We start from the raw sequence: 113,740 nt of genomic DNA on the forward strand, positions 1-113,740 counted from the left end.
GTACCGCCGGCGGAGGGCCGTGAACCGACGAAGGGGTGCGGTTCGGGGCCGGTGCCTCTGTGGGAGGTGGCATGTGAGTTCACGGGCCAGAACGTATGCCCGAATGCGCGGGCGGCCGCCGTCCTTGCCGTTTCATGGTGAGAGTTGGGTAAGTGATGTTCTCACCTTGAACGTTCTTTGACGGTCCCTCAGGCAACCGGCACGACGCCCGGGCCTGCCGGCCCGGGCGTCGTGTCGTGCGAGGGTGATCAGACCAGATCGAACCGGTCCAGGTTCATGACCTTGACCCAGGCCGCGACGAAGTCGTTGACGAACTTCTCCTTCGCGTCGTCGCTCGCGTAGACCTCGGCCAGCGCGCGCAGCTCGGAGTTCGAGCCGAAGACCAGGTCGGCGCGGGAGCCGGCCCACTTGACCTCGCCGGTGGCCGCGTCGCGGCCCTCGAACGTGGTCTGGTCCTCGGACGTCGACTTCCAGGAGATGCCCAGGTCGAGCAGGTTGACGAAGAAGTCGTTGGTCAGCGAGCCGGGCGTCTTGGTGAAGGCGCCGAGCTGGGACTGCTGGTAGTTGGCGCCCAGCACCCGCAGGCCGCCGACCAGGACGGTCATCTCGGGAGCGCTCAGGGTGAGCAGGTTGGCGCGGTCGAGCAGCAGGAACTCGGCCGGCAGGCGGTTGCCCTTGCCGTGGTAGTTGCGGAACCCGTCGGCGGTCGGCTCGAGCGCTTCGAACGACTCGGCGTCGGTGTGCTCCTCCGTCGCGTCCACACGGCCCGCGGCGAAGGGAACCTCCACCTGGAAGCCGGCTTCCTTGGCGGCCTTCTCGACCGCGGCGGTGCCGCCGAGGACGATCAGGTCGGCCAGGGAGACCTTCTTGGCTCCGGCGCCGGCGTTGAAGTCCTGCTGGATGCCCTCGAGGACCCGCAGGACCTGCGCCAGCTCGTCGGGCTCGTTGACTTCCCAGCCGCGCTGCGGCTCCAGGCGGATGCGGGCGCCGTTGGCGCCGCCACGCTTGTCGCTGCCACGGAAGGTGGACGCCGAGGCCCAGGCGGTGGACACCAGCTGCGAGACGGACAGGCCCGACTCGAGGAGCTTGGTCTTGAGGGTGGCGATGTCACCGTCGTCGATGGTCTCGCCCGCGGCCTCCGGCAGCGGGTCCTGCCACAGCAGGGTCTCCTCCGGGACCTCGGGGCCGAGGTACAGCGACTTCGGGCCCATGTCACGGTGGGTCAGCTTGAACCAGGCGCGCGCGAAGGCGTCCGCGAACTCCTGCGGGTTCTCGTAGAACCGGCGGGAGATGGGCTCGTAGATCGGGTCGAAGCGCAGCGACAGGTCCGTGGTGAGCATCTTCGGACGGTGCTTCTTCGAGGGGTCGTGCGCGTCCGGGACGATCTCCGGGGCGTCCTTGGCCACCCACTGGTTGGCGCCGGCCGGGCTCTGCTCGAGCTCGTACTCGAACTCGAAGAGGTTCTTGAAGAAGCCGTTGCTCCACTGGGTCGGCGTGGTGGTCCAGGTGACCTCCAGGCCGGAGGTGATGGTGTCGCCACCCTTGCCGGTGCCGTAGGTGCTGCGCCAGCCCAGGCCCTGCTCCTCCATGGAGGCGGCCTCGGGGTCGGCGCCGACATTGTCGGCCGGGCCGGCACCGTGGGTCTTGCCGAAGGTGTGGCCGCCGGCGATCAGGGCGACGGTCTCCTCGTCGTTCATCGCCATGCGGCGGAACGTCTCACGGATGTCGCGGGCCGCGGCGATCGGGTCCGGGTTGCCGTTCGGGCCCTCGGGGTTGACGTAGATGAGGCCCATCTGGACGGCGCCGAGCGGATTCTCCAGCTCGCGGTCGCCGGTGTAGCGCTTGTCGTCGAGCCAGGTGGTCTCGGGACCCCAGTAGACGTCCTCCTCGGCCTCCCAGACGTCGGCACGGCCGCCGGCGAAGCCGAAGGTCTCGAAGCCCATCTGCTCCAGGGCGACGTTGCCGGTGAGGATCAGGAGGTCGGCCCAGGAGATGGACTGGCCGTACTTCTTCTTGACCGGCCACAGCAGACGGCGGGCCTTGTCGAGGTTGCCGTTGTCCGGCCAGCTGTTGAGCGGGGCGAACCGCTGCTGGCCGGCACCGGCGCCGCCGCGGCCGTCGCTGATGCGGTAGGTGCCCGCGCTGTGCCAGGCCATACGGATCATCAGGGGGCCGTAGTTGCCGAAGTCGGCGGGCCACCAGTCCTGAGAGGTGGTCAGCACCTCGGCGATGTCCTGCTTGACGGCCTCGAGGTCGAGGTTCTTGAAGGCCTCGGCGTAGTCGAAGTCCCCACCGAGGGGGTTGGCGACCTCGGGGTTCTTGGCGAGGATCTTCAGGTTGAGCCGCTCGGGCCACCACTGGCGGTTGCCACCGCCCTGGGTCGGGTGCAGGGCGCGGCCGTGCGCCACGGGGCAGCCGCCTCCCGTGTCCTCCGACTTCGAGTCGGTGACGATCGCGTCGTGGTTCTCAGTCATGGAAATCCTTCCGGACGGGTGGATCACAGTGCTCGGGTGGATCGCGGTGCTCGGTGGATCACGTGCTCAGGAACTGCGGGCGGTGGAGCAGGCGGGGCACAGGCCCCAGTAGATGACCTCGGCCTCGTCGACGGCGAAACCGCGGTCGTCGGACGCGGTCAGGCAGGGGGCGTGGCCGACCGCGCAGTCGACGTCGGCGACGGCTCCGCACGAGCGGCACACGAGGTGGTGGTGGTTGTCGCCGACCCTCCCCTCGTAGAGCGCCGGGCTGCCGGGTGGGTCGAGGCGTCGTATGAGCCCTGCCGCGGTGAGTGCGTGCAGCCCCTCGTAGACGGCTTGGACGGAGATGTGACCCACGCGGCCGCGCACCTCGGAGGCGATCGTCTCGGCGCCGAGGTGGTCACCGTCCCGCACGGCCTCGAGCAGCGCGACACGGGCGGCCGTCACCCTCAGGCCGGCACCTCGCAGCTCCTCGGCGGTGGTCGGGTTCCCGGTTGCGGTCATGGGGTCAACCTAGCCACACAAACACGATTGATTCAAGAAAACGAACGGTTCAATTTTGGTGTCGGGAGCGTGAGGCCTTTGTGGGACGGCTTACTTGAGGACTGTGAGCTCGGTCACAACCCCGTTATCGCGCCCTCACGGGCGTCAGGTCTCGCGCACCGCCGTTCCGGTTTGCGGGTCAGGCGTCCGGCGAGGTAAGGCGTTCGAGCCGGGCGGCGGCTGTCGCGGCTTTGCGGCCGGCCTCGCGGGCCCGGCGGTCGGCGGTGCGCGCCCGTTCCCGGGCGGCCCGTTCGGCGAAGCGGGCCTGCTGGTGTTCGTTTCTGGCACGTTCCAGTTCGCCGGTGAGTTCCTCCACGCGCTGCTGCAGGCCGTCGACTTGCTCTTTCGCCTCCGCCGCGGCCCGACCCGCCGCCTCCACCTCGCCCTGCAGCTCCCGTAGCTCGCGCTCGGCGGCTTCGGCTTCCTCCCGGGCCCGGCCCAACCGGCGACGCTGCTGCTCGCTCGACTTTCCGCCCGGGCGGGAGGGCGCGGGCGCGGGTGCGGGGCGCTGCGGCCGGGCACCCTCGGCGACGGCGGGGAAACCGACCGCCGCGCTCAGCGGCTTGGTCAGGCGACCTCCGGCCCAGGCCCGGGCGGCCTCGGGGTCGGCCAGCACGGCGTGCAGGGTGTTCTCGACCTCACGCTGCACGCTCTCGCCGATCGGATGCCCGGCCTCCTTCGCGAGCTGCCGCGCCTGCAGGGAGAGGGCCCGGATGAGTGCGTGCTGCCGGCGGCTCAGCTCGCGCAGTTGCGCGCCGTCCAGGTCCTGGTGGGCCTGCCGCAGCCCCTCCCCCAGGCGCAGCAGGGGCTCGACCTCCCCGGGGCTGCTGCGGACCAGGAGATTGCTGACCCAGGCGGCGAGGCTGGGCTTGCGCAACGTGCCGATCCGCTCGGCGAGTTCCCGGTCGCCGGCGGTGCGGGCGGTGGCCATGGCGGAGGCCCGGGCGGCGGTGAACTCCTCCGGGCGCAGGCCGTACAGCTCGTCGGCCACCGAGTCGTAGTCCATGGGCACCCCTTTCGCGATCCATGGGCATCCCTTTCGCGCCATTCGCGTGGAAGACCCGCCTATATTCCGCTTTCGATCATCTCAGGCGCTGCCCTTCGGGGCGCGCGCAGCGGCCGCTGAACGCATCGGAGGCACCCCGTTCACGACCCGGAAGTGGACGGTTTAACATATGAGCGCCGCCTAGCTCGAAAGATGGATTCGTGACTGTCAACGACGACTCGTTCACCAACTGGAAGAACCGCGAGGAGATCGCGGAGTCGATGATCCCGATCATCGGGAAGCTGCACCGGGAGCGGGACGTGACGGTCCTGCTGCACAGCCGCTCCCTGGTGAACAAGTCGGTGGTCAGCATCCTCAAGACCCACCGGTTCGCCCGGCAGATCGCCGGTGCGGAGCTCTCCGTCACCGAGACGCTGCCGTTCCTGCAGACCCTCGCCGAGCTCGACCTCGGGCCGTCCCAGATCGACATCGGCATGCTCGCCGCGACGTACCGCGAGGACGACCGTGGTCTGTCGGTCGCGGAGTTCACCGCGGAGGCCGTCGCCGGTGCCACGGGCGCCGACAAGATCGAGCGCCGCGAGGGCCGGGACGTCGTCCTGTACGGCTTCGGCCGTATCGGCCGGCTCGTGGCCCGGCTGCTCATCGAGAAGTCCGGCTCGGGCAACGGTCTGCGGCTGCGGGCCATCGTCGTGCGCGGAGGCGGCGAGCAGGACATCGTCAAGCGCGCCTCGCTGCTGCGCCGCGACTCGATCCACGGCCAGTTCCAGGGCACGATCACCGTCGACGAGGCGAACAGCACGATCGTCGCCAATGGCAACACCATCAAGGTGATCTACGCGAACGACCCGTCCGAGGTCGACTACACGGCGTACGGCATCAAGGACGCCATCCTCATCGACAACACCGGCAAGTGGCGCGACCGTGAGGGCCTGTCCGAGCACCTGCGCCCCGGTATCGACAAGGTCGTGCTGACCGCGCCCGGCAAGGGCGACGTCCCCAACATCGTGCACGGCGTCAACCACGACACGATCAAGCCGGACGAGCAGATCCTGTCCTGCGCGTCCTGCACCACGAACGCGATCGTGCCGCCGCTGAAGGCGATGGACGACGAGTTCGGGGTCCTGCGCGGCCACGTCGAGACGGTTCACTCGTTCACCAACGACCAGAACCTGCTGGACAACTACCACAAGGCCGACCGTCGCGGCCGGTCCGCGCCGCTCAACATGGTCATCACCGAGACCGGTGCCGCCTCCGCCGTCGCCAAGGCGCTTCCCGACCTCAAGGCGCCGATCACCGGCAGCTCGATCCGTGTCCCGGTCCCGGACGTCTCGATCGCGATCCTCAGCCTGCGGCTCGGCCGTGAGACCACCCGCGAGGAGGTCCTCGACCACCTCCGCGACGTCTCCCTGACCTCGCCGCTCAAGCGTCAGATCGACTTCACCACGGCTCCCGACGCGGTCTCCAGCGACTTCATCGGCTCGCGTCACGCCTCGATCGTCGACGCCGGCGCCACCAAGGTCGACGGCGACAACGCGATCCTCTACCTGTGGTACGACAACGAGTTCGGCTACTCGTGCCAGGTCATCCGCGTCGTGCAGCACGTGTCCGGCGTGGAGTACCCGACGTACCCGGCTCCGGCGGTCTGATCCGGCCGATCCCGGAAGACGAGAGCGCGGGGCGTGCGGGCCCCGCGCTTTCGTGCGTCGTCCGTGCGTCAGCGGCGGGTCAGCTCGATCCTGTACTCCCGCGTCCGTGAGCCGTCTTCACCGGTCACGGAGACGGTGTGGGCCGTCCTGCCCCCGGTGGTGTCCGTCCGGACCGTCACCTTCGCGTACGGGTCACGCGGCGTGGCGGTGATCCGGGCCCGGCCCGGGCGGTCGACGGCCACCCGGTAGCTCGTCCGGTCCGGGTCGAAGCCGGCCAGGGGCGCACCGTCCAGCTCGACCGAGGCGGCAGCCGCGTCCGCGGACACGCCCGGCGCCTTCGCGTAGACCTCGATCTCGCCGAGGGTGATGTAGCCGCCCGGCCGGGCCGTCATCACGACCCGCACGCCCGTCGACGGGCCGGTCGCCCGCACCGGAACCTCGGCCACGGGCGTTCCCTCGGCGCCGACGGCGACCTGGTCGCTCGCGTCGGACCAGGTGCCGTCGGAACCTCGCACCTGCACCTTGAGGGACTCCGCGAAGCTGACGTTGGCGCCGTCACGGTGGAAGTGGGTCACGACCCGGGTCAGATCGTGTGCTTCGGGCAGTGTGAAGGTGATGGTGTCGGACGGGTTCTTCGTGCCGGACCTCCAGTTCGACCAGGCCTTCTCGGACGTGGTGCCGTTGCGCAGGCCCTCGGCGGAGTAGCCGCTCTCGGTGTAGGTCGCACCGACCGTCACGCCTTCGTCGCGCGCGGCGTTGGTCTGCTCGGGCGCGGTGACCTGGACGCGTACGCTCGCCGCTGCGGTGTCTCCGCCGGGGATCCGGGCGGTGCCGCGCAGGCTCACGACACCGGTGTCGTCGAACGCTCCCTCGGGCACCGGGTCCCACGTGACCGGAAGGTCGGCGGATCCGCCGTGCCGTCCCACGCCGGTGACCGTGGCGGGCAGGTCGGGCCGGCCGCCGGTGTAGGTCTTGGCGCGGGCCGGCAGGGTGGCGGCGATGGTGTCCACGGTGACGACCGCCTCGGCCCGGACGGTCCGGCCGAGGGCATCGGTGGCCCGGCCCTTCACACGTACCGTCCCGGGTTGGCGCCAGCGAGAGTCGGAGGGCAGCGTCCACTCGACGGGAAGTGCGCCCCGGGCGCCGTCCGGGAACACGGGCTTCACGGTCCTGGGCAGTTCGGGGGCGCGCCCGGGGATGGTGAAGGCCTTGGCCGGCTCCGTGCCGAGCACTGTCTCATCCATCACGCCCCAGCGCTGGTTGGCGTTGGACGTCGGGAGGTGGGCCGAGACCCGGGCGCCGTCAGCCGTCGACTGGCCGACGACATCGAGGAGCCGGCCCGTCGCGGCGTTGACGAAGGTCCAACTGCCGTCCCCGGTGGTCGACATGATCCAGCGTGCGGCCGGTGAGTCCCCGTCTTCGAGTACGGCCTCGTCGTCGCGTACGGCGAGGTGCCTGCCGTCCGCGGCGTTGACGAGGGCATAGCGGTCACGGTTGTCGTTGCCGCGCGTCAGCTGCTTGACGGACCAGAGCTGTGACGCGGCGGCCGGGTCGGCCGTGCGCACGACGACGCCGTCGCCCCCGGCGGACGGTGCCAGGGACTTGCCGCTCTGGGTGCCCTGGAGGCGGTAGACGTGACCGGCCTGGACCAGCGCGGCGTCCTTCGCGGTGCCGGACACGCCGTCGACGACGAGGGTGGTCACCGACTTGGCGGGGACCGTCACGGTGGCGGAGCCGTCCTCGGCCTTCACGGGTGTCCCGCGGACGAGGGCACCGTCGCCACTGGTCACCACGGGCGTCACGGTGGCACCGCGGGCGACCCGCCGGAACTTGGTCAGGTCCAGGGTCACCGCACGCGGGGTGGTGCCGTTGTTGACGTGCACCACCGTCGCTCCGCGGCCGGACTTGCGTACGGCGGCGACGCTGGAGGGATCGTCGGCCTTGACGAAGTGGTCGCCGGGGCGGATGTGATGGGTGAAGTTGCGCAGGGTGTGGAACTTGGTGTTGGCCTTGACCGGGCAGGTCTCCAAGGTGTCCTTGGAGGTGCAGTTGAACGGGATGTGGATGCTGCCCCAGTTCTTGCCGGCCTGCGCCTGGGGGATGGAGTCCTCGACCGGCTGCCACAACACCCAGGCGGACGGCTCCAGTTCACGCATGTCCTCGACGACCCGGGTGGCGATGCCGAGCCCGGGTTCCATGCCGGTGAAGTCGGTGCCGGTCCCCCAGGTGCCCTCGACCTCGCTCATCCAGAACGGCTTGTCGGCGGCCTTGGCGCTGTCGCGGGCGCTGGTGCGCATGCCGGTGCCGTAGGTGTGCACGTTGAGCTGGTCGACGGCGGCCCGGGCTGAGCTGTCGTAGGCGTTCCAGTTGCGGACGAAGGTGCTGGGGTTGGTCTCGTCCATCGCGGAGATCTTGGCGCGTGTTCTCGCCTTGTCCAGGGCGCGTTGCAGAGCCAGGACGACTCGCTGCTGGAGTTCCGGACCGGCGTGCGCGCCTTCCTGGCGTCCGCCGGTGGGCTGTCCGTCGGCGCCGATCCGGGTGCCCCAGTAGTTGGTGTTGGGCTCGTTGAGCGGGGCGATGGTGTCGAACGAGATGCGGTGCTTCTTCTCCAGCCGGTCGGTCACCCTCACCAGGTAGGTGGCGAAGTCGTCGACGCGGTCCGCCCGTATCTGGTCGGTGTTGGCGTCGAAGCCGCCCGAGACGTAGCCGCTCACGGTCTGGAACCAGGGCGGCGAGTTGCTGAACGCCTCCCAGCGGGTCACCTTGCTCTTGACGCGGTCCACCCACCAGCGCTGGCCCGCGTCGGCGGACCAGTCCCAGTGCCCGGGGTCGTCCGGGTTCCACCAGTCGGTGTCCTCCCTGGTGGTGCCCTCGGGAGCCTTCCAGAAGCCGTCCATCATCGCGCCGGTCTTCATGTAGTCCTTGCGGACGTCGGGGGCGTTGCCGCCGCCGATGTTGTAGCGCGCGATGTTGAGACGGAGCCCGTCCTCGCCGAACAGCATGTCGGCGAGCTTTTGCCGGATCGGTTCCGGATAGCGGCCGGTGATGTTGGCGAACCAGACGAGGCTCGTCCCCCACCCTTCGAACTCCTGCTGCCGGTAGGACGGGTCGATCCGTACCGTGACCGCGCTCGCCGGTGGATCAGCGGCAGCAGCGGTGGCAGGAGATACGGCGACGAGGCCCGCGCCGAGTGCCAGGGGGACGGTGATCGCCAGTGCCGTTCGGGCGGGGCGAGGTCTGCTGGACATGGATTCCCTTCGGGAGCGAACAGAACCGCGCAGAGTCGATCGAGCTTCCCGAATGTTTTAGGACGGTAATCAACACGTCAAGAGGTGGGGCGAGTTGGGAACCGGCACACTGCCGTGCAGACGGGCGATGAGGGACACCACTTGTGGCGGCCGTGCGGAGGTGCTGGGAACCGTTCCGCGCCGACCGGCTGACCGGCATGCTCGAGTGCCGCGTCCCGCCATGGGGACGCGGCACTCGAGCATGCCGGTCTCAGTGCTTGAAGACGTCCTTGGTCTTCTCCTTGGCCTGCCGGGCGTCACCCTTCGACTGCTCGGCCTTGCCCTCGGCCATCAGGCGCTCGTTGCCCACCGCACGGCCGATCGTCTCCTTGGCCTTGCCCTTGGCCTGCTCGGCTTTGGCCTTGCCCTTCTGGTCTCCAGCCACGGTTCGTTCACTCCAAGTCGTGTCCGACTACGGGGTCACCGCACCGAGTGACCGGGAAGGCGGCAGCTCAAACGTGCCACGCGGTCGTCGCGCCCGTGAGAGCCTTGTCCTGATCATGATCAGTGCGACGAGCCCGGAGGACGGGGCATGACCATCAAACCGCCCGGGGCTCCCCGGGGACCTGCCGACGGCTGCGGTGCTGTGGGCGCGCCGGGCGCTCATCGCCGTACTGCGGGCCACCACGGAGGGTGACCAGGGCGCTGGAGCGCGCGGGCCTGAACCGGCCGTGATTCCCCGCGGTCAGTGACAGCACCCGTCGGTCGCCTGGGGAACGGGGGCGGTGTCGAGGCGGCAGAAGCACGACGCGTGGATGGGGACGTCCGCCAGCGCGGTCGCCCGTTTGAGCTGGTGGGCCACGAGGCCCGCCTCGCCGGTCCTGCCGCTGCGCAGCAGGCATTCGTGGAAGCCGTGCAGGGCCCAGACGTTGCCCGGGTGCTGGAGGGGGCGGGGCAGGGTGTCGTCGAGGCCGAGGTCGGCACGGTAGACGGCCTCGGCCTCCGCCACGCGGCCCTGCTCCAGCAGCAGAGCCGCGTAGGCGTGACGGGTGGGCTGCATCCAGCCCCAGGGCTCGTCGTAGGGCAGGTTGTCGTCCAACTGGATGGAGCGCTCCAGGGCTGCGAAGGCGAGGTCGTACTCGCCCCGGCGGTATGCGAGTTCGCCGTCCAGCATGGCGGAGGCGATGGCGAGGATGTCGTGGCAGGTGTTGTTGAACAGCATCCGGGTCTCGGGCACCCGGCCGGCCGCCTCCCGGAAGAGTTCGCGTTCGGTCTCCGCCCGGTCGACCTCGCCGGTGGCGGAGAGGGCGACGCCTCGGGCGTAGTGCCGCATGGCGACACTCGTCGCGTAGAGCTCCGGGTCGGCGGGGGCGGGCAGTTCCAGGATCTCGGTCCAACGGCCGAAACGGATCAGGACGTGGACGCGCATGGCCAGAAACGCCTCCAGCCAGTCGGCCATCGGCGGGCTCTGGACACGGAGCAGGTCTTCGGGGATGGCGGCTTCCAGCTGGGCGGCGGTGTCGAGGGCGACCTGCGCCTGGCCGAGGAACATCGCGCCGTAGATCTTGAAGTGGTGGTTGTGCGCCCGGTAGAGGGTGTAGAAGTTCATCGCGCCGGCCTGCCGGTGGTACTTCTCGTCGGCGGCGATCGCGTCGCTGTTGGCGGAGACGACCTGGCGGTAGTCGCCGCACAGGACGTCCAGATGTGAGGGCATGTGGAGCAGGTGCCCGGCGTCGGGCACGAGGCCGCGCAGGCGGTCGGCGACGGTGAGGGCCTGCTCCGGTGCCGGGGACATCTCCATCAGGTGGATGTACAGGTGCAGGATGCCGGGATGCCGGAAGCCGGCCCCGGTGGCGAGGGCGCCTTCCAGCACGGCCCTGGCCTCGGTGGTCCGGGCGCCCTCGGCCGGCCGGCCGGTCTTGAGGTCCCACAGCTGCCACGGAGTGAGGTTCATCGCGGCGTCGGCGTGCAGGGTGGCGATGTCCGGGTCGGAAGGCGCCAGTTCGTAGACGACGCGCATGGCGTCCGCGTAGGGCTCGTTCCACACCGAGCAGTCCTCGACGGCCTGCGACTGCGGATAGCGCGCCCGCAGCGCGCCGATGAGGGCCTGCTCGACCGGGGTGGCGCGGGCGGCCCTCTCATGGGCCCTTTCCACGGCCGTGTGCGTGCGCTCGACGGTTCGGGCCAGTTCTTCGCCGTCGAAGAATTCCCAGGGCTTGTTGTAGTTCGGGCCGAGCGCGTAGGCGATACCCCAATAGGCCATGGCGCAGTCCGGGTCGGCCTCGGCCGCCTTTTCGAAGCAGGCGACGGCTTCCTCATGGTGGAACGCGTACGTCCACATCAGACCGCGGTCGAACCAGAGTTGGGCATCGGGTGAGGACGTGGTGACGGGACGGCGGTGCGGGCCGAGATCGTAATAGTCGCCCATGAGTTTCTCCTGGGAAAGCGGCCGGGGCCGTGAGAATAGCGGTTGCCGACACGCCCAGACTTTCGATGAATTCTCGTATGTCCAGATTAGCGGTTCTCAGCACGGCTGGCCGCGGCCCCGGACATGGTGGAAGGCATGAGTGACTTTCCGAGTTTTCCGCCCGGCGTTGTACTCGCGGATGATCGACGAGCTCCTGGGCGCAGACCATGATCGCACCGCTGTCACGCCGCGTACGCCGTTTCCGGGTCGTGCCAGGTGATCAGCGGCCCGTCGTCCTTGTCCCGGAAGTCCATGCGCGTGGATGTCCAGGTCGGAGCGGGCCTTGCCGGGCGGTTCGACGGCCTTCTCCGCCAGGTGCACGGTGCGGTCGGCATTGGTGAGGGTGCCCGTCTTCTCCCCCAGGTCGCGGCGGGCAGCACCACGTCGGCGAGCTGAGCGGTCTCGGTGAGGAACAGGTCCTGGACGATCACGAACAGCCGTTCCTGCGCGGGGATCGAGCGGATGCGGGACAGCTCGGGCAGGGACACGGCCGGGTCGGTACCGGTGATCCACAGTATCCGGATCGAGCCCTGCTCGGCGTACCGGAAGATCTGCATCGCGTGGGTGGGCGGGGCGGAGTGCGGGATGGTCTTCGGTGTCACGTTCCACACGCGGGCCAGATCGGCCACGTGCTCCTCGTTCTGCCAGTTGCGGAAGCCCGGCAGATCGCCGTCCGCACCGCACTCGCGGGCGTTCTCGGCGCTGGGCTGGCCGTCGCCGTTGGAGTGCAGCAGCGAGGCGGCCTGCACCCACCGCTCCACGTCCTGCTCGCCGAGCCCCGCTGCGAGGTGCGTGTCGGTCCGGGACGGCCAGGGGGTGCCGGGTTCGTACGGCGTGCGCGCCCCAGACGTCGGTGATCCGGTCGGCCGAGCTGTCCACGGTCCCACCTCCCACGGAGAACGGCGCTGCGGTCCGCGAGCACCCGCCCGCGTATGCGTGACACACAGTGCACGTACTGCTACACAGAGCACACGCGGTCGGGGGCGTCCGTCATCTTGTCGTCAGAACGGGGGCACCTCGGCCAGTGGGCTGGCCCGCCCAACTCCCGCTCCCTAGGATGTACTTCCTGTCCAGCCAGTCCGTTGGCGCGGCACCTTGCAGGGGGAACGATGCACTCCGAGAAGCAGCTGTCCACCGAGATCGACGCGAACGTGCCGACGGCAGCGCGCATGTACGACCACTACCTGGGCGGCAAGGACAACTACGCGGCCGACCGCGCAGCGTGCGAGGAACTCGACAAGGTCGTGCCCAGCACGCGCCGCCTGGCCCTGAACAACCGGCGCTTCCTCCAGAGGGTCGTGAAGACCCTTTCGGAGGAGTACGGCATCCGGCAGTACCTGGACCACGGGTCAGGCCTGCCGACGCAGGACAACGTGCACCAGGTCGCCCAGCGCATCGACCCCACGACCCACGTGGTCTACGTCGACAACGACCCGATGGTGCTGGTCCACGGTCGTGCGCTGCTGGAGCAGGACGAGCGCACGACCGTCATCCACGCGGACATGCGGGAAACCGACCTGATCTTCGGCCACGCCGACACCAAGCGGCTCATCGACTTCGACGAACCGGTGTGCGTGCTCTTCAACTCGGTGTTCCACTGCATCCCGGACAGCGACACCGACGGGCCGCTCGCGGTGGCCCGCCGGGTGCGGGAACGGCTCGCGCCCGGCAGCTTCATGGTGATGTGCCAGCTGGTCAGCGAGGACCCGGAGGTCCGCGCCTTCGTCACGAACTTCATGGACCAGGCGACCCAGGGTCACTGGGGTCGCGTGCGGGAACCGAAGGACGTGGAGACGTACTTCGAGGACCTGGAGATTCTCCCGCCCGGGCTCGTGGAGGTGTCGACCTGGCGGCCGGACACCGAGGTGGCGCCCCGTCAGCTCACGCACGAGTGGATCGAGTTCGGCGGAGTCGGGCGGATTCCCCTGGAGAAGTGACCGTGATGCCCGGCGCGGGACGGTCGTCGTCCCGCTCCGGGCATCCTCGCGTCAGGGGTAGCGCTGCTCCATCGTCTGCCGCAGCAGCTCCAGCGAGTCACGGGGCTTGAGCGCCTCGTCCGCGAGCCGGTCCAGCGCGATCCGGTACTCCTCGGTCTCGTCGCGGTCCTCGAGGAAGTTCGCGCTCTTGATGTGCTCCAGGTAGACCACGTCGGGCAGATCGAGGCCGCCGAAGCGCAGATACGTGATCGGAATGGCCGGTGCCGAGGCGTTGGTGACGCTCAGCGGCACGATCTGCAACGTCACGTTGGGGCGTTCGGCCATCTCCACGAGGTGTGCGAGCTGCTCCCGCATCACCTCGGCACTGCCCAGGACGCGCAGCAGCACGGACTCGTCGATGATCGCCCAGAGCTGCGGGGCGTCCGCCCGCGACACCAACCGGGCGCGGTGCCTGCGCAGTTCGACGCGCCGCTCCACCTCACCTGCCGCCGCGTTCGGCAGCCCGCGCTCCACCACGGCCCTGGTGTAGGCGGGAGTCTGCAAGAGGCCGGGCACGTACTGGATCTCGAAGGTACGGATGGTGGCGGCGGCCTCCTGCAGTCCCACCAGCCGGTCGAACCACTCGGGCATCAGCCGCTTGTCGTACCGCTGCCACCAGCCCGGCTCACCCGCCCGCTGCAGCAGCTTGAGCAGCACCGAGACCTCGTAGTCGTCGGTGCCGTACAGCTCAAGCAGCGTACGGACGTCGTTCTCCGTCGGCGGGCGGCGGCCCTTGCCCGACTCGATGCGGGACAACTTCGCGGCACTGAACCCGGCGGCGCGCGCCGCCTGGTCCTGGGCGAACCCGGCGTCCTCTCGGAAGCCGGCGAGCTGTACACCGACCAGCATCTTCAGCAGAGTCGGCGCCGGCTCGGGCCTGTCCAGGTAGGGTTCCAGACGGGAGATGCGATGCGACGCGGCGGACATCCTGACTCCCAGCAGACCGGCACAAGGGCGACTTACACTATCGCACTTCACCGGGCCTTCACGCATCCACCCAAGCGGCCCGACAGAAGTGGTGAGTTGGGCTCCGCTTCTCCCCCCAGGGCGTGACATCGCGCGCGAGACGACACCGCCCCTCAGAGCAGGTGGTCGAACTCGCCGTCCTTCGCGCCGGCCAGGAAGGCCGCCACCTCCGCCGACGTGTAGACCAGGGCGGGGCCGTCGGGGTCACGGGAGTTGCGCACGGCGATCCCGCCGTCCACGAGGGGGGCGACTTCGACGCAGTTGCCCTCGGCGTTGCTGTGCCGGCTCTTGATCCAGCAGGCGTCCAACGAGCTTGCCTGCACTCCGTTCTGCACTGGTGGCACCGCAGTCTCCTTGCTGTTCTCGTTCCCCGCCGCGCACGGTGTGCCCGGCCGTTCCTCCGTGTGCGGCCGCGTCCCTTCGGCCGCACTCGTCCCGGCTTGCGTACCCACAACGGCTGGAATTTCACGCAATTTCTCGTGCAATTGCACGCGAGCGCCTTCAGCGTGGATAATAGCTGCGGCGTCAACCCCCGGGCCGACGCCGTGTCCTGACGTCGCATCGGGGAGATGCCGTGTCATCACCTGCGCAGCACGTGCTCCGGCCGCCGAGTGGGGCTGCGGCACACGCAGGCGCACCCGAGGAGAGTCACACCGTGCCGGCCGGCCCGCACGCGGCCACGCCGTACGGGATCCCGCCCTCGGTGCCGAAGACACTGCCGCAGTTCTCGGGCACCCTGTCCGCCTCGGCCATCCTGCGGGTCGAGTGCAGCCGGGAGGGGTTCGCCCGAGTCCGGTCCTTCACCCGCGACACCCTGCACGACTGGTCGCTCGACCACCGCTGTGACGACGCGAGTCTCGTCATCACCGAGCTCGCCGCCAACGCCGCGACGCACGCGGCACCGAGAACCCCCGGTGTGCCGGAGATCCGGCTCGGATTCCTCCTGGATCCCGGTCACCTGCTGGTCACCGTCTCCGACCTCGACGACCACCCGCCCGTGTTCGCGCCGACCGGCGTCGCCCTGGAGGAACACGGCCGGGGGTTGTGCATCGTCGACGCCCTGTCCGAGGAGTGGGGCTGGTCCCCGGGTGCCCCGGCGGGCAAGACGGTCTGGGCCCGGTTGTCGACCCGGCCGGCCACACCCTGTCCACCCATCTGACACGACTGCCGCGGAAAGGCCCCTCGCCATGCGCAGCGCTTCGACGGAACACCCGAGCAGCGAGCGCCCCCAGCGCCCCGACGCCCCCACCAGGACGGCCCGGAACACGCCGCTCACGGCACTGGACCGCGTGCCGTGGGGCGACATCCAGGACTCCACCGGCTCGGCGGCGGCCATTCCCCTCCTGCTCAACGGCATCGCCGGGGGTGATGCCGACACCGCCCGCTCCGCCCTGGACGACCTGCGGAAACGGATCTGCCAGTTCGGTTTCGTCGTGGAGCAGGCGACGGCGGCCACTGTCCCGTTCCTGTGGGAGCTGGCCAAACTGCCGCAGGTGACCTGCCGTGCCCAGATCATCCGGCTGCTCAAGAGCATCGCCGACGCCCGGCAGTGGGAGAGCACCGCCGCCGTCTATCCGAAACTGCTGAACCATAGGGAGAACCCGGTGGTGTGGGAGCGTGCGGCCCGGCAGGCCGTGCGGGCCCGGCGCGGTGAGCTCGGCCGGCTGCTGGCGGACGAGGACCGTGAGATCGCCCGTGCCACGAACGAGCTGGCCCGCTCGCTGGGCGCCTGAAACCGTCGTACGTGGTGCGGTGGCCAGGGAGCCCGTGCAGGTCCTCAGACGTGATGAAACGGTGAGAACCCCCTGTCACCATGGGTGATGCCCCTCGCCTCCCTGAGCGCGGCAGTGTAGACATGGCACATGGTCCGACTCTTGGGTCGATCCGGGACCCGATCGCCCCTGCGGCCCGGCGCTGCGCCGTCGGCACGGCAGCGGCGGGAGGCGGGCCCGTCGCGGTGGCAACCGGTGGCGGGGCTGCGGTCGGTGCTGGGCGGACGCAGCGTCGCCGGACAGGTGTTCCTGCTCGTCGTGGTGATCGTGCTGCTGCTGGTCGTGGCGGCCGTCGTGGCGCTGGTGCTGCAGGTGCGGCACGACACGACGCAGGAGGCCCGCAACCGGTCGCTCGCCGTCGCGGAGACCTTCGCCAACGCGCCGGGCACCGTCGAGGCGCTGCAGGGCCCTGATCCCACCGCCGTGCTCCAGCCACGTGCCGAAGCCGCCCGTGAGCGGTCGAAGGTCGACTTCGTCGTCGTCATGAACACCGAAGGGATCCGCTACACCCACCCCAAGCCCGATCGGATCGGGAAGAAGTTCGTCGGGACGATCGCGCCGGCGCTGGCCGGGAAGTCGTTCACCGAGAAGATCGACGGCACCATCGGCCCGCTCGTCCAGGCCGTCGTTCCGGTGAAGGACCAGGACGGCCGGGTCGTGGGCCTGGTCTCGGCGGGGATCACGACCAAGAACGTGGGCGGGACCGCCGACCGCCAGCTGCCGCTCGTGCTCGCGGCCGCCGCAGCGGCGCTCGCCCTGGCGACGGCGGGTGCCGCGCTGGTGAGCCGGCGCCTGCTGCGCCAGACCCACGGGCTCGGGCCGCACGAGATGACCCGGATGTACGAACACCACGACGCCGTGCTGCACGCCGTGCGCGAGGGCGTGCTCATCGTCGACGACGCGGGCACCCTGCTGCTCGCCAACGACGAGGCGCACCGCCTGCTCGGGCTGCCCGCCGACGCCGAGGGCCGGCACGTCCTCGCTCTGGGTCTCGACCCGGGCATCGCCGACCTGTTGGCCTCGGGCCGCGTCGCCACGGACGAGGTGCACCTGGTCGGGGACCGGCTCCTCGCCGTCAACCAGCGGACCACGGACCGTGCGGGTGTCCCGCCCGGCAGCGTCGCCACCCTGCGCGACTCCACGGAGCTGCGGGCCCTGTCCGGGCGGGCCGAGACGGCGCGGGAGCGGCTCAACATGCTGTACGACGCCGGAGTGGGCATCGGGACCAGCCTGGATGTGACCCGCACCGCCGAGGAGCTCACCGAGCTGGCCGTGCCCCGGTTCGCCGACTTCGTCACCGTGGACCTGTTCGACGCCGTACTGGGCGGCGGGCAGCCGAATGCGGCGGCGGCGCTCAGCCGGACCGCGGTGAGCGGGATCCGCCAGGACGCGCCGCTCTATCCGGCCGGGGAGCGGATCAGGTTCGTCGAGTCCTCTCCGCAGGGCCGCAGCCTCGCCACGGGCAGCCCCGTCCTGGAGCCCCGGCTGGGCGAGGCCTCGGGCTGGCAGGCGCAGGACCTGGAGCGCTCCGCGCAGATCGTCGCGTACGGCATCCACTCGCTGATCACCGTGCCGCTGCGGGCCGGCGCCCTGATACTCGGCGTGGTGAGCTTCTGGCGCTACGAGAAGCAGGAGCCTTTCGACACGGACGAGCTGGCCCTGGCGGAGGAGCTGGTCGCGCGGGCCGCCGTCTCGATCGACAACGCCCGCCGCTACACCCGCGAGCACAGCATGGCGGTGACGCTCCAGCGCAGCCTGCTCCCCCGCAATCTGCCCGAGCAGGACGCCCTGGAGATCGCCTACCGCTATTTGCCGGCGCAGGCCGGTGTGGGCGGCGACTGGTTCGACGTGCTGCCGCTGTCGGGGGCCAGGGTCGCGCTCGTCGTGGGGGACGTCGTCGGCCATGGGCTGTACGCCGCGGCCACGATGGGGCGGCTGCGCACCGCGGTGCACAACTTTTCCGCACTCGATCTGCCCCCCGAGGAACTCATCGCCCTGCTGGACGAGTTGGTCAGCCGGATCGACCAGGACGAGGCGGAGGAGGACGGCAGCGCCCCGGTGACCGGCGCGACCTGTCTGTACGCCGTCTACGATCCGGTCTCCCGGCGCTGCACCGTCGCGCGGGCCGGGCACCCCCCGCCGGCGCTGATCCACCCCGACGGCAGCGTGGAGTTCCCCGACGTGCCCGCCGGTCCCCCGCTGGGGCTCGGCGGCCTGCCGTTCGAGACGGCGGAGCTGGAACTGGCGGAAGGCAGCCGGCTCGTCCTCTACACCGACGGGCTGGTCGAGGACCGGGAGCGGGACATCGACGTCGGGCTGGAGATGCTGCGCGAGGCGCTGGGCCGGGCCGGGCAGTCCCCGGAGGACACCTGCCGGATCGTGCTCGACTCGCAGCTCACGGCCCGCTCCAGCGACGACATCGCGCTGATCGTGGCGCGTACCCGGGCACTTACCCCCGACCACGTCGCAGAGTGGCCGGTGCCGGCCGATCCGGCCGCCGTGGGCGAGGTGCGGGCGGCGGTCAGCCGGCAGCTGGCCGAGTGGGGCCTGGAGGAGCTGACGTTCAGCACGGAACTGATCCTGAGCGAGCTGGTCACCAACGCGCTGCGGTACGGCGGCGGCCCCATGCGCGTGCGAGTGCTGCGGGACCGCAACCTGATCTGCGAGGTGTTCGACAGCAGCAGCACCTCGCCGCACCTGCGGTACGCGACCATGACGGACGAGGGCGGGCGGGGCCTGTTCCTCGTGGCGCAGCTCGCGGAGCGCTGGGGGACGCGCTATCTGCCCGCGGGGAAGGTGATCTGGGCGGAGCAGCCCCTGCCATAAGGCCGATCAGGGGCTTCCCATAAAGTAGCCTTATGGGCCCATAGACCAGACCCTCGTACCGGGTTAGGCATGCCTTAGTTTAAGCTTCCCGTTGAGATCGCTTTGTCGCCGCTCGAAGGGAACCTGACCATGCCCCGCCCCCTGCGGGTCGCCATCGTCGGATCCGGCCCCGCCGGGATCTACGCCGCCGACGCCCTGCTCAAGTCCGAGGTGGCCGCCGAACCCGGTGTGTCCATAGACATCTTCGAGCGCATGCCGGCGCCGTTCGGACTGATCCGTTACGGCGTCGCCCCCGACCACCCGCGGATCAAGGGCATCATCACCGCCCTGCACCAAGTGCTCGACAAACCGCAGATCCGTCTCTTCGGCAACGTGGACTACGGCACGGACATCGGCCTGGACGACCTGCGCGCGTTCTATGACGGCGTGATCTTCGCAACCGGCGCGACGGCCGACCGAGCGCTCTCGCTGCCGGGCATCGACCTCGACGGCTCGTACGGCGCCGCGGACTTCGTGTCCTGGTACGACGGTCACCCGGATGTCCCGCGCACGTGGCCGCTGGAGGCGGAGAAGGTCGCCGTGCTCGGCGTCGGCAACGTCGCGCTCGACATCGCGCGCGTCCTGGCCAAGACGGCGGACGAGCTGCTGCCGACCGAGATCCCGGCGAACGTCTACGAGGGTCTGAAGGCCAACCGGGCCAAGGAGATCCACGTGTTCGGCCGACGCGGCCCGGCACAGGCCAAGTTCAGCCCGATGGAGCTGCGGGAGCTCGACCACTCCCCCAACATCGAGGTCATCGTCGACCCCGAGGACATCGACTACGACGAGGGCTCGATCACCACGCGGCGCGGCAACAAGCAGGCCGACATGGTGGCCAAGACCCTGGAGAACTGGGCGATCCGCGACGTCGGTGACCGCCCCCACAAGCTCTTCCTGCACTTCTTCGAGTCGCCGGTCGAGGTCCTCGGCGAGGACGGCAAGGTCGTGGGTCTGCGCACCGAGCGCACCGAGCTCGACGGCACCGGCAACGTCAAGGGCACCGGTACCTTCAACACCTGGGACGTCGGCGCGGTGTACCGCGCGGTCGGCTACCTGTCCGACAAACTCCCCAAGCTGCCCTGGGACATCGACTCCGGCACCGTTCCGGACGAGGGCGGCCGGGTCATCCAGGAGACGGGCGAGCACCTGCAGTCCACGTACGTCACCGGCTGGATCCGGCGCGGCCCCATCGGCCTCATCGGGCACACCAAGGGCGACGCCAACGAGACGGTGGCGAACCTGCTGGCCGACTACGCGGGCGGCCGGCTGCACACGCCCGCCACCCCCGAGCCCGAGGCCGTGGACGCATTCCTCGCCGAGCGCGACATCCGCTTCACCACCTGGGACGGCTGGTACAAGCTGGACGCCGCGGAGAAGGCTCTGGGTGAGCCCGAGGGCCGCGCGCGCGTGAAGATCGTCGAGCGCGAGGACATGCTGCGGGCCAGCGGCGCCTGACGCTGCACACCTGACGTCTCACATCCCGCAGGGCGGGTCCGGTGCAATGTCACCGGACCCGCCCTTCTGCGTACTTGAAGCGTGTACGATCCGGATGCTTCACCGAACCATCACATCGCCTTCACCTGAAGGCCATGCAGGGGGGACGAACGTCCATGCGTATACGCCTTGTCGCCACCACGGCCGTCGCCGCCGGGGCCCTCACCGCCCTCTCGGCGGTTCCGGCCCAGGCCGCCGAGTACGACTCCGCTCTGAAGATCCGGGGCATCCAGTACGACGCTCCCGGCAGCGACTCGAACCGGTGCTCGGGCGGGAACACCGCCGAGGAGTACCTGACCATCAAGAACTACTCGCGCTCCACGACGGTGAACCTCAAGGGGTACGTCGTGAAGGACGCCGCGGGCAACAAGTTCACCTTCACCGCGAGCCACACCCTTCAGCCGGGCGACTACGTGAAGCTGCGCGGCGGCAACGGGGCGGACTCCGACACCAATAACGTCGTCTACCGCGACAACTGCAACTTCATGTGGAACAACGACAAGGACACCATCTACGTGTACAAGCCGTCCGGCAGCCGTGCCGACGTGCACTCGTACACCAGGAGCGGCTCCGACCCGGACCACAACGGATACATCACGTACCACGGCTGACCCCTCGTCGGGCCGGCGTCGGCCCTCCGATCCAGGGGGCCGGCAGCCAGCGATCGAGGTGGGCGCGCAGGCCCGCGAGGTCGGTGCCACGGGCGGCCAGGTGACCCACATGCGCGTCGGGCCGTACGAGGGCGTGGGTGAGGCCCGGCGTAGGCGCGCAGTGGGGTCGCGAGGCCAAGTCCGGTGGGGCCCGCGTCCACCACGAGCACGTCCAGGGGTGCCGTCATGACACACACCGTGGACGCGGCCGGCCGGCCCCATGCCGTCGCCGTGCGGCGTGCCGGGACCCTCCGCGACGCGTGCGTGGCGGAGGGCTCCCGTACGGTGGTGCCGGTTCAGACCTCCAGGTCGGCTTCGATACGGCGCAGCTGGTGGCGGGCCATCGCGAGGTTGGCCCTGCTCCCGTCGAGCACGAGGTAGAGGAAGAGACCGCTGCCTCCGCGCCCCTTCAACAGGCGGATGAGGTGGTACTGGGTGTTCAGGGTGATCAGGATGTCCTCGATCTCCTCCTTCAAGCCGAGGTGCTCCATGGTGCGCAGCTTGGACCGCACGACGTCGGTGTTGCCCGCGGCGGCGACTTCCAGGTTGAAGTCCTTGCCGCCGCCGAGGGTGCCGAGGGCCATGCCGCTGGTGTAGTCGACGAGGGCGACGGCCGTCGCTCCGTCGATGGAGCTCAGGCATTCCTTCAGCGCGGTCTCCGTGTTGGCCATGCGCTCGGTTCCTTTCCTTCGGTCTTCTACTTCGGTGGTGGGTCAGGAGGTTCGGGTGGCTCAGATTCCGGTGTGCGGGCGCGGCTGGTGCGTGGGCCGCTGCGGGGTGCGTACCGGGAGGGTGCCGATGGGACGGTCCGTGGCCGGGGGCACCGTTGCGAGGTGCTCTTCGGACGCCGGCCGGTCGGCGTGGCGGCCGGTGCCCGGGCCCACGCGCGTGGCCAGCAGGTCGGCGATCCGGGCGCCGCTGCGCCGGCCTTCGAGGTGGAGGCGGCCGACGTTGACGCGGTCTTCGGCGAGAAGGGTGAGTACGGCGGTGGTCCCGGCGGCGTAGGTGGCGACGTAGCCACCGGAGCCCCGCACCAGCAGTTCGCGGAAGTCGCCGCGGGCGGCGGCGTCGGTCATGCGGTAGGCGACACCGAGGGCGGCGGCGGTGAGCGCCGCGAGTCCCTCCGGTTCGGTGTCCGGCACGTCGTGGGCGAGGACGAGTCCGTCGACGGTGGCCGCGAGGGAGCCCGTCAGCCGGGGTATGCGGGTACGGAGCCGACGCAGTTCGTCCAGGACGTCGGTCTCGACGGCCATGAGCAGTCTCCTTTCGGCACGCTGTCTTCGCGCGCGGATCACAGTGCCTCCAAGGCGTGCAGGAGCCGTCGCAACAGTGCGGTGTCGGGCTCGTCCGGTGCGGCGGGACGAGGGGTGGGGCCCGGCTCGGCGGACACGGGGGCGGGGGCTGGGGTCGACGAGGGGACCAGGGGCGCCACGGGGGCCACCAGTCCGGCGGCGGCGAGGCGGCGGAGTTCGACGAGGGTGTGGAAGGTGCGGCAGGCCAGGGCCGTGGCGATCTGGGCGGCGGTGCGGACACCGTCGACCTGGGCGAGGGTCCGGCCGCGGCGGGCCGGCAGGTCGGCGGCGTCCGGGCCGGGCACGCGGGCGAGAGGAGCCCGGTCGACGGCTGGTTCGGGCCATATGCGGTGCAGCAGTTCGCGACGGCGTCTGGATTCGCGCAGGACGGTGTCCACCGGTACGGACCGGACCGCGCCGAGCCAGTGTGCGGCTCCTGGGCGGAACCGGAGAGCCGGTCCGTCGTGGGCGAGGACGAAGTACGCCGCGTCGAAGAGGGCGCCCAGGTGGCACAGTTCCAGCGCGCCGGCGGCGAGCTGACCACTGTCCACCAGCTGCCGTCCGACGCGGCAGCGTCGCCCGGCCTGGTCGATCGCCTCCCACCAGCCGTCCGGGGCGAGCGCACCGCTGTGGGTAAGCAGGTCGCCGAGGTCGGGTGTGACGGCGGATTCGACGTGGACGACGTGTCCCGTCGCGAGGTAGACGATCCCCGACTCGGTGGACAGGGCACCGGTCGCCCCCTGTGCGGCGAGGGTCCTCAGCAGGGCCGAGGCCGGTTCGTCCGTGCGCGGGGCCCGGGTCGGTGCGGTCATCCGAGCACCAGCCGGTCCGTCAGCTCGGCCAGCCGGATGCGGGCCAGGGCCAGGTTGCCTTCGCCGCGGTCGAGCCATAAGTGCACGAACACGGTGCTGTCGAAGGTCGTCGTGACGAACCTGAGCAGGTGGTACGAGTCGGCGTTCGTGATGATCAGATCCTGTACGGGGGGTTCCTTGCCGGGCGGCCCGTCGGGGCCGTCAGGACCGCCGCCGGACGATGCACCTGTGCCGTCACCCGACGGTTGGCCGGTGAGGGCGAGGGCGCCGCTCTCGGTGGCGAGGCGGGCGAGTTCGGCGGTTTCCGCAGCCGTCGCCTCCGCGTCGCCACCGGGTGCGTCACCTACCGCGCCCAGGGCGAGACCACTGATCCAGTCGACCACCGACGCCCCTCGAGCACCTGGCAAGCGCATGGCTTCCAGCAGACTCTCGTCGATTCCGGGCACGCCGAATCCCCTCCCCCTGCACGGCCGTTCCCGCGAACGTGAGCACGACACTACGGAATGTGGTGGGCGCAGGTGAACGCTTTGGCATTTTCCAAAGGAATGTGCAGGGAAGCAGGCGGAGGGTGAACGGGCTTGATCGGAAGCGGGCAGGATGCATCACAGGGCTCCACAGGGCGGTTGGCCACTCACCCTGACCTGTACCTTCACGACTTACGCACACCAGGGCGTCCCGCGGCGATTCGCAGGTTCGGCAAGCCTTCGCAGGCTTCAGCAGGACTCATGCTGACCACTTGCTGACTCAACTGACGGGTAATCAGGTCGATGTGCACGACGTCGCCCCGCGCTGTCACACATCCGCCCCAGCGATGTCGGCCGACCAAGGCAACGGCTCCTGTGCCCCGCCTGCGGGCTCAGGCGGACACCGTCAAGGGACCGTCGCAGCACCACAGGGCCCAGCCAACTGACCTACGGCCGATTGCGGGCTGCAGCACGTGCTCATCTGCCGACGTCGGCTCCTCAGACCGAGGGAGGCGAAACATGGCGGCGAACCGCCGGTTGGCCAAACCGGCGGTTTTTCTCACCATTGGAACTGCGAGCGCGGTGCCGCTGGTCTCATGAGGGAGTTCCGAGCGTGAGCGAGGACAGCTGTTTCGTTCGCCTACAACGAGTCCGCAATCAGGGCTTGGCAGGCTGGTCGGCCATTGCCGGAATCAGCCGAGCGCTTGGATGAGGGCGTTGCACGCCTGCTCGCACGAGCGGCAGGCTTCGGCACACAAGCGGCAGTGCTCGTGCTGGTCGGAGTGGGCCATCAGGGATCTCCTCTGGCTGCCACAGGCCGGCGGGCCGGGCGGCCATACTTCTTCGACTGCGGCGCTGCACTCTCCGGATAGCCACCAGGAGGCGTGACAAACGCGCCTGGGGTGCCCCCCTGAGGGGGGCACCCCAGGCGCGTGCCGGTTCGGGCAGGTCAGTGGTGGGCGTGGACGACGGCGTGGCCCTTGCCGCGGCCGATCATCCACTTGTTGACCGGGGTGGTGATCAGGAAGGCGACACCGAATCCGCCCAGCAGGGCGGACCAGAACAGCCCGTCGGACAGATGGGCGTCCATCGCGCCCGGGGTGAGCGCGATGATCGCGTTGTCGACGAATTCCATCACGGCGATGGAGACGGTGTCGGCGGCGAGCGCGACCTTGATCGCGGACTTGAGGTCCAGGCCGGCCCGGAGGACCGCGAACAGGGTGAAGGAGTAGCCGAAGAGGAATGCGAGTGTGATCGCCAGGACCATGGTGGGCACGTTGCCCCACAGCAGGGCGGTACCGATCACCATGCCGAGGATCTCGCCGATGGCGCAGCCGGTCAGGCAGTGCAGCGTCGCCTTTGCCGCCGTCCCCCAGGACGCCCCTGTGTGCCCGCCGTGGTGCGCCACCTGATCAGCGGGAGCATGGTGGGCGGCGTGGTCGTGCTCCGTGCCGGCGTGATGAGCGCTGTGGTCCATGACCTTTCATCCCCAATCCCGTCCAGTGTGGCCCGTTCCCGGGCCTCACACCAGAAACCATATACCCCCCGGGGGTATGCCTCAAGTGGTGGGCGGCGGGACATCGGTCAGCGGGACCCGGGACTCTCACACCTCAAGACCGAGAGGCCGCGCAGCCGGTCCGCAGGCGCCACCGGCTTGGCCGGTGGGAGCGGAGCACGCTGCCCCACAGGGGCGGGCGCTGTTCGGCGCCCACCCCTCCTACCGAAGACCGGTGATGGTTCAGGCAGCGACGGGCTGCGGCTCGGGGGTGGGGGTCGCCAGACGGCCGGTGCGATGCAGGCCGTACAGGGCGGCCGCGCAGACGAGGCCGAGCGCGACCAGGGAGATCCACGGCAGCGCGGGCATGCCCGCCTCGCGGGCGGCGTCGAGTGCGGCGCCCGTGAGCAGGTTGCCGAGCGTGATGCCAATCCCGCAGATGGTGTTGTACAGCCCGTAGTGCGTGGCCACGAGCCGGTCACCAGAGAGGCGGACAATGGTGTCCATCTCGAAGGGATAGGCGATCATCGTGCCGACGGCCAGCAGCAGCGCGGCGAGCGTCGGCGGCACGGCGGCGAGCAGCCACAGGCCCACCCCGGACTTCGGGACGGCCACAGCGGTGGCCAGCAGCAGGGGCACAAACGCAAGACCCATGACTGACAGGCCCAAAATCAAAGCCTGGCCGGGCTCGTACCTTGCCTTGCACCATGCGGTCACCCGTGTCTGGCCAAGGATCGTGCTCAGCCCGGAGACGGCGAAGAGCACCGCCACCGCCGCCGTGCCGAATTCCCCGTCCCCGCCGAGCCGGCGCACCTCCAGCGGCAGGGACAGGTAGACCTGGAAGGTGAGGACATACGAGCCGATCATGGCTCCGGAGAAGAGCAGGAACGGCCGGTTGGCGAGGATGCCGCACCACTGGGCGAGCACGCTCTCCCGGCGCTGGTCCTCCTTGTTCTTGGTGCCCTCGGCACGCCGGGCGGGCAGGGCGCGGATCTGCACGATGCTCAGCAGCGCGAAGATCGCGGCGGCCACCAGGCACGTGATGCGGAAGTCGACCCCGGTCAGCACCATCCCGACCAGCGGGCCCAGCAAGATGCCAGCCTGGTAGAAGACGTTGAACAGGGCGAACGCCTCGACCCTGCGCTCCCCCGCGTCGGCCGCGAGATACGCCCGGACCGCCGGGTTGAACAGCGCCCCGGCCAGCCCGGTGGCCGCGGAAGCGGCGATCAGCGCGGCCAGCGAGTCGACCAGTCCGAGCGTCGCGAAGCCGAGGGTGCGCAGCACACACCCGGCCACGATCATCGGCTTGTAACCGAACCGGTCGGCGAGCGTGCCGCCGACGAGGAACATGCCCTGCTGGCTGAAGTTCCGTACGCCGAGGACGAGTCCGACAACCCAGCCGGCCAATCCGAGAGTGCCGGAGAGGTGGGCGGCCAGGTAGGGCATCAGCATGTAGAAGCCGAGGTTGATGGTGAACTGGTTCACCATCAACAGCTGAACGCTGCGTTCATACGTGCGGACCTGTGCGAGGGTGCCCTTCACCGGCTCTCCCCCTCCTTCGCCGCGTCAGCCCCGCCGCCCTGCGACGGGTCGGTCAGGGTGAGCGGATCGACCACGTTGGTGCACCGAGTCCAGCGGGTGACCTCCTTCTCATCCACGCGGCCGATCACCTCCGGCTCGGGCGCGGGCGGGGAGTCGAGCAGGCCGTGGGCAGCGCAGTAGTCGTCGTCGAAAACCGTCCCGAGGTAGCGCTGCGGGCCATCGGGGAAGATCGCCGCGATCCGGGTGTCCGCGGGCATGGTGCGGGCCAGCCACCCGGCGACCAGGGCAGCCGCCCCCACGCTCCACCCACCGGTGGCGTAGTGCGAGGCGGCCAGCTGCCGACAGGTCCACACCGCCTCCTGCGGCGCGACCCAGTGCACCTCGGAGAAGTTCTCGTAAGCCACGTTGCGGGGGTAGATGCTCGAGCCCAGGCCCCGCATCAGCCGGGGCCGGGCCGGTTGGCCGAAGATCGTGGATCCGATGGTGTCGACCCCGACTACCTTCAGCTCGGGATACAGCTGCTTCAGCACCCGGGAGACACCGGCGGAGTGACCGCCGGTGCCCACGCTGCAGACCAGGACGTCGATGTGGCCCAGCTCGGTCGCCAGTTCCAGGCCGAGCGGAGTGTAGGCGCTGGTGTTGTCCGGGTTGTTGTACTGGTCCGGGCACCACGAGCCCGGGTGCTGTGCCATCAGCAACTGGACGCGCTCGCGGCGGGCCTGCTGCCAGCCGCCAGTGGGGTGGGGTTCGGAGACCACGTTGACCTGGGCGCCGTACGCGGTCAGCAGCCGGGTCATGGACATCTCCAGACCCGGGTCGGTGACCAAGGTGACCGGATGGCCGTAGACCATCCCAGCCAGCGCCAGGCCCAGACCGAGGGTGCCACTGGTGGACTCGATGATGCGGGCGCCGGGCAGCAGGTCACCGCGGGCGCGGGCCCGCTCCACCATGTGCAGGCCGGGCCGGTCCTTGATCCCGCCGGGGTTGAAGCCCTCCAGCTTCGCCCAGAAGCCGCGGTCCGCGGGTGTCAGCGGCTCGGACACCCGCAGCAGCGGTGTGTTGCCCACCAGGCCCGACAGGGCGGATCGGTCCGGTGTGACGGTCGTGTTCGTCGGTGACTGCATCTCTTTCGCTCTCGCTCGATGAATGCGCGGTGCGTGCTCACTCGCGCCACGGCTCCAAGGCGGACAATCGGTCCGGGCTTGTGGAGCCGTCGCACGGCAGCCGGCTGGTGCAGACGGCTGCGGGCGGGAGGTCTAGATGCGCCACCGGGAGGTGCGGGCGAGGGCTGTCCGTCCCGTGCGCGTCCTTCGCCGCCGGTAAGGCTGACGAGGCACGGGCCGCACCCCGAGAACCGCCAAGGAGCCGGCGAGCCCCAGAGTCCCTGCGTCGGCAGGCGGTCGCTCCGCCGCCGGCAGGGTCGTCGTACGGACGACTCCGTCCGGCGCGCACTCCTCGCTCTCGTGGTGTCGGTGAGGTCCGTGCGGCGCCACATCGCCCACCGCTGACGCCACGGACGCGGTGACGGCGGAAACCGGCCGGTGATCCTCTTCGGTCGGCCCGTGCGCGAAGGCGCACAGGCCGACCACCAAGAGCAGGCCGCAACGGATCAGAAAAATGAGCTGTCGGAGCCGTTGCGAGGATCTGGCCCGCTGGGCATACGCGGGCGTACAGGAGTATGTCGGCACAGGTCCTCCGTGCGCCCACCGCCTCTTGGCGCCACGGCGACAGCCATGGCACACAGGAGAACGGCAGGCAAGGGTGGGGGGGTAGGACGGCGTCGACGATGCAGACCGGGGATCCACGTCGGCGGGCACGGGATCCGGCCCTTGTCACGCCGGGACTCCGGCGAACGCTCCACCGACCCGTGGCAAACGGGCGGGGCGGAGCGACCGGACGAAAGGGAGGAGCCGACTCCTAGACCTGCTGAACCACCGATGATCTGACGGCTGCTGACGGCGAGACAGTAACCACCGAGTCGCTGAGACCGCGCTGTACCGCGGCCCGTCCGGAAGCAGCCGATTCGCCAACCGATGCAGCAAAGCATGGCGATGGGAGGACCTGACCCAGATGCGGTTGCACGGACAGGCATTGCTCGCCCGGATGCGACGACCCGTGGTCATCATGTCCGCCGCCGACTGCGACAAGACGGAACAGCGCCTGCGTGTCCGTGGCGTCGCGGGCATCTTCGGGCGATACGGCGGCAGGCGCCACTGCGCTGGTCACCAGATGTCCTTGGACACTCTCGACGTTCACTGCGTGCGTGAACACGACGCCGAACAGCAGCACGGCCAGGCCCAGTACGCGCAGCGGACCCGCGGACGTACGGGCCCGCACGATGCGCGGGAGCGACCAAGCCGTAATCATGCCGTGATACTAGCGGCCTGGCGGGCTTGATCCCCCAACTCCCCTGAAACGGCGTGTTAACGCGCCAGGCAAATGACCTGTTTCCTTCGGCGAGGGGGTGGTGGCGAGCGACCGCGGCAGGCCGGTGATCCACCCAAGGAACGTTCTACTATGTGGCTGCGTAGTGCGGCGACAAGGGAGCGACCATGCGGCGGCTGGGGGAACTGGAGGCGGAGATCATGGACCGCCTGTGGCGCTGGAAGCGTCCCGCGACGGTGCGGGAGATCGTCGACGACATCAACAAGCAGCGGCCGCTCGCCTACACCACCGTGAACACGGTGGCCACCATCCTCTACAACAAAGGCTGGCTGCTGCGCGGGAAGCAGGGCCGCGCCTGGGTGTACTCGCCCATCCGCACGCGCGAGCAGTACTCGGCCGCGCTGATGGAGGAGGCGCTCGGTGCCAGCGCGGACCGCCCCGCGGCCCTCGCCCACTTCGTGCAGCAGATGAGCCCCGAGGAAGTCGGCGCCCTGCGCGAGGCGCTGGCCACCGCCGAGCGGCAGGACGGTCAGTGAACGCGGCTCCTGCCCTGCTCGGTTACGCCGGGGCGGTCGGGTTCCTCGCCCCGCGGCTGCTGCTGCGCAGCGCCTGGCCGTATCGCGCACCGGCCCTTGCCGTGACCTCCTGGCTCGCGTTGTCCACGTCGTTCACCGTGACGGTCGCACTGGCCGCGTACCAGCTCGCCGCCCCGACCGAGCACCTGCATGCCGACCTGATCGGTCTGCTGCACTCGTGCGGCCTGACGACCAGCACGGGCGCCACCGACCCCACAGACGCCGCGCGGCTGGCGGCGGCCCTGCCCGCCTTCGTGGTGCTCCTCACCCTTGGCTCCTTCGCCTTCGAAGCACTGCGGGGCCGGCGCACCCGGTCCCGTCACCGGAAGGTCCTGGATCTGGTGGGCCGCCGTTCTGCGCAGCTCGGCGCCACTGTCCTCGACCACGAGCTGCCCGCCGCGTACTGCCTTCCCGGGCACCGGCCGCGCGTCGTCGTCAGTGCCGGTGCTCTGCGACTGCTGTCCGCCGGGCAGCTCGACGCCGTACTCGCCCACGAACGCGCGCACATCGCAGGCCGTCACCACCTGGCCCTCGCCGCCACCGAGGCGTTCTCGAGGATCTTCGGCCCGCTTCCGCTGGCCCGGCACGGCAGGCAGCAGACTGCCGTACTCCTGGAGATGATCGCCGACGACCGGGCCCTGCGCCGCCAGCCCCGCGAGGTGCTCGCCGCCGCGATGTACGACATGGCGGCCGGTGCGGCGCCCGCGGGCGCGTTCGCGGCGGGCGGTCCGAGTGCGCTGCTCCGTCTGCGGCGGGTACTCACGCCGCAGCGGCGGCCGCACGCCGCACTGCGGGCCTGCGTGGCCGTGGCGGCAGTGGCGGTGCCACTGATCCCGCTGCTCCTGGGCTGCGTGCACGGCATCACCTGATCAGGGCAAACCCTCCCGCTTCTTCGGACAGGATTGCGACGCGAACTACGAAGCTACTAAGTTGCTCCTGAACTTGATCGACGCCATGGCGCCGACCGAGGACGGCTCCCGCCGCCCGCCCCGGGTGAGCAGAGGAGCTGTCGCAGGATGGGAACCCACCGCCGACCGAAGCCGCCGAGCCGCTCCCGACTCGCCGTCCTGGCCGTAACGGCGGGGACTGTCTCCCTCCTGCCGACCCAGAGCCAGGCCGCGCCGAAACCGTCCATCGACGAGGTGCGCCACCAGGTCGAGGAGCTCTACGAGGAGGCGGAGGCTCCGACCGAGGAGTACAACGCCGCCCTCGAGAAGAAGGCCAAGCTCCAGAAGGAAGCCAAGCGCGCCCAGGAGCAAGTGGCCAGGCAGCAGCAGGAGATCAACGAACTGCGCGACAAAATGGGCCCAGTGGCCGCCGCGCGGTACCGCGACGGCGGCCTGGACCCGAGCGTGCAGCCGTTCCTCTCCTCCGACCCGGACGACTATCTCGACAAGGCGGAGAGGGCCGACCGCCTCACTTCACGCCAGGTCTCCATGCTGAGCAGCCTGCAGGCCAAGCAGCGCGAACTCGCCCGGACCCGCGCCGAGGCAGCCAGGAAACTGAGCGAGGCCGAGGAGGGCCGCAAGCGGCTCAGCGGCAAGAAAGAGGAGATCCAGGACAAACTCCGCGAGGCCCGAAAGCTCCTCAACAGCCTCACCGCGGACCAGCGCGCGCAACTGGAGGCCAAGGAGGCTACCGCCGACAAGGCCGCCGGCACCAGCGACAGCGCGGCCACGTACAACGGGCCCGCCAGCGGGCGCGCCCGTGCCGCCATCGAGTTCGCCTACGCCCAACTCGGCAAGCCGTAGGGGTGAGGCTCGACCGGGCCGGACTCCTACGACTGCTCCGGGCTGACCGGCGCCGCGTGGCGCGCGGCAGGCGTCTCGCTGCCGCGCACCGTCCAGGAGCAGTACTCCGCGGGACGCAAGGTCGCGAAGTCGGACCTGCAGCCCGGCGACATCATCTACTGGTACAACAGCAGCCCCCACAACGGCATCTACATAGGCGACGGCAAGGCCATCCACGCGCCGCGCACCGGCAAGAACATCGAGATCACCCCCCTCAGTTACATGCCGTACTTCGCGGCCACACGCCCCTGAGCCCTCACGCCGGGAAGGGCAGCCAGCCTCACGGGCCCCTGCGCACGGCCCTCTTGGAGACAACGTGTGCAGCGGACCGGGCTGTTGGCCAGGATTGCGCCTGCCCTTGCCGCCCCAACGGCGGGCGACTGCGCACTCCCTCCGCCGGCCTCCCCCAGGACAACGACGGCATACTCTCCGGCGCGCCCGCCATCGGGCTCGGCAGGCGGCCTTGGCGCTCACAAGCAAGAGGTCGTGAGATGCGGCCGTAAGGGTCGCGCGAGCGAGACGTCCCAGCGCGAAACTCCGCGGAACCCGTGAGCACTCTCCCGTCCCGATACGTACTAAGGGTCATAGCAGTTGAAGGCCTTGCAGTGACGCAGCGGGGCGAACGGGCGGGGAAGGGTGAAGATGGGAACTCTGGCTCTGAGCTGGTCCATAGCGGCGGTCGCCGCCCTCGTCGCCGCCGTCAGCGCGGTCCGCGTGATGACCACCAGCGGCGAGGCCCGGTTCGCGGCGGGCGGTGACCTGCTGATGGGCCTGTCCATGGCCGCGATGGCCCTGCCCGCGACGGTGGCCTGGTACGCGGAGTACGGCATGTGGTGGGCGGCGGCGTTCGCCCTCCTGGGGCTCGGCGCCGTCGTGCTGGCCACCAGGCACACGCGCGAGCGCGGCTGGACGTACGGCCGCCACTGGGTGCACCTCATTGTCGGCAGCTTCGGCATGGTGATCATGACGCTGGCGATGACGAGCACCTCCTCCGGTCCGGTACTCGCCCTCGGCCACGGTCACGCCATGGCCGGAATGCCAGTGATGGACCATACAGAAGGCATGGAGCACACGGCAGACACGCAGCACACCGCCGGAACCGGGCACACCGCCGGCATGGGGCACACAGGCAGCATGGAGTCCATACCCGGGATGAACATGCCGGGCAGTGCCCATGCCGCCACCGCCGGGGCCGACACCTCGTCGTCCGCGATTTGGCGCTGGGTGATCGCCGCGCTCGCCGTCTACTTCCTGCTGTCGATCGCTGCGTCCGTGTGGCAGCGCATCCACGGCGCGAAGAGGAAGAGCCTCGCCGATGGCCGCGAGAGCAGCCGGCGCCGCAACTCGGCCCGCTGGCTGCTCACCATGCCGGACACGGTCGTCGTGTACCTGGCGTCACTGACGCTCTCCGCATGGGACAGGACCCGCACGGCGGAGCGGGGTCGCCACGGTGGCCGACGCCGCCGGATCGGCGCCTCACCGGAGGCGGCGCTCGCTGCCCACATCGGCATGGGCGGGACCATGTCCGCCATGCTGCTGATGATGACCATGTAACGGCAGGACACCCAGGACTTCTGTGGCCCGTCCGCAGCGGCCCCTGACCGCGCTCACCAGTTCACCAGGGCAGGGCTGCCCTCCTTCACCGACCGCCACCAGCCCCTCCCCCCTCCACGCCCCCTCTCTCCGCAGCGACAGACGGCAACACGGCTGCCTCATCGTCGTGCGCGAAACCCTGGGATGCCCGCCGGTCCGCATGACCGCCTCCCTCAGTGCGCGCCCCTGAACCGCTGAACGCGCGGATCACAGCGAGATGCACGTCCGTGTGGGCAGCACCACGCGAAAGGAATACCCCAGGGGGGTATATTGCTGACTCGCATGGGAGGGGCGGGGATCGAGCCTCTCCCTGAACGCACACGCATCGACACCTGAGGAAGAAGCCATGACCGACCAGAAGACCTCCGGCTCCTGCTGCTCCACCGACGGTTCCTGCCACTCCGGTGCGGCATCCGACGCCCAGGGCATCGGCGTCACCACCGTCTACAAGGTGTCCGGCATGACCTGCGGCCACTGCGAGGGCGCGGTCTCGCAGGAGATATCCGCGCTGGACGGCGTTACCGCGGTCACGGCCGTCGCCAAGACCGGCGAGGTGGCCGTCACCTCCGCCGCCCCGCTCGACGAGGAGGCCGTGCGCGCCGCCGTCGACAAGGCGGGCTACGAGCTCGTCGGCACCGCCTGAGCCCGCCCGGGCCCAGCAACCCCGAGCATGCGATTTCTCCCCCGCCGGGACGGATCCCTCCGCTGATAGGCACGCGATGACGGTGCGGGAGTTCCCGTGGTCGCCCACCGGCGGAGTCGTCCGCTGGGTACGCGGCATGTTCGTCACCCTGTGCGCCCCGTATTCGCCGTGCGCGTGCCCCATGACCTGTCCCACGTCCCGGTCGCCGCGGCATCTGCAACGTCCGAGCGCGCCCCGGGCGCTTCGGCGTCCACCATGGCCAGGCACATGCACCACTCGGCGCCAATGTCCGCCACGCACACGCAGACGGACGCGGCCGAGGAGAACACGCTGACCGGCAGCCCGGACGGTACGGCCTGCTCCTCGATGGCCATGCAGCACTGCTCCACGGCGAATGTCACCCCCGTACAGATCGCGGCGCCGTCCGAGTCTCCGATCCCGGCTGTCCCCAGCCAGTACGCCACCGTGGCAGGCGTAGACCTCGCACGCTCCGTCAGTCGTGCGCCACCAGATGGACACCACGTGCATCACCGCCACTGAACACCCGCACCCGGGGAGAAGAGGACTCCCGGCGGCGCAAGGCACCCGATCACCCCGCTGACCTGCCCTTCGTCAGGGAAGGGCCTGCTCCGCCCAGATGACCTTGCCGTCGGTCGTGTGCCGGGCGCCCCAGCCCTGGCACGTCTGGGCCACGAGGAGCAGGCCGCGGCCGCCCTCGTCGTAGGTGCGGGCCCGCCGCATGTGCGGGGCGGTGGTACTGCCGTCCGACACCTCGCAGATGAGGGACCGGTCGTAGATCAGCCTCAGCTCGATGGGGGGCTCGGCGTGCCGGATGGCGTTGGTGACGAGCTCGCTGACCACCAGTTCGGTGACGAACGCGCAGGCGTCGAGCCCCCATTCGGCCAGTTGCCGGCACGCGTTCTTGCGTGCCACGGCGACCGCGGTGGTGTCGGGTGGTACGTCCCAGGCGGCCACGTGGAAGGTGTCCAGGGCGCGGGTGCGGGCCACGAGCAGGGCCACGTCGTCGGCCGGCCGTTCCGGAAGCATGGTCCGCAGCACCGCGTCGCAGGTGCCCTCGAGTGAGGCGTCGGAGGTCTGCAGTGTGCGCAGCAGGGTGTCCATACCGTCGTCGATGTCACGGGACCCCGCCTCGACGAGACCGTCGGTGTACAGCGCGAGCACGCTCCCCTCGGGAAGTTCCCGTTCGAGGACCTCGAAGGGCAGACCGCCGAGCCCCAGGGGGAGCCCCGCGGGTACGTCGAGGAACTCCGCCCGCCCGCCCGGTGTGAGCAGCGCCGGGACGGGATGCCCCGCGCGCGCCAGGGAACACCGGCGGGAGACCGGGTCGTACACGGCGTACAGGCACGTGGCCCCGATGTCGCCGGTGCCGTCGGCATCCGCGGCCAGGTGGCTGACCAGGTCGTCCAGGTGGGTGAGCAGCTCGTCGGGAGGCAGGTCGACGTCGGCCAGGGTCCTGACGGCGGTCCGCAGCCGTCCCATGGTGGCCGAGGCCTGGATGCCGTGGCCGACGACATCGCCGACGACAAGTGCGACGCGGGCGCCGGACAGCGGGATGACGTCGAACCAGTCCCCGCCCACCCCGGCCTGGGCGCTGGCGGGCAGGTAGCGGGAGGCGACGTCGAGGGCGGACTGTTCGGGCAGTCGTTGCGGGAGGAGGCTGCTCTGCAGGGTCAGCGAGGTGGCGCGCTCTCGCGTGAACCGGCGGGCGTTGTCGATGCAGAGGCCGGCTCTGTCGGTGATCTCCTGGCCGAGCAGCAGGTCGTCCTGTTCGAAGGCTTCGGGGTTGCGGTGACGGGAGAAGGTGGCCACCCCCAGGGTGAGGCCGCGAGCGCGCATGGGCACGGCCAGCACGGAGTGGAAACCGAACCGACGCATCCGTTCTCCGCGCTCGGGGGTCTGGCGCAGCACGTGCTCCATGGCCTCGGGGGTGATCTGCTGGATCAGTGGCCGGCCGGCTGCCAGGCACTCGGCCGCCGTCGACCTGTCCGGGTAGACGGCCACGGTCCCGTTCGGGACCACGGCTTCGGGACAGCCGTCGAGAACCGACTGGTGGGCGACACGGCGCAGCCGCACGGGGCCGTGAGGGGAGCCTGTGGGCGGGTCGTCGCCGTCGTCGATGGACGGCAGCAGGTCGACGGTGACGAAGTCGGCGAGCCGCGGTACGGCCACGTCGGCGAGTTCCTGCGCGGTGCGGACCAGGTCGAGCGTGCTGCCGATGCGCAGGCTCGCCTCGTTCAGCAGGGCCAGCCGCTGCCGGGCCTGGTGCTGCTCGGTCATGTCGTGCGCCGAGAGCAGAACCCCCTGCGTCCGGCCGTCGCCCGCCCGGACCGGGGCGAGGGAGACGGTCCACACGCTCGGGCGTTCATGACCTGCGAGCTGCAGGGAGAGCTGGAGGTCCTGCCGCTCACCGGTGTCCAGTGCTCGCCGCATGGCCTGCTCGGTGAGGTCGGCCTGCGGGTGGTGCACGATCTCCGAGACACGCAGTCCGCGCATCGCCTCCTCGGGCAGGCCTATCACCCGCTCCATGTCGGCGTTGGCCCTGACCAGCCGCAAGCCGGTGTCGTACAGCGCCGTCGTACAGGTGGACTGGGTGAAGCTCCTCCTGAGGAACGCGTCGTCGTCGGGGCTCACCTCGAGGCGGCTGACCGCCGAGAGCAGCAGCCATTCGCTGTGGCCGCCGTCGTTGCGCTGCAGGTGGGCCAGGAGGTTCACGGTCAGGGGGTGTCCCTCGCGGTGCAGGAGCGCCGCGGCGCCGTTCCACCTGGGGAGGGCGAGCAGGGAACTCAGCAGACCGGGCGGAGGCTCGTCGGCGAGCAGCGCGGACCCGGGCCGGCCGATCACTTCGGAGGCGCGGTAGCCGAGCAGCCTGCGTGCTCCTTCGTTCCATCCCGTGACGACGCCGCGCTCGTCCACGACGGCCTTCGCGGTGAGGGCCTCGTCGACGAAGCCCTCAGGCAGTGCTCCGCTGCCCTCGCCCGGGACGGACGCAGATCTCGCCATGGAGCCTCGACCCACCTCACCCACTAGGCATCCTTACTACTTTGCTCTGATATTCCACAAGAATGACAGATATCCCCTGTGCCGGGTTGAATGGCCGGAGAGGCTGGTTAACAGCGTGCGCATCACCACCGACCAGGGGCGGAGGTCGTGACCATGTCTGTCGACGGCGAGCGGAGCTGGCCGGACGCGGCCGAGTGGACCGGGAAGATCTACAGCGAGGGCTGGCGAACCTCCGAGGGCGGCACCCGCCGGGTCGTCGAACCGGCCACCGGAGAGCCACTGGCCGAGGTGGGTCTGGCCTCTGCGTCCGATGTCGAACAGGCGGGGGCCCGGGCCGCCCGGGCCGCGTCGGAGTGGGCGGCGACCACCGCGTCCGACCGCGTCGATGTACTGATACGCGCGGATCGCGCCCTGCGTGAGCACAGTGCAGCGGTCCGTGAATGGATCGTCCGGGAGACGGGGGGCGTTCCGGCCAAGGGCGACTACGAGATCGCGGCCGGCCTCGCTCAGCTGCGCAATGCCATCGGGCTCGCGTCACAGCCCCCGGGCGAGGTCCTCGCACCGCTGGTTCCCGGGGGGACGAGTCTGGCGTGGCGGGTACCGCTGGGGGTCGTGGGGGTCATCACCCCGTGGAACGCGCCGCTGCTCTTCGCGATGCGGGCGCTGGCACCGGCGCTGGCCCTCGGCAACACCGCGCTGCTCAAGCCCGATCCCCTCACCCCGGTCTCGGGCGGTGTCCTGGTCGCGCGGCTGTTCGCGGAGGCCGGGCTGCCCGAGGGCGTGCTGCACGTCCTACCGGGCGATGCGGCGACCGGGCGCGCGGTCACCGCCGACCGCCATGTCGCGATGATCTCGTTCACCGGCTCCACCGAGGCGGGGCGGGAGGTGGCCCGGATTGCCGGCGAGGGACTCAAGCGCGTGTCCCTGGAACTGGGCGGCAAGAACTCGATCGTCGTCCTGGAGGACGCGGACGTGGAGGCGGCCGCCGCGGCCGGGGCCATGAGTTCGTTCGGCTACCAGGGCCAGGCCTGTGTCGCGGCCGGACGGCATCTCGTCCACGCCGATGTCGTCGAGGCGTACACCGAGACGCTGGTCCGGCAGGCCAAGGCGCTGCCGGTGGGCGACCCGCGTGACGAGGGCGTGGCGCTCGGTCCGGTCATCAGCGAACGGCAGGCGGCCCGGATCGCACGGATCGTGGACGAGAGCGTGGACGCCGGGGCACGCGTGCTGACCGGAGGCACCCGCGAGGGGCTCTTCTACCCGGCCACCGTGCTGGACCGAGTCGACCGGTCCATGCCCGCCTTCCACGAGGAGATCTTCGGGCCGGTCGCACCCGTCATCCCGTTCCGCTACGAGGACGAGGCGGTGGAGATCGCCAACGACACGGCGTACGGCCTGACCGCCGCGGTCCACTCCCGGTCCGTGCCCCGGGCGACCGCCCTCGCGCAACGGTTGCGCACGGGCATGATCCACATCAACGACGTGTCCGCCAAGGACGCCGCGAACGCGCCCTTCGGCGGCATGGGGGTCTCGGGCAACGCCTCCCGCATCGGCGGCACCGCGAGCCTGGAAGCGTTCACGCAGTGGCGCTGGATGACGGCACCCGGGCCGTCGTGACCCCGCCGGGGAAGGGAGCGAAACATTTCGCCCCTCGCTCCGAATGCTGCGAGAGGTATTGACGACCCGTCAGGGTGCTGCTCATATCGTCCAAGACGTTCGACAGGACAGCCGGCGTTCGACCTGCAGAACACAGACCCCTCCCGCACTCCATGGCAGCCCCCACCCCCAAGGCGGATCACAAATGACATGGACAGGTCATAACCTCAGCCGCCGTGCGGCCCTGGCCACGACCGGCGGCCTTGCTGTCGGCGCCCTGCTGCCCCCCGGCACGGCGGGAGCCGCCGTGGCCGGACCGGCCGCGACCTACACGAACCCCGTGATCTGGCAGGACTTCGCGGACATCGACATCATCCGCGTCGACAACACCTACTACTGCTCCGCCTCGACGATGCACTACTCGCCGGGCGCCCCGGTCCTGCGCTCGTACGACCTGGTGAACTGGGAGATCGCCGGCCACGCGGTGCCGGTCCTCGACTTCGGCGCCAAGTACGACCTGAGCGGCGGACGCGGCTACGTCAGGGGGATCTGGGCCTCGTCCCTGGCGTACCGTCCCGCCGACCGGACGTTCTACTGGCTCGGCCAGATCGATTTCGCCCGGACCTACCTGTACACGGCCAGATCCGTCGAGGGGCCCTGGAGCAGGCAGGCGACGCTTCCTCAGGTGTACTACGACGCGGGCCTGTTGGTGGACGACGACAACACCCTGTACGTGGCGTACGGCAACGGCACGATCAGTGTGGCCCAGCTGTCCGCGGACGGCCGCAGCCAGGTGCGGGCCCAGCAGGTGTTCAGCACCCCGTCGAGCATCGGCACTCTGGAGGGCTCCCGCTTCTACAAGATCAACGGGAACTACTACATCTTCCTGACCCGCCCGGCCAACGGCCAGTACATCCTGCGGTCCACCAGCGGCCCTTTCGGTCCCTACACCCTGCGGCAGGTCCTGCTCGACCTGCCCGGGCCGATCTCCGGCGGAGGCGTTCCGCACCAGGGCGGGCTGGTGCGGACCCAGAGCGGTGCCTGGTACTACATGGCTTTCGTCGACGCCTACCCCGGCGGCCGTATGCCCGCCCTGGCGCCCGTCACCTGGACCTCGGACGGCTGGCCGGTCGTCCAGCTCGTGAACGGCGCGTGGGGCAGGTCGTACCCCGGCCCGGTCGTACCGCCGCCACCCCGGCAGGTCACTCCCCTGACCGGTGCCGACACCTTCGACGGAACGGTCCTCAAGCCCAGGTGGGAGTGGAACCACAACCCGGACAACGGCAAGTGGTCGGTGAACAACGGCCTGACCCTGAGCACCGCCACGGTCACCGACGACCTGTACTGGGCGCGCAACACCCTCACCCACCGCATCCAGGGACCCACGTCCACGGCGACGGTCCAGCTCGACCACTCGGCGATGCGGGACGGCGACCGGGCCGGACTCGCGCTGCTGCGAAACTCCTCCGCCTGGATCGGCCTGAAGCGGGACGGCGGTGCGACGCGGGTGGTCATGGTCGACGGACTGACCATGGACGCCAATTGGAACACCACCGGCACCGGGACGGAACGGGCGAGTGCGAGCGTGCCGGGCGGTCGCCTCTGGCTGCGGGCGAACGCCGACATACGTCCCGGATCGTCCCGGCCCGGCACCTTCTCCTACAGCACCGACGGCGTCACCTTCACCCGCCTGGGCCCCGCCTTCGCCATGGGCAACGACTGGCGGTTCTTCATGGGCTACCGGTTCGCCCTCTTCAACCATGCCACGCGGGCCTTGGGCGGCTCGGTCCGCGTGACGCGGTTCGAACTGTCCACCCCCTGAGCGAGGCGACCTGCCGCTGCCGCTCCACTGCTCGTCCCACCCGCGGGCAACCCGCGAGGAGGCAGGGACGCGGCGCCTCCTCCGGCGCAGGCGCCGCGTCCGAGCGCGTCGACGACCCGCGTGGGCAGGCCTCACGAGTCGCCGCGCCGGGTGTCCCGGACGAGCCGCCAGTCGCGGCGCACCGCGGGCGGCGGCGAGCCGGACTGCGAACTCCACCACAGCGGTGTCGTCTCAGCTCGAGTACGGCGCCGCCGACGTCCCACCCTCCTGGATCCAGTCGCCCCGCCTCCAGGGCCGCAGCTTCTCCGGGTTGCGGACAGCCCAGATCCCGGTGACACGACCTGCGGAGACGTCGAACGAGGCCACGGTCATGACGATGCCGGCCCGCCGGGCCACCAGGCCAGGCCTGCCGTTGACCGACCGCTCCAGGAGTTCGAGCCCCGGCGCCTTGTCGGCGATGGTGACCATGTACTGGGCGATGCGTGTGCCGCCCTCGACCGGACGCCGCGCGGCGCCGGCCATGCCGCCGCCGTCGGCGGTCATCACGGCGGCCGGGTCGAGGAGACGGACCAGGGCGGCGATGTCCTTGCTCTCCCAGGCTTCTTTGACGTGCCGCACCACGTCGGCCTGGCCCGTCGCCCTCTCCTGGGAGCGCGCGGCGCTCACCCGCCGCCGGGCGGAGGCGGCAAGTTGCTTGCAGGCAGCGGGAGTTCGGCCGAGAACCTCGGCGATCTCGGCGAACGGGTACCGGAAGACGTCGTGCAGGACGAACGCCACCCGCTCGGCGGGCGTCATCGACTCCAGGACGACGAGGAAGGCCACGGTCACCGACTCGTCCAGGACGATCTGATCGGCGGGGTCCGCGGGGCCGGAGCCGTCCACGGCCCCCCACTCGGCGCGGTCGGGCAGCGGCTCGGGCAGCCACGCGCCGACATAGCGTTCACGGCGGGCCCGGGCCGAGCCGAGCAGGTCCAGGCAGATGCGGCTGGTCACCGTCGTCAGCCAGGCGCCGGGGGAAAGGATCTCCTCCCGTCGGCTTCGCGGCAGCGCGTACCAGCGTGCGTAGGCGTCCTGCACGGCGTCCTCTGCCTCGGTGACCGAGCCGAGCAACCGGTAGGCGACATTGATCAGTTGGCGTTGCTCGCCGGCTGTCCCATCCGTGCCGGTCCCGGCCGTTCCCATATTTCGGCGTCCCCCTCGCCTTACCTTTCGCGCCCCCGCGTCGTCGGGCTGTCGAGACCTTATCGATCTCCTGCCCGAGGGCGGAAGAGAGGACTGTGACATGGCCACTCAGGTGACAGCGGCGGCACGGCGTGGCACCGCGTTCCTGCAGATCGCGATCGCCCTGCAAACCCTGACGATCTTCCTCCAGGCGGTGTCCGCCGGATTACTGCTGACCTCGTCCTACGGGGAGATGCTGCACAGCGTCGGGGCGCGTGTGATGTACGGGGCGTCGATGCTGTACGTGCTCGCGGCGGTGCTGGCGTGGAAGCCGGGCGGCGGCTCGCCCCGGCCGATCTGGTACGCCTCGGGTTTCCTCGCGCTCGCCTCCCTCCAGGTCGTGCTCGGCATCGCGCACGTCCCATCACTCCATCTCCCCCTGGGCGTGCTGATGTTCGGTCTGAGCATGCTGGCGCTGGCCCCGGCGGTGAGATCCGGCACGGGACCCGCCGGAGCAAAGTAGGCCGAGCCGGGGGCGGCGCCGCCGGTGACGCCTTCGGCGACAGCCCGACCTCGCAGGACACCGACTCGGAGAACGGGACACCGACTCGGAGAAGGCGACGGCTCTGCTGCGGCGGGCCTCCGGCAGCGAACGGCCTGCCGTGGCCGACGGCTCGGCCCGCAGGTCGCCCAGCGCGCCGACCCGACCGCCTGCGGCACCCGTCCGTCTGCCTCACGTTCGTCCCACGGGCGAAAACCCAAACACCTCAGGCGCCTCAGGCGTTTCGAGCCTCCGCGATTCGGCCACCCCCGGACTGCCGGGAGCGGCCCCAGCAATGAGCCGCTCCGGTCGATCCCTTGTGCGGCAAGGGACTCAGCGCGTCCGGAATCGAGCGCGTTCGAATCAGGGGTCGTGTCGTTAGGCCGTGCACCGCCGAGCCGTCCGGGCGCGGCACGAACCTTCAGGAGGGCCCCAGGTGACGGTGACCCATGCCTCGACCGCTGACGAGAACACTCCGCCCCCTCCCCCGCCCGCGACCCTCACGTTCGGCGGGAAGTACGGCAAGAACCCGCTGGCAGAAGCCGGTTTCGGAGCGATGTGCCGCCGCCTGCCAGCCGTCCTCGGACACACCGCGCGGATGGCGTGGGCCGTCGACAGGACCGGCGTCGTGCTGCTCCTGGCGTGCCAGTTCCTCACCGGCATCGCGGCGGCGGTCGTCCTCGCGTTCACCGCGCAGGCCATGACGCACGTCCTCGGCAGCGGCACCGTCCCCGAACGCCTGCACGCCGCACTGCCGGCCCTGATCGTGGTGACGGCGGCCGCGGCCGTCGCCCGGATCACCGGTGCCCTCTCCTCCTACGCCGACGGCCGGATCACTCCGCTGCTGACGACCGAGGCCGACATCGCCCTGGTCGCCGCCGTGTGCCGGGTGGAGACCGCCGCTTACGGCGAGGACGGCTTCGCCGACCGGCAGGAAGCCGCCGAAGTCGGGGTCACCCGCACCCGGATGATGGTCCAGGACGCGCAGCGGTTCGTGTCGGCACTGATCCGCATGATCGCCGCGAGCGGAGTCATCACCGCACTGCACCCGCTGATGCTGCCCCTGCTGCTCCTTGCCGTCCTCCCGGCCGGCGCCGGGGCCGTCCTGTCCGCCCGCGTCGACTACGAGACCCACTACCTCAACGTCGGCGACCGCAACGTGCGCTCCATGATGCGCTGGTGGGCCACGTACTCCCGATTCGGCGACGAGGTCCGCGCCAACGGCATGACCGGCTACCTCGTCTACTGGTACCGGGCCCTGTCCGACCGCATCGACCAGCGCACTCTCACCGCCGCCCCGCGCCTGCTGCGCATCGTGCTGACCACCAGCGCCCTTGGCGGAGTGTTCCTGCTGTGCACCTGGGCCACCCTCGCATGGCTGGCCGCCGACGGCCGGGTCGCCCTGCCCGTCGCCGCCACGGCCGTCGTCGCCGTGCAGACCACGCTCGCCGCGCTCGGCCAGTTCGTCATCCACGGCGCCGCGATGTTCCACACCTCGCTCTACCTGGCCGACATGCGGGCCTTCCTCGACATGGCCGCCGAACGCGCCCCGCAGCGCGGTGAGCTGACCATCCCGGAGCGCGTCGAGGAGATCCGTCTCGACGAGGTCGTGTACCGATACCCGGGCAAGGAGGAACCCGCCGTCGCGGGGGTGTCTGTCACCCTGCGCCGAGGCGAGATCGTGGCGATCGTCGGCGAGAACGGCTCAGGCAAGTCCACCCTCGCCAAGCTCATCACCGGCATCCTCCTCGCCGACAAGGGACGCGTGCTGTGGGACGGCGTCGACCTGGCGCACGCCGATCCCGACGCCGTGTGGAAACGGACCGCGCTCGTACCACAGGACTTCGCCTGCTGGCCGCTGCGCGCCCGCGAGAACATCACCCTCGGGCAGCCGAAGAGCTTCGACGACGGTCCCGTGTGGGATGTCGTCGACGCCGTGGGCATGCGCGAGGCCATCGAGAAGCTGCCCCGGCAACTCGACACACTGCTCGCCAAGGAGCTGTGGGGCGGTGCCGAACTCTCCGGAGGGCAGTGGCAGCGGCTGGTGTGCGGACGCGCCCTGTACCGCCGGACGCCGCTCCTGATCCTGGACGAGCCGACGTCCCAGATGGACGCCCGCGGTGAACACGCCATCTTCCTGGAGATCAAGAGGATCGCCGCCGAACGCATGACGATCGTCGTCACACACCAACTGGCGAACACCAATTCTCTGGGGGTTCGGGCCGTTGCACTGGCGGGATGCTCAGGTTGATGCAGCTCAGCGCCGGTGCGCTGGAGCCTATCCGTCGCAACAGATGTGGTGCTATCGCTGGATCGGGTGAGCTACTGGCCGCCCGGTAGGAGTGGCGATCTACTTCAACACCCAGACCCCGACCTACCCCCCCCATCCCATTCGGTAGGACCTCGGGGGTGTCGCATCGGAGCGACTTCCGTGTGTGGATGTCGTCCAGTGATGTGAGTTGAGGTCAAGTACGCACTCAGGAGATGAGCGGTGAATTCCTCTGCAGATTACCTTGGGTGATATCGAAAATGAGCAAGCCTAGCCAAGTGAGCAACAAGGCTCCAGCGGCAGCCTTAGCACGCCTTGGAGACCCTAGAACAATCGGAATGGTTGAAATTACAAAATACCCCAAGGTGGATACGACGACGAGGTTGTGATAGGTGTTTGCCGCCGTCTGCAACCTTCCCGATTGATTGATTGCATGAATCTGCAGTGCCAGCGCCAAGAGAAGGCAAATAGCAAAGGTTGCGCCGTGCCAAACCCGAGACCGATACAGGGACCCAGATGGATTACCTCCGCGAAGCTCCGCGGAGACTATAGCCAGCTCACAGCCGATGAGGATATCCCCGGGAAGACTTGCCCGCGAGTAATCGTAAAATCGCCCCTCCCACACAATCCGAAGCACCCCAACCACGCCTGTGCTGGCAACAACCACTAGTGTCAGGACGACGCTAGGTCGCAATTTTCTAAGCAACCAAACGCTCAAAGCCCCTCCCATTCTGACGCGACGGAAACTATGAACGACTAGCGTCCCACCTCCTCTCCTCCGATCTGGCCGTATCGCGCGCCATCATGCGGAGCTTCTTCAGATAGGGACTATCGGGGTCATTAGCAAATCTCATCATCATCACCGCTGCCGCAACATTAACAGCAATCATGAGAATGTAGAAAGAGGCAAGCAGCCAGAAAACAACCGAATTCGCATTTGCCCTGTGGGCGATGTAGCAAGTGTAGGCCGTGAACCCCACAACGATGATGACATGAGAGACGAAAGTCAGGACCGTTAGAACCGCGAATGGCCACAAACTTGACTTCCATCCTGCAAATAGCCCTTGATGTAGCGTGGTGAAGCCCGGGAAATTCACCTTCCGGTTCCACGGTTGATTGGACAGATGGGCTTCAAGGTGCATCAGATAGCTTTGCCTAACTCGTGATGCCGCGTACTGGAAAGTGACGTACCCGGTCAGAATGAGCAACGGGAAAGGTGCAGCCATCAATAGCTCTGGCTGCAATTTTGTCTGCCTTTGCTGATCGGCAAGGTATGCGACCGCCGCAGCGAAATAGGCAAGAGTTCCCGTAGTTACCGCAATGATTAGAGCAGCTGTGTTCTGCTCATCATGGCGCTCAGACTCGTAGACCAATCTGAGATTCTCGTCTTCCATGCCGCCCTACCTCCTGCCGAGTCACTTATATTCTGCAACAGCGGCAGGGTGCGTTCTAGAAAAGTCTGCCATTTGGGTCAAGCGGCTTGCATTAAGGTACTTCCAAGCCTGCAACACCGTGGAACGGCCCTGGGCGTGCTGTCCCGGGACATTCGGTCAGCACACCTAGGGCCTGTCCGATGGGTCAGGTAACCCCCCTGTCGGCCTCCACGGCACGGTCACTCTCACGGCGATTCGGTTGTGGCTCCGCTACTGATCTCAGCCACCGCAGAGGATGCCCCTGTGGTTGCCTCAGTCGTCGGCGGCGACGATGAGAGTGATCTGCCCATCCGAGCGGTCGATGAGCACGAACTCGTGGAAGTAGTCGTGCACACGTCCCCAGTCATGGATCGCCTCATCACCGAGCTCGCTGAGGTAGTAGATGCCATCGGCTGCGGCCAGGCGGGCGAACACCTCCCGCTGTAGATCCGCCTCCAGCTCGGTGGGCACGTCCCAGAGCGGATCCACCCACTCCCGCAGAATCTGCGCAGCCTTCTCCTGGCTGATGGGCTCGTAGAGGTCGGGAGTGATCAACCGCAGCCAATACGGACCGTGCCGGGGCCCATCCGGCAGCACTCCACCACCTGCATAGTCGTCCCGGAACTGCTCATGCCCAATCAGTGCGGCGAGCAGCCCTCTATCGTCCACGGACTCCGCAGAGAAGCGGAGCTGCTTGATGTCGACCCACCGAAACCCGTGCTCCTTCGGATCCGGGACGTACCGTCGCAAGTTGATGAAGGCGCTTCCCTCGTGAGCGAGCCCGTTGTCCATGGCGCCAGCCTAGAAGGCAGGCAAGGGGACCCTGCCGACTCACCGGACAGGGCCTAAGGCGGTGCGCGCCGAGCAACGGCAGCAGCAGCTCGCCGGCACATAGGCGGGTACCGAACGCGCAGGGGGATCCGGCCCGGCGAGGACCGCCTTATCCCGCCCGCTGGAGCCGGGCCAACAATCCATGCCGACGTCTCCAGCGCAGTGGCCTGGGGTAGCCCGGGCTGCAACCCGCTATTGCAAATCTGCCAGCAGGGTGCCGTCGTACCGGTCCAGCAGATCGGGCCAGCCCACGGTGAAGCATGGCGCGCCAGCATCTGGGCGGGGCTGGGCCTCGGGGATGAACTTCTCGTACATCCGCGGATGCCGACGACGCCCATGCAGACCTCGTTTGTAGAGCCTCGGGATGCTCAAGCAAGCGGCATCTGTGCGGCTTTGCGGCGTTCCGCTGATGAGGTGGGTGGCTTGTCAGTAGGGTCCGCGCAGGAGATCGTTGTCGGGGGTGGGGCGCATGCGGGTTCGGGTGTGGGCGGCGGGAATCGTGGCGCTGGCCAGCCTGGGCATAGCCCTGACGATTGTGCTGGCCCTGGCCGGGAACGCCGCAACCGAGAGCTCACGCTGGCCATGGGCCCTGGACGAGCTCCGGCAGCACCCGTGGTGGTCTCTCGGCATCGTCGGGTCGCTGGCCGTCGTGGCGGGCGGCGTCATGGCCAGGCTGCAGTTGCGTCCGCCAACAGTCCTGAGCGATCCCCCGCCCCCGCCGCCACCAGCCATCCCGGAGTGGTTCGTCGACCGGGACCAGACCCGTGCCACAGTGGCGGCGGTGTGCCGCGGCAGACGCACCGTCGGCATCACCACCGCCCTGTCAGGGGCGGGAGGGTTCGGCAAGACCACCCTGGCCACCGCTGTGTGCAATCACCAGCGCGTGCGCCGCAGGTTCCGGTCCCGGATCTACACGATCACCATCGGGCGCGACGTCCGAGGCCGCGCCGCGATCGCGGCCAAGGTGGCCGAGTCCACCCGGTTCATCACCGGCGACACCGAAGAGTTCGACGACCCCGTCCTCGCCGGCGCGCACCTGGGCCGACTTCTCGACCAGCGCCCCCGCACCCTGCTCGTCCTCGACGACGTATGGGAAAGGGAGCAACTGGTCCCCTTCCTCCAGGGCGGCCGCCACTGCGTCCGGCTCATCACCACCCGCAATCCGATCCTGCTACCCCCCGGCGCCCACCCCATCCGAGTCGACCAGATGTCCCATGCCCAGGCCAAGGCCGTGCTGACACGCGACTTACCGACGCTGCCCCACGTTCTGGTCGGCGGCCTGCTGCGGGCCACGGGCCGATGGGCCCTGCTGCTGCGCCTGACGAACCGGCTGATAGCCGAACAGTGCGCCGCCGGAGCCCAGGCTGCCGTCGCCGCCGAGCGGATCCTCGGCCGACTGCGCGACGTGGGGCCTGTCGCCGTGGACGACCCGGCTATCGCCTGGGATCTCGACGACCCGCGCCTGCGGAACCAGGCGGTGAAGGCCTCGATCGAGGCCGCGACCTCGCTTCTGCCGCCCGACGGCGCCGACCGCTTCACCGAGCTCGGCATCTTCGCCGAGGACGAGTCCGTACCCGTCACCGTCGTCGCCCTGCTGTGGCAGGCCAGCGGCGGACTGACGGAGGACCAGACACGCACACTGTGCCGAGACCTGGAGCGCCTGTCCCTGCTCACTCTCGACCCGAGCAATGGCGGCCGGGTGGGCCTGCACGACGTCATCCGCGACTACCTCCGCAACGCGCTCGGCGAGCCCGGCCTGACCCGCGTCAACGGCCTCCTCATCGACGCGATCGCGGCCACCCTGCCACCGGCCCAGCCCCTCGCGCCTTCCACCCCCCATCCTCAGCGCGCCTGGTGGCAGCTCAGTGCCGGCTACCTCCTCGACCACCTCATCGATCACGTCCTAGCCGCTGGACGCACGACCCTGGCCGAGAACGTGGCCGGGGATGTCCGCTGGGTGGAAAACCGGCTCAGCCAGCGCGGACCGACCGCACCTTGGGCGGATCTCACCCTCATCGACTCCCCGCATACCCGCCCACTGGCCCGCAGCCTCGCGCAGGCCGCCCATTTCCTCACCCCCACCGACCCGCCCGATGCCCTCACCGGCGTCCTGCACAACCGCCTCGAGACACACCCCCACTGGCATCCCTAGATCACCGCACGACGCCACGACCCCACCCTGCGCCCCTGCCTCGCCAACCGATGGCCCCCGCCCGACACCCCACACCCCGCGCTGCGACGCGTCCTCACCGGATACGACGGTGCCAAATCGGTAGCTATCTCACCTGACGGAACCTGGCTCGCCACCACCGACAGCAACGGCACTGTACAAATCTGGGACCCCATCACCGGAAACTGCACCACCACCCTCACCGAACACAGCCAATATCTGACTTCGCTGGCGATCTCCCCGGACGGAACCTGGCTCGCCACCACCGGCAGGGACCTCACCGTACGAATCTGGGACCGCACCACGAGAACCCGCACCACCCTCACTGGACACAGGGGGTGGGTGAATGCCGTGGCAATTGCCCCGGACGGAACCTGGCTCGCCACCACCAGCAACGACCGCACCGTACGAATCTGGGACCCCACCACCGGAAACTGCACCACCACCCTCACCGGACACAGGGGGCCGGTAAATGCCGTGGCAATTGCCCCGGACGGAACCTGGCTCGCCACCACCAGCAACGACGACACCGTACGAATCTGGGATCCCACCACCGGAAACTGCACCACCACCCTCACCGAACACAGCGTGACTTCGCTGGCGATCTCCCCGGACGGAACCTGGCTCGCCACCACCAGCAACGACGACACCGTACGAATCTGGGACCCCACCACCGGAAACTGCACCACCACCCTCACCGGACACAGGATGCGGGTGAATGCCGTGGCGATCTCCCCGGACGGAACCTGGCTCGCCACCACCAGCAACGACCGCACCGTACGAATCTGGGACCCCACCACCGGAAACTGCACCACCACCCTCACCGGACACAGGGGGCCGGTAAATGCCGTGGCAATTGCCCCGGACGGAACCTGGCTCGCCACCGACGGAGGCGTACAAATCTGGGACCCTACGGCCTCTGCCCAGGACCCATCCCTCGCCGACTATGCAGGGTTGGTGACATCGGTGGCGATTGCCCCGGACGGAACCTGGCTCGCCACCACCAGCCGCGACCAAATCGCGCGAATCTGGGATCCCACCACCGGAAACTGCACCACCGCCATCAGCGACATGGTGACATCGGTGGCGATTGCCCCGGACGGAACCTGGCTCGCCACCACCAGCAACGACGACACCGTACGAATCTGGGACCCTGCCACCGGAAACTGCACCACCACCCTCAGGGGGTGGTGCCCCCCGGTCGATTCGGTCGCCATCGCCCCGGACGGAACCTGGCTCGCCACCACCAGCAACGACGGAACCATGCGGCTGTGGAACCTCATGCCCCCCTTCGTAGCCAGCACCAGGGTCCGCACCGAACACAGCGGCTACGCGACTTCGCTGGCGATCTCACCGGACGGAACCTGGCTCGCCACCACCAGCAACGACGACACCATACGGATCATTCACAGGGCTACCAGAACCTGCACCGGCGGCCTCCACCGATCAGCCAATTCGCTGGCGATCTCCCCCGATGGAACCTGGCTCGCCATCATCAGCAGCAGCGGTAGCGTGGAAATCTGGGACCGGACCACCGGATCCATCACCAGCCTCACCGAATACACCGGATACATCCGACTCACCGAGATGGTGACATCCGTGGCCATCTCCCCCAACGGAACCTGGCTTGCCACCACCAGCGACCGCACCGTGCGGATCTGGTCTGTTGCCGAGCGACGGACCGTCGCCGTCGCACGAACGGAAGGGGCCCTGTACTCGTGTGCTTGGGGGCCGGCCGCCGAACTGGCTGTGGCAGGCGAGCGGGGCGTGTACCTCTACACTCTGCTCACCTGACACGCGAGCTAGGGAAGCGGCGAAATACGAGGCTCGGGGTTGGGCCGGTGGAGGCGCACGTCCCGAAGGGGTTCCTTGTAGAGCACTTCGACATACATGATCTGCCCGTCCACGACGTCCAGGACGAGCATGCCTTTCGAGGGCGACAGCGGTACGCATCGATGACCCGGTCCGTACGGCTGTCCGTCCGGATGTGGCTCCGTCTTGAAGCTCTGGCAGAAGTCGTCGCTGCAGCTGCACTCCGCGACCAGGCGGAGGTCCCATGCACAGATGGCCAGCTCGTTCTCGTTGTCTTCCTGCAGAAGAGCTACCAGCTCGCTGACCAGCTCAGGAAAAACCTCGCGAACGAGGGGATACTCCCGGTCCATGAGGCGAGACAGTACCCAACACCTCCTGACGAATGATCGTCTCAGGCCCACGCCTGGAAGGTAGGGCGCGGCGGCAGCTCGCCTCCGCCCAGATCGCCGGTCGGCCGGGGTGCGATCACCGCTGGTCAGGAGTGCGATGGGATCATGCCGCAGACCATCGCAAAGCTGGTGATCTCCTGGGGACTGGTGGCCATCCCCGTGACCGTGCACGCCGCCACGGCGCCGCATTCCGTCCCGCTCCACCAGGTCCACACCCAGTGCGGAGGCGGCCGGGTACGGCTGCACCGCTACTGCGAACGCGAGGGCATCGAGGTCCCCTACGATCAAGTCGCCCGCGGCTTCGAGTCCCCCGACGGGCGAGTCGTCGTCCTGTCCGACGACGACCTCGCCGACCTGCCGCTGCCGAGCTCACCGAAGGCCATCGAGGTCCTGGCTTTCGTCCCCGCGGACCGGGTCGACCCGCTGATGCTGCACAAGCCCTACTGCCTCGGGGTCGACGGCCCGGCAGCCGCGCGGCCGTACGGGCTGCTGCGCGACGCGATGCACGAGACCGGCCTGGTAGCCGTCGCGCGGGTGGCGCTGCGCACCCGCGAGCCGCTGGCCGTGCTGCGCGCCCGGGGCCAGGTCATCGCGATGCAGACCCTGCTGTGGCCCGATGAGCTGCGCGGCACCGACGACATCACCGTCCCGCACACCGAGCCGCCACGCCGCCAGGAGCTCCAGATGGCCCGCTCCCTCATGGACGCGATCACCGAGGACTTCCGCCTGGTAGGACCAGCACGACGCCTACCGTCACGCCCTGGAGCAGGTCGTCACCGCCCGGCTGGAGGGCCAGGAGCCGCCGCACGCCCCCGCCGTCGCGCCGGTCGAATCCGTGGATCTGATGGCCGCACTCGAGCAGAGCGTGAAAGCCGCGAGGGCTCACCGCTCAGCGCCGGCCGAGAAGAAGGGGATGCGCGGGAGTGGTCCTTCGGAAGGGTGATGTGCGCACCTTCGCCGAACCGGCCTGGGTGCCGGCCACGTCGTGCAGGTCATGGACCGTATCGACGAAACGCATGTGTCCGAGCCGGGCCTGGTGGTCCTGGACATTACCGCCCAGGACGAGGCGACCGCGCGCACTGTGATGAGCGAACTGGAGCAGCGGTGGGCCACCTCTGGCGTCGGCACGCTTCGCCGGGAGCCCGGGGAGCCGTGGGTGAAGGCACGCGTGTACGCGAACATTCGACGCCGCCCCGGCACCACGTAGCGCCCGCAGTCGTCAGTCCGAACGCCGTGCCGCCAGCGGGGACTGTGAGCTGTCCTCGCTGAAGAACGCGGTGCGCGGGCCTGGACACACCATCGCTGCCGGATCAACCCTGTCGTGATGAGCGGCGAGAATGCCTTCGAGGTGTCGAGAGCCGGGGCGACGATGTCGCCCTCTACATGGAGACGCTCAAGGCCCGGATGGACCCCGAGCAGTTCAACGTGCTGGCCCTACACGAGACGGCGCACCTGCTGGCTGAGGGTCGCGAAGGTTCCTTGGACTCCGGCGATGACCGGTCGGTCTTCACCCTGAGTTCAGCGCGAGGCGCGGCGGGTGCGCAGCTTGGCCTCGGCGGTGATCGCGGCGCCCCGGTGGGTGACAGTGGGATAGCCGAGACGCTCGGCATCCTCGATCGGGGTGAGCTTGGGGTCGGCCTCGAGCAGGTCGGCGATGCGCCCGGCCCCATAGCTGTGCGAGGCCGGCCTGGGCGGTGGGGAACTTCGCAATGCCCAGGGTGTCGGCGACCTCAGTGAGCGTAATGGCCGGGTTGGCGTCGAGGAGTTCGGCGATCCGGGGCAGGATCTCGCCGCGGGCATCATGTCGCCGCTGCCGGCGCGGCAGCCGCCGCCGGCGCCCTTGCCGGGCCTGGATGCCTTGAATTCGCGGACGACGCGGTGCGGCTAGGCCGCCCGAAGGACGGTGAGCACCGTCATCATCGACTCTGCAAGGCGAACACCGTCCGCGAACCCCTTGGCTACCGGTTGGGACTCAACGGAGGGCAGGAGAACTAGCGGGATTTCGCAGAGTGAGGCTGGTTCAGGACACGGGTCAGCTCCCGGTTGGCGGCCCGGGCTGCCTCAAGTTCTTCCGTCCTTCCCTCAAGCTCTCCGCACTTCTCTGCGAGTTCCTGCTCCAACAAGACGATGCGGCGCTGGAGTTGGTCGATGTTAGGTGCGGCCCCGAGCCCGGATTCGCTCCATGCCTGCTCGCCAAGCTGCTCGGAAAGCCGATTCTCCAACTGGCGCACTCGCGTGGCGAGACGGGTATTCCGTTCCAGCGCGTTGGCGAGGTCGGCATGCAAGGACGCTCGGCTGACGGCAGTCCGCCGTCCTTCCTCGACAGGCGTGTGGGCAGCGACGCGAACGCGTTCGAGGAGGTCACGGTGACGGTAAAGGAAACTGCGGTCGACCCGGGCGGCGCGAGCGAGGCCGGAGACGGTGATGTCGCCTCCGGTCCGCAGGGCCGCATCCAGGGCCTTGATCACGCGACCCCGGCGTCGTGCGGAGTCGGCTCGCTTGCCGTCGATCATGCTGGAGGTCATGCCGTCCTCTCGGGGCGGAGGTCGGGCAGGGGCTGTCTCACCTTCGGCATGCCGAGCGAGACGACGCCCGCCCGCGTTCTGCGGACGACGGTGACGGCCTGCTGGATCTGTGCCCGGTCCTCGTCGGTGAGGTCGTCGAGTTCTTCGCGGACACGTTTGACCAGGCGGCGCACTCGAGTGATCTCGTCGTCCGAGGGCATGGCCTCGCCCTTGGCCCAGTCGTCGGCGTCGGTGAACGCGGCCAACCGCTCGCGGTTGCGCAGGAGATCCGCCAGATAGGCTTCCAGGTCGGGCAGGTAGGACACGTCGGTACGGAAGTGGCTGCAGCCAACGCAGCGGAACCGGACCGGGCAGTCATGGCCGCCGGCGGCGACGTTCGATGGTTCGGTGCAGGTGCCGTAGGGAACCTGGGTCTCGCCGATCGCCCGGCGGGCGTGCTCGGAGTCAAGGACGGCCTTGACCTGCCGCCAGACTCGTTTGCCGTGCCGGTCGAACTGCATCGCTGTGACACGCTCGACCGCATCTCGTTGGCGCTTCTCGCTGACCCTGTAGTAACGCTGTGTAGTGTCGAGTTGGCGATGGTCCATCAAGACCCTCAGGGCGTCGACGGGGATCCCAGCATCTGCGTGACGCTGTGCATAGGTGTGGCGGTAGGCGTAGGGGAAGATCTTCCCCTTGTCGAAGGGCAGCATCTTCGCGACGCGCTCGCCAGCGACCTCGACGACGGTGGGGACGAGAAAGTCCGGCAGGGAGACGACCCACGCTCGGTGGCGGACGCCGAGCCAGCTGGCGGTCAGGGGCTTCGTGCCGTGAGGGTTCGCGACAGGTGTCGGCAGCAGTGCGAGGTCTTTGGCCGCGGTGTCGGGGAATCGGGCCCGGACTCGCTGCTGCTGCTCGATGATGAGGGCTGCGGTGGCCTTGGCGATCGGCAACCGTCGGCCGTTTCTGAGCGCCTTGCGGTTGTCGTAGACGAGGACGGGCTCGCCGTCGCCGTCCCGTTCGAGGCAGTCGAGGGGCAGTTTGCAGATCTCGTCGGGACGGCGGCCGGTGTCCATCAGCAGCTCGACGGCAGTGCGGGCCTGCAGGCCACCTGCGCCCAAGGCGTCGAGCTGGTCGCAGAGTTGGCGCATCACCTCTGGCGGGAGATCGCGGCCGGCCGCGGTGTCCTCGGGGTCGTCCGGGATGTCCTCGGGCCGGAGCGTGAACTGCTCGGGCAGGCCGTGCAGGGGCTGGTCAGGCTGGGTCAGCCCGAGGCTTCGCATGCGTAGGAGCATGCGCCGCAAGTGCCGGACATCGGTGACGTGGCGTGCGGCGGCGACCTCTCCTTGCTGCACCAGGTAGCGCATCCGGTTGAGGAAGGCCACGATGTCGTCGCGGCCCAGGAGCCGCGGGTCGATGCCCTTGTCCGGCCGGTTCAGCCGCAGGCTTTCGGAGAGCCTGACGATGCAGTTGATCTGCGTCTGCATCGCCCCGCGTGGGTTGGTGCCCCGGTGCCGGGGAGCGTCGTCGACCGCCCAGTCCTGCGTGGCTCTGAGCAGCCACGGCTGACTGATCTTCTCGAAGTGGAGGTAGCCGGTCATTCCGAACGCGGCGCCGTTCCAGGTGTCCTTGTGGCGCTCGGTCTCCGGCGACATGGTCCAGCGAAGAACGTGTTTGAGGAGCCCCTTCGCCAGCGCGGCGTTCATCTTGCTCAGGCCGGAGACGTCGAGCTCGGCCAGAGAACCGATCTGCCGGGCTCGGACGAGATCGCAGAAGGGCCGGACGTGGTGGTCCTTGTGCCTGATGCCGGCAGCGATGCGTTCCTGGAGCCCGTAGAGGATCTCGACCACGACCCGGTCGGTCAGGCCGAGCAGACTTACCACGCCAGCCTGGGCGATGGCCGGGGTCGTCAGCCGCCAGGTCTCCTCATCGAGGGTGCTGCCCTTGTGCACCTCCAGCAGACGGCGCTGGTAGTGGGCCATGCAGTACCGGCGACTGTGCCCGTCGCGGGATCGGGGACACGCAGCGACCTCACAGGGGCCGAAGCCGGGCAGAGACTTGACGGACGGATGGCGGATGAACTCCTCCACCGACAGGCCGAGCGACTTCCTCTGGCCCAGGTGGGCACTGCACAACTCGGCGTGTGATGTCTTTGACGGGCGCCCGCACTCCGAGACCCGGCAGTTGCTGACGCCGATCGAGCGCCAGTGCCGTTTGACGGTGGACACGAACTCCTCGAGGCCCTGCCCACTGGTCTTCAGACGCTTCGCGCAGCCCACGCACAGCCCATGGTCCTTCGTGTGGAAGACGACCTTGTCGCAGCCCGTCACCAGGCACTCCGGGCCGCCGAGCAGAGGATGATCACGAGGGAAGACCAATTGGCGACCCTCCCCATCCCAGCTCATGAGCTGCTGGAACTCCGTGGTCACTGCCCCCAAGAGAGCACCGGTGACATCGTCCAGCTCTACTGGCAGGTTCTCGACCAGAGCGATCGTCATCGATCGCCCTCCTTGCCGTTCACACGCGGAAGAGGCACCCGCTCAACGGCCTCGCGAAGACGCGATGGTTTGGGATGCAGGTAGGGTCGCGGCGATTCCGCGCTCTTCTGCCCGAGCAGTGCCTGGATCTCGTCCAGTTTGCCGCCAGCATCGGCGACATTGCTGGCCATCGCATGCCGACACATCCGGGGGCCGATCTTCCGGCCCAGCCCGGCCCGCCGGGACAACGACTCACACAGTTCGCCGATCGCGTCGGCCGTCATCGGCGCCCCGTAGGGCGGCCGGAACAGGTTGACCAGTAGGAAGTCGCTGCCTCCGGCGCCCAGGCGCTCGTGGCGTTCCAGCGCGTACTGGTCGAATGCCTGGACCACGAGGAAGTCGACCGGCATGGCCCAGGACTTCTTCGACTTCGACCAGGCGCGGTTCTCGTTCTCACGCCGGATGACATGGACGTGGGTGCCCTCGACGTCGCAACCCAGCGAGCGGGAGTCCATCAGCAGATGCGGATCGCAGCGGCGCAGACCGGCGACCTGCCCCGGGCGCAGTCCGACCCGCGACAACAGCAGAAGGATTAGCCGGTCGCGGGCGGAGCGGCATTGCAGGAACATCGCGACGATCTCCTCGTCGCTGGCCCGGTCGATGGCGCTCTCGGGCTCCTGGAGCCCGTGGCGGGCCCGCATCCGGTACCGCATGGCGCCGCTTTCACCGCGAGCCTCATGAGGCAGGTCGCGATCGTCGCCGAGCTCGTAGATCTGCTCCAACACCCAGGTCGGCGCAACCTTGTTCACCACGGCATGTACCAGGAACATCCGGACGGCAGTCAGCACCTTGTTGATCCGACGCTCGCCCCGGACCGGCTTCGCACCCGGCCCGGGCACCACCACACGCCGCTGACCACCGTTCCCCGGGGTCCACTTCAGCCAGAGCATGAACAGCCCCATATCCCGGGCTGCCGTGCGCCACTCCCGCCCGGTGGTCGCGCACCACACCAGGAACAGCACGACGGCCTCGGCGTACGCCTTCGTCGTCGTCTCCGCCCGCCCTCGGGCCAGCCTCAGCTCCCGTAGGAAGCGATCGGTTTCCTCCACCACCTCCAACTCGTCGTCCACCACGGTCCAGTACCGGATGCCTGACGGCAGCTGTACAGGGAATGCACGCACTGATGTACCTCTACTCCACGAGTCGACCGCAACGATCCACCGCAGAGCCACACCCCCTGAGAACCGTCGCAAACTCCCCAACGAAGGGACTCCGTACGACGACACGCCACAGCTTGGGAACCCCCAGAGAACACGCGTCTCGCCGACCGCGTCCTCGTCATGGACCAGGGCCGGGTCGTCGAGCAGGGGACGTACGAGGAACTCGTCCACGCCGGCGGCCTGTTCGCCGAACTCGTGGCGCTGGCCGGCGACCGCTGACCGGCGACCGGGCGGTCCCGTGGCGTCGCGCCGCGGGGCCGCCCCCGCCGTGTCGAGTGGAACAATCGGCCGTACGAGTCCGAACCGAGGAAGTCGGTCATCACGCCGTGGAACGACCAGCCGTCCCCTTTCCTCCCTCGCCGTGGCGCCTCACCGGCGACATGATCGTCTCGCTGTGGCGCGTCCCCGTGGGCGAGCTGCCGCCCTGGTCCCCGCCGTCCGGGGCCCGCCCGTGGATCGTGCGGCGCCGCGCCACCCTGATCACCTTCTGGGTCGACTACCGGCCCGGGGGCGTTCTCACCTACCGCGAGTTCCTCATCGCCCTGGTCGTGCGCCACGGACGCCGCCTCGCCGGCAGCACCGTGGCCGCCTGGGTCGACGACGAACAGTCCCTCGCCGGGGGGCGCGCCCTGTGGGGCATCCCGAAGGAGCTGGGCGCGATCACCCTTCATGCGGAGGGCCGGAGCGCCCGGGGCGAGCTGACCGCTCCCGGGACTCCGGCCGTCCGCCTCGCATACCGCGATGTGCTGCGGCTGCCCTGCCGGCTGCCGGCCCGTGCCCACCTGTTCCAGCAGTCGTCCGACGGTGCGGAGTGCCGCGTCCCCATGCGGATCAGCGGACGGCCGGCCCTCGGCCGCGGCCGCGTCATGACCGGGGCCGAAGACCCCCTGTCCGTCTTCGGCCGGCATCGGCCGCTCTTCTCCTTCGCGCTCCGCGACTTCCGCGGCGTCGTGGGCAGCTGAGCCACGCAGGTCCTCGCCCGGCGGCCCAGTGCGACTCGGGTCCGGTCGCCCGGGCCCGATCGTGCCCCTGGAGGATCCGCCGCTCTTCTTCTTCACGCTCCGCGACATCCGCGGCGTCGTGGGCAGCTGAGCCACGCCGGCCCTCGCCCGGCGGCCCAGTGCGGCTCGGGTCCGGTCGCCCGGGCCCGATCGTGCCCCTGGAGGATCCCCGACGGGGTGCGGGGCGCCTCGTGACACCGGGCGTGACCCGGGCCGTTCAGCAGCAGCGGCTGTGACTGCGGGTCTCTTGCTGCCGGAGGCGCAGCACCTGGTACTCGCGACGGGTCGGAACCGGGGCGAGCGGGTGGTGGCGCCGGTGCCGCTCGCAGTGGCGGTCGTACGCGGCTTCGCCCGTCAGCTCACGCAGGTACCAGCGCACGGCCCGCGCCCAGCGCCGGATCCTCACGAGCGGGCTCCGGCTGAGGCCAGGGGCTCGACGGGGCTGCCCGACGTGTCGATGCGGGACTCGACGAACGGCGCCTCGGTGGTCGGCAGCGGCGTCGCGGACCGTACCGCGCGCACGCAGACCACCGCCGCGTTGCCGATCACCACGGCGACCAGGAGCAGGAAGAGGGCGATGAGGACGCCGTCGACGGTGGAGTTGGTGATCACGGTGTGCATGTCGGCGGTCGACTTGGCGGGGGCGAGGATCTGGCCGGCGTCCAGGGCGTCGGCGTAGTGGGCCCGCTGGGCGAAGAAGCCGATCTTCGGGTCGGCGGAGAAGATCTTCTGCCATCCTGCGGTGAAGGTGACCGCGGTGACCCAGGCCAGCGGGACTCCGGTGACCCAGGCCCAGCGCAGGCGGCCGGACTTGATCAGGATCGTGGTGCAGACGGCCAGGGCGATGGCGGCGAGCAGCTGGTTGGCTATGCCGAAGAGCGGGAAGAGCTGGTTGATCCCGCCGAGCGGGTCGGTGGCGCCGGTGTGGAGGAAGTAACCCCAGGCGGCGACGACCAGGCCGCTGCACAGCCAGATGCCGGGCTTCCAGTTGACCCGGCCGAGGGGCTTCCAGACGTTGCCGAGCATGTCCTGGAGCATGAAGCGGCCGACCCGGGTGCCGGCGTCCACGGTGGTCAGGATGAACAGCGCCTCGAACATGATCGCGAAGTGGTACCAGAAGGCCTTCATGGCGGATCCGCCGAAGACTCCGGAGAAAATCTCCGACATGCCGACCGCGAGGGTGGGGGCCCCGCCGGAGCGGGCGATCAAGGTCTGCTCCTCGACGGCTTTCGCGGCCTGGGTGAGCTGGTCGGGGGTGATGGTGAAGCCGAGGCCCGCCACCGCGTGGGAGGCGGACTCGGCCGTCGCCCCGAGCAGGCCCGCCGGTGCGTTCATGGCGTAGTACAGACCCGGCTCCAGCGTCGCCGCGGCGATCAGCGCCATGATCGCGACGAACGACTCCATCAGCATCGCGCCGTAGCCGATCAGCCGGACCTGCGACTCCTTCTGGATCAGCTTCGGTGTCGTTCCGGAGGAGACCAGGGCGTGGAAGCCGGACAGCGCGCCGCAGGCGATGGTGATGAAGAGGAAGGGGAAGAGCGAGCCCGCGAAGACCGGCCCGGCGCCCGACGTCGCGAAGTCGCTCACCGCGTCCGCCCGGAGCACGGGTGCGGCCACGACCACACCGACCGCGAGCAGCGCGATCGTGCCGATCTTCATGAAGGTGGAGAGGTAGTCGCGCGGAGCCAGCAGCATCCACACCGGCAGCACGGAGGCGACGAAGCCGTAGCCGATCAGACAGAAGACGAGGGTGGTGGGGCTGAGGGTGAACGTGCCGGCCAGTGAGGAGTTCTGCACCCAGCTGCCGCCGACGATGGCGAGGAGGAGCAGGGCGACGCCGATGAGGCTGGTCTCGACGACCCTGCCGGGGCGGACGCGGTGCATCCAGAAGCCCATGAACAGGGCGATGGGGATCGTCATCGCGACGGAGAACGTGCCCCACGGGGAATGGGCCAGTGCGTTCACGACCACCAGGGCGAGCACACCCAGCAGGATGATCATGATGGCGAACACCGCTACCAGTGCGGCGACTCCGCCCGCCCGGCCGATCTCCTCACGGGCCATCTGCCCGAGCGACTTCCCGTCCCGGCGCATCGACAGGAACAGCACCACCATGTCCTGCACCGCTCCGGCGAAGATCACCCCGGCGACGATCCACAGCGTGCCCGGCAGATAACCCATCTGCGCCGCGAGGACCGGTCCGACCAGCGGCCCGGCGCCGGCGATCGCGGCGAAGTGGTGGCCGAGCAGCACCCGGCGGTCGGTCGGCTGGAAGTCGACGCCGTCCTCCAGGCGTTCGGCGGGGGTGGCCCGGCGGTCGTCCGGCCGGAGGACGCGGCGGGCGACGAACCGCGCGTAGAAGCGGTAGGCGATGGCGTACGAGCCGAGCGCGGCGACCACCAGCCAGACCGCGGAGATCCTCTCGCCCCGGGCCAGCGCGAGGACGCCCCAGGCGACGGCCCCGAGCAGGGCGACGACGGTCCACAGCAGGATCGATCGAGGTGATATACGCGACTTTTCGGGCGCTGGCAGGCCGGTTTCGGGCAGGGTGGGCGTAGGCATGGCGGCTCCTCACCAGGGCGGTGCGAGACACCTCGTGACACGAGGTGCCCGGGGATCGGCGAAACGGCGGCTCTCCCGCTCGCTGTCGGTCTGTGCAAGAGTTGCCCACCCCCCGGAACCGGTTGACAGCGAATTTCCAGAGGATTTCCCGCCGGTTCCGTGTCCTCCGATCGGGGCCGCCGCGCAACTCCCCCGTGAGGATCAGGCACACCAAGGACGGTGACCCATGGCCGACGGCACCATGACCGCGACGTTCCTCGCCGTGATCGGCGGAGCGTCGCTGCTCGCCGTCACCGCGCGGCGCCTGCATCCCAGCGACCGGCTGCCGTCCCTGGAAGGCTGGGCGCTGGCCGACCGCAGCCTGGGCCCGGTGTGGACCTGGTTCCTGCTGGGCGGCACGATCTTCACCGCGTACACCTTCACCGCCGTACCGGGGCTGGCGTACGGCAACGGCGCTGCGGCCTTCTTCGCCGTGCCGTACACGGTGATCGTCTGCCCCCTCGCCTTCGTGTTGCTCAGCCGGCTGTGGACCGTGGCCCGTGCCCACGGCTACGTCACCGTCGCCGACTTCGTGCGCGGGCGGTACGGGTCACCGCCCCTCGCCCTGGTCGTGGCGCTGACCGGCATCCTCGCGACCATGCCCTACCTGGCGCTCCAGCTGCTCGGCATACGGGCGGTGCTGACCGCCGGCGGGGTCTATCCGCGCGGCGCGGCCGGGGACCTGGTGATGGTGGCACTGTTCGCGGGGCTCGCCGTGGCCACGTACCGGCACGGGCTGCGCGCGCCCACGGTCATCTCGGCACTCAAGGCGGTGGCCGTCTTCGTGTCGCTGACCGCGGTCACCTGGCTGGTCCTGGAGCGGCTGGGCGGGCCGGGCGCCGTCTTCGACGGAGCGGCCCGGCGGCTCGGCGACCGGGCGCTGGTCCTGACCCCGGCCCAGCAGCCCGCCTACGCCACCCTCGCGCTCGGCTCCGCGCTCGCCCTGCTGATGTACCCGCACGTGCTCACGGCGGGCTTCGCCGCCGACGGTCCGCGCACCCTGCGCAAGGTCTCGGTGGCGCTGCCCGCCTGGACGGGACTGCTCGCGCTCTTCGGCGTCCTCGGTTTCGCGGCGCTCGCGGCCGGGGTGCGGGCACCGGAGGGCGGCGCCGAGGCGGCCGTACCGATGCTGGTCGACCGGCTGATGCCGGGGCCGCTGGCCGGGCTGGTGTTCGGCGCGATCACCGTCGGGGCGCTGGTCCCGGCGGCGGTGATGTCGATCGCGGCGGCCACCAGCTTCGTACGCAACGTGTACGTCGAGTACGTGCATCCCACGGCCACGCCGAAACGGCAGGTGCGCATCGCCAAGGCCGTGTCGCTCATCGCGAAGGCCGGGGCGGTCGCGTTCGTCTTCGGGCTGCGCGACCAGGACGCGATCAACCTCCAGCTGCTCGGCGGGGTCTGGATCCTGCAGATCCTCCCCGCCGTCGCCGTCGGCCTGTACACCGCACGCCTGCACCCGCGGGCGCTGCTCGCCGGGTGGGGCGTGGGCATGGTGTCCGGGACCTTCCTGGTCGTGCGCGAGGGGTTCTCCTCCATCGTGGGCTTCGGTTCCGGGCCACTGGAGATCTACGCCGGCCTCGCCGCGCTCGTGCTCAACCTGGTCGTCGCGGTGGCCGGCACCGCCGTACTCGAACGTCTCGGCGTCCCGCGCGCCGCCGATCTGACCGACCTGCCGTCCCGCCTGACCGTCAGGCGGCGTCCGGAGACGGGAGCGAACCAGCAGTGAGACACAGACACCCGATACCGGTGCCGGAGCCCGACGTCGAGACGCTGACGCCCGCGCCGGCCGACCCGGCGGAGCTGGAGCGCGAGGCCGGACTCGCCGGGCTCTTCGAGCTGCACTACGCCTCGATGTTGCGCCTGGCCGTGCTGCTGGGCGCGGACGACCCGGAGAACGTCGTGGCCGAGGCGTACTACCAGATCTACCGCAAGTGGCGGCGCCTGAGGGACATCGAGGCGGCGGAGGCGTATCTGCGCTCCACGGTGTGCAATCTGACCCGGATGCGCATCCGGCACCTCCAGGTCGCCCGCAAGCACGTGGAGAACCCACCCGAGGAGACCGTCGTGTCCGCCGAGAGCGCGGCGCTCCTCCGCGACGACCAGCGCGTGCTGATCGACGCGCTGCAACACCTGCCGGCCCGGCAGCGCGAGGCGCTCGTGCTGCGGCACTGGCTCGGGCTGAAGGAGAGCGAGATCGCCGCCGCGATGGGCATCTCCTCCGGGTCGGTCAAGACGCACACCGCACGCGGCCTGGCCGCACTGACCCAGGCGATGGAGGCCCGGCGATGAACCACACCGAACCGGACCGCACCGAGCAGGAGCTCGCCGAGGCCTTGGCCGCCCTCGCCGGCGGGGTGCGGGCCGCGCCCGACGCCTATCGCACGGCACGCGGCGAGTGGCTGCGCCGCGAACGCCGTCGCCGGCTCGTCCTCGCCGTGCTCGTCGCCGTCGTGTTCGCGCTGGCGACGCTGATCGGTCTGTGGGTGCTGAACGAGGCGCCGTCCTCCCCGGGGGTCATCTTCTCGGGTCTTCCGAGCGCTCAGGTCAGCACGCGGTAGGTCACGTGCGTGACCCGGCTCGCCGCCCGCGAGGTGACCTGCTCCAGGCGCAGCGGCGGGACGCCTTCGAAGAGCCGGGTGCCGGCGCCGAGCGTGAGGGGCGCGATGTGCAGCCGCAGCTCCTCGATCAGGCCGGCGGCGAGGTACTGGTTGACCGTGGTCGCGCCGCCGAGAATGGTGACACCGCCGTCCCCGGCCGCCTCGCGGGCCCGGACCAGGGCCGACGCGATGCCGTCGGTGACGAAGTGGTACGTGGTGCCGCCGTCCATCGGCTGCGGCTCGCGCGGGTGGTGGGTGAGCACGAACACCGGCGCGTGGAACGGCGGATCGCCACCCCACCAGCCGTTCCACTGCCGCTCCCACGCGCCCCGCACCGGGCCGAACATGTTGCGTCCCATGATGAACGCCCCGGCAGTGTTCAGCCGGTCGATCTCGGCCCGGTTCTCGTCGGGTGTACGGAACATCCAGGCGTGCAACTGTTCACCCGAGCCGTCACCGCCGTCGTCCCCGAACGGCCGCTCCTCCGTCTGGCCGAGTCCGGCCGCGTACCCGTCGGCCGAGATCGTGATGTCGCACACCACCCTGCCCGTCGATGTGGTCATGGCCCTGTCCTCCTCGTGGCGTTCCGGTGTCCGAACCTACGCGTACGAACTCCCGTCTTGTGGACCCTGCTGCGCCGCGCGGATGCGAAAGTGTGATCGCCCGTACGACGCATCGGAAGGGGACGCTCGGCATGGCCGTCATCCACCACACCACCCTGAAGCCCACCAAGCTGGAACTGCTCACCGCCTGGCTGCCCTCCCGTCCGTGGTTCCGCGGTGCGGCCGAACCGGAGTTGGCGAAGGCGGGAGGCTTCCGGCTCGACGATCCGCAGGGCGAGGTGGGGATCGAGTTCATGGTGGTCACCGATGCCTCCGGCCCTCAGCCGGTCGCGTACCTGGTGCCTCTGGCCTATCGCGGTGCCCCGCTCGAAGGGGCGGATCACGCCCTCGTCGGCACGATGGAGCACGGTGTGCTGGGGCGGCGCTGGGCCTACGACGGCTGCCATGATCCCGTGCTGGTCACCCAGTTGGCGGCCCTGATCGAGGGGCGGGCGCAGGCCCAGGACCAGAACGTCAGCGACACGCCCGCTCAGCAGGTCGTCGTCTCCCGCACCGGTGAAGGCCCCCTCTCCTCGGACTTCACCGTCACCGACGACCCGGAAGGCACCGCGCTGACCACCCCGCAGGGCACGGTCCTCCGCTTGCACCGGGCCCTGCAGCCCGCCGCGGACGGCCTGGTCACCCCTCCGCAGGGGGCGATCGGCCACGTCGCCGGCTCCTGGGAGGCGCCGGACGGCACCCGCGCGCAGGGGGCGTTCGCCGTCCTGCACGGCGGCGGTCGGGCGTAGCTCCCCCGGGCACAGCCCCTCCGGGATCAGCGGGTTCGTGCGCGGAACGTCCTGCGGTACGTGTCCGGGGGCACGCCGACCGTGCGGTTGAAGTGTCGGCGCAGCGTCGTGGCGGTTCCCATGCCGGTGGCCGCCGCGATGGTGTCGACGCCGGCGTCGGTCTTCTCCAGCAGTTCCTGTGCGTGCCGGATGCGCTGGGTCAACAGCCACTGCAGCGGGGTCGTGCCGGTCGCCGCTCTGAACTGCCGGCCCAGGTGACGGGAGCTCATTCCGGCCCGGCGGGCCAGGTCCTGAACGGTCAGCGGCTGGTCGAGCCGCTCGATGATCCAGGGGAACAGGGCGGCGAGCGGGTGGTCGTCCCGGTCGGGCACCGGGGTGGTGACGAACTGGGCCTGTCCGCCGGCCCGGTGCGGGGGTACGACCAGGCGGCGCGCGACGGCGTTGGCGACCGACGAGCCCAGGTCGAGACGGACGAGATGCAGGCACAGGTCCAGCGCGGCGGCCTTGCCCGCGGAGGTGAGCACCCTGCCGTTGTCCACGTACAGCACGTCCGGGTCGACCTCCACCCGGGGGTGACGGGCGGCCAGTTCCCCGGTGTGGGCCCAGTGTGTGGTGGCGCGCAGCCCGTCGAGAAGCCCGGCCGCGGCCAGTACGAACGCGCCCGTGCACAGGGAGACCACCCGCGCGCCCGCCTCGTGCGCCTCGCGCACCGCGTCGACCAGGTCTGCGGGCGGGCCCTCGTCGACGTCGGCCCAGCCGGGGACGATCACGGTACCGGCGTGCCGGAGCCGGTCGAGCCCGGCATCGGGTTCCAGCCGGAACCGGCCGATGTGCACGGCGGCCGGGCCGCAGACGGTGAGGTCGTACCAAGGTCCCGTCACCCCGGCCGGGGCCGCGGCGAACACCTCGTGTGCCAGGGACAGTTCGAAGTGCAGCATTCCGTCGGTGGCGGCCAGCGCGACAGTGGTCATGTCCGTAATCGTATGGGGCATGTCGTTCCAGACACTCACGGTCGGACGCTCAATCCCGTCAGGGTGGTCGTAGTTGATCGTTCGAGCACAGGGGAGAGCTCATGGGACCGGGTCAGACGGTGACGGTGTTCGGCGCGTACGGGCACACCGGGCGGTTCATGGTGGCGGAGCTGCTGGAGCGCGGGTTCGTCCCGGTTCTCTCGGGCCGCGACGAGGTGAAGCTGAAGGCGCTGGCGGCGGCGTACCCCGGGCTGGAGGTCCGGGCGGCGTCGGTCGACGATCCGGACGCGCTCGACCGCGCGCTGGCCGGGGCGGCGGCGGTGGTCAACTGCGCCGGGCCGTTCACCACGACGGCCGCCCCGGTGGTAGAGGCGGCCCTGCGCGCCGGCGTCCCGTACGTCGATGTGGCAGCGGAGATCGAGGCGAACGCGGACACGTTCGCCCACTTCGCGGACCGCGCCCGCGCCGCTGGAGCGGTGATCGTCCCGGCGATGGCCTTCTTCGGCGGACTCGGTGACCTGCTGGCCACCGCGGCGATGGGCGACTGGGCCGAGGCCGACGAGGCACACGTCGCGTACGCCCTGAGCGGTTGGCAGCCCACGGACGGAACGCGGGCCGCGGGCGCGGTCTCCCGGCAGCGGCGGGGCGGTGCGCGCGTGGTGTACCGGAACGGGCGGCTGGGCTACCGCCACGACGAGGCGACGACCCTGCAGTGGCCCTTCCCCGAGCCGCTGGGCTCCCGGGAGGTCATCGGGGAGTTCACGATGGCAGACGTCGTCACCATCCCCAGCCACCTGGCCGTCCCCGAAGTGCGCACCTACATGACGGCCGAGGCCGCCCGGGACGTGTCGGCCCCCGGCACTCCGACGCCGGAGGCGGTCGACGAGCACGGGCGGTCCGCCCAGACCTTCCTCGTCGACGTCGTCGTACGTTCCGGCGGCGCCGAACGGCGCGCCGTGGCGAGGGGTCGGGACATCTACGCGGTGACGGCGCCGCTCGCGGTGGAGGCGGTCCACCGCATCCTCACCGGGCAGACCCGGACGGCCGGTGTCGTCTCCGCCGGCGAGATCTTCGACGCGGCCGACTTCCTCGGCGCGCTGTCCTCGCACCTCTCGGTGGAACTGCCCCGGTAGGGGCCGGCGGACCGCGGGAAGTTCCCTTCCCGCGGTCCGCCCGCCGCGTCAGAAGGCCGGTGCGGAATGTTCGGCGGGCTGGTTCTGGCGCCGTGCCCCGAGTACGGCGTCCCGCAGCCGCTCCTGAGCGATCGTCAGGCAGGCGTAGACCGCCCCCTGTGCGGTCGACAGGCCGATGAGGTGCTGCACCAGTCTGATCGCGGGGGCGGCCGGCAGGCTCCGGTCGAGCCGGCCGCGCACCTCCGGAAGCACCTCGTCGACGAGTGGACTCAGCCGGCCCACGAAGTAGACCGACTCGGGGTCCAACGTCACCGCTACGACGCTGACAGCGGTCACGATCGCCGTGGTGAACGCTTCGAGCACCTCGGTACGCGGACCCTCGGGGTGCGACTCCAGCCAGAGGTCCTCGATGCGCTCAAGCTGGAGCCCCCGCGTGCGGGCGAACCGGAGAAGACCCCTGGTGCTCAGCAGTTCGTCGAGGATCTCGTCACCGGCCCCGGAGGACAGCACACCGATGTCGCCGAAGGTGGGCGTGTTCCCCCGGGCGAGCTCGTGCTCCGTGCAACTGGCGAAGTTCAGTATGGTGCTGACGCTGAACAGCGCGGCATTGGAGATGGTGGCGTCGTTCGTGAGGATCCCGAGCAGGGCCGCGTTGGCATCGCTGTCGAGAACCACGGGGGCGTGGACCAGGTCCTCGATGGCCCGGTGGAGGCCGGAGCCCTCGAAGATCTTCATCGACTCCGCGGGGCCGAAGATCTCCGTGCCGCCCCGGACCCGGCCGGGAACCGCGGCGACGATCTGACGCAGCGGGCCCTGCGCGGATTCGGCGGCCCGGTCGATCAGGTCGACCAGCCATCGTGCGGCGTCCTCGACCTCTTGGTGGCCGACGGTGGGAACAACCAGGTGGTGCACCTCGCGGCCCCTGAGGTCGGTCACCAGCACACCGGTGGTCTGCGCTCCGAAGCTGATGCCGGCGACATGCCCGGTCGTGCCGGGCAGGTCGAGATAGGTGGAGCGGCGGCCGCGACCGGTGACCTCGTCCATTCCGCCGTCCACGACGAACCCGTCGGCCCTCAGCTCCTCCACCGCTCTGGACACCGTGGCCTTGCTCAGGCCGGTCAGCTCGATCAGCTGGTTCCGGGTCAGGGGCGCGTGGGAGAGGACCACGTCGAGGACGGACGCCTTGTTGTAGTCGCGGGGAGTGGGGTTAGAGGTCACGTGATGACCATAGCGAGCGCGGTACGGCGGTCCTGCCGGGACCGGCCTGGTCGTGATGATCGCGGGCTGCGGCGGAGTGACGCGAGGCTGTTCGCGTCCGCCTGCCGTCGTCGCCTGGGTGCGCTGGAGGGTGCCCTCGGGGCCCTCTTCCTCGTCTTCTGCTGTGCCGGACGGTTCTCGGCTCATCTGTCATGCACTCCGAAGGGTCCCCGAAGCACTCCCGGCAGAATCGCCGCACTGCGGCGCAGGCCGGGAGGCTGGGGGTCGATGACCAACTGACTGTCGGCAGCGAGCATCGATCAGACGGTGGACCCCTGTGCGGTCAGCCGCCGCGGCGCGGTGACGTCGCCGGGCTGATCACCCCATGCCCCAGGGTGACTTGACCGCATGCCGGCGACCCTACCACTCGCGATCAACACCTTCCCGCCCGCGTGTGACGTCACCCAGCGGCATATCCCCTGCGCAAGACGCCGGCCGCCCGCCCGCTCGACGTCTGGATCGAGCCGCTGTACACGGATCCGCACCTTCCGGATCGCCCCGGAATCGCCGCGCCCACGGCACCCCCGCCCCGCCGATCGCCGGGCGCCTCTCCAAAAGTTTTTTATTTCAGGTTGGAACTGGAACTAAGAGTGGTATGGTCTGGGCCCAGCAGCGAGCAGCTTTCCGACCCCCCGAGCGGCTGACGGCACTGGCAGGAGAGCAGCGACATGAAGTTCACCCCCTACTGGCTCGACACCGCTCCCCAGGGACCGGACCGTTCCGGGACAGACATCGGCGGGCGCGTCGACGTGGCGATCATCGGCGCCGGCCTGACCGGCCTGTCGGCGGCACTGCACCTGGCACGCCAGGGCGCCGACGTGCACGTCTTCGAGAAGGACACGGTCGCGTTCGGCGCGTCGGGCCGCAACGGCGGCATGGCCACCACGGGCATGTCGATCGGTTTCCGGTCCGCGGTCTCCCGCTACGGCTTCGACACCGCCAAGGCGTACCTGATGGCCTACCACGACGCAGTCGACACCCTTGAGGAACTCGTCAAGGAAGAGAACATCGACTGCGACTTCGCCCGCACGGGCAAGCTGAACCTGGCGTCCAAGCCGGCCCACTTCGACGGTCTGCGCAAGACCCACGAGATCATGTCCGGCCGTCTCGGGCTCGATACCCGCCTGATCCCCAAGAGCGAGCTGCACACCGAGGTCGGCTCCGACCGCTACCACGGCGCCATGGTCGAGGCCAGGAGCGCGGGTCTGCACGTCGGCAAGTTCACCAGGGGCCTGGCCGAGGCGGCCGCACGGCTCGGCGTCACCATCCACGAGAAGGCACCGGTCGAGAAGACCATCAGGCTGGGCGGCACCAGGTACAAGCTGGTCACCCCGCGCGGCACCGTCGAGGCCGACCAGGCGCTCGTGGCGACCAGCGGCCACACCAGCCGCCCGTTCCGCTGGCACCAGGTCAGGATCGCGCCCGTCGGCAGCTTCATCATCGTCACCGAACCGCTGGGCCAGGACGCCTGCGACATGCTCCTGCCGAACCGGCGGATGGCATCGACGTCCCTGAACCTGCTCAACTACTTCCGGATCACTCCGGACCACCGGCTGCTGTTCGGTGGCCGCGCCCGGTTCGCCGGGTCCAACCAGCAGTCGGACGCGAAGAGCGGACGCATCCTCCACAAGGCGATGACCGAGGTCTTCCCGCAGCTGTCGAAGACGCGCGTGGACTACTGCTGGGGCGGACTGGTCGACATGAGCATGGACCGGATGGTGCACGCCGGCGAACAGGACGGACTGTTCTACTCGCTCGGCTACTCCGGCCACGGCGTCCAGATGGCGACGCACATGGGCAAGCAGATGGCCTCGTACATGAACGGCACCGTGGCCGCCAATCCGTGGAGCGACCTGCCCTTCAAGCGGATCCCAGGCCACTTCGGCCCGCCCTGGTTCCTGCCCTTCGCCGGCGGGTTCTACAAGTTCATGGACGTCATCAAGTAAGCGTCGGACAGACGCTGAGAGCATGGGCGGTGGACCTATGAGAGCCCCGCTCACATCCCTGGTCGACTGAGCTCAGCTCCCGCAGATGCCGAGTCACCACCCGTCCACCAGCGGCGACGAGGTCGCAGTCCCGTGGAGCCGGCCGGTTCCAGCCGCTCCTCACCCTCGCTGACGTCGCCCCGGAAGCCGCCAGATGGATCCGGCACTCTTCGACACGGCCGTAGCGCCCTCAGCTTCGACGACGGCCACGTCACCACCGCGGATCGCCCCGCGTCCGGCCCCCCTCCCCCCAGGCCGGGCGCGGGGTCTCGGTTCAGCAGTGGCTCAAACAGTGCAGCTCCACAGGCAGGCGAACGGCGCTCGGACCCGTCTGATCGCTCAACCAACTCCCTTTCCATGCAGGTGAGTTACCCGCCACTTCCCGGCGCTTGAACTGCGATACAGATCCGGCCGAAAAACTTTCTAGTTTCAGGCTGGAACTGGAACGAACGATGGTAAGGTCTCAGCCACAGCAGCGAGCAACCTCGACGGAAACAGACTGAAGGTGTGCCTGCAGATGACTTCCACGCTCAGTCGGGCGATCGCCCACTACCCCAACCGGTTCGACCCGGGCGCAGTGAGCGAACTCCCCGAACACATCCAAGAGACCATCCACCGCCGCGAGCGGGTGCTGGGCCCCGGCTACACGCTCATCTACAAGGAGCCGGTCGAGTTCGTCTCAGGTCACGGCGCCCACCTGATCGACCGGGACGGCAACGACTATCTCGACGCCTACAACAACGTCCCGTGCGTCGGACACGCCCACCCCCACGTGGCCGAGGCCGTCGCCCGGCAGATGACCGCCGTCAACACCAACACGCGCTACGTCCAGGAAGCACTGGTCGACTACGCGGAGCGGCTTCTCGCGACCTTCCCCGAGGAACTGTCGAAGCTGAGCATCGCGTGCAGCGGCTCCGAGGCGAACGACCTGGCCATGCGCGTGGCGAGGTTCCACACGGGCGGCGAGGGCATCATCGTCACCCGCTGGGCCTACCACGGCATCACCCGCGAGGTGGCGAGCTTCTCGCCGACCCTGGGTGCAGGCTCGCCGCTGGGCCCGAACGTCCGGCTCATCGACGCTCCCGACCCGCGCCTCGTCGCGCCCGGTTCCACGCTCGACGAGCACATGCGGCAGCAGGTGCGCGGCGCGGTCGACGACCTCGAGCGCCACGGCTACCGGCTCGCCGCGCTGATCACCGACTGCGCCTACAGCAGCGACGGCATCTTCACCGACCCCCCCGGCTACATGCAGGCCGTGGTGGAGGAGGTGCACGCGGCGGGCGGTGTCTACATCGCGGACGAGGTCCAGTCGGGATTCGCCCGGCTCGGGGACTCGATGTGGGGCTTCAGCCGCCACGGCGTGCTGCCGGACATCGTCACCATGGGCAAGCCGATGGGCAACGGCCTGCCGATCTCAGGTGTGGTCTTCCGCCCCGAGGTCTGCGAGGAGTTCGGACGCAACGTCCGCTACTTCAACACCTTCGGCGGCAGTTCCATCCCCGTGGCCGCCGGCGCCGCCGTGCTGGACGTCCTCGAGAAGGAGAACGTGCAACAGCGCGTCCTGGAGAGCGGCAACGCTCTGCGCGCGGGGCTGCGGGAGATCACCAAGGACTCCCCCTATGTCGCCGAAGTCCGCGGCGCCGGTCTCTTCGTCGGCGTGGAGATCGTCAAGGACCGGGAGACCCTGGAGCCCGACCGCGCGCTTGCCGAAGACGTCATCAACGACATGCGCGACCGCCGCATCCTGATCAACGGCACGGGCACGTCGGCGAACACGCTGAAGATCCGCCCTCCGCTGGCCTTCGACTCCGCCGATGTGGCCCGCTTCCTTGAGACGTTCGCCGAGGTCGCGAAGAACCGTCTGTAGCAGGCCGCGAAGGGACTGATCGTGAACACCTCACCAGCACCTACCTACGCTCAACGGCTCCTCGAAGAGAGCGGCCTGACGTCGTCCCATCAGCCCATCGACGTGATGCTGGTGAGCATCTTCCTTGAGGAGCACTACCGCCTCAGCGGGCGCTTCGAACGGCTGGCGACCGAGAAGGACGACACGTTCAGGCTCACCACCGAATCGAGCACCTGCCTCGTGAAGGTCTCACCCCCTGAAGAGACCGAGGCGGTCGTCGCCCTCCAGACCGCCGCGATGCGCTACCTCGAAATCACCGCTCCGCACCTGCCCGTCCAGCGGGTGAGGCTGACCGCCGGCGGAGACGACCATGTGACCATCAGGCTGAACGACGGCAGGACTCGGATCCTGCGGGTGTTCGACTTCGTCGAAGGCCAGGTCCTTGCCGATGCGAACGCGGACGCGGAGGGGCTCGCCAGAGCGGGCGAGATGCTCGGGCTGATCGACGTGGCGCTCAGGGAGTTCTCCCACCCGGCGGACCGACGAGGTCTGGCATGGGACATCCGGCACTTCCACCGGCTGGCCGAACTGGTCGAGCACACGCCCAGCCCCGGGCACCGCCGGGCGGCCCGATCGGTCTTCCGGCTCTTCGGCGAAAGCGTCGTCCCGAGGCTGAGCGATCTCGAGACGCAAGTGATCCACGGTGATTTCAGCCCCTACAACATCGTCGTGGACCCGAAGAGTGATCACTTCGTCACAGGAGTCATCGACTTCGGCGACACCGTGCGCAGTGCGGTGATCTTCGACCCCGCCGTTCCCATGGCGAACCTGCTCGGCAGGACGCCGGAACATCCCTGGCGGGACGCCTGCGCCTTCGTCGCCGGCTACCAACGAGAGCGGCCGATCCAGGACTCGGAACTCCCACTGCTCCCGATTGCCGCGCTGGCCCGGCTCACACTGCGTGCGCTGATCACGAACTGGCGCGCGGAGCGCACACCCGAACGGCGCGAGTACCTCCTGGATCACGCCAAGGACGACTGGATCAATGTCGAGCGTTCCTTGACCGTGCTCCTGGACGACGTCGTCGCGCACCTACGGGAAACCCCTCACGGGAATTCCTGAAACCCGATACCGAACATCTGCGATTCCTCATAAAGAGATTGGAACGTCTCCATGGCCATTCCCTCACTGCAGTTCCGGCCGAAGTACGTCTCGTTCGACTGCTACGGCACGCTGATCGAATACCCGATCACCCCCATCACGTACGAGCTGGTCGGCGACCAGATCCCCGCCGAGCAGTGGGACCAGTTCGTCCGGGAGTTCCGGGGCTACCGCTACGACCAGGTCCGCGGCGCGTACTACCCCTACGAGCAGGTCCTGCAGGACTCCTTCGAGCGGGTCTGCCGCAAGTGGGGTGTGAAGGCCGCCCCGGACGCGGGCAAGCGATTCGCCGACGGCGTCCGCAGCTGGGGACCTCACCCGGACGTGGTGGAGCCGCTGAAGAAGATGGCCGAGCACTACAAGCTGGTCATCCTGTCCAACGCGGACGACTCCTTCCTCGCGGAGAGCGTGCCCAAGCTCGGCGCGGAGTTCCACGCGGTCCTCACCGCTGAGCAGGCCGGCTTCTACAAGCCCCGGTACGCCGCGTTCGAGTACATGCTCGAGAAGCTCGACGCGTCCCCAGAGGACTTCGTGCACGTGGCCTCGCACACCCGTTACGACCACCAGTCGATGCACGACATGGGCTTCCGCAACCTGGTTCTGCTGGACCGCGGCTACGACCCGGTGACCCACGGCTACGACTATGTGACGGTCAAGTCCCTGGACGACCTCAACACCATGCTCGGCATCTGATCCCAGGCGACACCATTCCCGCACGGCGCACACCGATCTCTCCTGACGGCTTGTGTTGCCGTGCGGGACGAGACCCCCGGGGCATTCCGCCCTCATTCGAGGCACTGCCGGCCCGGCGGGAATCGTAAAACGATTGAAATGCACCGTCGTGATATTGCCGCGCCTGCGACAGCGTGCCGCACCACCGCGCGCTCCCCTTCCTTTCCCTTCTTCCCCCGGTCTCGCTCGGCGGCCTGAGCCCCGCGCGTTTCCGTCCGTCATTACGGCGTTCCAGCCCCCCCACCGCCGGGACCAATGCGTCCCCGCATCACGGATTCCCCTCGTATACCCAGCGATCTGGAGGCGGGCACCGCCGAGCTGCTCGGCGGGATTGTGTCTTGGACGCGCTGCCCGGCCCGCTGCTGCAATCGGCCGTATGACGAACCGGAACCACCGCATCGCCCTCATCCCCCGGTGACGGGTGACGTGATCAAGCGCGACTTCGGCTGACGTTCCCCACTCAACTACGCGTAACAGGTCAGGAATTCGCCATGTCCCACAGCCGGCGGCCGGTGCTCACCGGGTGACCGTCTCCGTGCGCCGGGACAAGCCGAACGCGGCCGCTTCCGGGTTTCACAGCAACCCCTTGGGCCAACGCGCCGTCGACGCCGCCCGAGCCCGCTGCTTGACACCATGTCCGAATACCGAGCCCGCAACCGACAGATCACCCGTCGGCTCCGTGCGGGCCTGCGGAGATACTCAGTGGGCCGCAACAGTCGCACCATCCACGCCGCCGGGGTGCAGGCCAGGGTCCGCTGAGGCCATCGACATCGCCGCGGAGGCCCTCGCCGCCGACCGATGCGTGGCCTGACTCGCTCAGGACAAGGGCCTGTTGCCCGCCGAGGCGCTCACCGATCCGCTGCGCGCCGAGACCGAGACCGTGGCCGGCAGCCGTCAGGCCCTGGCCCGAGATGCGTGATGAGCCTGGTCGAACTCGGCCCGGTGACGCTTGGTACGTCCGATCACGACGTGCGCAGTTACCAGAACCAGTAGAGGAAAACATATGTCGCTCCTGAAGACCATCGATACCGACCCCTCCTTTGCCCCCCTCGAGTCCGGCCCGCTGCCGGAGCGCCTGATCTCCGGCAACCCGACGTACAAGACCTGGGCCCAGGACGCCGCCCGCGGGGAAACGATCAAAACGGGCGTCTGGGAAGCCACGCCCGGCGAGACACACTCGATCAAGGGTGAGACCTTCGAGTTCTGCCACATCCTCTCCGGCGTCATCGAACTCACGCCGGAAGGCGGCGAGCCGGTGGTCTACAAGGCAGGCGACAGCTTTGTCATGAAGCCGGGCTACGTCGGTGTCTGGAAGACCATCGAAACCGTGCGCAAGATCTACCTGACCGTGTCGTAACGCCGATGCCGCAGGGCACGATCGTCGTCGAGTCCTCCCGCGAGGGCAGCCTTTCCGGAAGGCGCATGCCCTCGATGCCCTGATGCCCACGCAGTGGCATAAATCCGGCTCAGCGATGGATCATGTGGCGATGGGACCGGGCGGCTACCGCCCGGTCCCATGCGTATGTTCCCGTCGCCCCGGTCCGACCCGCCGGGCCGGTGCAGATGCTGTCCCGCACAGTCGCGTAACAGGCCCGCCCACGCCTCCGTCGAGACTCGCGATGACTGATCTGTGATGAGGACGGGCTGCCGGCGTTCTACGACTTACCCGCCGAGCACTGGATCCATCTGCGGTGCCAGAAGGCGAGCAGGGGGAACGTCGGAGAACAATCGGCAGGCGTGAGCAGCCTCAGCCGATCCGCAGAAGCCGGGGGATCTCAGACACTCATGCGCCGTATGTGCAGGTGGCCATCGCGGGGGAAGGAGGGCGGTACCGCGGGCAGGATGGTGTCGAAGTCGTAGCGGCTCTTCTGTGCAACCCGGCACGATGCCAGGTTGTCCACCTGGTGCAGGAGTTCGAGACGCTCCAGACCGTCGGCTTCGAAGGTGTCGAAGGCCCAGCTGGTGAGTGCCTCCAGGGCGCGGGAGGCCACTCCCCGCCCGCGAGCGTGCGCCGCGGTCCAGTAGCCCACTTCGGCCGTCGGTTTGCCGGAGGTGACTTCCTTGAGGACCACGTTGCCCACCAACTGTTCGCGAACGGAACCGGGTTGCGCCTCAAGGACGGCGAAGCCGAACCGGTCCCCCGCTGCCCAGCCCTGCTGCTGAGCCTGGACCCAGTGTGCCCCGTCGGCATCGTTGTCCACGACAGGGTTCGCCCACCGGCGCAGTGCGGTATCCCGGCTCACCTCGACCAATGCGGCAACGTCCTCCAAGCGCCAGGGGCGAAGAACGAGAGCGGGAGAGACCGGCGACGCGGCCACCTGAAGTACAACCGGAGCACTCACCAACCGATCCTATGCGGTGGCGTTTTCACCCGACGTCAGTCGCATCCGCCCCATGCCGCCTTGCGACCGCCCCGTCATTGCTGTGTCCGGACGCGCAGAGCCTGGACGGACCAATCGAACACTGGAGCCAGACTCTCCGGGGCCGGCCAGCCGTTGACCACTGCGAGCAGCTGGAGGTACCGCTCCCTGCGGGGGTCACTCACGTTCTCCAGCCGAGTCGCCAGCCGGCGGCGAAGCTCAACGTCGTCGGGGCGGCCGAGGACGTGCGCGCAGTGCGCCGTGAACGCCGCGACGATCGGATCGGCCTGGGGCGAGGCCGGGTCGATGCCCGCGGTCAGAGCCGGGCCGACCTGGTCACGAACGACTGCGGCAATGTCGCGGCGCGGGCCCATCATGTCGCTTCGGATCTGCTCGGCCGCCTGGTCCTCGGCCATCCGCCGCACGACGGCACGGAAACCCGGGTCCAGGGACATTTCGGCCAACTCCACCCACGCCTGAACCTGCTCTGCCTCCGGATTGTCGGGCAACTCGGGGGTCATCGAGCGCATGACCCCCGCGAATGCGGGGGCGGCGTCAAGACCGCCGAAGACGGCGTCGAGGAAATCGCCGATCAGACGTCGGCGTTCGTCCTCGGAAAGCTGGGCCAGCCGGTGCATGAGTTCTGCCTCCTCAGGTGTGGACCCGCGCTCGGCCACCGCCATCAGCACCGCGCGCCGCAGGCGCAGGACGCGGATCTGCGCTGCCAGTGCTTCGGCGTGCGCCGCGGCGACCTCGGGAAGCGAGAGCTCGCGGTCCACGACCTTGCGGATCGTGGGAAGGTCCAGTCCCAGCTCGCGCAGGGTCCGCACGAGGTCCAGGCGTGCGACGGCGTCGATGCTGTAGAGGCGGTAGCCGGCCGGGCTGCGGTCCGTCGGCGCCACGATGCCGCGATCGGAGTAGAACCGGATGGTCTTGACCGTGAGACCGGTCCGGCGAGCGAGTTCGCCGATCGAGTAGAGCGTGTCGCCGTCCATGCCCCCACCTTTGTGTCTCCCCCTACTGGAGACTCAAGTCCCTTCGCCTGCCGGCAGGCAACCACTCCTCATCCACAAGATCAGTACTTCCAGCTGCTCACACTGATCAACGCCGGAACGCCCCGCCCCGGTGATCGACTGGTCCGTCGCGGCTCTGCGCCGGGACAACCCTCAGAAGAGGGTGCCGGCTGGGCGGGCGTGCGTCGCACGTCGGATGCCGAGCAAGCCGGGCCGGCGAGGCGGCGCTCGGCGTACACCTCCAGGTCCTCGTCCAGCGCCCGGGCCAGGCAGGCCGCGAGTACGTGTGCGGCACCGTTGTCGTAGCGGAAGCAGGTGCCGGGCGGGGACAGTTGGGGAGCAGCTTTACAGGGCCTGCGACCGGAACCGTCGGTCTGCGCCGACCTGTGATCTCACGGGGTGCGGAACCCTCGGAACGTCACCCTTTTGCGCGTGGTGAAGCCGAGCCGCTCGTACAGGGCGAGCGCGCCACCGTTCGCCTCGGCCACATGGAGGAAGGGACGTTCGCCGCGCGCCACGATGCGGTCGATGTGCGCGCGCAACAGGCGGAGCGCGTGCCCCTGTCCGCGTGCCTCGGGGGCGGTGCAGACGGCGCTGATCTCGGTCCATCCGGGCGGTTTCAGCCGCTCCCCCACCATCGCCACCAGCCTGCCGCCGTCCCGGACACCGAGATAGGTGCCGAGTTCGTGAGTGCGGGGCCGGAAGGGTCCCGGCCGGGTCCGCTCGATGAGGTCGAGCATCTCGGGCACGCTCTCCGCGCCGAGTTCCACGACGCCGGGGCCGGGCTCGGCGGGAGAGGGGCCGGGAGCGCTGCCGCCGGTCCAGATCATCTGGCGGCCTTCGAGGACGAAGACCGGCTCCCAGTCCGACGGTGGCAGGACCGGGCAGCTGAACAGGTCGGCGAACTCGCCCGGTCCCAGCAGCTCGGCCAGGTCTGCCCACGCCCGCGCGTCCGGCTCGCGTGACACCGCGGAGAAGGTCGCGACTCCGGGTACGTAGCTGACGGCGCCGCCGAGCCGACGGGCGAGGTGTGCGTGGCGCCCGCGGAGCGACTCGCCCACCGGGTCGTCGAGTGCGACGGCGTCGCTGAGCCCCGTCATCGTGCTGCGCCTTTCCTGATCTCTGCCGGAGCCGGTCGGCCGGAGGCCGCCCGGCTCTTCGGATGCCGACCGCCATGCTAGTCAGCCCCTCACGGCCCGATCACGGCGCTACCTGAGATACGCGGTGAGCGGGAGGTTCTGCCGGCGCACGTCACCGGCGACGAGCCCGGCGATCCGCTGCGCGCCGTACGTCTCGAAATGGGTGTGGTCGTTGCAGAAGAAGGCTCCCACGGGGCCGGATCCGTAGTCGCCGTTGTGCGGGCAGAAGCGCAGGGCGTTGTAGAGCGAGACGCTGAGCGCGTGCAGGTCGACGACCGGCGCCCCGGTGGCGGACCCGACGGCGAAGGTCTCGTTCACGAAGCCGCGGTTCTTCGTCGCCGTGCTTCCGGAGCAGGTGATCGCGGCAACCGGCGTGAGCAGCACCGGGTGCGCTCCCCGGGCCAGTGCGGCCTGCACCATCGTGGTCATCAGCTGCCGGTAGCGGGCCTGGCCGACGTGCCGGGGGCAGGTCGAGGAGGAGTCGTTGATGCCGAACTGGATGAACAGGTAGTCGCCCGCCTTCATCCCGGTGCTCGCGTTCAGCATCGACTGCCAGCGCGAGGAGTACGCGCTGGACGTGAGGCGGCACTCGCCGTCCGAGCCCTTGGTGCCGCTGACGTTCCCCTCGTACATCCAGGTCTGGATGCTGCGACCGCCCACGGCCTGGTTTCTGACGGTGACGTCGGCGTTGAACAGGGCGTCGAACTGGCTGCCCCAGCCGACCGGGCAGCGTGCGGAGCCCGGGTTGGCCATGGTCGAGTCGCCGGCCAGCCACACCGTGACCGGCTGGGCGGCCGCTCGGGCGGCGGGGGCAGCGGAGCCGGAGCAGCGCGCCGTGGCGCTGCCGGCCGCCGAGGCCGCACCCAGCCCTAGGCTCGACAATGCGATCACCAGCACGGTGGTGATGACGGTCCGTAAGTTATTCATCGGTTCCCTCCCGGGGACGGGCGTCCGGTGTGTCGGTCAGCGCAGGTGGGCGGCGAGAGGCAGGTTCTGCTCCCGGATGGCCTGGAGCAGCAGCCCGCCCATCCGGGTCGCGCCGTTCTGCGAGAAGTGGGTGTTGTCCGTGACGCCGTCCACGGAGGAGCGGAGGAAGAGCTGTGCGGAGGCGGACGGTCCGAGGGATTCGACCAGCGTCTTGCTCCGGGCGGTCAGGTCGATCACCGGGACCCGCTGCGCCGCACCGCCCGCGCGCATCTCGGCGGGCAGGTTCACGCCGACGCCGTTGACGTGCAGTGCCGTGGACGTCAGCCGGTTGCCGTCGAACAGCCGGCGGACCGGGGGTGTCACCAGGACGGGGACACCACCCTTGCCTCGGACCCGCGAGATCATGGTGGTGGGGTTGTTCCGGTAGGCGGACGCGCTGGTCTGCTTGTCGTTGTGACCGAACTGGATGAGGACCGGATCGTTCGTCTCGACGTTGGCCAGCAGCGCGGGCAGGAGCGCCGAGTTGCTGATGAAGCTGCCCGAACTCTCGCCGGAGCCGACCGATTCGGACTGCCCTCGGCCAGGGTTGGCCATGGGGCGTCCCACGCAGTGTTCTCGCGCCGCCGCCCAACTGTCAATCCGTGCCGCGCGAGAAACTCACGGATCCCAACAGGGCCGAACAGCCGACTGGACAGAATCCTTGACGAGGCATCAGGCCGTTCTTACCCTCCCTCCTCATGGGAGCGTTCCCATACCCCCCACGCCGCCCCGGAGGCCACCGTGACCGACTCGCACCGGCGTCCCCGCACCGCGCCACGACCTTGGCGATCACCCCACCGGCCGGGCGGCCGGCTCGTTGGCGGCCTCGCCGCCGCCGCGCTGGCCTTGTCCGCGCTCGTCGCACTGCCGCAGACCGCCCAAGCGGCGACCGCCCGGCAGGTCGAGAAGCTGGGCCGCGGTCTGTCCAGCGTGTACACCGGCAGCGGCAACCTGGTGTCATGGCGGTGGCTGGCGACCGACCCGAACGACGTGTCCTTCAACGTCTACCGCGGCGGCACCAGAGTCAACTCCTCGCCCGTCACCGCCTCGACGAACTACTTCGACGCGGGCGCCGCGGCCTCGGCCGACTACACGGTGCGCGCGGTCGTGAACGGCACCGAGCAGGCCGCGTCGGCACCCGCGGTCCAGTTCCGCACGGGTTACATGGACGTGCCGGTCTCCCCGCCCGCGGGCGGTACCGCCCCGGGCAACTCGGCCTACACCTACGAGGCCAACGACGCCTCCGTGGGCGACCTCGACGGCGACGGAGCCCTGGACCTGGTCCTGAAGTGGCAGCCCACCAACGCCAAGGACAACTCGCAGTCCGGCTACACCGGCAACACCGTCGTCGACGGCATCAGACTCGACGGCACCCGGCTGTGGCGTATCGACCTGGGCCGCAACATCCGCTCCGGCGCGCACTACACGCAGTTCCAGGTGTACGACTACGACGGCGACGGCAAGGCCGAAGTCGCCATGAAGACCGCCGACGGCACCCGCGACGGCACCGGCGCGGTCATCGGCAGCTCCTCCGCCGACCACCGCAACTCCAGCGGCTACGTCCTGTCCGGACCCGAGTTCCTGACGATGTTCAACGGCCAGACCGGCAAGGCCATGCAGAGCGTCGACTACGTTCCGGGCCGCGGCACCGTCTCCTCCTGGGGCGACAACTACGGCAACCGCGTCGACCGCTTCCTCGCCGGCACCGCCTACCTCGACGGAGCCCGCCCCTCCCTGATCATGGCGCGCGGCTACTACACCCGTACGGTGATAGCCGCCTGGGACTGGCGGAACGGCTCCTTCACCCGCCGCTGGACCTTCGACACGACCTCCTCCAGCAACAGCGGCAAGGGCTACGACGGCCAGGGCAACCACAGCCTGTCCATCGCCGACGTCGACGCCGACGGCAAGGACGAGATCGTCTACGGCGCGATGACCGTCGACGACAACGGCAGCGGCCTGTGGACCACCCGGCTCGGCCACGGTGACGCCGGCCACGTCGGCGACCTCGACCCCTCGCGTCCCGGCCTGGAGTACTTCAAGGTCTCCGAGGACTCGAGCAAGCCAGGCTCCTGGATGGCCGACGCCCGCACGGGCGCCCGGCTGTGGCAGACGGCGTCGGGCTCGGACAACGGCCGGGGCGTCGCCGCCGACATCTACGCCGGAAGCGCGGGCGCCGAGGCCTGGTCCGCCTCCGACACCACCTTGCGCTCCGCCACCGGCGCCTTGCTGGGCCGGGAACCCTCCAGCGTCAACTTCTTGTCCTGGTGGGACGGCGACCCGGTCCGTGAGCTCCTCGACGGCACCCGCATCGACAAGTACGGCACGTCCGGCGACACCCGGCTGCTCACCGGCTCCGGTGTCGCGTCCGGCAACGGCACCAAGTCCACGCCCGCCCTGTCCGGCGACATCCTCGGCGACTGGCGCGAGGAGGTCATCTGGCGCACCAGCGACAACAAGGCCCTGCGGATCTACTCCACCCCGAACCAGACCAACACGAAGATCACGACCCTGCTCCACGACACCCAGTACCGCACGGCGCTGGCCTGGCAGAACACCGCCTACAACCAGCCCCCGCACCCGAGCTTCTTCATCGGCAACGGCATGGCGGCAGCGCCCCGGCCGACGGTCTACACGCCCTGACCGGCGGTCCACACGCCCTGACCGGCGCGGTCCCGCCGGAAAGCCCCTCCAGGCGGGGCTCCGGAACGAAACGGAACAGCCGCCGCACGGGCGGGGGCGCGCCCAGTCCGGCGGCACTGGAGCGGTGGAAGAGCCAGGCGCGGTCCCACCGGGGCGTGATCCAGTACGCCCCGGTGAGGGCGCCGGCGAAAACGGGCAGGGACAGCAGGCGCGTCTCCCGTCGGCGCACCGGCCGGAAGTGCTGCGGCTTCAACAGCAGACCGAGCGCGACGTAGGGCACCAGAGGTGACGATGAACACCGGCATGTGAACGGCCTTGTCAGCGACGGATCAGCTGTCGCGCAGTGCCGTCTCGATCTCGCCCAGCGAGCGAATCAGCCGTCCGTAGTCGGCAGGGGTCACCGGCGCGACGAAGTACCGCTCCACGACCCGGGCGTGGACCTCGGCCGCCCGGAGGAAGACCGCACGGCCGTGCCCGGTCGGCTCGACCAGGACGCTTCTGCGGTCCCCGGGAGCCGGCACGCGCCGCACCAGGCCGGTTCCCTCCATGCGGTCGATCAGGCGGGTGATGCCACTGCTGGTGAGCGTGAGGTCGTCGGCGAGCCGGCGCTGCGAGATCTCCTCGTCCGGGTGCCGGCAGAGCCGGATGAGGACCTCGAACATCGTGTGGCTGATCTCGCACTCCGTGCGCAGCGCCGCATCGATCCGCTGCTCCAGGCGGGTGGCCGTCTTGATCAGCATCCCGAAGTCATGCACGAGCGGGCTGTCGGCGGCGCGGGCCGCTTCGTCGTCCTGTCGTTTCGCGGGGTTCACCAAGCCGACTTTACTGCTTCTTCACCTACTACCGTCTCAATTACTGAGCAGTCAATTGCTGAGCAGTCAACGATCTCCTATGGTGGACGCCCGTCCCCAGCACGTCGGCAGAGAGGGAGATCCGTGGACCTGCAGCACTGGCTCGGCCGGGCCAACGACGCGACACAGCAGTGGGCCGACACCTTCGGCCCCTATGAGCAGCACCCGTCCCTCCTCGTCGACGACGACCGTTTCGCCGCCGCCTTCGAGGAGCTGACCGGGAGGCTGAAGGACAACTATCCGTTCTTCCACCCGCGCTACGCGGGACAGATGCTCAAGCCCCCACACCCGGCGGCGATCGTCGGTTACCTCACCACCATGCTGATCAACCCGAACAACCACGCCCTGGACGGCGGCCCCGCCACCGCCCGCATGGAGCGCGAGGTCGTCGCGCGCCTGGCCTCGATGTTCGGCTACGACACCCACCTCGGCCACCTCACCACCAGCGGCACGATCGCCAACCTCGAGGCCCTCTTCGTCGCCCGCGAGCTCCACCCCGGCCGCGGCATCGCCTACAGCGCGGACGCCCACTACACCCACGGCCGCATGTGCCACGTCCTGGGCATGAAGGGGTACCCGATCCCGACCGACGACCGCGGCCGCATCAGCCTCGACGCGCTGGAGGACATCCTGCGGGCCGGCGAGGTGGGCACGGTCGTGCTCACCGCCGGCACCACCGGCCTCGGAGCCGTCGACCCGATCCACAGCGCCCTCGCCCTCCGGGAGCGCCACGGCGTCCGGCTCCACGTCGACGCGGCGTACGGCGGCTTCTTCACCCTGCTCGCCGGCGCCGACGGCCCGGAGGGACTCCCGCCGCAGCCGTGGCTGGCGATCGCCGGGTGTGACTCGATCGTCGTCGATCCGCACAAGCACGGCCTCCAGCCCTACGGCTGCGGCGCCGTCCTCTTCCGCGACCCCGAGGCGGGCCGCTTCTACCTGCACGACTCGCCCTACACCTACTTCACCTCCAGCGAACTGCACCTCGGTGAGATCAGCCTGGAGTGCTCCCGCGCCGGAGCCTCGGCCGCCGCCCTGTGGCTCACCTTCCAGGTCCTCCCGCCCACGCCCGACGGGCTGGGACGCGTCCTCGGCGCCGGCCGCCGGGCGGCCCTGCGCTGGGCCGACCTGATCACCGCCTCCGACGCCCTGGAGCTGTACCAGCAGCCCGAGTTGGACATCGTCGGCTACTTTCCCGCGGTGGAGCCCGCCACCCTCAGCGCTGTCGACGCGGCGTCGGCACGCGTCCTGGCCGATGGGATGACCGGCCCCGACCCCGTTTTCCTGAGCACCCTCAAGGCCGACCGGGACGCCTTCACCGCACGTCACCCGCAGATCGACGCCGACGCCGACGGCGCCCGCATCCTGCGCAGCGTCCTGATGAAGCCGGAGTCCGAGGACCACGTACCGCGCCTGCACGACCGGGTCGCGCGTCTCGCCCGGCCATGAGCGCAGCCACCCGGGTTCACGTCAGGTCATGGTCACCCCGGAGGGCGTACGCCTCGGCGAGGAGGAGGTAGCTGCTGGCGGTCCAGGTGTAGGCGCGGTCGCGCAGGCCCGTTCCCGCGAGGGCGTCGAAGTTCTCGGCGAAGCCGTGCGCCTCGCACAGGGCCCGGAAGCGGCTGCTGATGTCGTCCGCCAGCCGGTGGTGCCCGGCGCGGCGCAGGCCGTCCTCGACGAGGACGGTGGCGGGAGCCCAGATGGGGCCGCGCCAGTAGCCGTCGTCGAGGTAGTGGGGGGACGTGGGCAGTTCTGTGGCGAGACCGTACGGGGTCAGGTGGGCCTTGATGTGGTCGGCCAGGGCGCCGCTGACGTGGCCGGGCAGGTGCTCGCCGAGCACGATGGGCATCAGGTCGAGGAGACTGGCGCTGCTCCAGGTGTTCCCCGTACCGACGCCCCGGGCGACGAACCGGTCGTCCCTCCAGAGCTGGTCCAGCAGTGCCGCCTGAGTCTCCCGGGCGGCCCGCGCCCAGCGGCGGGCCTCGTCGCCTCGGCCCAACTCTTCGGCGAGATACGCGAGTTCGTGGAGCTGGAGGACGAGGAAGGCGGACAGGTCGGCGGTCTCGACCACCCGCTCGGGGTCGAAGGTGGTGGCGTTGTCCCAGCCGCTGTCGTTGCCGTGCTGGTAGTGGGGGAAGGGGGCGCCGGGGGAACGCCGGGCGGTGAGCCAGAAGTCCGTCCAGCGTTCCAGCCGCTGGTAGGTCTCGCCCAGTTCGGCCGGGCCGGGAGGCGTCGGCAGGCGGCGGCGCAGGTGGCCGAAGGCCCAGCCGTGGATGGGCGGTTTGACGAAGTTGTAGAGGACCTCGGAATGGGTCACCGAGTCGGGCAGGGCGCCACTGCCGTCCTGGTGGTCGAAGGGCAGGGCGAACTGGTCCCGTGCCAGCTCAGGACAACCGGGTGCCAGGGCAAGGGCGTTGAAGCAGTGGTCCCAGCTCCACACCTTGTCCATCCAGTGCTTGGACATCAGCACCGCGGGCCGGGTGACCAGACCGGTCGGGTTCACGGTGGCCGACCAGACGACGTAGGCGGCCAGTTCGGCGGCCGGGGTGGCGGAGGAGCGCCAGGGAGCCACGACGTCCACGAACCGGGCGAACGAGGCCTGCGCGGATGCCGTGATGTCGTCGAAGGCCGCGGCGGACGTGTACGGCGGTCGGGCGGCGTCGAGTTCCTCGATCGCGATCTCCCAGGTCCCGTCGGACGTCACGGCCGTGGCGAGACCGCGCTCGGCGCTGCCCAGCGTCTGGGCCCCGGTCGCGTCGAGAGTGCCGGACAGTGCGGTGACGCGGTACCGGCGTCCCGTCTCGTAGGACGTGAACACGTGGGCGCCGGCGGCGGCGTCGTGGAAGAAGTAGGTTCCGCTGAACGGTGTCAGGGTCGGTGCGGCCGCCCGTACGGCCATGCCCAGACCGCTCCCCCGCAGTCGCACGGTGTCCGGCGACTCGTAGGCGAGGTCGACACGTCCCTCCGCGCCGATCCAGCTGAGCAGGCCCGGTCTGGCCTCCACGCGGGTTACCGCCCGGTCCCCGGTGACCGGGTCCAGGGGTGTCAGGCTCAGGACGGCGTGCATGCCGTTCTGGTGGGAGACGAGGTGGAGATCCTCGGCGTACGTCTTCTCCGCCACCACGGGCGAGATGCCGAACCAGGACCCGTACGTGCTGAACGGGATGTCCTGGACGGAGAAGGCCGGGCCGGAGCGGTCGGCGGTCATGAGGTGTCACTCGTTTCTCGAGCAGGGGGAGGGTCAGTCCTTGACCGCGCCGGCCGTCACGCCGGCGGCGACGTAACGCTGGGCCAGGACGAGGATGACCGCGGCGGGCAGCGAGGCCACGACGGCGGTGGCCATGATGGCGTTCCACTCCTGGTTGTTGTTGCCGATGTAGTGGTAGATGCCGAGGGTGATCGGCTCGTGCGCCCCGCCGTTGACCAGGGTGCCCGCGAAGACGAAGTCGGACCAGGACCACAGGAACGCGAAGAGCGAGACCGTGACCACGGCGTTGCGGCTCATCGGCAGGACGATCGACCAGAAGGTGCGCACGGGCCCGGCGCCGTCCGTCCGGGCCGCCTGGAGCATTTCACCGGGGATACCGGACATGAACGCGGTGAAGATGAGCACCGCGAAGGGAACGGCCAGGGTGGAGTCGGCGACGATCAGTCCGGGGACGGACTGGAGCAGGCCCAGTTGCAGGTAGATGGCGTAGAAGCCCATCGCCATGATGATGCCGGGGATCATCTGCGCGGCGAGGAGGAGGAAGCTCAGGACTCCCCCGCCGCGCGGGCGCAGTTTGGCGAGGGCGTAGCCGGCGGGGGCGGACAGGGCCACGGTGAGGGCGACGGTCCCCAGGCCGATGACCAGGCTGGTGCCGAGGTAGGGCAACTGCTCGTCGAGGACGGTGCGGTAGCCGGCCAGGGTGCCGTGGGCGGGGACCAGGTCGGGCGGGGACTTGCGCATGTCCTGGTCGGGGGTGAGGGAGACGTTCAGCATCCAGTAGACCGGGAAGAGCATGATCGCGGTCAGCAGGACGCCGACGGCCGTCTTTCCCCAGGTGCGTCGGCTTGTCATGAGTACGCCTGCTTTCGCTGGACCCTCACGTAGAGGAGGCCGAACGCCAGGGCGGCCACCACCAGCAGGTTGCCGACGGCCGCACCCGGGCCGAAGGCGGGCAGCAGGTTGCCGAAGCCGAGCCGGTAGGACCAGGTGGCGAAGGTCGTGGAGGCGTCGGCCGGGCCCCCCTTGGTCATGATCCAGATGATGTCGAAGACCTTGAGTGTGTAGACCAGCCCGAGGAGCAGCGTGATCGCGGACACGGGGCGCAGCAGCGGGAAGGTGATGCTCCAGAAGCGGCGCCATGGCCCTGCTCCGTCGAGGGCGGCCGCCTCGTACAGGCCGGCGGGGATGGACTGCAGGCCGCTGTAGAGCACGACCAGGTTGAACGGGACGCCGATCCAGATGTTCGCGATGATCACCGAGGCGAGCGACCAGGACGGGGACGTCAGCCAGTTGACGGGGTCGAGGCCGAGGGCGTGCAGTGCCGCGTTGACGATGCCGGAGTCGCTGTTGAGCATCCACGACCAGGTCGAGGCCGACACGATCAGCGGCAGCAGCCAGGGGACGAGGAACAGGGCCCGCAGGGTCGCCGAGAGCCGGAAGTGCTGGTTGAAGAAGACCGCGAGGGCCAGGCCGATGGCGTACTGGAAGGCCAGGCACACGCCGGTGAAGACCACGGTGTGGAGCAGGGCCGGGGCGAAGGTCGGGTCGTCGAAGACCTTGCGGTAGTTCTCCAGGCCGGTGAACGGGGCGTCGCCCTGGACGAAGGAGCGGACGGTGTAGTTGCGCAGGCTCAGGTCGAGGTTGCGGTAGAGCGGATAGGCGTAGAAGAGGGCGAGATAGAGGGTCACCGGGGTGAGGAAGGCCCAGGCCGCCCACTGCGGGGAGGTGGGCCGTCGGCGTTCCGTGGTGCGGGCCGGGGGTGGGGCGGCGTGGGCCGCCCCGTTCCGCAGCCGCACGGACCGGGTGTCCGGCGGACGGACGGTCTGCTTCATCGGACCCACATCACTTGACCGCGGCCTGCGCTGAGGTCAGCGCGTCCTTGGGCGACTTGGACCCGCTGAGGGCGGACTGCACGGCCTTCCACATCTGCTCGGAGATCTTGGGGTACTTGGTGCCCAGGTCGTCACTGGTGCGGCCCCTGGCCGCCTTGACCGCTTCGACCCACGGCCCCAGCGCGGGGTCTGCGGCCAGCTGCTTCTGCCGGACCTCTTCGGTGGGGGCGACGTAGGAGAGGGTGGTGTCGGTGTCGTACAGGTTGGTCGTGCTGGTCAGGCAGCTCGTGAGCTTGCTCGTGGTGGCGTAGCGGGCGGTGTCGCTCTGGACGGGGACGGTGACGAACTCGCCGCCCGTCGGGGCCGCGGCGTTGCCTCCGCCGGTGGCCGGTATGGGCAGGACGCCGTAGTCGAAGCCGGCCTTCTTGGCTGCCGCGAGCTGCCAGGTGCCGTTCTCGGCGAAGGCGTAGTCGCCGCTTGCGAACTCCTGCCAGCTGGTGGTCTGGGTGTTGTTGAGCACGGAGTTGGGGGCGTAGCCCTTGTCCAGCCAGCCCTTCCAGAGGGACAGCGCGGAGACGGCCGCGGGCGAACCGAGGTCGGTCAGGGCGGCGCCGGAGCCCCAGAACCACGGCAGGAACTGGAAGCTGCCCTCCTCGGTGCCGATCGCGGAGAAGGTGATGCCCTTCTTGCCCGCCTTCTTGGTCTTCTCCAGGGCTGCCGTCAGCGATTTCCAGTCCTTGACGGAGGCGATGTCGACACCGGCGTCCTTGAGGACCTTCTTGTTGTAGTAGAGCGCGAGGGTGTTGGCGCCGATGGGGGTGCCGTAGGTCTTGCCGTCCGACTGGCCGGCCGCGAGGAGATTGGGGTCCGCGGCGGCGGTGTCGAGCTTGTTCTCGTCGGTCGTGGTGAGCACGCCCGCCTCGGCGAGGGTCGACACCACCGGGTTGTCGACGATGAGGACGTCCGGGGAGTTGCCCTGCTGGGCCGCGAGCAGCGTCTTGTTGGCCAGGTCGCTGGTGTCGAAACCGGTCCGCTTGACCTTCACGCCGGCCTTGCTGCCGCAGGCGTCCAGCAGCTTCACCCAGGCCGATCCCTTGGAGAACTGAGGGTAGGGGTCCCAGATGGTGTAGGTGCCACTGTCAGCGCCCTTGGTGTCGGTGCTGCCCGAGCCGGAGGAGCAGGCGGTGCCGACGGCGGCGAGAACGGTCGACAGGGCCACTGCGGCGAGGCGCCGTCCGGAGGTGCTGTGCATCGCGGGTTCCTTCGTTCTAGGCACAGGGGTGCCGTGGCGGGGGCGATGTGGGGGAAGCGGGCACACCGGAGGGAGGCGGTGAGGGGTGTGCTCGAAGAAGAGGAGAGGAAGGGAGCGAGGAGGTCAGGGCTGTGGGGAGCCGGTGGCGGGACCGGTACTGGCCCGCAGCGAGATGGGGGGTGTCAGCAGGTGGTGCCGAGCGGGCGCGCCGGGTTGGTCGAGCCGCTCCACGAGCAGTTCGACGGCGAGCCGGCCCAATTCCTCCGCCGGGACGTCCGCGGCGGTGAGCTGCGGGGTCACCGTCTCCGCCCACCGGCTCGCCACCACCCCGGTGACGGAGAAGTCGCGCGGCACATGGCGGCCGGCCTGGGCCAGTCCTCGGTAAAGACCGCCCAGCGCGGCCTCGTTCAGGGTGACCAGGGCGGTGGTGTGCGGGTCGTCGCGCAGGATCCGTTCCAGGCAGGCCTGGCCGGAGGCGGCGTCGTCCCCGCAGCAGTACGTCCGCACGGTCAGCCCGCGTTCGGCCGCGGCCTTGGTGAAGCCGTCGAGGCCACGGTGTGCCGACTCGTACCCGGCGCGCAGCAGTTGCTCGGGGCGGTTGACGAAGGCGACCCTGCGGTGGCCCAGGTCCGCGAGGTGGTGGACGCACGCCGCCGCCAGCGCCGTGTGGTCCAGGCCCACCCACCAGCCGCTCTCCGGGTGGGCGGTGCGGCCGATGGCGACGGCCGGGAAGTCGAGCGCGGCGAGGTGGTCGGCCCGGTCGTCCTCCAGTCTGATCTCCATCAGGATGGCGCCGTCGACCCGTCGCTCCCCCAGCAGCCGCTGGAAGGACCGGTCGCTGTCCACGCCGCTCGGTGACAGCAGCACGTCGTAGTCGTAGGCCGCGGCGGCCTCCACGACACTGCCGATGAAGTCCAGCTGCATGCCGGTGTAGTGGTTGCCGGCCGGCGGGAAGACGAGGCCGATGGTGCTGGTCCGTCCGTTGGCCAGGGCGCGGGCGCTGGCGCTGGGCCGGTAGCCCAGTTCGTCGACGACCTGCTGGATCTTCCGGCGGGTGTCCTCCGAGACCGGGCGCTTGCCGCTGAGTGCGTAGGACACGGTGCTCCGGGAGACACCGGCACGTCTGGCGATCTCACCGATGTTCACGGCAACTCCTGGCTCGTCGAACCGGTTCGCATGGCAGGAAGGTAGGAACTGCCCCGACTCCTGTCAACACCTGGGACACGCTTCGCTGGTCGGTCGAGTTCCGGCCCGGAATCCCCGTGTCGCAGGCATTGCTGACCCGGGGTGCCGGTGCTAGCTTCGCGAACCGGTTCGACGCATCGACCCGTTCGGTCGCGGTGAGACAGCCCCCCATGCCCTCATCCGTGCACCGGCGTACCCGCCACCCGACGCTGCTCCTTACCCCCTGCACGCGCCACGATCGAACCGGTTCGACGTACCGAACCGCTGCTCGACGAAGCGACGACACGACGACTGAGGACGCCATCCATGCCATCCGCTGACAGATTCACGCGGCGCCGGGCCCCGGCCGCCGTGGCGCTGACCCTCGGGGCGGGCCTGCTGGCCGCACCGGCCGCCCCCGCGCAGGCCGCCGAGGCACCGCGGCCCGCCGCGCACTATTCCTTCGACCAGGACGACCTCGCCTCCGGGAAGATCACCGACAGCTCCGGCAACGGCTTGACGGCGACCCTGGTGAACGCCTCCACCGCCCGCTCGGTCGACGGCACGGCCGGAGGCAAGGCGCTGTCCCTGCCCGGCGGTGCTCCCGCCTCCGACGGTGCCTACGTCCGCCTGCCCCGCCAGGTGCTCGCCGGGACGACCGACCTGACCGTCTCCGCGCGCGTGAAGTGGAGCGGTGACAAGTCGCCCTGGCAGCGGATCTTCGACCTCGGCACGGACACCACCAAGTACCTCTTCAGCACGCCCTACAACGGCAGCGGGCTGTTCCAGACCTCCGTGACCACCGGGGGCGGGGGCGCGGAGACCCAGGTCCGCGGCTACGCGAGCCTGCCCGCCGACGAGTGGCGGACGGTCACCGTCACCCTCGACACCACCGCCGGCCGGCTCACCACCTACCTCGACGGTGTGGCGGTCGCCTCCGCCGCGACCGGCATCAAGGCGGGAGACTTGCTGGACGGTTCGGCCACCGCCGCCGGGTACATAGGCAAGTCCCTCTATCCGGACCCGCTGCTCCGGGGGGCGATCGACGACTTCACCGTGTGGCACGCGGCGCTGAGCCCCGAGCAGGTGGCCGGTACGGTCGGTGCCGTGCCGACCCTCCAGGAACTCTCACGGACGTCCTTCGAGGTCCGTACCACCACCGGGACCGCCCCGGCTCTGCCCGGCGCCGTCCGCGCCTCCTTCTCCGACGGCTACGACCGCGACACGCCCGTCACCTGGGACTCCGTGCCCTCCGACAAGTACGCCGCACCGGGCACCTTCACGGTCGCCGGAACCGCGGCCGGACGCGCGGTGAAGGCCTCCGTCACCGTGGTCCGCGAGGGAGAGCTCACCGTCGACCTCGGCTCGGACACCGGCGCGTTCCACGGCGGTGCCTCCGGCACCCTCTACGGCGTGTACGGGCCGGACGTCCCGACCAACAACCTCATCGAGGGCATGGGCCTGCGCACGGTCTCCACCAAGGCGCAGGACGGTCCGCAACACCCCGGTGCCGACGCCCTGGAGGTGGTGAAGCCGCTGGCCGACTCCACCGACGGTGACGTGTACATCTACATGACCGACATCCACCGGGGCTTCCCGTACCAGTGGCCGGGCGACACCCCCGGGGAGAAGCTGAAGCTCTACAAGGAGAAGATCGCCGAGCAGGTCGACCAGGTTCTGAAGCTGCCGAAGCAGTACCAGGACAACATCGTCTTCGTGCCGTTCAACGAGCCCGAGGGCAACATGTTCGGCACCGGCGAGTGGAGCTACGACAAGGTCAGCTGGCTGAACGACCCCGACGACTACTTCGCCGCCTGGGACGACGCGTACAAGCTGATCAAGGGCAAGATGCCCGATGCCCGCATCGCCGGGCCCAACACCAGCGTCCTGTACGACCAGGTGAAGGGCTTCCTCACCCACACCCTGGCCGCCGGCACGCTCCCGGACGTCATCACCTGGCACGAGCTGAGCCACCCGGAGGCGGTGCGCCAGAGCGTCGCCACGTACCGGGCCTGGGAGAAGGACCTGTTCAAGGGCACCGACCGGGAAGGCACACAACTCCCGATCAACATCAACGAGTACGCGTTCAACTACCACACCTCGGTGCCGGGCCAGATGATCCAGTGGGTGTCCGCGATCGAGGAGTCCAAGGTCGACGCCGACATCGCCTACTGGAACATCGACGGCAACCTGTCGGACTCCGCGGTGCAGTCGAACCGCGGCAACGGGCAGTGGTGGCTGCTGAACTCGTACGCCTCGATGAGCGGCCACACGGTGAAGGTGACCCCGCCGTTCCCGGGCGACAACTACACCATGCAGGGCGTCGCCACCCTCGACGAGAGGAAGAAGCAGTCCCGGCTGATCTTCGGCGGGTCCACCGGCAAGGGCCACATCACCTTCAAGGGCGTCTCGAAGAAGATCTTCGGCAAGCGCGTGCACGCCTGGGTGCGGGAGATCGAGTGGAGCGGGCAGGTCGGTGACTCGTCCGGTCCGAAGCTCCTCACGGAGACGAACCTGACCGTCGGCGACGACGGAACGGTCGCCCTCGACTTCGGCGACGGCACCCTGCCGAAACTGAAGGAGTCCTCGGCGTACGAGGTCGTCCTCAGCCCGGCCGGCGAGGCGAAGGGCACGCAGGCGCCGCCCGTGCGCTGGCAGTCCTCGTACGAGGCCGAGGACGCCGCGCACACCGGATCGGGCTGGTCGAAGAACGGCCCGGAGGGCTCGCCGCGTGACGTGTCGAAGTTCTACACCTCCGGCGGCTACGACGTCGGCGGCCTGCGTACCGGATCGGACGTCGCACTGGACTTCACCGTGGACGTACCCGAGGACGGCACCTACGACCTGAGTGTCTTCGCCAACTCCCTCAACACCTATGACAAGGTCGAGGAACAAGGCCCCACCAACGTCTTTCTGCGCGTGGACGGCAAGGCCGCGGGCGAGCAGGAACTGCACCTGCCGCTCGGCTACAAGTGGGTCGTCTGGGACCACACCGACACCAAGGTCGAGCTCAGCAAGGGCAAGCACACCCTGACGCTCGCCGCGAAGAGCGCCGACGGCAAGCGCGTGACGAAGGGCGACGCCATCGTCGACCGCCTGACCCTCTCCCTCCCCCGCGCCTCGGCGCACACGCAGGTGTACGAGGGCGAACTGGCGTGGCCGTCCGGTGGGGCACGCCCGGTGTACGACCTTCCGAAGCCGCCGGCCACCGGTTCGGGCGCGGTCCGGCTCACCAAGGACCAGAGCGCGACGTTCTGGGTCCACTCGCCGGCCGACCGCGAGGCCACCCTCCGGGTCGACACCCTCGGCGGAACGGGCGCCCGGCTCTCCGTCAACGGCCATGACGTCCTGCGCCTGGCCAAGGGCTCAAGCAGTGCGGCGGTCTCCCTCTCCGGCGGCGTCAACAAGGTGACGGTGACCGGTGGTCCGGCCACGACCCTCGTCGACCGCCTCACGGTCACTCCGACCGAGGGCATGCTGCCGGCGCGCACCTACGAAGCCGGGGACGCCACTCTGGCCGGCTCGGCCACGCTGGCCCCGCTCTCCCTCGCCACCGACGGCACGGCGATCACGGGCATCGGCGGGGCCCCCGGCAACGGCAACACGGCGACGTTCACCGTCACAGCGGACCGGGCCGGCCTGTACGCGCTGCGCGTCCGCTACTCCAACCCCGAACAGTCCGAGGCCACCCACTACAACCCCGACCCGCTCGCCCGCCACGCCGACATCAGCGTCAACGGCGGCCCGGCCCATCGCGTCGGCTTCCCGCACAGCTTCCACCAGAACAACTTCTGGGAGCTGACCGTCCCGGTGCAGCTGAAGAAGGGCAGGAACACGATCGGCTTCCGCTCCGAGGAACTGCCGAACTTCGACGGCACCACCTACGCCTCGGACACCTTCCCCGGCGTGCTGCTCCGCTCCCGCTACGCGCCGCTGATCGACCGGATCACCGTCGCGCCCTATGCGCGAGAGGTGCGATGACCCGCTGACACGCGGCGTCCGGGACCGTCCTCCTCGACGAATCCCGGACGCCGTGCCGCCCTCACCTGGCCACACTCGTCAGGGCGAGGAATTCGCTGCGGGAGCGGGCGTCGGACCGCAGGATCTGGTGTGCGGCATGAACCAGGCGTTCCTCAGCGGCTACCTCGAGGGCCTCGAGATCAACGGGGTCCGCGCGGCACTGGCGCCGGAACCCGGGGAGTGCTGCGTCCGGCTCGGTTCCGGGGACAACGGGTCCGCCGAGGAGACACCCCCGGGCCACTGAGGGTCGTCATGGCCGCGCACCGCTGCCCGTCGTGTCCGGCGGGCACGGTGGGCGAGCCGCCGGAGGACCACCTGCGGTTGCCGCGGGCCATGCGAGGGGTTACCACGTGATTACCGCGCGTCACGCGCGACCGGAGCGACCCCAGGGAGAAATCACATGGCAGTGGAGATCAAGCCTCTGGTGAAACCCTCCAGGCTCAGACGTCGCGCAGGCCTGGCGGGCGAGTGCCTGGCGGAGTTCGTCGGGACGTTCGTCCTCATCTCCTTCGGGTGCGGCGTGGTGGCGATGACGGTGGCGGCCCTGCCCGGCTCGGGCCGTACCGAGGGGCCCACGATCTTCTTCCTCAGTGCCGGGGACTGGCTCCTGATCACCTGGGGCTGGTGCATGGCCGTGATCCTCGGCATCTACGTCGCCGGTGGCGTCAGCGGAGCGCACATCAACCCGGCGGTCACCCTGGCCTTCGCCGTCCGCCGCAAGTTCCCCTGGGTCAAGGTCGTGCCCTATTGGGCGTCCCAGGTGCTCGGCGCCCTGGCGGGGGCGGCCCTGGTCTACGCCGTGTACCACGACGCCATCAACGCCTTCGACGACGCCTTCAAGGGGCCGAAGACGAACGGGAAGACCCTCGCCTCGTTCTCGATCTTCGCGACGTTCCCGGCGCCGTACTTCAACGGCGGCATCTGGGGTCCGCTGATCGACCAGATCGTCGGCACGGCCTTCCTGGTCATGCTGGTCGTGGCGATCATCGACCTGCGCAACACGGCAGTGAAGGCGAATCTCGGCCCGCTGGTGATCGGCTTCGTCGTGGCGGCCATCGGCATGTCCTACGGGGCGAACGCCGGATACGCCATCAACCCGGCCCGCGACTTCGGCCCCCGCCTGTTCACCTGGATGGCGGGATGGGACGGACTGGCTTTTCCCGGCAGCCTGGCCGGGGCGTTCAGCGGCTTCTGGTGGATCCCGATCGTCGGTCCGCTCGTCGGCGGTGTGATCGGCGTGCTGGTGTACGACCTGTTCATCGGCGACGTACTGCACGCCCGCGCGCAGCAGGGCGAGACACCGGAAGCCGGGCGGACGCGCCCCACCACGTCCGAGGAGGAGTGAGCGGCCATCGGCCGCGGCCGGGACCGCGGCCGATGCTAGATTCCTCTGGGCATCCGCCCGCGAGGGGCGCGGATCGCCTGCCGTACAGGTGAACCGGCCCAGGGCAGGCCCGTACCGGATGGTGGCACGATCCATGACTGACCCGGAGGAGCTCCCCGGCGCGGCCGGCACTCCCCTTCCGCGGATCCTCGGCAACACCGGGTCGCTCTCCGCGGCCGAACCGGAGGCGACCGGTGCCCTGTGGCGGCTGGCCGAACCCGGCCGGCAACTGGACGCCAACCTCGTCCGCGTCCCGCCCCGGGGGTCCATCGACGCCCACGCCGAGCCCGATCTCGACGTCCTGCTGCTCGTCGTGTCGGGAGACGGCACGCTCGGCTCCGCGGCCGGCACGCACCCGGTGGAGCCCGGCAGCCTCGTCTGGCTGCCGCACGGCAGCGTCCGCAGCGTGTCCGCGGGCGCGGGCGGACTGGCGTACGTGACGGTGCACCGCCGCCGCCCGGGCATGCAGATCCAGGGCCGGCCACGGACGTGACCGCGGTCCCGGGCAGGGGGCGCACGCCCGGGTGACCAGCCGAGTCGTCCTCATCTCCCCGGCGACGGACTCGACGCCTACGACATGTCCGGGCCGCTCAGGAGGAGTTGGGTCACGGCCATCCCCGCCACGATGACAGCCGCCCGGAACGGCCACCGACTGCGGTCATCGAAGGGCAGGGCCGTGCCCGCGACCGACACGGCGACGGCCGCCCCCGCCAGTACCCATCCCGGGCGCCCCACGCCTCCGGGCGGGCCGGTGACGAGCACGCAGACGGCGGCGAGCATCAGGGAGGGGGCCAGCCATCGGGAGGCTCCGCGGCCCAGCCTCTGCGGCAGGCCGCGCACCCCGGTCGCGAGATCGTCCTGGATGTCCGGAAGCACGTTGACCAGGTGCGCCCCCACCCCCAGCAGGGCCCCGGCCACCATCGCCCACCAGGCGGGCCAGGACGGCGACGGCAGGCCGAGGGTGACGAACGCCGGCAGTGAGCCGAAGGCGACGGCGTAGGGCAGCGGGGACAGCAGTGTGTGCTTGAACAGCAGGTTGTAGCTCCAGGCAGTGGCGACCATCGCGAGGTGCGCCGCTCCTGCGACAGCGCCGCTCAGCAGGGACAGCGGCACGCACAGGACCAGGGCCGTCCCGGCTGCGACGGCCGCGACCCAAAGCGGCAGTTCGCCGGTGGCCACCGGCTTGTCGCCGCGCCCGCAGGCCGCGTCGCGCCGGGCGTCGGCCGCGTCGTTGCACCAGCCCACCGAGAGCTGGCCCACCAGCACGGCAGCCGCCACCACGGCCGAACCCGACGCACCCCGGCCGGCCGCGACGGCCAGCACGGTCGCGAACACCGTCACGGCGAGCGCCGGTTCCAGGTGGCAGGAACGCAACAGCGCCGGCACGCGGCGTGTCGCTCGGGGAAGGACTGGTGACGGGTGTAGAGACACACAGGCAAGATAAATGGGCAAATAGGGCGAGAGAGGCACTGTCGATATGCGTGTCCCTGTGACGGCCGAAGACCTCCCCGCCTCACCCGGCACGGTGCGCGAGCAAGCCCGGCCCCCTGCGGGGACCACGATCGCGGCGGTCCACACGGCGCTGCCCGCGCACCGTTACGCCCAAGACGACCTCACCGAACCGATCGGCGATCTGTGCCTGGCTCCGGGAGCCGACCGCGCCCTGCTGCGCCGCCTGCACACGTCCGCCGGAGTCCGCGCCCGGCACCTCGCGCTGCCGATCGCACGGTACGCGGCCCTGCGCGACTTCGGGCAGGCCAACGACGCCTGGATGGAGGCCGGTCTCGAACTGGGCGAAGAGGCCCTCACCGGCGCGCTGAAGCAAGCGGGACTCGACCCGGCCGATGTCGACCTCCTGGTGTGCACCTCCGTCACCGGCATCGCCGCCCCCTCGCTCGATGCCCGGCTGGCCGGACGTGTGGGCCTGCGACCCGACGTCAAGAGGGTGCCCGTGTTCGGACTGGGGTGTGTGGCGGGCGCGGCCGGGCTGGCCCGGCTGCACGACTACCTGCGTGGGCATCCCGGTGGCACGGCCGTGCTGCTCACCGTCGAACTGTGCTCGCTGACCCTTCAGCGACGGGACGACTCCCAGGCCAACCTCGTGGCCGGCGCCCTGTTCGGGGACGGCGCCGCCGCACTCGTCGCCCGCGCGGGCACATCCGTGGGGCCGGACGCCTCCGGCCCCACGGTGGTCGCCACGCGCAGCCGGCTGTACCCGGACACCGAGCAGCTCCTCGGCTGGAGCATCGGCACGACCGGGTTCCGCGTCGTGATCGGTGCCGGCATCCCCGGCATCGTACGGAGCCACTTCGGTCGGCATCTGCGCGGCTTCCTGGCCGACCACGGCCTCACCGTCGAGGACATCGGCACCTGGGTGTGCCATCCGGGAGGGCCCAAGGTGCTCTCCGCCGTCGCCGACACCCTCGATCTGCCGGACGACGCCCTGGCGCCCTCGTGGAACTCGCTGGCGGCCGTGGGGAACATGTCCTCCGTCTCCGTCCTGCACATCCTGCAGACCGTCCGGGAATCCGCCCGGCCCGAGCCCGGCAGCTGGGGCCTGCTCGTGGCGATGGGCCCCGGGTTCTGCTCCGAACTCGTTCTGCTGCGCTGGTGACCTCATGACGTGGTACGTCCTTCTCCTCCTTGCCATCGGCGTCGAACGCCTCGCCGAACTGGTCGTGGCCCGGCGCAACGCGTCCTGGACGCTGGCCCGCGCCGGTGTCGAGCACGGCCGCGGCCACTACCCGGCCATGGTCGCCCTGCACACCGGCCTGCTCCTGTGCTGCCTTCTCGAACCCGCCCTGGCCCACCGGCCTTTCGTGCCCGCGCTCGGCTGGCCCATGCTCGTCCTCGTGGTGATGGCCCAGGCGTTGCGCTGGTGGTGCGTCATGACGCTCGGGCCGTACTGGAACACCCGGGTCATCGTCGTTCCCGGGGCGCGCCTGGTCGGCACCGGGCCCTACCGGTTCCTGCGCCACCCCAACTACGTGGCCGTCGTCGTGGAGATCGCCGCCCTGCCGCTGGTGCACGGCGCGTGGCTGAGCGCGCTGGTGTTCACCGTGGCCAACGCGTGGCTGCTGACCGTCCGCATCCGCTGCGAGACCGCCGCCCTCACCCTGGCGGTGCCCGCGTGAGTGCCACCCTCGACATGGTGATCGCCGGAGGCGGGCCCGCCGGCCTGGCGACCGCTCTGCACGCCGCCCGCGCCGGCTTCGACGTCGCCGTCGCGGAGCCCCGCCCGGCGCCTGTGGACAAGGCCTGCGGCGAGGGCCTGATGCCCGGCGCCGTGCGAGCCCTCCGCGCCCTCGGTCTGGAGATCCCCGGCCGGCCGATCAGCGGCATCCGCTACGTCCAGGGACCCCTTCGGGTCCAGGCGGATTTCCGGCAGGGGCCGGGCCTCGGCACACGCCGCACCGGCCTGCACGACGCCCTGTACCGGGCCGTCACCGACGCCGGGGTGCCCGTACTGCCCCTGCGCGTCGACGCCGTACGGCAGGACGCCACGGGCGTGACGGTGCCGGGCACGAGTCTGCGCGCCCGGTGGCTCGTGGCCGCGGACGGGCTGCACTCACCGGTGCGCCGGTCGCTCGGCGTGGAGGTGAGGACGCGTGGCGAACCCAGGTACGGACTGCGCCGGCACTACGCGGTGCCGCCGTGGGCGTCCTGCGTCGAGGTGCACTGGGGGCCGCACGGGGAGGCGTACGTCACCCCGTTGAGCCCCTCACTGGTCGGCGTGGCGCTCCTGACGTCCCGGCGGGGCTCCTTCGACACCCAGCTGGCGGCCTTTCCCGAATTGGCCGCCCGCCTGCCCCCGACGGCGGCTGTGACCGCGGTGCGGGGCGCGGGGCCGCTGCGCCAGCGGGTGCGCACCCGCTGGCACGGCCGGGTGCTGCTCGTCGGTGACGCCGCCGGCTACATCGACGCCCTCACCGGCGAAGGCATCTCCCTGGCTCTCACGGGCGCACGGGCCCTCGTCACGAACGTGCGCCGCGGTACGCCGGAGCGCTACGACACCGACTGGAACCGTGCCACCCGCCGGCACCGGCTGCTGACCGACCTCCTGGTGAGGGTCCGTCAGCGGCCCGCCCTCGCACCGCTCGTCGTGCCCACCGCGGCGCGCCTGCCACGGGTGTTCGCGGCAGCGGTGAACGCGCTGGCGTAGAGCTTGCCGCCCTGCGTTCTCGGTGATCTCACGGAGTCACCTGTCATTCGACGTGGACCGTCCCGTACCGGCCCTGCACCCGGCGTCGACCGCATTGCGCCGTCATGGATCGACGGGGTACCCGAGATCAACGCGTAATCCAGGACGTGTCTCGTCGCGGGACGCGAATCCTGCGGAAGGAGGCAGACTCATGCGAGGAACCGTGAGCCGGATCCTGGTGACCGGGTCCGCGGAGGGGCTGGGACGGGCCACGGCAGAGGCGTTGCTGGCTGCCGGTCACGACGTGGTGGTACACGCCCGCAATCCGGAGCGGGCGAAGGTACTGGACGAGCTGGCCGGCCGTGGGGCACACGTCGTGGTGGGCGACTTCGCCGAGCGTGACGCCGTGCGGCGGATCGCCGACGAGCTGAACGCCTCGCCGCCGCTCGACGCCGTCGTCCACAACGCCGGGGTGTGGAGCGGGCCGGCGGTCATGCCGGTCAACATCGTCGCGCCCTATCTGCTGACCGCCCTGCTGCGCGGGCCGCGCCGGCTGGTGTACCTGAGCAGCAGCTCGCATCTCGGCGGGCGCCCGTCGGCACTGGACGGGGCCGACTGGCGGGGCGAGAGCGCGGGGTCGTACGCCGACAGCAAGCTGTTCGTGACGGCGCTGGCGGCCGCGGTGGCCCGGATGCGCCCCGGAGCGCCGAGCAACGCCGTGGATCCCGGCTGGGTGCCGACGAGGATGGGCGGGCCGAGTGCTCCGGACGACCTCGAGCTCGGCCACCAGACGCAGGAGTGGCTGGCGTCGAGCGACGACCCGGAGGCCCGGACCACCGGTGGGTACTGGTACCACGGCCGACGGTTGCAGCCGCATGACGCCGTCCACGACGAGGCGTTCCAGGACCGTCTCGTGCAGGCCCTGGCCGAGGAGACGGGTACCGCGCTCTGAGCGTCAGCCCACCCCGGCCGCTGGTGGGACGGCGTATCACGGCCCGGCCCGGGGAGCAGCCGCGTCGCACCTCACATGGACGGGGCCGGGCGGGGCACCCGTGAGTGCGTTCACCAGCAACGGGAGCCGTTCCTGCACGACGTGCACCGTACGCTCGGTGCCGACTGTGCGAGCCGAACGGGGAGTCGAGTGATGAGCGCCGAGAACGCCAAAAAGGCCGACAACACGGATAACGTGGATAACGCCGACAACACCGGTAACGCGGACATGCTGCTGGACGGGCTGACCGTGGACACCAGCCGACGGGAGCAGCCGATCGTGCTGGACGGTGACGGGCGCCCCATCCGGACCTGGCGGGAGAACTATCCGTACGACCGGAAAGTGGCCCGCAAGGAGTACGAGCGGACCAAACGCATCCTGCAGATAGAGCTGCTCAAGCTCCAGCGCTGGGTCAAGGACACCGGCGCCCGCCTGGTCGTCGTGTGCGAGGGGCGGGACGCGGCGGGCAAGGGCGGCACGATCCAGCGGCTCACCGAGCGGCTCAACCCGCGCGGCGCACGCGTCGTCGCCCTGGACAAGCCCACCGAACGCGAGGCGGGCCAGTGGTACTTCCAGCGGTACATCGCGCATCTGCCGACGGCCGGGGAGATCGTCTTCCTCGACCGCTCCTGGTACAACCGGGCCGGCGTGGAGCGCGTGATGGGCTACTGCTCCAAGGACGAGTACGAGTTGTTCCTCGACCAGTGCCCGGCCTTCGAGCGGATGCTGGTGGACGACGGGATCCTGCTGGTGAAGTTCTGGTTCTCGGTGTCACGCTCCGAGCAGCGCACGCGCTTCGCGATCCGGCAGGTGGATCCGGTGCGCCAGTGGAAGCTCTCCCCCACCGACCTGGCCTCGCTCGATCTCTGGGACGACTACACCGAGGCGAAGGTGGACATGTTCCGCGCCACGGACACCGCGCACGCCCCCTGGACCGTCGTCAAGAGCAACGACAAGCGGCGCGCCCGGCTGGAGACCATGCGCAGTCTGCTGTCGCGCGTCGACTACGCGAGCAAGGACCGCGAGGCGGTGGGCACACCCGATCCCCTCGTCGTCGGCGCCGCCGACACTCTGCTGGAGCCGGGTGAGGAGGACACCACGCTGTCGCCCACTCCGCTGTCCCCGATCTCCGAGGGGCCCGGCAAGCACCCCCAGACCGGCTGACGCATTCGGGCCCCTCCCTCCCGTTCAGGGAGGTGAGGGGCCGTCGTCCCCGTTCAGGGCGGTGAGGGCCCTCGTCCCCGGTCCGGGAGGTGAGGGGCCCTCGTCCGCCTCATGGCCGGGCGGAAGCGCGTGTTTCCGTGCGGTGGTCGTAGTACGCCCAGACGGTCACGGCCACCACGGCGGTGAGCCCGACCGTCAGGACACGCACGGCGCCACTCGTCAGGTAGGCGACCAGCCCCGTGAACCCCGCGCCGCACAGCATGATCACGCGGCTGACGAAGCGGTTCTCGGGCGGCTGGGGGTCCTCGCGGTCCTTGAGGTCGTGCAGGGCGTCATGAGCCGGATGGGCGGAACCACGCCGGGCGCGGGCGCGGTACTGCAGCCCGTAGCTGATCAGTGCGTACAGCGCGAGGGCACCCAGGACCCAGAGCCAGACGTAGGGGTCGTCACTCGACCCTCGTGCCAGGTACACAACACTTCTCCTTAGGAAGCGGGCCACGTCCGTGAGCAGGACTCAACGTGCGCTGCCGCCCTCGGGGTCGGCGGGACGGAAGCACGCGGTCACCGTCTTGCCGTGCCGCCGACACGTCGTCGCCCACTCGTCGGCGAGCTCGCGCACGATCGCCACTCCGCGGCCGGAGGCCTCGCCCGGCTCCGGTTCGCGCTGGCGCGGCAGCGTCGGGTCTTCGTCGTGGACGCTCACATGAAGGCAGTCGCCGTCCCACGTGAGGACCAGATGCGCGTCGCTGTGCGCGTGAATGTGCGCGTTGGTGATCAGCTCGGACACCGCCAGCACCACCGCGTCCACCGTGTCCGGCTCGGCAGCGGCCCACGGCAGGGTTTCGAGGCGTTCGCGCGTCCACTCCCTCCCGGCCCGCACGCCTCCGGACATTCGAAACGAGTGCGCCCACCCCATCGCCTTTACCGCCACTGCCCCCGGTCCCCTCTCGTCCGTCCAAGCACGGCTCGTGCGGGAACCGAGTACCCGGTCCCCGCCCTGACAGGCATCGGAACGCATGACGGCGCGGCGCTCGGTGTGGATCGCCGAGCGGCTCTCGACGCATCGGGGCGAGCAGGACCCACCCCGATGCGGATGGTGGGCGGGTCCTGCTCATGCGCACCATTGTCAGGACCGTGTGACGGGCGGACCACGCATGAGGTCATCCGATGTGCGCGCGGCGCGCACACCCCGCGCGCGCGGCGCACATCCCGCGCACATGGCACCACCCCAGAGCGCCGCCTGGGTCGGGCTCACGCCGTCCGGTGCCGCCTCGCGCCGCCCGGTCGTGGCACGCCGCTCCCTCCGCGTCACATGGCGGAGCACGGCGTGGGTAGGGGGTGCGCATGACCCACGGCGAGAGGGACCGGGAAACGGGCGTGCGCGCGCGAGGGCGCGTCAGCCGCGAGCGGGCCGCAGCGGACGGACGGCCCGGTGTGGCGGGCAGCCACGGCACGACGAACGGCACGCCCCGGCCCGGCCGGGGAGGTGACGGGCCGTAGACACGTACGTCACCGGCGCCCGGAGCCCCGTGCGACCCCGGGTAGCACTCGTCGGCCTGCGGCGACGATACTGGCAGGCGCCCCCACCCCCGTTCACAAATGGACCCATGCAGACCTCCCTCACCGTCCGCACCATGACTCCCGACACGGTGTGGCTGGCGCGCGGCCGCCACGCCCCGGGCTCCGCGGAAGACGTTCTCCGGCGCTCGCTCCAGCAGCGCAAGGACAGCCAGGCCATCGACGACTTTCTGGAACTGCCCGACGACGACACCGCTCCGGCGGAGCGGGTCTTCGAGGCCCGCTGGCGGGCCGGTGACGACGTGACCGTACGCGCCCGGCTCAGCGTGCGGCCCGAAGGGGACGACGGGCCGGGGCAGGAGTGGACGCTGGTCGCGGAAGCCGAGCGGCCGTGGAACGACGCATGGCCCTCCCCCGCCGGCCTGTTCTGGCCGGAAGAGCCGGACACCGCCTGGAACCAGGACCCCGCCACCCCTCTGGCCCTGGGTGAGATCAACGTCCTCCCCCAGGACGACAAGGAGATCCGTCGCCTGCTGCGGAACGCCGTGCGCGGTGGATGGCACATCCACGTGGTCGTCCACGAGGCGATGACCACCGACGACCGGGGGCGTGCGCCGGTGGCGCGGTGGCTGCCACCGGGTCTGCGCCACCGGGTGGTGGAGCATCACGCCGCCCCGCAGCAGCTGCGCGGCCTGAACTGGGCCCTGCGGGACACCGGCGTCGAGGTGCCGCGCGGTGGAGCGGTGGTCCTGCCGGGCGTCCCGGTACCGGAGAACTACGAGGCCCGGGACTTCTCGGTCCGCGCGGTCTTCCTCGACGGCTCCGAGCCGGCCGACCTCGTCGACGCGGTGACGCGGTTCGCCGCACTCCGCAGGCCCCTGCCCGACGGCGCCGAGGACGCCCTCACCGCACTGCGGGAGGACTGGCACCTGCTGACGCTCCAGGAGGAGCTGGACCGCCAGCGCGGCCTGGTGGCCATGTACGCCGAGGCGCTGGAGGCCATGACGAAGTCCCGTGACCTGTACCGGGAGGCGGCCGAGAGCGCCCACGAGGCCCTGGCCGCCTACCAGGAGTCCGCTGCGACGGCTCCCGCCAGACCCCGTCCCTCCGGTCCGCCCGCCGCGTCCCCGCTCCAGCAGCTCACGAAGACGTTCGAACGCTTCAAGGTCAAGCGCCCGGCAACCCCGGTCGTGGACGAGAGGAGCCGCGACACGGGCGACGAAGAGAGTGACGGAAGGAGCGCCTCCGCCGAGCGCGTGACTTCGGAGCCGTAACCCACTCCTCGCACGGCGTATGTGTCGGTCGCCGCCTCCTGGATACGCGGTCCGTACGGCATCACGGCCAGCCCAGGAAGGTCCTCCACGACATGGGCAACCACCAGCACCACTCGCGAACCGCACTCCGCGTCAACGGCAAACCCCACACGCTCACCGTCGACCACCGGCGGGTCCTGCTGGACCTGCTGCGCGAGGATCTCGGGCTCACGGGCGCCAAGAAGGGCTGCGACCACGGCCAGTGCGGCGCCTGCACGGTCCTGGTGGACGGGCGGCGTGTCAACAGCTGTCTGCTGTTCGCGGTCGCCCTGGACGGCTGCGAGGTCACGACGGTGGAGGGTCTGTCCGGCGACGGGGAGGATCCGCATCCGCTCCAGCGGGCCTTCCTGGAGCGGGACGCCTTCCAGTGCGGCTACTGCACCCCGGGCCAGATCTGCTCCGCGGCCGGTGCGCTCGCCGAGGCGGCGGCCGGTCACCCCTCGCACGTCACCGACCCGGCGGCGCCCTCGGGCGAGCCCGTGCCGCTGGACCGGGAGGAGATCCGGGAGCGGCTGAGCGGCAATCTGTGCCGGTGCGGTGCGTATCCGCGGATCGCCGAGGCCGTCGAGGACGTGATCCCGTGAAGGAGTTCGCCTACGTCCGTGCCGGAAGCGTCGAGGAGGCGACGGCAGCGTACGCCTCGCACACCGGCGCCCGGTACCTCGGTGGTGGCACCAACCTGGTCGACCTGATGAAGCTCGGCGTCGAGGCACCCGCGGCACTCATCGACGTCACCCGGTTGCCCCTGGACGCGGTCGAGGAACTGCCCGACGGGGCCCTGCGCATCGGGGCGACGGTCCGCAACAGCGACCTCGCCGCCCACCCCCTCGTCCGCGACCGGTACCCGGCGTTGTCCCAGGCGGTGCTCGCGGGTGCGTCCGGGCAGTTGCGCAACGCGGCGACAACCGGCGGGAACCTGCTCCAGCGCACCCGGTGCCCGTACTTCCAGGACCTGTCGAAGCCGTGCAACAAGCGGGAACCGGGCAGCGGTTGCGGCGCGCGGGACGGTGTCCACCGTGATCACGCGGTACTCGGCCACTCCGCGCACTGCATCGCCACGCATCCGTCGGACATGGCGGTGGCGCTCGCCGCTCTCGACGGGCGTGTCGAGCTGGACGGGCCCGAGGGAGCCCGGAGTGTCGCGGCGGCGGAGTTCCACCGGCTGCCCGGGGACCGGCCCGAGCAGGACACCGAGATCCGTCCCGGTGAACTGGTCACCGCTGTGGTGCTGCCGACCGCCACGGCCGGGCTGCCGTCGGCCTATCGCAAGGCCCGCGACCGGGCCTCGTACGCCTTCGCGCTCGCGTCCGTCGCGGTCGTGCTGCGTCTGGAGGACGGGGTCGTCGGCCATGCGGGGATCGCCTTCGGGGCGCTGGCGCACCGGCCCTGGCGGGCCCGGCGGGCGGAGGAGGCGCTGCTGGGCGCGGCTCCGACCCGCGCGGCGTTCGAGCATGCCGTCGAACGGGAGCTGTCCGCCGCGCAGCCCTTGCGAGACAACGCCTACAAGGTGCCGCTCGCCCGCAATCTCGCCGTGGACGTACTGTCCCGGCTGGCGGACACCGTGCTCACCGGGAGGGCCTCATGACCGGCAGTGTGGGTGCTCCCGCCGAGCGCCGGGAAGGACGCGAGAAGGTCAGCGGCACCGCGCGCTACGCCGCCGAGTTCCACTCCCCCGGCCGGGCCCAGGCGTGGCCGGTGCCGGCGAGTGTGGCCCGGGGCCGGGTGACCGGCGTCGACACGGCGGCCGCCCTGGCCATGCCCGGTGTCCTTACCGTCCTCACCCACGAGAACACGCCGCGCCTCGCCGGGTCGGACGATCCCACACTCGCCGTGCTGCAGAGTGCTCGGGTTCCGCACCGCGGCTGGTTCGTGGCCCTGGTGGTGGCCGAGACCCTGGAGGCCGCCCGGGCCGGTGCCGCCGCCGTTCGCGTCACCTACGACGCCGAGGCGCACGATGTGGTCCTCACCGCCTCGCACCCGGGCATGTACGTGCCGGAGGAGGCGAGCGGGGGTCAGCCGGCCGTCCGTGAGCAGGGCGATCCGGACGATGCGTTCGGATCCTCGGCCGCCCGGGTCGACGTCGCCTACCGGGTGCCCCCTCTGCACAACCACCCCATGGAGCCGCACACCAGCACCGCCCGCTGGGAGGACGGCCGGCTCCTCGTGCACACCTCCAGCCAGGGCACCGGTGCCGTGCGGGTCGTGCTCGCCGGGCTGTTCGACCTGCCCGAGGAGCGGATCGTCGTCACCGCCGAGCACGTGGGCGGCGGTTTTGGATCCAAGGGCACGCCACGGCCCGACGTGGTACTCGCCGCGATGGCGGCACGGGAGACCGGACGGCCGGTGACAGTCGCTCTGCCGCGCCGCTACCTGCCGGCCGTCGTGGGGCACCGCGCCCCGACCCTCCACCGGCTGCGACTCGGAGCCGACGAGGACGGCCGTCTCACGGCCCTCGTGCACGAGGTCACCACGCACACCTCCCGCATCAAGGAGTACGTGGAGCACGCGGCGGTGCCCGCGCGGGTGATGTACGCCGCTCCCCACCGTCGTACGGTGCACCGGGTCGCGGCGCTCGACGTGCCGTCGCCGTCGTGGATGCGGGCGCCGGGCCATGCTCCGGGGATGTACGCGCTGGAGTCCGCCATGGACGAGCTCGCCGGCGAACTCGGCATGGACCCGATCGAGCTGCGCGTCCGCAACGAGCCCGACGTCGAGCCCGACAGCGGCAAGCCGTTCAGCAGCAGGCACCTGATCGATTGTCTGCGCGAAGGCTCCCGGCGCTTCGGGTGGGACGGGCGCGATCCCCGCCCGGGCACGCGCCGGGACGGGCCCCTGCTGCTGGGGACCGGCGTGGCGGCGGCGACCTACCCGGTCATGGTGAGCCCCTCCACTGCGGCGGCCCGCGCGCTGCCCGACGGGACGTTCCTGGTGCGGATCAACGCCACGGACATCGGGACCGGCGCCCGGACCGTGCTCGCGCAGGTCGGCGCGGACGCCCTCGGGGTGCCGCTGGAACGGGTACGGATCGAGGTCGGCAGCACGGAACTCCCGTCAGCGCCGCTCGCCGGCGACTCCTCCGGCACCGCCTCCTGGGGCTGGGCGGTGCACGACGCCTGCGCCCGGCTGGCCCGGCGCCTGGCCGAGCACGCCGGGCCGCTGCCCGAGCAGGGCCTCGACGTCCGCGCCGACACAGCCGGGACCGCGGACGCCGAGAGCGACTTCGCGCGGCACGCCTTCGGGGCGCACTTCGCCGAGGTCGCGGTGGACACGGTCACCGGCGAGGTCCGGGTCGGCCGGCTCCTGGGGGTATACGCGGCGGGCCGCATCCTCAACGCCCGTACGGCGCGCTCCCAGTTCGTCGGCGGCATGACCATGGGTCTCGGCATGGCGCTGACCGAGGGCAGCACCATGGACGCCGCGTTCGGTGACTTCACCGAGTCGGACCTTGCGTCGTACCACGTGCCGGTGCACGCCGATGTCGCCGCGATCGACGCGCACTGGCTCGACGAGGAGGACTCCCGGCTCAATCCCATGGGCAGCAAGGGGATCGGCGAGATCGGCATCGTCGGAACGGCCGCGGCGATCGGCAACGCGGTGCACCACGCCACGGGCGTCCGCCTGCGTGAACTCCCGCTCTCACCGGACCGGGTGCTGACCGGGCTGCTCGATCGCCGGGTGCAGGGGGCGGTCTGACACAGCACCGCGCAGACATCCGGCACAGCACGGCACGGACAGGTGACACAGCACCGCACGGACAGGTGACACAGCGCCGCAGGGACAGGTGACCGGATCGGCCGGCCTCAGCCGCTCGATCCGGTCCTCCGCGTTTCCATGATCGGCCTCGGTGGTCACCGGCCGGACGGGCACGTCCGATCGCCGCACCGAAGGGAAGCCTGCCCGCCTCACTCCGCCATGTCGGGCGCCTCGGACGCCGGGGCGGCGGCCCACTGCCGGGCGGCGATGGGCGCCAGCACCCGGAACACCAGCGCGACCAGGGCCAGCAGCGCCGCACACACGGCGACTGCGGCGGCCAGCCACGGCGGGGCGAGCGCCAGATCGACGGCCCGGGGCAGGGACGCCGAGGGGACGGAGTTCCCGTACGCCTGGGCCCCGGCCAGCACGGTCGGCACCAGCACCGCCCCGGCCAGCACCAGCGCCACGGGACGCAGGGCCAGCAGCAGCGCCAGCACCGTGCACAGCACCGACAGGCCGAGGGCGAACGCGTGCAGCCGCAGGGACGCGTCGCCGCGCTGCAGCGGGAAGTGGGCAACCGCGCACGCGACGAGGGCCAGGGCGGCGAGCCAGCCCGACCAGGACACGGACCGGGCCAGCCGGTCCGTCGCAGGCTCGTGGTCCGGCGGTGTGTCCTCGAGGGCGCGGTGGTTCTCACGGCCCCTGCCCTGGAGCGCCGTGCGGCGCTTGCCCGGAGGACCGGGCGCTTCGGGCCCGCCCTTCTCGACCCCGGGGCGCGAAGTCCCCTCCGGGCGAGGGCCTTCGCGGTCCAGCCGTTCCAGGCCGAGGCGGTCGATCAGCTCGACCAGCTCTTCCACGGACCGGCCGGTGGCGGCCGCACGGAGGGCCTCCTCGCGGACGTGGGGCTCCTGCGGCTCCTTGTGCAGCAGGGTAACCAGCCGGGTCACCTCCTCCACCGGACGGTGGGCGGCCGCGGCCCGGATCGCCTCGTCCGCGCACTCGGCGTCGCGCGGGGGCTTCGTCAGCAGGGCGATCATCCGGGACACGTCCTCCACGGACCGGCTCACCCCGGCGGTGCGGAGCGCGTCCACCCTCGCCTGGGTGTGGTCGGGCGACTCCTCCAGCGAGACGATGAGGTCGACGACCTCCTCCAGCGGCCGGTCGGCCACGGCCGCGTGCACCAGGTCGCTGACGGCGTCGCCGTACGGTGCGCCGGAGGCCGGGCCGGTGCCGGGCCGGAGCTCCACCGGGTTGTCGTCGAGCGACCGGATGACGAACGGCCGTGCACCGGGCCGGCCGGCGTCGCCCGGGCCGGGCCCGGCCGTCGGATCGGCCTCGTCCCCGCCACGCGCGGCGTGCTCGGCGCCCTCGCTCGGGTCTGCGGCAGCGGACCGGGCGGGCCCCTGCGCGGAGTCCGTAGTGTCAGGTGCGGTGGTCACAGGCCTTGCCTCGGCGGGATCCAGCCAGGCGTCGACGGGAGCAGCCTGCTGCGCGGCGGCCCCGTCCGGGTCCTGGACGCCGGACATGTCCATCCCGTCGGGCTCGTAGGCGAAGGACCGGTCAGCGGCCCGGTCGTTCCGGTCCGGTTCGAAGGCCGGCGGCTGCGTCGGTGCCCCGGCCGCCGGGTCGGAGCCGAGGGCGACGGGCTCGACGGGCTCGGAGGCCACCCGGTCAGCCGGTTGGGAACCGGCCGCGGGCTCGGAGGCCACCCGGTCCGCCGATCGGGAACCGGCCACGGACTCGGAGGCCACCCGGTCCGCCGATCGGGAACCGGCCACGGACTCGGAGGCCACTCGGTCGGCCGGGTGGGAACCGGCCACGGGCTCGGCGGGCCCCGCCCGGTATGTCCCGTACGGGCCGGCGGCGGGTTGCGCGCTCGTCTGCCCCACCTGGTGCGTGCCGGTGGCGACGGCCGTCTCTGCGGACGGCTGGGCGGACCCGTTCGGCTCGTTGGGTATGGCAGGTTCGTTCGAGCGGGGTGATGGAGAGCAGGTGGTCATACTCGCCTCCGTGGGAAGAGTGCGGCTGCTCCTGCGCCCCCCGTCGTGTGACGAGCGACGTTACGCTGACCATTACTAGGCACCCCCGTCACCCCGTGCCACTCGGGTGAGCCACCGGGATGACCATGCGCACGGGAAAATCCGCCGACTCGCCGACATGTCGGGCCCCGGCCGCAATACAGCCGCCGGAAAAGGGAATCCAGCTAAGGACACCCCGTGTCGTGGCATGCCAGGAGGAGGCGCCCCGTGGACACGACCACAAAAGTGATCATTCTGGCCGCGGCCCTCGCGGCCGTCGTCCTCGCCTTCGCCGTCGCCGTCCTCGTACGGCTGGTCCGCACCCGGCGCGATCTGCGGCGCGCGGGACTGCCCACGGGCCCGCGCTGGGTCTTCTGGGGCGCGGTGCTCTATCTCGTGCTGCCCACCGACCTGATGCCCGACCCGGTGTACCTGGACGACATCGGCGTCCTGCTGCTCGCTCTGCGCACTGTCCGCGGCTCCCTCGGCGAACGGGAGCGCAGTTCGGCGCACCGGCCGGACCGGCAACTGGCCGATGACTACGGAAAGTAAGGAAACCAACCACCCGTTCGATTCGTATAAGTCTCTGGAAGCCGAATCAGGTCGGCGGACCAGGCGGACTCACCCCTGGACCACCGCCTGCTCGGCGCAGTACCGACGAGGGAGAGACGATGCAACCGTTCGCGCTCAACTACGCGCGCCCGGCAGTGGAGTTGGAAGCTGCCGTTCCGTACGTGTACGACGCCGGACTGCAGTTGAACGTGCTCCGCGACGGCCGGGTCGCAGCCTGTGACTTCGCCCTGTTGAGAGAGTTCGGCACCACGACGTCCACCGCCGGCTCCAAGACGCACTTCGACGACTGACCGCGGGCCGCCGACGATGACCGTACTGATCCTCACCTGCGAGGAGGACGTCACCGCGGACATGGTGGTCGTGCACCTGAACGCGACGGGGGTTCCGGTGGTCCGGGTCGATCCCGCGGACCTGACCGGTGGTGTCTCGCTCTCGGGGGAGTACGTGCACGGCCGGTTCCGCGGCCATCTGTCCGCCGGGGGGCGGCTGGTGAGCATCGGGGGGCTCCGGTCCGTGTGGGTGCGCCGGCCCGGCATCCCGGCCGCGCGGGCGGCCCAGCCGTCGGCCTGGCTGACCGAGGAGGCCGCCCAGGCGCTCTACGGCATGCTGCGGGGCTCGGACGCGCGCTGGATGAACCACCCCGACGCCGCCCGCCGGGCCCGCCACAAGCCGTGGCAGCTGCGGCTCGCCCAGAGCTGCGGCCTGCCCGTGCCGGCGACGCTGATCACGACTTTCCCGCGCGCCGCCCGCGAGTTCGCCGAGCGCTACCCGGAACTGGTGGTCAAGCCGGTGTCGGGCGCGCACCCACAGGACCCGCCACGGGCCGTGCCGACCAGCCGGGTCGCGCCCGACACGGACTTCTCCGCCGTGGCGTTCGGGCCGACGCTGCTGCAACGGCGGATCACCAAGCGGGCCGACATCCGGCTCACCGTCGTGGGCGAGCAGATGCTGGCCGCCCGCAAGACGACCGCCGACGACGCGGACCCCGACGACGTCGACGTGCGGTTCGCCGCACCGGGCTCGCCATGGCGGCCCACCGATGTGCCGTCCCGGATCGCGCCGGGCGTCCTGGCCTACCTTCGCGAGGCCGAACTCGCTTACGGGGCTTTCGACTTCGCGGAGGACTCCGACGGGACCTGGTGGTTCCTGGAGTGCAACCAGTCGGGGCAGTTCGGGTTCGTCGAGGTGGAGACGGGGCAGCCGATCGCCCGCACCATCGCCGAGTGGCTGGCCCGACCCGTCCCGGTCCAGCCGTCCCACGTCAACGGCTCGCACACGAGGGTCCGTTGAGAACCGGGCCCGGCAGCGGACCGGGTCCGGGCAGCGGGCCGGGTCAGTGCGGGCGCGGGCCGGGTCACTGCGGGCGCGGGCCGGGAAGCATGCCCGCGCGCTGCCAGCCCGCGCCCGGGGAGTGCGGGCGGTCGTAGCCGAGGGACTGTGAGGGCCGCATGACCAGCTCCAGTTCCCTGCTCACACGTTCGGCCTCGCGGCGCACCTGTGCGGGTACGTCACCGCGCTCCGCGATGAGTCGGTCGTAGATGGGGGAATCCTGGAACACCCGTCAACGCGCCTTTCTGCTCGTCGGCCCCGTGCGGGGGCGAGACTGCGAGTGTAGGCGGCACGGTGTCCCGGAGTGTGAATTCCTTGGGATGACTTGACGCAGACCGGACATCCGTGACAGGTGAAGGCGGGATGTTCACGCTCCCGTCGTGGAACCCGGGCGGACGACCATCAGGACGGTGACCGTCGCCCACAGCAGGTTGAAGATGCCGGTGAACATGGCGAGTTGCACGGTGGCGCGGTGATCGGGAGCCTGCTCACCCCTCAGTTGCTCCAGGATCTCCTCCTGCCGGGGCAGGACGAAGGCGGCCAGAACGCCCGCGGCCGCGGCGGTCAGGGCGATGGAGGTGACGAGCCATCCGCTGCCGAGGACGCCCATGGCCGCCGCGGTGGCGAGTCCGAGGACCGGAACGGTCAGACCGAAACCGGCGTAGACCCGGCAGATGCGGTGCAGGAGCGCCACCGTGCCGACGCCCGTGGGCGCCATGCGGCGCGCTGCGGGCGGGAACATGCTGGCCGCGACGGTCACGGGACCGATGGCGACGATGGCCGCCAGGACATGGAGGGACAGCAGGATCTTGGTCACCGGGGCTCTTTCCGTGAAGACGAGGGACGGCGCCCACGCTAGGGTGCCCCGGCGTGATCACCCAGGGGCTGGAACGACAGCTTCCAACGGATTCCCGCCAACCCCTCCCACCTGTGCTCTCCCTGCCGGAGCCACCGCGATCCCACGTCACCGGGCCGGCGGGAAGACGCCTAGGGTGGCGGTCATGCACTCCGTGGCGATCCTGGTTCTCGATCACGTGGTGCCGTTCGACATGGCGGCACCCCAGCAGACGTTCGCCTGGACCCACCTGCCGGACGGGCGGCCCGCCTACCGGGTCCGGTTGTGCGCCGAGACACCCGAGGTGCGCGCGGACGGCGGTTTCACCCTGCGCATCGAGCGGGGGCTGGAGGCGCTGGCGGAGGCGGACACCATCATCGTGCCCGGCTGCTCCCCCGACGCCGCGCCGCCGTCCGCCCGGGTGCTGGCGGCCCTGCGCGAGGCGGCCGGGGCCGGCACCCGGATCGCGTCGGTGTGCGTCGGCGCCTTCGTACTGGCGGAGGCGGGTCTGCTGGACGGGCTGCGCGCCACCACGCACTGGGTGGCCGCCGGCGAACTGGCCCGCCGTTTCCCGCGGGTCGAGGTGGAGCCGGACGTCCTGTACGTGGACAACGGGCAGATCCTCACTTCGGCCGGTGCGGCCGCGGCGCTGGATCTGTGTCTGCACATGATCCGGCGGGACCTGGGGTCGGCCGTCGCCGCGAACATCGCCCGGATGTCGGTCATGCCGCTGGAACGCGAGGGCGGTCAGGCCCAGTTCATCGTGCACGAGCATCCACCCGTGCCCCGGGGCTCC

At 70.2% G+C, this 113,740-nt stretch carries 98 protein-coding genes and 5 pseudogenes (2 of these 103 cut by a window edge); 52 read left to right on the forward strand and 51 right to left on the reverse strand.

Annotated features, from left to right (window positions below; all coding sequences use genetic code 11):
* From ACZ7EG_RS26080 to ACZ7EG_RS26095, 4 genes are all read right to left on the reverse strand, one after another.
* Positions 1-83 carry the 5' portion of a carbonic anhydrase gene (locus tag ACZ7EG_RS26080; RefSeq protein ID WP_471083496.1) on the reverse strand. 715 nt of this gene lie to the left of the window's left edge, so only the first 83 of its 798 coding nucleotides appear in the window; its start codon is at positions 81-83; its stop codon lies beyond the left edge, outside the window.
* Positions 84-248: 165 nt separating this feature from the next.
* The gene (gene katG, locus ACZ7EG_RS26085; protein WP_471083499.1) at positions 249-2,474 is read right to left on the reverse strand and encodes a catalase/peroxidase HPI; all 2,226 of its coding nucleotides are present in this window, start codon (positions 2,472-2,474) and stop codon (positions 249-251) included.
* A 66-nt stretch (positions 2,475-2,540) separates the two neighbouring features.
* Complete coding sequence (locus tag ACZ7EG_RS26090) at positions 2,541-2,978, reverse strand: Fur family transcriptional regulator (protein WP_471083502.1); 438 nt, start codon at positions 2,976-2,978, stop codon at positions 2,541-2,543.
* Positions 2,979-3,156: 178 nt separating this feature from the next.
* A complete protein-coding gene (locus ACZ7EG_RS26095) occupies positions 3,157-4,023 on the reverse strand; it encodes a hypothetical protein (RefSeq protein ID WP_471083505.1) in 867 nt (288 codons plus the stop codon).
* A 200-nt stretch (positions 4,024-4,223) separates the two neighbouring features.
* Between ACZ7EG_RS26095 and ACZ7EG_RS26100 the strand changes: the two genes are divergently transcribed.
* The gene (locus tag ACZ7EG_RS26100) at positions 4,224-5,669 is read left to right on the forward strand and encodes a glyceraldehyde-3-phosphate dehydrogenase (RefSeq protein WP_471083508.1); all 1,446 of its coding nucleotides are present in this window, start codon (positions 4,224-4,226) and stop codon (positions 5,667-5,669) included.
* 68 nt (positions 5,670-5,737) lie between these two features.
* Here ACZ7EG_RS26100 and ACZ7EG_RS26105 read toward each other — a convergent pair whose 3' ends face one another.
* The 4 genes and pseudogenes from ACZ7EG_RS26105 to ACZ7EG_RS26120 all read right to left on the reverse strand — a co-directional run.
* Complete coding sequence (locus tag ACZ7EG_RS26105; RefSeq protein WP_471083511.1) at positions 5,738-8,917, reverse strand: glycoside hydrolase; 3,180 nt, start codon at positions 8,915-8,917, stop codon at positions 5,738-5,740.
* A 250-nt stretch (positions 8,918-9,167) separates the two neighbouring features.
* The gene (locus ACZ7EG_RS26110; protein ID WP_385663496.1) at positions 9,168-9,341 is read right to left on the reverse strand and encodes a CsbD family protein; all 174 of its coding nucleotides are present in this window, start codon (positions 9,339-9,341) and stop codon (positions 9,168-9,170) included.
* A 300-nt stretch (positions 9,342-9,641) separates the two neighbouring features.
* The gene (locus ACZ7EG_RS26115; protein WP_471083515.1) at positions 9,642-11,324 is read right to left on the reverse strand and encodes a hypothetical protein; all 1,683 of its coding nucleotides are present in this window, start codon (positions 11,322-11,324) and stop codon (positions 9,642-9,644) included.
* Positions 11,325-11,548: 224 nt separating this feature from the next.
* A pseudogene (locus ACZ7EG_RS26120) lies at positions 11,549-12,079 on the reverse strand (molybdopterin-dependent oxidoreductase); the annotation flags it as partial.
* A gap of 393 nt (positions 12,080-12,472) precedes the next feature.
* Between ACZ7EG_RS26120 and ACZ7EG_RS26125 the strand changes: the two are divergent.
* Complete coding sequence (locus tag ACZ7EG_RS26125) at positions 12,473-13,300, forward strand: SAM-dependent methyltransferase (protein ID WP_471083518.1); 828 nt, start codon at positions 12,473-12,475, stop codon at positions 13,298-13,300.
* 51 nt (positions 13,301-13,351) lie between these two features.
* Here the strand turns inward: ACZ7EG_RS26125 and ACZ7EG_RS26130 are convergent, their stop codons facing one another.
* Positions 13,352-14,266 (reverse strand): helix-turn-helix domain-containing protein, encoded by a 915-nt coding sequence (locus tag ACZ7EG_RS26130; RefSeq protein WP_471083521.1) that lies wholly within the window; start codon positions 14,264-14,266, stop codon positions 13,352-13,354.
* Between the two features lie 152 nt (positions 14,267-14,418).
* A complete protein-coding gene (locus ACZ7EG_RS26135) occupies positions 14,419-14,649 on the reverse strand; it encodes a DUF397 domain-containing protein (protein ID WP_053668903.1) in 231 nt (76 codons plus the stop codon).
* A 311-nt stretch (positions 14,650-14,960) separates the two neighbouring features.
* On the opposite strand from ACZ7EG_RS26135, the gene ACZ7EG_RS26140 reads away from it, so the two are divergent.
* The 5 genes from ACZ7EG_RS26140 (at position 14,961) to ACZ7EG_RS26160 (ending at position 21,047) form a co-directional block, all read left to right on the forward strand.
* Entirely contained in the window at positions 14,961-15,464 is a 504-nt protein-coding gene (locus tag ACZ7EG_RS26140; protein ID WP_471083524.1) for an ATP-binding protein, read from the forward strand.
* A 28-nt stretch (positions 15,465-15,492) separates the two neighbouring features.
* A complete protein-coding gene (locus ACZ7EG_RS26145; protein ID WP_471083527.1) occupies positions 15,493-16,038 on the forward strand; it encodes a hypothetical protein in 546 nt (181 codons plus the stop codon).
* 129 nt (positions 16,039-16,167) lie between these two features.
* A complete protein-coding gene (locus ACZ7EG_RS26150) occupies positions 16,168-18,903 on the forward strand; it encodes a SpoIIE family protein phosphatase (protein ID WP_471083530.1) in 2,736 nt (911 codons plus the stop codon).
* Positions 18,904-19,032: 129 nt separating this feature from the next.
* On the forward strand, positions 19,033-20,397 hold the full coding sequence (locus ACZ7EG_RS26155; RefSeq protein ID WP_471083533.1) for an FAD-dependent oxidoreductase: 1,365 nt from the start codon (positions 19,033-19,035) through the stop codon (positions 20,395-20,397).
* A 155-nt stretch (positions 20,398-20,552) separates the two neighbouring features.
* On the forward strand, positions 20,553-21,047 hold the full coding sequence (locus ACZ7EG_RS26160) for a lamin tail domain-containing protein (RefSeq protein WP_471083536.1): 495 nt from the start codon (positions 20,553-20,555) through the stop codon (positions 21,045-21,047).
* A 335-nt stretch (positions 21,048-21,382) separates the two neighbouring features.
* Here ACZ7EG_RS26160 and ACZ7EG_RS26165 read toward each other — a convergent pair whose 3' ends face one another.
* The 9 genes and pseudogenes from ACZ7EG_RS26165 to ACZ7EG_RS26205 all read right to left on the reverse strand — a co-directional run bounded on the left by ACZ7EG_RS26165 (position 21,383) and on the right by ACZ7EG_RS26205 (position 29,058).
* The gene (locus tag ACZ7EG_RS26165) at positions 21,383-21,757 is read right to left on the reverse strand and encodes a roadblock/LC7 domain-containing protein (protein ID WP_031136637.1); all 375 of its coding nucleotides are present in this window, start codon (positions 21,755-21,757) and stop codon (positions 21,383-21,385) included.
* 60 nt (positions 21,758-21,817) lie between these two features.
* Positions 21,818-22,339 (reverse strand): roadblock/LC7 domain-containing protein, encoded by a 522-nt coding sequence (locus ACZ7EG_RS26170; protein ID WP_471083540.1) that lies wholly within the window; start codon positions 22,337-22,339, stop codon positions 21,818-21,820.
* A 38-nt stretch (positions 22,340-22,377) separates the two neighbouring features.
* Positions 22,378-23,190 carry a hypothetical protein gene (locus ACZ7EG_RS26175; protein WP_471083543.1) on the reverse strand — a complete coding sequence of 271 codons (813 nt, stop codon included), beginning with the start codon at positions 23,188-23,190 and terminating at the stop codon, positions 22,378-22,380.
* Complete coding sequence (locus tag ACZ7EG_RS26180) at positions 23,187-23,636, reverse strand: hypothetical protein (RefSeq protein WP_471083546.1); 450 nt, start codon at positions 23,634-23,636, stop codon at positions 23,187-23,189. The genes ACZ7EG_RS26175 and ACZ7EG_RS26180 overlap by 4 nt, the downstream gene beginning before the upstream one ends.
* Positions 23,637-24,346: 710 nt before the next feature.
* Positions 24,347-24,472: pseudogene (locus ACZ7EG_RS26185) on the reverse strand (four-helix bundle copper-binding protein); the annotation flags it as partial.
* Positions 24,473-24,603: 131 nt separating this feature from the next.
* On the reverse strand, positions 24,604-25,131 hold the full coding sequence (locus ACZ7EG_RS26190) for a DUF4396 domain-containing protein (RefSeq protein ID WP_471083549.1): 528 nt from the start codon (positions 25,129-25,131) through the stop codon (positions 24,604-24,606).
* Between the two features lie 261 nt (positions 25,132-25,392).
* On the reverse strand, positions 25,393-26,691 hold the full coding sequence (locus tag ACZ7EG_RS26195; protein ID WP_471083552.1) for an MDR family MFS transporter: 1,299 nt from the start codon (positions 26,689-26,691) through the stop codon (positions 25,393-25,395).
* Positions 26,688-27,815 (reverse strand): PLP-dependent cysteine synthase family protein, encoded by a 1,128-nt coding sequence (locus tag ACZ7EG_RS26200; protein WP_471083555.1) that lies wholly within the window; start codon positions 27,813-27,815, stop codon positions 26,688-26,690. Before ACZ7EG_RS26200 ends, ACZ7EG_RS26195 begins: the two co-directional genes overlap by 4 nt.
* Before the next feature lie 793 nt (positions 27,816-28,608).
* Positions 28,609-29,058, reverse strand: coding sequence for a hypothetical protein (locus ACZ7EG_RS26205; RefSeq protein ID WP_471083558.1), 450 nt, complete (start codon positions 29,056-29,058; stop codon positions 28,609-28,611).
* Between the two features lie 185 nt (positions 29,059-29,243).
* On the opposite strand from ACZ7EG_RS26205, the gene ACZ7EG_RS26210 reads away from it, so the two are divergent.
* The 6 genes and pseudogenes from ACZ7EG_RS26210 to ACZ7EG_RS26235 all read left to right on the forward strand — a co-directional run bounded on the left by ACZ7EG_RS26210 (position 29,244) and on the right by ACZ7EG_RS26235 (position 33,677).
* Positions 29,244-29,612 carry a BlaI/MecI/CopY family transcriptional regulator gene (locus tag ACZ7EG_RS26210; RefSeq protein WP_471083561.1) on the forward strand — a complete coding sequence of 123 codons (369 nt, stop codon included), beginning with the start codon at positions 29,244-29,246 and terminating at the stop codon, positions 29,610-29,612.
* Positions 29,609-30,520, forward strand: coding sequence for a M56 family metallopeptidase (locus ACZ7EG_RS26215; protein ID WP_471083564.1), 912 nt, complete (start codon positions 29,609-29,611; stop codon positions 30,518-30,520). Before ACZ7EG_RS26210 ends, ACZ7EG_RS26215 begins: the two co-directional genes overlap by 4 nt.
* A 147-nt stretch (positions 30,521-30,667) precedes the next feature.
* Positions 30,668-31,402, forward strand: coding sequence for a coiled-coil domain-containing protein (locus ACZ7EG_RS26220; protein ID WP_471083567.1), 735 nt, complete (start codon positions 30,668-30,670; stop codon positions 31,400-31,402).
* Positions 31,403-31,420: 18 nt separating this feature from the next.
* Positions 31,421-31,693, forward strand: a pseudogene (locus tag ACZ7EG_RS26225) (C40 family peptidase); the annotation flags it as partial.
* 390 nt (positions 31,694-32,083) lie between these two features.
* The gene (locus ACZ7EG_RS26230) at positions 32,084-32,995 is read left to right on the forward strand and encodes a DUF5134 domain-containing protein (RefSeq protein ID WP_471083570.1); all 912 of its coding nucleotides are present in this window, start codon (positions 32,084-32,086) and stop codon (positions 32,993-32,995) included.
* 385 nt (positions 32,996-33,380) lie between these two features.
* Positions 33,381-33,677 carry a heavy-metal-associated domain-containing protein gene (locus ACZ7EG_RS26235; protein ID WP_471083573.1) on the forward strand — a complete coding sequence of 99 codons (297 nt, stop codon included), beginning with the start codon at positions 33,381-33,383 and terminating at the stop codon, positions 33,675-33,677.
* 143 nt (positions 33,678-33,820) lie between these two features.
* Here ACZ7EG_RS26235 and ACZ7EG_RS26240 read toward each other — a convergent pair whose 3' ends face one another.
* A complete protein-coding gene (locus tag ACZ7EG_RS26240) occupies positions 33,821-34,051 on the reverse strand; it encodes a hypothetical protein (protein ID WP_471083576.1) in 231 nt (76 codons plus the stop codon).
* A 238-nt stretch (positions 34,052-34,289) separates the two neighbouring features.
* Positions 34,290-36,698 carry a SpoIIE family protein phosphatase gene (locus ACZ7EG_RS26245; RefSeq protein WP_471083579.1) on the reverse strand — a complete coding sequence of 803 codons (2,409 nt, stop codon included), beginning with the start codon at positions 36,696-36,698 and terminating at the stop codon, positions 34,290-34,292.
* Positions 36,699-36,851: 153 nt separating this feature from the next.
* Between ACZ7EG_RS26245 and ACZ7EG_RS26250 the strand changes: the two genes are divergently transcribed.
* Together ACZ7EG_RS26250 and ACZ7EG_RS26255 are read left to right on the forward strand one after the other, a co-directional pair.
* A complete protein-coding gene (locus ACZ7EG_RS26250) occupies positions 36,852-38,315 on the forward strand; it encodes an aldehyde dehydrogenase family protein (RefSeq protein WP_471083964.1) in 1,464 nt (487 codons plus the stop codon).
* A gap of 184 nt (positions 38,316-38,499) precedes the next feature.
* Entirely contained in the window at positions 38,500-40,116 is a 1,617-nt protein-coding gene (locus ACZ7EG_RS26255) for a glycoside hydrolase family 43 protein (RefSeq protein WP_471083582.1), read from the forward strand.
* A 231-nt stretch (positions 40,117-40,347) separates the two neighbouring features.
* Here ACZ7EG_RS26255 and sigJ read toward each other — a convergent pair whose 3' ends face one another.
* Positions 40,348-41,298 (reverse strand): RNA polymerase sigma factor SigJ, encoded by a 951-nt coding sequence (sigJ, locus tag ACZ7EG_RS26260; protein ID WP_471083585.1) that lies wholly within the window; start codon positions 41,296-41,298, stop codon positions 40,348-40,350.
* Positions 41,299-41,398: 100 nt separating this feature from the next.
* Here sigJ and ACZ7EG_RS26265 point away from each other — a divergent pair, with 100 nt between their 5' ends.
* Positions 41,399-41,800, forward strand: a complete 402-nt coding sequence (locus ACZ7EG_RS26265; RefSeq protein ID WP_471083588.1) for a hypothetical protein — start codon at positions 41,399-41,401, stop codon at positions 41,798-41,800.
* A gap of 460 nt (positions 41,801-42,260) precedes the next feature.
* Positions 42,261-44,069 carry an ATP-binding cassette domain-containing protein gene (locus tag ACZ7EG_RS26270; protein ID WP_471083967.1) on the forward strand — a complete coding sequence of 603 codons (1,809 nt, stop codon included), beginning with the start codon at positions 42,261-42,263 and terminating at the stop codon, positions 44,067-44,069.
* A gap of 764 nt (positions 44,070-44,833) precedes the next feature.
* Here the strand turns inward: ACZ7EG_RS26270 and ACZ7EG_RS26275 are convergent.
* The gene (locus ACZ7EG_RS26275; protein ID WP_471083591.1) at positions 44,834-45,481 is read right to left on the reverse strand and encodes a hypothetical protein; all 648 of its coding nucleotides are present in this window, start codon (positions 45,479-45,481) and stop codon (positions 44,834-44,836) included.
* Between the two features lie 291 nt (positions 45,482-45,772).
* Entirely contained in the window at positions 45,773-46,291 is a 519-nt protein-coding gene (locus tag ACZ7EG_RS26280) for a hypothetical protein (RefSeq protein WP_471083594.1), read from the reverse strand.
* Between the two features lie 508 nt (positions 46,292-46,799).
* Here ACZ7EG_RS26280 and ACZ7EG_RS26285 point away from each other — a divergent pair.
* The 5 genes and pseudogenes from ACZ7EG_RS26285 (at position 46,800) to ACZ7EG_RS26305 (ending at position 51,908) form a co-directional block, all read left to right on the forward strand.
* Positions 46,800-48,482 (forward strand): NB-ARC domain-containing protein, encoded by a 1,683-nt coding sequence (locus ACZ7EG_RS26285; protein WP_471083597.1) that lies wholly within the window; start codon positions 46,800-46,802, stop codon positions 48,480-48,482.
* Positions 48,483-48,563: 81 nt separating this feature from the next.
* Positions 48,564-50,294, forward strand: coding sequence for a WD40 repeat domain-containing protein (locus ACZ7EG_RS26290; protein WP_471083970.1), 1,731 nt, complete (start codon positions 48,564-48,566; stop codon positions 50,292-50,294).
* 47 nt (positions 50,295-50,341) lie between these two features.
* Entirely contained in the window at positions 50,342-50,698 is a 357-nt protein-coding gene (locus tag ACZ7EG_RS26295) for a hypothetical protein (protein WP_471083600.1), read from the forward strand.
* Between the two features lie 108 nt (positions 50,699-50,806).
* Positions 50,807-51,415 (forward strand): annotated as a pseudogene (gene ku / locus ACZ7EG_RS26300) (non-homologous end joining protein Ku); the annotation flags it as partial.
* A gap of 280 nt (positions 51,416-51,695) precedes the next feature.
* Positions 51,696-51,908, forward strand: coding sequence for a DUF6207 family protein (locus ACZ7EG_RS26305; protein ID WP_471083603.1), 213 nt, complete (start codon positions 51,696-51,698; stop codon positions 51,906-51,908).
* 311 nt (positions 51,909-52,219) lie between these two features.
* Here the strand turns inward: ACZ7EG_RS26305 and ACZ7EG_RS26310 are convergent, their stop codons facing one another.
* From ACZ7EG_RS26310 to ACZ7EG_RS26325, 4 genes are all read right to left on the reverse strand, one after another.
* Entirely contained in the window at positions 52,220-52,411 is a 192-nt protein-coding gene (locus tag ACZ7EG_RS26310) for a hypothetical protein (protein WP_471083606.1), read from the reverse strand.
* Positions 52,412-52,692: 281 nt separating this feature from the next.
* Positions 52,693-53,226, reverse strand: a complete 534-nt coding sequence (locus ACZ7EG_RS26315; protein ID WP_471083609.1) for a DUF6262 family protein — start codon at positions 53,224-53,226, stop codon at positions 52,693-52,695.
* Positions 53,223-55,703 carry a tyrosine-type recombinase/integrase gene (locus tag ACZ7EG_RS26320; RefSeq protein ID WP_471083612.1) on the reverse strand — a complete coding sequence of 827 codons (2,481 nt, stop codon included), beginning with the start codon at positions 55,701-55,703 and terminating at the stop codon, positions 53,223-53,225. The genes ACZ7EG_RS26315 and ACZ7EG_RS26320 overlap by 4 nt, the downstream gene beginning before the upstream one ends.
* Complete coding sequence (locus ACZ7EG_RS26325; protein ID WP_471083615.1) at positions 55,700-56,815, reverse strand: tyrosine-type recombinase/integrase; 1,116 nt, start codon at positions 56,813-56,815, stop codon at positions 55,700-55,702. The genes ACZ7EG_RS26320 and ACZ7EG_RS26325 overlap by 4 nt, the downstream gene beginning before the upstream one ends.
* A gap of 413 nt (positions 56,816-57,228) precedes the next feature.
* Between ACZ7EG_RS26325 and ACZ7EG_RS26330 the strand changes: the two genes are divergently transcribed.
* On the forward strand, positions 57,229-57,864 hold the full coding sequence (locus tag ACZ7EG_RS26330; protein WP_471083618.1) for an acetoacetate decarboxylase family protein: 636 nt from the start codon (positions 57,229-57,231) through the stop codon (positions 57,862-57,864).
* 256 nt (positions 57,865-58,120) lie between these two features.
* Here the strand turns inward: ACZ7EG_RS26330 and ACZ7EG_RS26335 are convergent, their stop codons facing one another.
* A complete protein-coding gene (locus tag ACZ7EG_RS26335; protein WP_471083621.1) occupies positions 58,121-58,309 on the reverse strand; it encodes a YbdD/YjiX family protein in 189 nt (62 codons plus the stop codon).
* The gene (locus ACZ7EG_RS26340) at positions 58,306-60,465 is read right to left on the reverse strand and encodes a carbon starvation CstA family protein (protein ID WP_471083624.1); all 2,160 of its coding nucleotides are present in this window, start codon (positions 60,463-60,465) and stop codon (positions 58,306-58,308) included. Before ACZ7EG_RS26340 ends, ACZ7EG_RS26335 begins: the two co-directional genes overlap by 4 nt.
* Before the next feature lie 226 nt (positions 60,466-60,691).
* Between ACZ7EG_RS26340 and ACZ7EG_RS26345 the strand changes: the two genes are divergently transcribed.
* From ACZ7EG_RS26345 to ACZ7EG_RS26355, 3 genes are read left to right on the forward strand one after another with little or no spacing between them, the layout of a single operon-like run.
* Positions 60,692-62,233, forward strand: coding sequence for a sodium:solute symporter family protein (locus ACZ7EG_RS26345; protein WP_471083627.1), 1,542 nt, complete (start codon positions 60,692-60,694; stop codon positions 62,231-62,233).
* A gap of 20 nt (positions 62,234-62,253) precedes the next feature.
* Entirely contained in the window at positions 62,254-62,796 is a 543-nt protein-coding gene (locus ACZ7EG_RS26350) for a SigE family RNA polymerase sigma factor (RefSeq protein WP_471083630.1), read from the forward strand.
* Positions 62,793-63,065, forward strand: a complete 273-nt coding sequence (locus ACZ7EG_RS26355; RefSeq protein ID WP_471083633.1) for a hypothetical protein — start codon at positions 62,793-62,795, stop codon at positions 63,063-63,065. Before ACZ7EG_RS26350 ends, ACZ7EG_RS26355 begins: the two co-directional genes overlap by 4 nt.
* Here ACZ7EG_RS26355 and ACZ7EG_RS26360 read toward each other — a convergent pair.
* Positions 63,047-63,667 (reverse strand): dihydrofolate reductase family protein, encoded by a 621-nt coding sequence (locus ACZ7EG_RS26360; RefSeq protein WP_471083636.1) that lies wholly within the window; start codon positions 63,665-63,667, stop codon positions 63,047-63,049. The two genes, ACZ7EG_RS26355 and ACZ7EG_RS26360, sit on opposite strands and share 19 nt — an antisense overlap.
* Before the next feature lie 131 nt (positions 63,668-63,798).
* Between ACZ7EG_RS26360 and ACZ7EG_RS26365 the strand changes: the two genes are divergently transcribed.
* Complete coding sequence (locus ACZ7EG_RS26365) at positions 63,799-64,455, forward strand: maltokinase N-terminal cap-like domain-containing protein (protein WP_471083639.1); 657 nt, start codon at positions 63,799-63,801, stop codon at positions 64,453-64,455.
* Positions 64,456-64,481: 26 nt separating this feature from the next.
* Here the strand turns inward: ACZ7EG_RS26365 and ACZ7EG_RS26370 are convergent, their stop codons facing one another.
* The gene (locus tag ACZ7EG_RS26370) at positions 64,482-65,426 is read right to left on the reverse strand and encodes a helix-turn-helix domain-containing protein (protein WP_471083642.1); all 945 of its coding nucleotides are present in this window, start codon (positions 65,424-65,426) and stop codon (positions 64,482-64,484) included.
* 101 nt (positions 65,427-65,527) lie between these two features.
* On the opposite strand from ACZ7EG_RS26370, the gene ACZ7EG_RS26375 reads away from it, so the two are divergent.
* On the forward strand, positions 65,528-66,559 hold the full coding sequence (locus tag ACZ7EG_RS26375) for a saccharopine dehydrogenase family protein (RefSeq protein ID WP_471083645.1): 1,032 nt from the start codon (positions 65,528-65,530) through the stop codon (positions 66,557-66,559).
* 48 nt (positions 66,560-66,607) lie between these two features.
* Here the strand turns inward: ACZ7EG_RS26375 and ACZ7EG_RS26380 are convergent, their stop codons facing one another.
* Positions 66,608-67,777: an ROK family transcriptional regulator gene (locus ACZ7EG_RS26380; RefSeq protein WP_471083648.1), complete on the reverse strand. Its 1,170-nt coding sequence runs from the start codon at positions 67,775-67,777 to the stop codon at positions 66,608-66,610.
* Between the two features lie 707 nt (positions 67,778-68,484).
* Between ACZ7EG_RS26380 and ACZ7EG_RS26385 the strand changes: the two genes are divergently transcribed.
* The 5 genes from ACZ7EG_RS26385 (at position 68,485) to ACZ7EG_RS26405 (ending at position 74,897) form a co-directional block, all read left to right on the forward strand.
* Positions 68,485-69,762 (forward strand): NAD(P)/FAD-dependent oxidoreductase, encoded by a 1,278-nt coding sequence (locus ACZ7EG_RS26385; RefSeq protein WP_471083651.1) that lies wholly within the window; start codon positions 68,485-68,487, stop codon positions 69,760-69,762.
* Positions 69,763-70,318: 556 nt separating this feature from the next.
* Entirely contained in the window at positions 70,319-71,668 is a 1,350-nt protein-coding gene (locus tag ACZ7EG_RS26390; protein ID WP_471083654.1) for an aspartate aminotransferase family protein, read from the forward strand.
* A 21-nt stretch (positions 71,669-71,689) separates the two neighbouring features.
* Positions 71,690-72,769, forward strand: coding sequence for a phosphotransferase (locus tag ACZ7EG_RS26395; RefSeq protein ID WP_471083657.1), 1,080 nt, complete (start codon positions 71,690-71,692; stop codon positions 72,767-72,769).
* A 51-nt stretch (positions 72,770-72,820) separates the two neighbouring features.
* Positions 72,821-73,501 carry a haloacid dehalogenase type II gene (locus tag ACZ7EG_RS26400; protein WP_471083660.1) on the forward strand — a complete coding sequence of 227 codons (681 nt, stop codon included), beginning with the start codon at positions 72,821-72,823 and terminating at the stop codon, positions 73,499-73,501.
* 1,042 nt (positions 73,502-74,543) lie between these two features.
* Complete coding sequence (locus ACZ7EG_RS26405; protein ID WP_361952676.1) at positions 74,544-74,897, forward strand: cupin domain-containing protein; 354 nt, start codon at positions 74,544-74,546, stop codon at positions 74,895-74,897.
* 418 nt (positions 74,898-75,315) lie between these two features.
* Here ACZ7EG_RS26405 and ACZ7EG_RS26410 read toward each other — a convergent pair whose 3' ends face one another.
* The 6 genes and pseudogenes from ACZ7EG_RS26410 to ACZ7EG_RS26435 form a co-directional block, all read right to left on the reverse strand.
* Complete coding sequence (locus ACZ7EG_RS26410) at positions 75,316-75,858, reverse strand: GNAT family N-acetyltransferase (RefSeq protein ID WP_471083663.1); 543 nt, start codon at positions 75,856-75,858, stop codon at positions 75,316-75,318.
* Between the two features lie 98 nt (positions 75,859-75,956).
* A complete protein-coding gene (locus tag ACZ7EG_RS26415; RefSeq protein WP_471083666.1) occupies positions 75,957-76,895 on the reverse strand; it encodes a MerR family transcriptional regulator in 939 nt (312 codons plus the stop codon).
* Positions 76,896-76,975: 80 nt separating this feature from the next.
* Positions 76,976-77,251: pseudogene (locus ACZ7EG_RS26420) on the reverse strand (hypothetical protein); the annotation flags it as partial.
* A gap of 54 nt (positions 77,252-77,305) precedes the next feature.
* Positions 77,306-78,013, reverse strand: a complete 708-nt coding sequence (locus ACZ7EG_RS26425) for a GNAT family N-acetyltransferase (RefSeq protein ID WP_471083669.1) — start codon at positions 78,011-78,013, stop codon at positions 77,306-77,308.
* 108 nt (positions 78,014-78,121) lie between these two features.
* Positions 78,122-78,979 (reverse strand): GDSL-type esterase/lipase family protein, encoded by an 858-nt coding sequence (locus ACZ7EG_RS26430; protein ID WP_471083672.1) that lies wholly within the window; start codon positions 78,977-78,979, stop codon positions 78,122-78,124.
* Between the two features lie 36 nt (positions 78,980-79,015).
* Positions 79,016-79,573, reverse strand: coding sequence for an SGNH/GDSL hydrolase family protein (locus ACZ7EG_RS26435; protein WP_471083674.1), 558 nt, complete (start codon positions 79,571-79,573; stop codon positions 79,016-79,018).
* A 186-nt stretch (positions 79,574-79,759) separates the two neighbouring features.
* Between ACZ7EG_RS26435 and ACZ7EG_RS26440 the strand changes: the two genes are divergently transcribed.
* Complete coding sequence (locus tag ACZ7EG_RS26440; protein WP_471083677.1) at positions 79,760-81,661, forward strand: rhamnogalacturonan lyase; 1,902 nt, start codon at positions 79,760-79,762, stop codon at positions 81,659-81,661.
* Positions 81,662-81,990: 329 nt separating this feature from the next.
* On the opposite strand, the gene ACZ7EG_RS26445 is transcribed toward ACZ7EG_RS26440, so the two are convergent.
* Positions 81,991-82,473 carry a MarR family winged helix-turn-helix transcriptional regulator gene (locus tag ACZ7EG_RS26445; protein WP_471083680.1) on the reverse strand — a complete coding sequence of 161 codons (483 nt, stop codon included), beginning with the start codon at positions 82,471-82,473 and terminating at the stop codon, positions 81,991-81,993.
* Positions 82,474-82,596: 123 nt separating this feature from the next.
* Between ACZ7EG_RS26445 and ACZ7EG_RS26450 the strand changes: the two genes are divergently transcribed.
* Positions 82,597-83,958: a pyridoxal phosphate-dependent decarboxylase family protein gene (locus ACZ7EG_RS26450; RefSeq protein WP_471083683.1), complete on the forward strand. Its 1,362-nt coding sequence runs from the start codon at positions 82,597-82,599 to the stop codon at positions 83,956-83,958.
* A 16-nt stretch (positions 83,959-83,974) separates the two neighbouring features.
* Here the strand turns inward: ACZ7EG_RS26450 and ACZ7EG_RS26455 are convergent, their stop codons facing one another.
* The 5 genes from ACZ7EG_RS26455 to ACZ7EG_RS26475 form a co-directional block, all read right to left on the reverse strand.
* Complete coding sequence (locus ACZ7EG_RS26455; protein ID WP_471083686.1) at positions 83,975-85,717, reverse strand: MGH1-like glycoside hydrolase domain-containing protein; 1,743 nt, start codon at positions 85,715-85,717, stop codon at positions 83,975-83,977.
* Between the two features lie 33 nt (positions 85,718-85,750).
* Complete coding sequence (locus ACZ7EG_RS26460; protein ID WP_471083689.1) at positions 85,751-86,569, reverse strand: carbohydrate ABC transporter permease; 819 nt, start codon at positions 86,567-86,569, stop codon at positions 85,751-85,753.
* Positions 86,566-87,549, reverse strand: coding sequence for a carbohydrate ABC transporter permease (locus ACZ7EG_RS26465; protein ID WP_471083692.1), 984 nt, complete (start codon positions 87,547-87,549; stop codon positions 86,566-86,568). Before ACZ7EG_RS26465 ends, ACZ7EG_RS26460 begins: the two co-directional genes overlap by 4 nt.
* Before the next feature lie 10 nt (positions 87,550-87,559).
* A complete protein-coding gene (locus ACZ7EG_RS26470; protein ID WP_471083695.1) occupies positions 87,560-88,801 on the reverse strand; it encodes a sugar ABC transporter substrate-binding protein in 1,242 nt (413 codons plus the stop codon).
* 123 nt (positions 88,802-88,924) lie between these two features.
* Positions 88,925-89,947, reverse strand: a complete 1,023-nt coding sequence (locus tag ACZ7EG_RS26475) for a LacI family DNA-binding transcriptional regulator (RefSeq protein ID WP_471083698.1) — start codon at positions 89,945-89,947, stop codon at positions 88,925-88,927.
* A gap of 345 nt (positions 89,948-90,292) precedes the next feature.
* Between ACZ7EG_RS26475 and ACZ7EG_RS26480 the strand changes: the two genes are divergently transcribed.
* The 4 genes from ACZ7EG_RS26480 (at position 90,293) to ACZ7EG_RS26495 (ending at position 95,862) form a co-directional block, all read left to right on the forward strand.
* The gene (locus ACZ7EG_RS26480; RefSeq protein WP_471083701.1) at positions 90,293-93,946 is read left to right on the forward strand and encodes a LamG-like jellyroll fold domain-containing protein; all 3,654 of its coding nucleotides are present in this window, start codon (positions 90,293-90,295) and stop codon (positions 93,944-93,946) included.
* A 136-nt stretch (positions 93,947-94,082) separates the two neighbouring features.
* Positions 94,083-94,229: a hypothetical protein gene (locus ACZ7EG_RS26485; protein ID WP_471083704.1), complete on the forward strand. Its 147-nt coding sequence runs from the start codon at positions 94,083-94,085 to the stop codon at positions 94,227-94,229.
* A 156-nt stretch (positions 94,230-94,385) separates the two neighbouring features.
* On the forward strand, positions 94,386-95,330 hold the full coding sequence (locus ACZ7EG_RS26490) for an MIP/aquaporin family protein (RefSeq protein ID WP_471083707.1): 945 nt from the start codon (positions 94,386-94,388) through the stop codon (positions 95,328-95,330).
* 133 nt (positions 95,331-95,463) lie between these two features.
* Entirely contained in the window at positions 95,464-95,862 is a 399-nt protein-coding gene (locus tag ACZ7EG_RS26495) for a cupin domain-containing protein (RefSeq protein WP_471083710.1), read from the forward strand.
* Positions 95,863-95,939: 77 nt separating this feature from the next.
* Here ACZ7EG_RS26495 and ACZ7EG_RS26500 read toward each other — a convergent pair whose 3' ends face one another.
* Positions 95,940-96,755, reverse strand: a complete 816-nt coding sequence (locus ACZ7EG_RS26500) for a UbiA family prenyltransferase (protein ID WP_471083713.1) — start codon at positions 96,753-96,755, stop codon at positions 95,940-95,942.
* A gap of 91 nt (positions 96,756-96,846) precedes the next feature.
* Between ACZ7EG_RS26500 and ACZ7EG_RS26505 the strand changes: the two genes are divergently transcribed.
* From ACZ7EG_RS26505 to ppk2, 5 genes are all read left to right on the forward strand, one after another.
* Complete coding sequence (locus ACZ7EG_RS26505; protein WP_471083716.1) at positions 96,847-97,983, forward strand: type III polyketide synthase; 1,137 nt, start codon at positions 96,847-96,849, stop codon at positions 97,981-97,983.
* A 4-nt stretch (positions 97,984-97,987) separates the two neighbouring features.
* On the forward strand, positions 97,988-98,503 hold the full coding sequence (locus ACZ7EG_RS26510) for an isoprenylcysteine carboxyl methyltransferase family protein (RefSeq protein ID WP_471083719.1): 516 nt from the start codon (positions 97,988-97,990) through the stop codon (positions 98,501-98,503).
* Positions 98,500-99,531: an NAD(P)/FAD-dependent oxidoreductase gene (locus ACZ7EG_RS26515; protein WP_471083722.1), complete on the forward strand. Its 1,032-nt coding sequence runs from the start codon at positions 98,500-98,502 to the stop codon at positions 99,529-99,531. Before ACZ7EG_RS26510 ends, ACZ7EG_RS26515 begins: the two co-directional genes overlap by 4 nt.
* Positions 99,532-99,733: 202 nt before the next feature.
* Positions 99,734-100,462 (forward strand): SDR family NAD(P)-dependent oxidoreductase, encoded by a 729-nt coding sequence (locus ACZ7EG_RS26520; RefSeq protein WP_471083973.1) that lies wholly within the window; start codon positions 99,734-99,736, stop codon positions 100,460-100,462.
* A 189-nt stretch (positions 100,463-100,651) separates the two neighbouring features.
* Positions 100,652-101,665 (forward strand): polyphosphate kinase 2, encoded by a 1,014-nt coding sequence (ppk2, locus tag ACZ7EG_RS26525; RefSeq protein ID WP_471083724.1) that lies wholly within the window; start codon positions 100,652-100,654, stop codon positions 101,663-101,665.
* 109 nt (positions 101,666-101,774) lie between these two features.
* Here ppk2 and ACZ7EG_RS26530 read toward each other — a convergent pair whose 3' ends face one another.
* The gene (locus ACZ7EG_RS26530) at positions 101,775-102,137 is read right to left on the reverse strand and encodes a hypothetical protein (protein ID WP_471083727.1); all 363 of its coding nucleotides are present in this window, start codon (positions 102,135-102,137) and stop codon (positions 101,775-101,777) included.
* A 42-nt stretch (positions 102,138-102,179) separates the two neighbouring features.
* Complete coding sequence (locus tag ACZ7EG_RS26535; RefSeq protein ID WP_471083730.1) at positions 102,180-102,596, reverse strand: ATP-binding protein; 417 nt, start codon at positions 102,594-102,596, stop codon at positions 102,180-102,182.
* A 676-nt stretch (positions 102,597-103,272) separates the two neighbouring features.
* On the opposite strand from ACZ7EG_RS26535, the gene ACZ7EG_RS26540 reads away from it, so the two are divergent.
* The 4 genes from ACZ7EG_RS26540 (at position 103,273) to ACZ7EG_RS26555 (ending at position 108,189) form a co-directional block, all read left to right on the forward strand.
* Entirely contained in the window at positions 103,273-104,457 is a 1,185-nt protein-coding gene (locus ACZ7EG_RS26540) for a hypothetical protein (RefSeq protein ID WP_471083734.1), read from the forward strand.
* A 92-nt stretch (positions 104,458-104,549) separates the two neighbouring features.
* Positions 104,550-105,080, forward strand: a complete 531-nt coding sequence (locus ACZ7EG_RS26545) for a (2Fe-2S)-binding protein (protein ID WP_471083737.1) — start codon at positions 104,550-104,552, stop codon at positions 105,078-105,080.
* Positions 105,077-106,081, forward strand: coding sequence for an FAD binding domain-containing protein (locus ACZ7EG_RS26550; RefSeq protein WP_471083740.1), 1,005 nt, complete (start codon positions 105,077-105,079; stop codon positions 106,079-106,081). The genes ACZ7EG_RS26545 and ACZ7EG_RS26550 overlap by 4 nt, the downstream gene beginning before the upstream one ends.
* On the forward strand, positions 106,078-108,189 hold the full coding sequence (locus ACZ7EG_RS26555) for a xanthine dehydrogenase family protein molybdopterin-binding subunit (protein WP_471083743.1): 2,112 nt from the start codon (positions 106,078-106,080) through the stop codon (positions 108,187-108,189). The genes ACZ7EG_RS26550 and ACZ7EG_RS26555 overlap by 4 nt, the downstream gene beginning before the upstream one ends.
* A 209-nt stretch (positions 108,190-108,398) precedes the next feature.
* On the opposite strand, the gene ACZ7EG_RS26560 is transcribed toward ACZ7EG_RS26555, so the two are convergent.
* Entirely contained in the window at positions 108,399-110,189 is a 1,791-nt protein-coding gene (locus ACZ7EG_RS26560; RefSeq protein ID WP_471083746.1) for a hypothetical protein, read from the reverse strand.
* A 246-nt stretch (positions 110,190-110,435) separates the two neighbouring features.
* Between ACZ7EG_RS26560 and ACZ7EG_RS26565 the strand changes: the two genes are divergently transcribed.
* From ACZ7EG_RS26565 to tgmB, 3 genes are all read left to right on the forward strand, one after another.
* Positions 110,436-110,759, forward strand: a complete 324-nt coding sequence (locus ACZ7EG_RS26565) for a YkvA family protein (RefSeq protein WP_471083749.1) — start codon at positions 110,436-110,438, stop codon at positions 110,757-110,759.
* 119 nt (positions 110,760-110,878) lie between these two features.
* Complete coding sequence (gene tgmA / locus ACZ7EG_RS26570; RefSeq protein ID WP_361882385.1) at positions 110,879-111,070, forward strand: putative ATP-grasp-modified RiPP; 192 nt, start codon at positions 110,879-110,881, stop codon at positions 111,068-111,070.
* Positions 111,071-111,086: 16 nt separating this feature from the next.
* Positions 111,087-112,070, forward strand: coding sequence for an ATP-grasp ribosomal peptide maturase (tgmB, locus tag ACZ7EG_RS26575; protein ID WP_471083753.1), 984 nt, complete (start codon positions 111,087-111,089; stop codon positions 112,068-112,070).
* 64 nt (positions 112,071-112,134) lie between these two features.
* Here tgmB and ACZ7EG_RS26580 read toward each other — a convergent pair whose 3' ends face one another.
* Positions 112,135-112,338, reverse strand: a complete 204-nt coding sequence (locus tag ACZ7EG_RS26580) for a hypothetical protein (RefSeq protein ID WP_031111422.1) — start codon at positions 112,336-112,338, stop codon at positions 112,135-112,137.
* Positions 112,339-112,476: 138 nt separating this feature from the next.
* Complete coding sequence (locus tag ACZ7EG_RS26585) at positions 112,477-112,926, reverse strand: hypothetical protein (protein WP_471083756.1); 450 nt, start codon at positions 112,924-112,926, stop codon at positions 112,477-112,479.
* A gap of 184 nt (positions 112,927-113,110) precedes the next feature.
* Between ACZ7EG_RS26585 and ACZ7EG_RS26590 the strand changes: the two genes are divergently transcribed.
* Positions 113,111-113,740, forward strand: the 5' portion of a protein-coding gene (locus tag ACZ7EG_RS26590) for a GlxA family transcriptional regulator (protein WP_471083759.1). It continues 357 nt past the right edge of the window; the window shows 630 of its 987 coding nt (coding positions 1-630); its start codon is at positions 113,111-113,113; its stop codon lies beyond the right edge, outside the window.

The organism is Streptomyces sp. NPDC037100, from assembly GCF_055606225.1.

What these genes read in the sequence shown, in the direction of transcription:
- katG (WP_471083499.1), bottom strand. Translation starts at nt 2,474, where the DNA reads ATGACTGAGAACCACGACGCGATCGTCACCGACTCGAAGTCGGAGGAC.
- ACZ7EG_RS26090 (WP_471083502.1), bottom strand. Translation starts at nt 2,978, where the DNA reads ATGACCGCAACCGGGAACCCGACCACCGCCGAGGAGCTGCGAGGTGCC.
- ACZ7EG_RS26095 (WP_471083505.1), bottom strand. Translation starts at nt 4,023, where the DNA reads ATGGACTACGACTCGGTGGCCGACGAGCTGTACGGCCTGCGCCCGGAG.
- ACZ7EG_RS26105 (WP_471083511.1), bottom strand. Translation starts at nt 8,917, where the DNA reads ATGTCCAGCAGACCTCGCCCCGCCCGAACGGCACTGGCGATCACCGTC.
- ACZ7EG_RS26115 (WP_471083515.1), bottom strand. Translation starts at nt 11,324, where the DNA reads ATGGGCGACTATTACGATCTCGGCCCGCACCGCCGTCCCGTCACCACG.
- ACZ7EG_RS26125 (WP_471083518.1), top strand. Translation starts at nt 12,473, where the DNA reads ATGCACTCCGAGAAGCAGCTGTCCACCGAGATCGACGCGAACGTGCCG.
- ACZ7EG_RS26130 (WP_471083521.1), bottom strand. Translation starts at nt 14,266, where the DNA reads ATGTCCGCCGCGTCGCATCGCATCTCCCGTCTGGAACCCTACCTGGAC.
- ACZ7EG_RS26145 (WP_471083527.1), top strand. Translation starts at nt 15,493, where the DNA reads ATGCGCAGCGCTTCGACGGAACACCCGAGCAGCGAGCGCCCCCAGCGC.
- ACZ7EG_RS26150 (WP_471083530.1), top strand. Translation starts at nt 16,168, where the DNA reads ATGGTCCGACTCTTGGGTCGATCCGGGACCCGATCGCCCCTGCGGCCC.
- ACZ7EG_RS26155 (WP_471083533.1), top strand. Translation starts at nt 19,033, where the DNA reads ATGCCCCGCCCCCTGCGGGTCGCCATCGTCGGATCCGGCCCCGCCGGG.
- ACZ7EG_RS26160 (WP_471083536.1), top strand. Translation starts at nt 20,553, where the DNA reads ATGCGTATACGCCTTGTCGCCACCACGGCCGTCGCCGCCGGGGCCCTC.
- ACZ7EG_RS26165 (WP_031136637.1), bottom strand. Translation starts at nt 21,757, where the DNA reads ATGGCCAACACGGAGACCGCGCTGAAGGAATGCCTGAGCTCCATCGAC.
- ACZ7EG_RS26170 (WP_471083540.1), bottom strand. Translation starts at nt 22,339, where the DNA reads ATGGCCGTCGAGACCGACGTCCTGGACGAACTGCGTCGGCTCCGTACC.
- ACZ7EG_RS26175 (WP_471083543.1), bottom strand. Translation starts at nt 23,190, where the DNA reads ATGACCGCACCGACCCGGGCCCCGCGCACGGACGAACCGGCCTCGGCC.
- ACZ7EG_RS26190 (WP_471083549.1), bottom strand. Translation starts at nt 25,131, where the DNA reads ATGGACCACAGCGCTCATCACGCCGGCACGGAGCACGACCACGCCGCC.
- ACZ7EG_RS26200 (WP_471083555.1), bottom strand. Translation starts at nt 27,815, where the DNA reads ATGCAGTCACCGACGAACACGACCGTCACACCGGACCGATCCGCCCTG.
- ACZ7EG_RS26205 (WP_471083558.1), bottom strand. Translation starts at nt 29,058, where the DNA reads ATGATTACGGCTTGGTCGCTCCCGCGCATCGTGCGGGCCCGTACGTCC.
- ACZ7EG_RS26210 (WP_471083561.1), top strand. Translation starts at nt 29,244, where the DNA reads ATGCGGCGGCTGGGGGAACTGGAGGCGGAGATCATGGACCGCCTGTGG.
- ACZ7EG_RS26220 (WP_471083567.1), top strand. Translation starts at nt 30,668, where the DNA reads ATGGGAACCCACCGCCGACCGAAGCCGCCGAGCCGCTCCCGACTCGCC.
- ACZ7EG_RS26230 (WP_471083570.1), top strand. Translation starts at nt 32,084, where the DNA reads ATGGGAACTCTGGCTCTGAGCTGGTCCATAGCGGCGGTCGCCGCCCTC.
- ACZ7EG_RS26235 (WP_471083573.1), top strand. Translation starts at nt 33,381, where the DNA reads ATGACCGACCAGAAGACCTCCGGCTCCTGCTGCTCCACCGACGGTTCC.
- ACZ7EG_RS26240 (WP_471083576.1), bottom strand. Translation starts at nt 34,051, where the DNA reads ATGGCCATCGAGGAGCAGGCCGTACCGTCCGGGCTGCCGGTCAGCGTG.
- ACZ7EG_RS26245 (WP_471083579.1), bottom strand. Translation starts at nt 36,698, where the DNA reads ATGGCGAGATCTGCGTCCGTCCCGGGCGAGGGCAGCGGAGCACTGCCT.
- ACZ7EG_RS26250 (WP_471083964.1), top strand. Translation starts at nt 36,852, where the DNA reads ATGTCTGTCGACGGCGAGCGGAGCTGGCCGGACGCGGCCGAGTGGACC.
- ACZ7EG_RS26255 (WP_471083582.1), top strand. Translation starts at nt 38,500, where the DNA reads ATGACATGGACAGGTCATAACCTCAGCCGCCGTGCGGCCCTGGCCACG.
- sigJ (WP_471083585.1), bottom strand. Translation starts at nt 41,298, where the DNA reads ATGGGAACGGCCGGGACCGGCACGGATGGGACAGCCGGCGAGCAACGC.
- ACZ7EG_RS26265 (WP_471083588.1), top strand. Translation starts at nt 41,399, where the DNA reads ATGGCCACTCAGGTGACAGCGGCGGCACGGCGTGGCACCGCGTTCCTG.
- ACZ7EG_RS26275 (WP_471083591.1), bottom strand. Translation starts at nt 45,481, where the DNA reads ATGGAAGACGAGAATCTCAGATTGGTCTACGAGTCTGAGCGCCATGAT.
- ACZ7EG_RS26280 (WP_471083594.1), bottom strand. Translation starts at nt 46,291, where the DNA reads ATGGACAACGGGCTCGCTCACGAGGGAAGCGCCTTCATCAACTTGCGA.
- ACZ7EG_RS26285 (WP_471083597.1), top strand. Translation starts at nt 46,800, where the DNA reads ATGCGGGTTCGGGTGTGGGCGGCGGGAATCGTGGCGCTGGCCAGCCTG.
- ACZ7EG_RS26305 (WP_471083603.1), top strand. Translation starts at nt 51,696, where the DNA reads ATGGACCGTATCGACGAAACGCATGTGTCCGAGCCGGGCCTGGTGGTC.
- ACZ7EG_RS26315 (WP_471083609.1), bottom strand. Translation starts at nt 53,226, where the DNA reads ATGACCTCCAGCATGATCGACGGCAAGCGAGCCGACTCCGCACGACGC.
- ACZ7EG_RS26320 (WP_471083612.1), bottom strand. Translation starts at nt 55,703, where the DNA reads ATGACGATCGCTCTGGTCGAGAACCTGCCAGTAGAGCTGGACGATGTC.
- ACZ7EG_RS26340 (WP_471083624.1), bottom strand. Translation starts at nt 60,465, where the DNA reads ATGCCTACGCCCACCCTGCCCGAAACCGGCCTGCCAGCGCCCGAAAAG.
- ACZ7EG_RS26345 (WP_471083627.1), top strand. Translation starts at nt 60,692, where the DNA reads ATGGCCGACGGCACCATGACCGCGACGTTCCTCGCCGTGATCGGCGGA.
- ACZ7EG_RS26355 (WP_471083633.1), top strand. Translation starts at nt 62,793, where the DNA reads ATGAACCACACCGAACCGGACCGCACCGAGCAGGAGCTCGCCGAGGCC.
- ACZ7EG_RS26360 (WP_471083636.1), bottom strand. Translation starts at nt 63,667, where the DNA reads ATGACCACATCGACGGGCAGGGTGGTGTGCGACATCACGATCTCGGCC.
- ACZ7EG_RS26365 (WP_471083639.1), top strand. Translation starts at nt 63,799, where the DNA reads ATGGCCGTCATCCACCACACCACCCTGAAGCCCACCAAGCTGGAACTG.
- ACZ7EG_RS26370 (WP_471083642.1), bottom strand. Translation starts at nt 65,426, where the DNA reads ATGACCACTGTCGCGCTGGCCGCCACCGACGGAATGCTGCACTTCGAA.
- ACZ7EG_RS26375 (WP_471083645.1), top strand. Translation starts at nt 65,528, where the DNA reads ATGGGACCGGGTCAGACGGTGACGGTGTTCGGCGCGTACGGGCACACC.
- ACZ7EG_RS26385 (WP_471083651.1), top strand. Translation starts at nt 68,485, where the DNA reads ATGAAGTTCACCCCCTACTGGCTCGACACCGCTCCCCAGGGACCGGAC.
- ACZ7EG_RS26390 (WP_471083654.1), top strand. Translation starts at nt 70,319, where the DNA reads ATGACTTCCACGCTCAGTCGGGCGATCGCCCACTACCCCAACCGGTTC.
- ACZ7EG_RS26400 (WP_471083660.1), top strand. Translation starts at nt 72,821, where the DNA reads ATGGCCATTCCCTCACTGCAGTTCCGGCCGAAGTACGTCTCGTTCGAC.
- ACZ7EG_RS26405 (WP_361952676.1), top strand. Translation starts at nt 74,544, where the DNA reads ATGTCGCTCCTGAAGACCATCGATACCGACCCCTCCTTTGCCCCCCTC.
- ACZ7EG_RS26415 (WP_471083666.1), bottom strand. Translation starts at nt 76,895, where the DNA reads ATGGACGGCGACACGCTCTACTCGATCGGCGAACTCGCTCGCCGGACC.
- ACZ7EG_RS26425 (WP_471083669.1), bottom strand. Translation starts at nt 78,013, where the DNA reads ATGACGGGGCTCAGCGACGCCGTCGCACTCGACGACCCGGTGGGCGAG.
- ACZ7EG_RS26430 (WP_471083672.1), bottom strand. Translation starts at nt 78,979, where the DNA reads ATGAATAACTTACGGACCGTCATCACCACCGTGCTGGTGATCGCATTG.
- ACZ7EG_RS26435 (WP_471083674.1), bottom strand. Translation starts at nt 79,573, where the DNA reads ATGGCCAACCCTGGCCGAGGGCAGTCCGAATCGGTCGGCTCCGGCGAG.
- ACZ7EG_RS26455 (WP_471083686.1), bottom strand. Translation starts at nt 85,717, where the DNA reads ATGACCGCCGACCGCTCCGGCCCGGCCTTCTCCGTCCAGGACATCCCG.
- ACZ7EG_RS26460 (WP_471083689.1), bottom strand. Translation starts at nt 86,569, where the DNA reads ATGACAAGCCGACGCACCTGGGGAAAGACGGCCGTCGGCGTCCTGCTG.
- ACZ7EG_RS26465 (WP_471083692.1), bottom strand. Translation starts at nt 87,549, where the DNA reads ATGAAGCAGACCGTCCGTCCGCCGGACACCCGGTCCGTGCGGCTGCGG.
- ACZ7EG_RS26470 (WP_471083695.1), bottom strand. Translation starts at nt 88,801, where the DNA reads ATGCACAGCACCTCCGGACGGCGCCTCGCCGCAGTGGCCCTGTCGACC.
- ACZ7EG_RS26480 (WP_471083701.1), top strand. Translation starts at nt 90,293, where the DNA reads ATGCCATCCGCTGACAGATTCACGCGGCGCCGGGCCCCGGCCGCCGTG.
- ACZ7EG_RS26485 (WP_471083704.1), top strand. Translation starts at nt 94,083, where the DNA reads ATGAACCAGGCGTTCCTCAGCGGCTACCTCGAGGGCCTCGAGATCAAC.
- ACZ7EG_RS26490 (WP_471083707.1), top strand. Translation starts at nt 94,386, where the DNA reads ATGGCAGTGGAGATCAAGCCTCTGGTGAAACCCTCCAGGCTCAGACGT.
- ACZ7EG_RS26495 (WP_471083710.1), top strand. Translation starts at nt 95,464, where the DNA reads ATGACTGACCCGGAGGAGCTCCCCGGCGCGGCCGGCACTCCCCTTCCG.
- ACZ7EG_RS26505 (WP_471083716.1), top strand. Translation starts at nt 96,847, where the DNA reads ATGCGTGTCCCTGTGACGGCCGAAGACCTCCCCGCCTCACCCGGCACG.
- ACZ7EG_RS26510 (WP_471083719.1), top strand. Translation starts at nt 97,988, where the DNA reads ATGACGTGGTACGTCCTTCTCCTCCTTGCCATCGGCGTCGAACGCCTC.
- ACZ7EG_RS26540 (WP_471083734.1), top strand. Translation starts at nt 103,273, where the DNA reads ATGCAGACCTCCCTCACCGTCCGCACCATGACTCCCGACACGGTGTGG.
- ACZ7EG_RS26545 (WP_471083737.1), top strand. Translation starts at nt 104,550, where the DNA reads ATGGGCAACCACCAGCACCACTCGCGAACCGCACTCCGCGTCAACGGC.
- ACZ7EG_RS26555 (WP_471083743.1), top strand. Translation starts at nt 106,078, where the DNA reads ATGACCGGCAGTGTGGGTGCTCCCGCCGAGCGCCGGGAAGGACGCGAG.
- ACZ7EG_RS26560 (WP_471083746.1), bottom strand. Translation starts at nt 110,189, where the DNA reads ATGACCACCTGCTCTCCATCACCCCGCTCGAACGAACCTGCCATACCC.
- tgmA (WP_361882385.1), top strand. Translation starts at nt 110,879, where the DNA reads ATGCAACCGTTCGCGCTCAACTACGCGCGCCCGGCAGTGGAGTTGGAA.
- tgmB (WP_471083753.1), top strand. Translation starts at nt 111,087, where the DNA reads ATGACCGTACTGATCCTCACCTGCGAGGAGGACGTCACCGCGGACATG.